Here is a 115343-nt window from a genome sequence, read left to right as displayed (position 1 = left end):
CCTGCTGCGGATGAGCGGCCCGGTCGAGGCGGACGCGGCCGTCACGCCGTCCGCCGACGGCTACGGCGTGGACTACAACCGGCCGCCGCGGATCGCCCCGCACCTGGACGCCGAGCGGATCCGGCTGCCGCAGCCGCCGTCGCCGCCGCAGAAGCGGCCGTTCCCGACCGTGATGATGATCTCCCCGATCGTCCTCGGTCTGTTCATGGTCAGCATCTTCAAGTCGTACTACTTCCTGGTGTTCCTGTTCCTCAGCCCCATGATGATGCTGTCGAACTGGGCGACCGGCCGGCGTGCGGCCCGCAAGCAGTTCCTGGAGTCGGAGGCGGCCTACGAGCGGCGCCGTGACGTGCTGGAGGAGCAGGTCCGGGAGGCGGTGGTGGGCGAGCGCCGGGTGCGGGACAAGACCGGCCCGGACCCGGCGGCGGTCGCCCTGATCGCGACCGGTCCGGGCGGCCGGCTCTGGGAGCGGCGCCGCCGCGACCCCGACCACCTGGTGCTGCGTCTGGGCACGGTGGACCAGCCGTCGGTGCGGGAACTGGAGGATCCGGCGCGGGACGAGAACCACCGCTCGATCCGCTGGAACATCCCCGACACCCCGATCGGGGTCGACATCACGGCGCACGGCGTGGTGGGCGTGGCGGGCCCGGCCGCCGAGGTGCAGCCGCTGGCCCGCTGGCTGGTGGCGCAGGCGAGCGTGCTGCACAGCCCGCGCGACCTGAGGATCGTCGTGCTGACCGAGCCGGACCGGGTGGCGGACTGGGCGTGGACGCGCTGGCTGCCGCATCTCAGGCCCGGTACGGCCGGTGGTCCCGTGGTGCTGATCGGCAACGACCCCGAGTCCACCGCCGCGCGGATCAGCGAACTGGTCTCCCAGGTGCAGTCGCGCCGCCGGCAGGCCGGCAACGAGCGGGACGTGGTCTTCACCGACCCGGACGTCCTGGTGATCGCGGACGGGGCGCGGCGGCTGCGTGACGTCCCCGGCATGGTGCAGGTGCTGACCGAGGGTCCGCGGGTGCGGATCTTCAGCGTCTGTCTGGACGAGCAGGAGCGGCTGCTGCCCGAGGAGAGCACGGGTGTCGTGCTCGCCGCCGGCGGGCGGCTGACCGTGCGGCGGCCCGGTGCGCCGGACCTGCCCGCGGTGCGCGCCGACCGGGTCTCCCCCGAGTGGTGCGAGCAACTGGCCCGCGCGCTGGCCCCGATCCGGGACGTCAGCCCCGAGCACGACGCGGGACTGCCCCAGCGGGTCCGCCTGCTCGACCTGCTGGAGCAGGAACCGCCCAACGCACAGGCGCTGTTGGACCGCTGGCAGCGCGATCCCGCGTCCACGTCCTTCGTCATCGGTACCGGCTTCGACGGGCCGCTCTCGCTGGACCTGGTGCAGGACGGACCGCACGGCCTGGTCGCCGGTACGACGGGGTCGGGCAAGTCGGAGCTGCTGCAGACGTTCGTGGCCTCGCTGGCCGCCGCCAACCGGCCCGACGAACTCACCTTCGTGCTGGTCGACTACAAGGGCGGCAGCGCCTTCAAGGAGTGCGCCAGCCTGCCGCACACCCTCGGCATGGTCACCGACCTCGACGCCCACCTCGTGGAGCGGGCCCTGGAGTCGCTCGGCGCCGAACTGCGGCGCCGGGAGCAGGTGCTGGCCGCCGCCGACGCCAAGGACCACCCCGAGTACCGGGCCAAGCGGGCCGCCGATCCCTCGCTGGCCCCGCTGCCCCGGCTGCTGCTGGTCATCGACGAGTTCGCCACCCTGGTCCGTGAGGTCCCCGACTTCGTGCCCGGGCTGATCAGCATCGCGCAGCGCGGCCGCTCGCTCGGCATCCACCTGATCCTGGCCACGCAGCGCCCGGCCGGTGTGGTCACCGGTGACATCCGCGCCAACACCAACCTGCGGATCGCGCTGCGGGTCACCGACATGACCGAGAGCCAGGACATCATCGACGTCAAGGACGCCGTCGACATCTCCTCCGGCACCCCGGGGCGGGCCCTGGTCCGGCGCGGGCCGAAGCAGGCGGACCCGTTCCAGACCGCCTGGGTGGGCGCGGAGCGGCCCCGGCAGAACCCGGCCGCCGCGGCGGAGCCGGAGGCCGGCCCCCGCAAGCCGGTGCGCACGGTGGGCGTGGGCTGGGACGCCCTCGGCCGCCCCGCCGAACTGCCCGCCGAGGCACGGACCGTGACGGCCGCGTCCACGCAGGGCCCGGCCCCGACCGACCTGCAGGCGCTCGTCGAGGAGATCCGCGCCGCGGCCGACCTGCTCGACGACTTCACCCCGCAGCCGAGCCCCTGGCTGCCCCCGCTCCAGCGCGAACTGGTCCTGGCGGACCTGGACGCACTCGGCGCCACCCGCGAGGGCAGGCTGGTCGTCCCGTACGCCCTGGAGGACGTGCCGCAGCTCCAGCAGCGCCGGGTGGCCGTGGCCGACCTGGCGACCTTCGGGCACCTGTACGTCATCGGGGCGCCGCGCTCGGGCCGTACCCAGGTGCTGCGGACCATCGCCGGGTCGGCGGCCCGCGCGACCAGCACCGCCGACGTGCACATCTACGGCATCGACGCGGGCGGTGGCGGGCTCACCGCGCTCAACGCGCTGCCGCACTGCGGTGGCGTGGTCTCCCGGCACGACCTGGAGCGGCTGGGCCGGCTGCTGCACCGCCTGAACCGGGAACTGACCGAGCGCCAGGACCTGGCGCAGGCGCACAGCGCGACCGGTATCGCCGAACTGCGCAAGCTGCTGCCGAAGGCCGAGCGGCCCGCGCACATCCTGCTGTTCATCGACGGCTGGGACTCGCTCTCGGTCATCATCGACGAGCACGACCACGGCCAGCTGGTGCAGGAGGTGACCCGGCTCATCCGTGAGGGCGCCGCCGCGGGCATCCATGTCATCGCGACCTCCGAACGCTCCCTGCTGGGCGGGCGGATGGCCGCGCACAACGACCACAAGCTGCTGCTGCGCCAGGGCGACCGCAGTGACTACCAGGCGGTCGGCATGATGCCCAACAAGATCCCGGCCGACATCCCGCCGGGCCGTGGCTGGCACGTCCTCAGCGGCACCGAGACCCAGGTGGCGCTGCTGGCGGCCGGCGGCGGCACCGAGCAGGCGGAGGCGCTGCGGACGATCGGCGAGTCCGCCCGCAAGCGGGACGCCCAGGTGCCGCAGGCGCGGCGGCCGTTCCAGGTCGCGGTGCTGCCGCGCTCGGTGGAGTTCGCCGAGGCCTACGAGAAGGTCGCGCAGACCGACCGGCGGCCGATGTGGGGGCTGCTCGGCGTCGGCGGCGACGAGGGCGGCCCGGTCGGCGCGGACCTGGCGGGTTCCGCCTCGGCGTTCGGGGTGTTCGGCCCGGCGGGGTCCGGCCGCAGCAACACGCTCGCCTCGATCGCGGTGTCCCTGCTGGCCGGGGGTACCTCACTGGTCGTCCTCACCCCGCGCGAGTCGCCGCTGCGCGCCCTGGAGCGGCACGCCACGGCCACGGTGATCACCGAGAACGACCCGTCCGCGGACACCGTGCGGGCGGCGCTCGACGCGCTGCCGGGGCCGAAGGTGGTGATGATCGACGACGCCGACCTGATCACCAACTCGGCGGCGGACAAGCTCCTCAGGGAGATCGCCGTGTCGGGCCGCGACCAGGGCCTCGGACTGGTCTACGCGGCCTCGGCGGAAGGCTTCCAGAGCGGGATGAGCGGCTGGACGCTCGCGGCCCGCCGGGCACGGCGCGGTCTGCTGCTCGCGCCGAAGAACCTCACCGAGGGCGACCTGATCGGCGTACGTCTGATGCCGAGCGTGGTGCGGGCGACGACGCATCCGGGCCGGGCCTGGACGGCCGGCCCGAGCGGTGCGCTGCTGGCCCTCCAGGTGCCGCTCACGCCGCTGCGGGCCTGACCCCGCCGCCCTGAACGAGAGGGGGCCTTCCCGGGATTCCCGGGAAGGCCCCCTCTCGGGTACGGGGATTACGAGTTGTTCTGCAGGCTGCTGCTGATGCCCTGGTCGAACTGGATCGCGTTCTCCTTGATGCCGTTGAACATCTCGGAGAAGTCGTTGATGCCCTTCACGGCGGCCAGCAGGCTGGTGTCGAAGTTGTTGTAGGTCGTGCGGATGACCTCGCTGGACTGCTGGAAGACCATGCCGTCGTCGACGAGGGTGTTGACCCGGTTGCGCAGGTTGCTGAGCACCGGCAGCAGGTTCTCGTGGGCGTCGTGCAGCAGGCTCACGACCTCCTCGATCTTGTGGTAGTCGAGGTTGATGCCGTTGTAGCTGGCCATGGGGTTCCTGTCCGTTCCTGTCGGTCTCGATGCGGTTGTCGGGTGGTCACCAGTCGGCGCGTGTCGGCTTGGAGGGACGGTCGTCGCCGCCGCCGCCGTCGTCTTCGGTGTTGCCGCCCACCTGCTGCCAGTCCGGCTGGTTGCCGTTGGCGTCCTTGGGGCCGCGGGTGTACTCGGTGCGGTCGCCGTCACTGCCGGTCGTCACCATCGTGCCGCTGCCGTCGGTGTTGAGGTTGGTCTCCGAGTGCACGGTGCTGCCGTCCGGGTAGGAGGTGTCCGTGGTGTAGTGGTTGCCGTCGCTGGAGTAGTTGGTGACCGAGGTGTACGTCTTGCCGTCGTAGGTGACGGTGGACTCCTCCTTGATCACGTGGTGCTGGTCGTCGAGCGTGAGATGCGTGTGGACGCTGCCGCGGGCGGTGTTGATCGTCTGGTCCAGCGGGGGGTCGCCGGGGTCGGTGGCGGAGCAGAAGTCCGGCATCTTGCCGTCCGGGCCGGGCACGCACTGGTCGAGGTGGGCCTGCTTGTAGTCCCACAGGTCCTTGTCCCGGAAGTAGTTCTGCAGGCCCAGGTTGCTTCCCGTGATGCCCATGCCCTGGGCCAGTTCGGAGTCGAACGACAGGAAGGCCTCGCCCACCGAGCCGAAGGCGCCGGCCAGCTCCTTGAGGCCCTTGTTCGCGTGGGACATGGTGCTGCTGGCGTTGTCGTAGAAGCCCGCGAGCGCGTCGGCCAGGGTGGAGTCGCCGAGGACGGTGAAGGCGTCGCTGGAGGTGTATCCGTCGTAGTCCCGCTGGCCGAGGCGGGAGAACGTGCTGTTGTCGAGGAGCGGACCGATGTCGCCGGCCAGGGTCTCCAGGTCCCGCTTGGCGTCGTTGAGGACGTTGTAGTCGATCTTCAGGCCATCGGCCATGGGTGGGCCTCCCAGTCGTGACTCCGGTCAGTTGGACCACGCCGCACACGCCCCGCCGGTTCACCCCGGGCGGCGGCTGTAACACAGATCACGTGAACCGCAGCGGCCGCTGTGGCGTGGTCAGTTGGGGAGGAACCGCCCCCCGAGCCCAGCAGCTTCCGGGAGGAACCCGTATGCCACGCCCGACCGACTGGCACGCGATCGGGCTGGACAGCGACCCCACGCCGGGCGAACCCGACCAGATCCGGGCGCTGTCCACCGAGCTCAACCACCTGGGCTCCGAGGCCCGGCGGATCAGCACGGCGATCGACACGGTCATGAACACCGCCGGTGACAGCGTCTTCGTCGGCGCGGCCGCCGACGCCCTGCGGGAGAAGGTCAACGGCCGGCTGCGCGGGCACATCGAGGACGTGGCGCAGTCGTTCGAGAGCGCGGCGTCCGCGCTGAACACCTGGGCGGACAAGCTGGTCGACCTCCAGTCCCGTGCCGACGGCGCGCTCAACTCGGGCCGCGGGCTGTCCGAGGACTCCCCGGACCGGGAGACCTACGCCGCCACGGCCCGGCAGGCCGGCACCGAGCACGGCGAGGGCGCGGCCGCGGCGGCGGGCAGCATCTCGAGTGTCTCCGACATCCAGCTGCCGATCTCCAAGTGCCAGGTCTTCTGGGAGGCGTTCCAGTGGCTGGCGATCATCCTGATCGTGCCCGCGCTGATCTTCGGCGGCCCGATCGCGCTGCTCGCCCTCGGCGTCAACCTGACTCTCTTCATCAAGACGATCGTCGACTTCGCCAACGGCGACGCCAGCTTCCTCGACCTCTTCCTCGCCGGACTCGGCATCCTGGCGCCCACCACCAAGGCGCTGCCGATCTTCCAGATCATCAAGGGCGTCGGTACGACCGCCTTCGCCAAGGGCTTCGCCAACATCGCCCGGGGCACCTTCCAGGCCCTGCGCAACCTGTTCACCAACGGGTTCCGCCCGACCACCCTGCTGCTCGGCCTCAGGGACCTGGTGCGGCTCGGCAGCACCTGGGTCTACAAGGGGGGCCTGTGGGTGCTGGACGGCATCCACAACCTGCCCAACGTCATCGGCCGCGGCGTCAACTCCCTCGGCCTGACCGTCGTGCAGGGCTTCAAGGCGATTCCCGGGTTCGTGCGCGGGCTGCCCGAGACCCTGTCCCGTGGCTGGCAGGCCACCAAGGGGTGGGTGGGCCAGGAGTTCGGCGGCACCAAGTGGCTGCGGATCTTCCTGCCGGTGGACGCGGCGGAGATCGGCCAGTACGGCTTCGCGCGCGCCCTGCGGATCGGCCTCTTCGACCGCGGTGTGCTCGGGCAGCACGTCTTCGGCGCTCCGATCACCGGTGCGATCGGCCGCACGATCAGCTCCGTCCCGGTCGACCCGCGCACCGTGGACGCCCTGGTCGACATGCCCCGCATCCAGCTCAACGAGGTGCGGTTCGGGGCGGGTTCCGGACAGAGCAGCATCCGCAACCTCGACCTCCACATCCCCGGTACGCAGCTGGACGTCACCTCGGCCCTGCGGCCGCCGACCCTGAACCTGGGAGACGTCGGCGCCATCGCCCACCGCGGCAACTTCGGCGTCCACGCGGCGCGCACGGTGGACGCGCTGGTCGACATGCCCCATGTGCAGCTGGGCAGCGTGCGCGTGGAGAACTTCGGCGCCCTCGGCGGGCACACGGAGCTCGGGGTGAGCGCCGGCGCCACGCCGACGGTCACCACCGCGTCCGGCCTGCACGTGCCCGCCTCGGCCGGGGTCCCCGCCGCCACCCACGGCATCACCAACACGCCGGTGACCGCCGTCTCCGAGGGCGCCCACACCACGCTCACCGGGCTGCCCCCGACGCCCACGGCCGTCACCTCCCACACCGACGTGCTGCTGCCGGGCGGCGCGCACAACACGGCCCACACGCCGGGCGGCACCGTCCTCACCGGTACCCATGCCACACCGCCGCCGGTCGCGGCCACGCTCGGCGACCTGTCGACCGGCAACCCGGCCGCGGGCACCGTGCACTCCGCGTTCACCGGCACCACGGGCGTGGGCACCGTGCACGCACCGGGCGCCCCCGGCATCGGCGCCGGCCACACCACACTGACCGGCACCCCGGGCACGACGATCGCCCACACCGCGCTCGACTCGGCCCCGGCGCCGGGCGCCCCGCACGACGTGACGGCGCCGCACAGCCTGCTCACCGGCCCCACGACCGTCGCCCACCCCTCCCCGGCCGGCATCGGGCACGGCGGGCCGGGCCACGTCGACACCGGGGTCTCGGCCTTCGACCTGCTGGCCGGCACCCGCCACAACACCCCGCACTCCCCCGTGACGCCCGGCACCGGCAACGCCATCGCCGAGCGCACCACCAGCGCCCTCGGTGCCAACCAGACCCGCCTCCACCTCGACGAACTCGTCCACCAGCCGGGCTCGCCGCACTCCGGCACCCCGTCGGGGCAGTTGCCGCACGGCTCGCCGTCCCAGGCGCCCGGCACGCCGGACCGGCTCACGATCACCCCGGCCACCCCGGACCGGCTGACGACGAGCCCGACGGGCCCCATGACCCCCGACCGGCTCACGGTCGGCGCCGGGACGCACGAGCCGGCGCCGGCCCCTGTCGGCGGCTCCGGGCACCCGGGCCCCGGCGGCGACCGCAGCCACTCGGCCCTCGACCTCGTCGACACCGGCCGCAGCGCCCGCGCCACCGAGACCCCCGCCTTCGCCGGCACCCCCGCCCACACGGACACCGACAAGGGGCTGGCCGGCTCGGCCACCGGCACGTCCGGGCATGCCCCGGAGCACCTGCCGGAACAGGGCGCCGCCACCCCGTCCGACGGGTACAAACCGCAGGTCGACGGGTCCGCCCTGGGACACACCGGGAACGACGTCGGCGGGGTCAAGGTCGTCACCGACAGGACGAGCACCCCCTACCTGGGCGGCGCGGGCGTCGACTTCGCGGGCACCGTGGAGAGGCAGGGCGTCACGATCGACCTGCCGCCCGGCTCCGGTGGCCACGGCGGTGACGCCTTCGAGGCCGCACCTGCCGCCGCTCACTCCGACGGTTTCGACGAGCTCCTCAAGGACCCCAACGTGGTCAGGGTGCCCGGCGACCACCAACTGGCGGTCAAGGCCCCGCGCGGCGGCACGCCCGAACTTCACGGTGGCGCGGTGGAGTCGGGCCTGTACACCGTGGAGAAGCAGGGCATGGGCTTCGTCGTCCGGCAGCTGGACGCTGTCGGCGGCACCGTGGTGCACAGCTGGACGTTCAAGCGGCTGGGCGGCATCCGGCTCGCCGAGGAGACCGTGCGCTTCGGCGACGGCCCGTTCAGCGGGGTGAGCGTCAAGGTCGCGGGCAAGTCCGTCGACTCCGTGACCGACGCGACGGGCACCTGGCCGGCCCGGCTGTCCGGCGAGAACGAGATCGTCGTCGCCTCGGCCTCGGGCAGCCATGTCTACGACCGCGCCACCGGCGAACTGCTGCGCACCCCCACACCGTCCGACCCCCTGCCGCCCCGCCCGGCCGGCCTCACCACGGGGACACCGGACAGCTGGGACGCCGCCGTCCACGCGGCCCGCGCGCACCTGGGCAAGGCCGACGTCGACAAGGACACCAAGCTGTTCATGCAGGGCGTCATCGGCGGCGCGTTCACCTCGAAGAAGGGATACGGCGGCTTCGTCAACCCGAGCGCCCTGGATGCCAACCCGGGCCTGGTCGGCAAGGTCACACAGTTCAACAAGGTCGCCAAGGACCTGATGTTCGAGGGCCCCAACCAGCGCATGACCGTATGGCGCGGCGTGTCCATGGACCCGCGGGCCGCCCAGGCCGACGTGTTCGTGGAACGGCTGCCCGCCTCGACCTCCAACCACTTCGAATTCCAGGCCGAGTGGGCGAAGAACGGCGTCAACAGCAACCGCGTCGTCTTCGAGATCGACGTCCCCGCCGACCACGGCAGACTCGCGATGGCCTACCCGCCCGGCTACACCAAGGCCACTAAGGACGCCGTCGCCCTCAACCCGGACCAGTGGGAGGTCACCCTCTCCCCGACCCGGCTCGTGCGCACCGGGCCCGCCCGCGTCGAGAACGGCATCACCGTCGTTCCGGTGCGGGCCGAACAGATCCCGGAGGCCCAGCTCGACAAACTCATCCACGAGAAATGGTCCGGACTGCCCTCCGGCGAGGCGTTCGAGGACTTCGGCCACGCCTTCGGACAGGACGCGATGCGCCGCTGGGAAGGCCTCGGCGACGCGCTCGTACGCGAGAGCGCCGACGGCCCGGACGTGAAGACGTTCACCGTCACCCGGCCCGGCTACACGGACGAGATGACCATCACGGTCACCCACAAGGCGCAGGACAACGCTGTCTCCGTCACGATCACCGGCGGCGACCGCACCTTCACCCGGGAGTGGAGCGGCAACGGCTTCAACGACCTCGCCTCCGACCTGCGCGGCCACGTCCTCCACAACAACGAACTGCTCAGCTCCCTGCCGACCCCCGCCTCATGGGGCAGGGAAGTGCCGGCCCCGGCCCACCCCACCACCCACCCGGACACCACCGTCCCGAGCCCGACCCGAGGCACGCCGGACACGGAGACGGCCCTGCCGGGCACGGCGCACGGAACCCCCGACACGACGCCCGCACCGCGCCCGGACACCGCGCACCCCGTGGGTGGCCAGGAGCTGCCGGGGCGGGGAACCCGGCTGTCCCCGGCCCAGATCGAGGAGGCCTGGTTCCGGGACGGGCAGCGCGTCGACGCGCTGTTCGGCCACGCGGACGACCCGCTGCGCCAGGCCCGCCGCGAGGCCTGGCGGGACCATGTCCAGGCGCGCTACGACCTGGGCCGGGCCGAGGACCTGCTGCCGTCCAACGGCCACGCGGGCAGCTCCAACGGCCCCACCGCCGCCGAGATCAGCGCCCGCCGGAACGTCGACACCGCCCGGCAGCACTACGACGCCACCCACACCCGGCTGACCGACCTCGGAGTGGACCCGGTACGGATGGAGGCCGACCTCGCCGACCTGCGCCGGCTCAGTCTGAACGAGCGGCCCCGCGCGCTCGGCGGCACGGCCCTGCCCTCCGACAGCGCGACTCCCGCGCCCACCCACTCCGCTCCGACCCTCCACAGCGAGACTCAGGCGGCCACCTCGGCGACGCCTCCGCAGCGGCTGGCCGAGATCCTCGGCGAGCACACCGAGGCTCAGCGCGGCCTGCACCAGGCCGAGATGAACCTCGCCAACGCCGGCCCCAAGCAGCGCAACGCGGCGGAGGCGGCCCTGGCCAAGGCGAACGAGGAGGCCACCGCGACCACGCTCCGGCTGGACGACGCCATGACGCAGGCGCTGACCGAGGGCCGGCTCTCCCAGCGCGACCTCAACCTGCTGGTCGACCAGTTCGCCGGTGCCGGTGACATCCAGCGGGCCCTGCGGTTCCAGGAACACGCCCTGCGGCTGGACACCGAGGCCCGTCAGGCGCCGGAAGCCGCCCGCTCGGACCAGTTCATCAGGACCGGCAAGGAGATCCAGGAGCAGTCGAGCGGCCTGCGCGCACTCACCCAGGAACTGGAGGACCTGGTCAAGGCGGACACGAAGAGCCCGCAGGAACTCCAGAGCCTCGCCCAGACCCTCGACAAGGCCGCCCACACCCTCGACGCCTCCCTGCAGGGCTTCGTCAAGGACGCCGCCGAACTGGGCGGCGTCTACACCCTGCGCAACGAGCACGCCCCTGTCTCCACCGTGGCCCATCAGCTCGCCAGGACGGTCGACGAGGCCGTCAAGGCCGCCAGGCCCGGCGAGTCCATCGTCCTCAAAGGCTTCCTCGGCACCGAGGCCTCGATCACCCGCCTGCAGCGCGACATGCCGGCCATCGCCCGCCGCTTCCGTACCGACAAGGCGTACGCCGAGGTGCCCACCGGCCTGCAGTGGAAGGCGGAGCTGCCCGGCTCCGAGGCCCAGTGGAAGCAGGTCTTCGACGACTTCCAGGACTTCGACAAGCTCTCCAAGTCCCAGCAGACGGAGTTCGTGCAGAAGCTGTCCGAGCGCAACATCAAGCAGTTGCGCCAGGACGTCGGCAATCTGCTGAACAGCCTGCCGCAGACGGAACGCGCGCAGTTCGAGAAGCTCCTCACCAGCCTGGAGAACCTGCCCTACCGCATCAAGCACGCGACTCCGGCCTACCACGCCATCTCCAACAGCGGAGTCATGTCCTCCCAGGGCGACCTGGCCCGACGGGGCATCAGGTTCCTGGCCTCCGGCAAGAGTTCGGCGAAGAACACCTCCAACCTCGGCAACGACGACTTCGTCTTCTTCCGGATGGAGGCCGGCGACAAGCCGATGGCGACGCGGTACGGGCCGACCACGCTCGTCTTCGACGCCAAGGTCCTTGAGGAGAAGGGCGGTTGGGTGTCGCTGCACGACCAGCTGCACCCGCTGGACCGCGAGACGATGCGCGACCTGAAGTTCGGCGACGACACCGTCCGCAGCGCCAAGTACGACGACGGCTTCGACGAGATGGGCAAGCGGGCCCGCTGGACGTACGAGTACCCGGGCGGCGGCGGTTCCCGCACGGTCTCCTTCGACCAGGAGGTCTTCCACGGCGCGCACGTCCGGGAGGCGCTCGCCCTGTCGGTGGTGCGCGAGGTGCACCAAATCGGCGGCGGCTTCAGGGACGACGTCCTCAGGCTCGCCGACGGGCTGGCCGGCGTGGAGAAGATGGACCCGGCCGACGTGGAGAAGATGGGCGCGGTCGTCTCCAAGCTGTACCGGCCGGAGGCCAAGTTCGGCTCCGGACTGCCCATCAACCCGTTCGAGAGCCATGTCGGCTCCGAGTGGCCGAAACCGCTCATGGTCCACGACGCGGACGGCGACGGGCGCTATCTCGCCGACGGGACGGTGGACCCGGCCGCGCGGGCCGCGGGCAAGGCGTTCGACGAGGCGTCGGACAAGCTGCGCCAGGCCGACAACGCCGTCATCAGCGGCAACAGGAAGGCGCAGCGCTACAACCTCAACAAGGCGCATCCCCTCGCCGAGCAGTCGGTCAAGCTGACGCAGGAGTTCCACGCCATCGCCCAGGGCGCCCGCAAGGACATGGCGAAGGGCCTGCTCGACGAGCGGGTGAAGCTTCTCGACGACATCAACGGACGTATCGACGCCCTGAAGCACCAGCCCGACCCGGACGCGGTGAAGGCGCAGCCCAGGCCGGGCAAGAACCAGGGCGCCGGGACCTCCTCGTCGGCCGCGGCGGCGAACGGCCCCGACCTGAGCAAACTTCCGCAGGCGGCCGAGGACGCGTTCAACACTGTGCCGGGCATCACCGAGCCGATGAGGAAGATGGTCCGGGCGCTCGGCAACTCGGACGGCTTCCGGGCCCTGCCGAACTCCAAGGACGGCGCGCAGACCACGGCGGCCGTCGACCTGGGCAGGACCGCCTTCGACAAGGCGTTCAAGCACCTGTCCAAGGCGGGACTGGTCCGTGGCGACACCGCGGGCCTCCACCTCACGGACGACGGCCGCCGGCTGTTCCTGCCGCCGGGCGCCGACGCCAAGGCGGCGACGCCGTCCGTGTCCGGTGCGACCGACGTCCACCCGGCCCCGGCCCACGCCCAGCCCCAGTCTCCCCATACCCAGTCAGGCCCCGACACCAAGGCCCCCGCACTCACCGGCGACGGCCTCCCGCCCCGCGGCCCGGACACCACCTCCCCGGCGCCGCACGACCTCGGCACCGGCTCACCGGCCCCGCACCACGCCGACACGGACCCCCTGCCCCCGGCGTCTCCGTCACCCCACGACCTCGACACCAAGTCCCCGGCGCCGCACAGCACCGACACCAAGCCCCCGGCACCCCACGACACCGACACGCGGTCACCCGCCCCGCACGGCATCGGTTCCGAGACGCCCCCGCCGCCGGCCAAGGAGGGAGACACCAGCGTCCCGCACGCGACGGGCCACGGCGCCGCCACCCACCCCCTCGACGCGGAGACCGCACCGCAGTACCTCTCCGACACCACCGCACCGCACCTCGTCGGCCCCGAGACGCACACACCCCGTCCCGTGGACACCGGCACCACCCCGCCCCACCCCACCGAATCCGACACGGCCGCACCACGTCTCGACGACATCCGCTCGGCCGCTCCGCACCGTGGCGGCGACGGCGACTTCGCCTCGATGCCCCCGGGCGACGACACACCGCTCGGCGGTGGCCGGTCCGCGCGGCCACTCGGTGACGCCGTCCTCGACGACGTGCTCGGGCCGCCCCGGCGGACCGGCGACACCACCGGGACGACGGCGCCCGGCAGCGCCCACCCGGCCGCACCCGACCTCCTCGACCAGGCCGCCTTCCGCCGTAGCACGTACCGGGAGAACGGCATCCGCGCCCGCTCGCAGATCCGGTACGTCGACCGGGCGCTCGCCGCCTTCCACGACGTCCCCGCCGACCGGTTGGCGCAGCGGGCCCAGGCCCTCGACGACCTGGCCGACGCCGCCGGACGCTTCCTGCGGGAGCGCCCGGACTCGGTCCGCCGCGCGGGAGTGGAACAGCTGCTGAACCAGGTGCGGGCCGAGGCGGACGCCTACCGGCTGCTGGACGACTTCCGGCGGCTCGGCGGCGACGGGGACCACCTGGCCGGCCGCGCCCGTGCCGCGCTCGCCGCCGGCGGCACCACCCCGCACACGCGAACCAGCCTCCAGACGATGCTCGACGGCATCGACAGGTCCGCGCAGGCCCAGCGGCAGAACGACGCCCTGAGCCTGCTGGACGGCACCCCGCCGCTCCGGAACACCGGTGACACCACCCTCACCGCACCCCTCCGGCCCGACCACGGCATCGCCCCTGCCGCACCCGCCCGGCCGAGCCGGGGCAAGGGTCCCGCCGTGCCCTCCCGGCAGCCCGGGGAGACGCCGTGGGCGGAGGATTCGGCGCGTTTCGACGAACTCCTGGGCGGCGAGGGCCGGCCGATCCGCGAGGCCTGGGTCGAGCTGTCGTCCGCCCGGGTCGAACTCGACCGGGTCGAGGACCTGCGCGGCCGGCCGGGCGGAGCCAGCACCTCACGGGGCGTCAGCGAATTCGACGCGCAGCTCAACCACGAACTCATCACCGCCAAGGACCGGCTCCGCACCGCCTACACGAACCTGCAGGACCTCGGTGTCCAGCCGGCCGAGATCGAGGCCCGGATCCAGCAGATCCAGACGGAGGCGGTCACCCACCGCGGCGCGACGCTCGGCGCGGGCCAGCAGGAGACGCTGCCCGACACCGCCCCGCCCGCGGTCAACCACATCGCTCTGAACAACTCGGGCGTGAGCGGGCCGAACGGCCTGACCGTCGAGCGGAGCGTCGGCCAGGACGGCGCCGTGACGCTGCGGGTGGTCGACCAGCAGTTGCACCCGGACCCGACGCGCACGGTCGTCGCCCGGCCGGACGGCGGTTTCGACGTCCGGCACACTCAGGCGGACACCGTCGACACGTACACCGCGAACGGCGACCGGATCGCCTACGAGATGCCGCTGTACGCGGCCGACGGCCGGCCGACGGGGCTGCGTCTGCACACGGACATCAACGGCCACGGCGCACGCCAGGCCGTGACGGTGCACGGCCTGGGAGCGGACGGGCTGACCGCCTTCGCGCTGCCCGGCGGCACCACGCGGATCACCCGTCTCGACACCGGCGTCACCCGGCGCGTGGACGCCCTGGGCCGCCAGCTCGACGAGGGCGTCCAGCTCACCGGCCGGGACGGCGTCCCCGCCGGAACCGACCGGGTGCGGGTCACCGACGGCGCCGGCGTCCATGTCACCGATCTGGCCGGCAACCGGCTGGACCTGCGGGTGCAGGACCTGGGTGACGGGAACGGCATCAGGGTCACCGACGAGACGACCTGGGTGTCCGTACGCCACGACGGCCGGGGCCGCCTCCAGGAGACCGGTGTCTCGCTGACCGACCCGCGGGGCACCCGCGGGGAGCGGTTCCTGGCCGACGACGGCACGGGCCGCTTCACGCTGACCGACACGTCCGGTGCCCGGCAGCCCCAGACGGTCACCGCGCTGCCCGGCGGCTCCGGCTTCCGGGTGACCGACGGGACCAGCGGCGCGACCAGCAGGTTCACGGCCGACGGCCGCTACCTGGACACCGGCCTCGCCCTGTTCGACCCGGCGGCGAACGCGCGCGGCGGCCGGATCGTCGTACCGGACGGCGCGGGCGGTCACCGTCTCACCGACGCGGCGGGGCGGCCGCTGCCCCAGCGGGTGGTCGCGGTCGGCGGCAACCGGCCGCGCACCATCGACGACATCACCGGCGAGTCCGTGCTGTACGACGTCCAGGGCCGCCCGGTGAGCACCTCGACCGCGCTGGCCGACCCGGCCGGCGGGCCGCGCGGCGGCCGGTTCGCCGAGCCCGACGGCTTGGGCGGTCACCGTCTCACCGACGCCGACGGCAACCGACTGCCCGACACCGTCACCGCGCTGCCGAACAACGGCGGCTTCCGTACCGTCCACGACACCGGGCACCGCACCTTCGGCGCCAACGGCGACCTCGCGGGTGACGGACTGCGGCTGACCGGGCGGGACGGCGCACCGGCCGGGCATCTCGACCGGCCGCTCGGCGCGGCCGCGCACTGGCTGGACGACGCCTTCGCGGCGGACCCGGCGCGGGTGGTCGCCTTCGACCCGGCCGGCCGCATCGAGATCGCCCGCCCCGGCGGCGGCCACCAGGTCTTCGACCAGCACACCGGACGGTTCGTCCAGGAGACGGTCCCGCTGCCCGGCGGCGGTCACCGCACCACCCTGGCCGACGGGACGTTCACCCGGTACGACGGCCAGGGCGCCGTCACGGCCACCGGTACCCCGCTGCCGGCGGGCCACGGCGGACGCCTCCTCGTCACCGATCCGCCGACCGCGGCGCACCCCGGCGCCTGGCTGGAGGACGCGGCGGGCGGCAGGCTCGCGCACTGGGACGCCGTCCGGCGGCCCGACGGCACCACCCGGATCGGGTTCAGCGACCGGACCAGCCCGCGGCACGGCGAGTTCGTGCACCTGGCCGCCGACGGCAGCGTGGCCCGGCAGGGCTTCAACGTGCTGGACAACGGGCGGCGGACGGACTACCGGTACGTCGTCGACCACACCACGGGCACCTGGGAACGGACCACCAGGTCCGGTGCACCGGTGGCGGCCGGGTCCTTCCACCACGGCACCGCCGACCTGTCCGGCGCCGCGGGCGGCCACGTCAAGCTGCTCAGCTCGACCAAGAAGCAGGTGCCGGTCTTCGAGCGCCGGGTGCTGCCCGGTGCCTCCGGTGACGTGGTCGACTCCTTCCGCCGGACCGACACGATCGGCTTCGCCCGCACCAATCCCCGTACCCACTGGGTGCGCTGGGACGACACCGGCACGCCGGCCGGCACGGGCAGCCGGCACTACGACACGGCGGGCACCGGCTGGCGCGACACCGACGGCCGGGGCCGCACGGTGCGCGAGTACCGCGACGGGCTGCAGAAGTTCGACGGCGGCACCGGGCACACCCTGGGGGTCCGGGCCGACGACGGCACCTGGACCTGGCACCGTTACGACGGCGCGGCCAGGGAGATCGCCTCCGGCCCCCGTACGCCCGAGCGTCTCGGCGGCGGCTGGACCGACCGCACCGCGGACGGCCGGATCGCCCAGCGGCAGTGGGGCACGGCCGAATGGCCCGAGCGGGCCGGCCAGTACCAGGAGCACGCCATGAACCCGGACGGCACGCTGCGCGCCACCTGGGAGCGGCACTCCCCGCACGGCAAGGAGGTCGGCAGACACGAGGCCCTCGGCGACGGCTTCCTGACCACCGACCGCTGGCGCGAGCAGCGCCCGCCGACCTGGGTGCGCACCCGCTGGCTGGCCGGCGCCGAGCACGTCCGGCCGCCGTACGCCCATGTCCGGGGCGACGACACCTACCAGTTGTTCACCTGGAGCAAGACCGCGAACGACGGCACCGTCACCGCCTCCGGCGTGCGCTACGTCGGTATGGACGGCAGCGCCCTGGACCTGGCCGCCGACGGGAGTTTCGCCCGCTTCACCGGCAAGCTGCACGACGGCACGTCCCTGAAGGTCGGCGATCACGCGGCGCGCCCCGGCCACGCCCCGGCCGATCCGGCCGACCACCCGTGGCAGGCCGGCACCCTCAGGGGCTACCGCCGGCCGCTCGTGAACGACCCCGAGGACAGGCTCTGGCAGGACGTCTACCAGGACGCCGGCGGCGTCACCCGGACCGCCCGTGAGGGCCGCCCCGGCGGGGTCGTGCGGGAGTTCACCGGTGACCGCACCTGGGTGGACCGGGACCCGCACGGCAATCTGGTCGGGCAGAGCCATGCCAACCCGGACGGCACCGCCGGACGTGTGATCCAGGGCTCCGGCCGCGCCGACTCGGGCCGCTGGACCTGGCGTGAGCTGGACGCCCAGGGCACCGAACTCGGCAGTGGCCGACGGGAGTTCTTCCGTGGCTCCAACGACTCGCGGCTGCCCTGGGACGACTCGTACCGGGACTACGACGCGGGCGGGAACCTGGTCCGCGAGCGCCGGATGCTGGACTCCGGCCGGTATGTCGACGCCTGGCGGGACAACCAGGGCGACTGGCACGCCGGCGCCCACGAACGCAACGGCACACCCATCGCCGTGGGCAACGGCCGGCAGGTCCGCCGCTGGTGGAACGGCCGTGCCTGGCAGGACCGCTGGACGCAGGGCGCCCGGCACTTCCGTGACGAACTGCGCGTCCCCGGCCAGGCCGCGCCCACCGTCCTGCGCGAGACCCCGCTGCACAACGGAGGACCGCTGCGGGTGCGGGTGTACAGCACGACCGTGACGCAGAACGCCCCGGCCGGCTCGGTCTGGAAGGAGTTCGACCACGGCAGTGTGGTGCGCGAGCGCAAGGCGGACGGCGGCGGGTTCCTGGAGACCGACGCCTGGCGCGGCCAGTGGAACCGTTACAACAGGAACGGTGATCTGATCGCCCAGCGCACCGACAGCGGCCTGGTGTTCGAGCGGGACACGTTCAACGTCTGGCGGCTGACCGGCAACGAGTACGACTTCCGCGGCCCGCTCACCGAGATCCGCGGCTGGGGCCGCACCACCCGTGAGGCCCAGCGCATGCCGTGGTCCGGCACGGTCCTGCCGGACGGCAACGCGGCGCTGCGCGAAGCCCGTTACGAGCCGTACTGGCAGACCGTGGCCAAGAAGGCGGCGCTGGAGTTCGGTCAGGAGTTCATCCTGGAGTTCGGCGCGAACCTCGCCGTCAACGGGATCGTGGCCGCCGTCCAGAACAAGCCGTTCACCGGCAAGGACGCTCTGAAGTCGTTCGCCAACGCGGCGGTCGGCGCGGGCGTCAAGACCGGTCTGAGCACAGCGGTGCACGAGAACCGCGCCCTCGGATTCGAGAAACTCGGCCAGTTCAAGGCGGGCATCGCCAACATCGACGGCGGCAAGCCGTGGACCCGCCGTCCGCTCAACCACGACAAGACCTGGGTCAACGAGTGGGCGGGCAACGAGACGGCGACCCGCTGGCGCGGCGGCATCTACGACTACTCGTTCGGTGTCTTCAGCAGCGCGCTGTCCGGCTGGGTCAACGGCAGCATGAACGCGGCCGTGTGGGGCGTGACCGACGCCAACGGGCAGACCGTGAAACTGCACGGCGGGGACGCGGTCTGGGAGGGCGGCATCAACGCGGCCGCCTCCGTCACCACGGCCGCCACCACCGGCCTGGTCAAGAACGTGTTCGTGATGAGCGCGGGCGGCCGGCTCTTCCACCGCCAGGGCTTCGCCGACTTCTGGATCCAGCTACCCTTCAAGGTCTTCGAGAAGACGATCCAGTCGCTGTACCTGACCAGTACGTATCGTGCGAGCATCAATCCGACGTACTACCAGGCACCGTGACCGGGCAGCGGCGAGCACCGAGGACTGAGGAACGTAGATGACCACCCGTCACACCGTGGCACCCAAGGGTCAGGGCGGCCGGGGCGCGTACCACACCATCGGCGAGGCGATACGCGCCGCCTCGCCCGGCGATCTGGTGGTGATCGCCCCCGGCACCTGGACGGAGAACCTGGTGCTGGACCGCGCGGTGGTGCTCACGGCCGAGCACGGCCGGGGCAGTGTGGTGATCGCGGCGCCGCCCGGTGAGGCGCCCGCGGTGACCGTGGACGGGCCGGACTGCGCCCTGCACAACATCACGGTGTGGGGCCCGGACGCGGGCCTGCCCGCCGTCAGCGTGTCGCCCGGGGCCGGGCTGGTCCTGGAGGAGTGCTCGGTGGAGGGCGGCCGGGTCCAGGTGAAGGGCCCGGAGGACGAGGAGGGCGGTACGACGGCGGTCGTACTGCGCCGCTGCCGTCTGGAGGGGGCCAGGCTGGCCGGTCTGCACCTGGCGGGCGGTGTCCGCGCCCGTCTGGAGGACACGGCGGTGACCGGCGTCGACGGCACCGGCGTGGTCCTCTCCGGCAGCGCGAGCCTGGACGCCGTACGGCTGCGGCTCGAACGCACCACCGGGTCCGGGATGCGGCTGCGCGGCCGGGCCCGGCTGCGGCTGACCGACTCGGTGCTGGCCGGCAGTGGCAGGGCGGGGCTGCTGCTGGAGGACTCCACCGAGGCCACGGCCGGCGAGTCGCGTATCGAGACGCCCGGTGCGGCGGGGGTGCATCTGACCGGTTCGGCGCGGGCCGAGCTGACCGACTGCCGGATCCGGGGTGCCGCCGCCAGCGGACTGGTGGTGCAGGAGACGGCGCGGCTGAGCGCGTCGGGCTGTTCCGTGGCCGACGCGGGGGCCAACGGCCTCCTTGTCACGGGCTCGGCGGAGGCGCAGCTGGCCGACTGCCGGATCGACCGGAGTACCTTCAGCGCGGTGCATCTCGCCGGCACGGCCGTCGGGCGGCTCGCCGACTGCCGGGTGCGGGGCGGCGCCGAGCACGGCGTGCACGCCACGGGCGAGGCCCGGATCGAGCTGACCGACTGCGGGATCACGGACGTCGCCATGACCGGGGTCAGTGTCCTGGAGCAGGCGGTGGCCACGCTCACCGGCTGCCGGGTCGCCGGGACCGCCGCCGGGATCGGCATCGGCTCGCCCGCCGGGAGCACCGTCGCGGACACCACGGTGACCGGGACCAGGGAGATCGGCGTGCAGGTCGCCAAGGGGGCGGCCGTCTCCCTCGCCGGGATCCGGATCAGCGGCGCCGGGGCGGCCGGGCTGGTCGTCGACGAGGGCGCCGAGGCGACGGTGACCGGCGGCCGGGTCGAGGACTGCGCGGGCTCCGGCGCCGTCGTGTGGACCGGCGCCAGGCCGGAGGTGACGGGGCTGCACATCGACCGCCCGGGCAAGAACGGGGTGTTCCTGGCCGAGGGCGCGGGCGGCACGTTCACCTCGCTCGACGTCACCAGCGCGGGTTTCCCGGCCCTGCACGTCGCCAAGGGCGCCGACCCGGTGTTCCGGCACTGCCGGATCCGGGACTGCGCGGAGGCGCTGGGCACCGACGAGGGCGCCGAGCCGGTCCTGGAGGACTGCACGGCCGACGGCACCCCGCTGACCTTCGGCACCGTGGCCGCGTCCCCGGCGAACGGCGGACCCGGTGCCGCCCCCTCCGCAGCGTCCACCGCCAAGGCCGCCAACGGCTCCGGCGACTCCGACGAGCCGGAGGAGGAGAACCTGGAGGACCTGCTCGGCGAACTCCACGAACTGGTCGGCCTGGACCGCGTGAAGCAGGACGTCGGCTCCCTGGTCAAGCTCATGCAGACGGTCCGCCGCCGGGAGGAGGCCGGGCTGCCGGCCCCGCCGCTCAGCCGCCACCTGGTGTTCGCCGGCAACCCCGGCACCGGCAAGACCACGGTCGCCCGCCTCTACGGCCGTCTCCTCAAGGCCCTCGGGCTGCTGCGCCGGGGCCACCTGGTCGAGGTCGACCGGACCGCGCTCGTGGGCGAGTACGTCGGCCACACCGGCCCCAAGACCACGGCCGCCTTCAACCGGGCGCTCGGTGGCGTGCTCTTCATCGACGAGGCCTACTCCCTGGCCCCGGCCTTCGCGGGCAACGACTTCGGCACCGAGGCGGTGGCCACCCTGGTCAAACTGATGGAGGACCACCGGGACGACGTGGTGGTCATCGCCGCCGGCTACCCCGGCGACATGCACCGGTTCATCGGCTCCAACCCCGGCCTCGCCTCCCGCTTCGGCCGCACCCTCCTCTTCGAGGACTACGAGCCGGCCGAGCTGGTGTCGATCGTCGAGTTCCAGGCGGGCCGGCACCGCTACGAGCTGACCCCCACGGCCCGCACCGAACTGGTCTCGCTCTTCGAGACCATGCCCCGGGGCGAGGGCTTCGGCAACGGCCGCTCGGCCCGCCAGATCTTCCAGGAGATGACCGAGCGCCAGGCGCAGCGGGTCGCCGAGCTCACCGCTCCGACGGCGGAACAGCTGATCAGCCTGGAGGCCCACGACCTGCCCCACCCGGCCGCACGCTGACGGCACGCTGCGTTCCGTACAATTTGAGGCCGAACGACCGTGCGGCGGCCGGCCGCCGCACGGTCCTGGGGTAGGTCGCGAAGGAGTCACCCGTGCCCGGTCAGCGGTCCATCACCGAAGCCGAGAAGCTCGCCTCGGCGAAGCTCGGCGGCATCCCGGTCCGCCGGGAGCAGATGGCGGCCGTGGCCAACATCCACCGGGCCGCCTCCGCCGTGCGCCAGCACCTGGAGAACTCCGTGCTGCGCGACTCGGACCTCACCTGGACCGCGTTCGTGGTGCTCTGGGTCGTGTGGGTGTGGGGCGAGTCGGAGACCCGGCACGTGGCGGAGGAGGCCGGCATCTCCAAGGGCACGCTCACCGGGGTGGCCCGCACCCTGGAGTCGCGTGGGCTGCTCGGCCGCGCCGGACATCCGGCTGACGGCCGCCTGGTCCTGCTCAGCCTCACCGAGGAGGGCGAGGAGCTGATGCAGCGGGTGTTCCCGGCGTTCAACGAGGAGGAGGCCTTCGTGACCGCCGGGCTCAGCGACGCCGAGTGCCGCACCCTCGCGGACCTGCTGCGGCGGGTCGTGCTCCAGGTCGAGGAGCACGGCGAGGAACGGCGGCGGGAACTGCTCGGCGGCGCCGAGCCCGCGCCGCGCCGCAGCGGGCGCCGGCCCAAGGCCTGATCCGGCAGAGTGAAGGGGGCCCGGCCAGGCCCCCTTCACTCTGCCGCGGCCCGCACCAACGCGTCGAACAGGCGCTGCTGGACCGGGTCCTCGTGCGCGGTGTCCTCGGGGTGCCACTGCACGGCGGTGAACCAGCCCGGGGCGCCGGCCAGTTCCAGACCTTCGACGGTGCCGTCCGCCGCGGTCGCGGTGACGGTGAGGCCGGCGCCGAGGCGGTCCACCCGCTGGTGGTGGTAGCAGGAGGCGTCCACCTTCTGCTCGCCGGCCGCCTGTTCGAGGCACGAGCCGGGACGGACGGCCACCGGATGACGCAGGTGCCGGTGGCTGCGGTCCGGACCGCCCATGTCCTGCTCCAGCGTGCCGCCCAGCGCCACGTTCACGGCCTGCAGACCCCGGCAGACGGCCAGCAGCGGCAGGCCCGACTCCAGGGCGTGGCGGGCGACCCGGAGGTCGAAGGTGTCCTGCAGGTCGTCGACGTCGTAGACGGTGTCGTGGGTGTCGGCGGCGCCGTAGCGGTGCGGGGCGAGGTCGCCGCCGCCGGGCAGCAGCACGCCGTCGAAGCGGGCGAGCCGGGCGGGCACGTCGGTGTCGGCGGGGTGGATGCTCGCGGGTTCGCCGCCGGCCCGCCACACGGCCTCGATCAGGGCCCGGGCGTTGACCTCGGCGGCGAAGCGCAGCGCCGAGGTGGTGGCGGAGAAACGGGCGGGTACGGCGATGAGCGGCCTCGGCGGACGGGTCACAGCTGGATCCAGGTCGTCTTGAGTTCGGTGTACTTGTCGATCGCGTGGGCGGACTTGTCCCGGCCGTTGCCGGACTGCTTCATCCCGCCGAAGGGCACGGTCAGGTCGCCCTCCTCGTAGCAGTTCACCCAGACCGTGCCGGCCTTCAGGGCGCGGGAGACCCGGTGCGCGGTGGACAGGTCGGAGGTCCACAGGCCGGCCGCGAGCCCGTACTCGGTGGCGTTGGCGAGCCGGACCGCCTCGTCCAGGTCGTCGAAGGCGAGGACGGACAGGACCGGGCCGAAGATCTCCTCGCGGGCGAGGCGCATGCCGGGTTCGACCCGGTCGAAGACGGTCGGCCGCAGGTAGCTGCCGCCGCTCCCGGTCAGGGCGCGGTCGCCGCCCGTGCGCAGCCGGGCCCCCTGCGCGTGCCCGGCTGCGATGTGCCCCCGCACGCGCTCCAGGTGCGTTTCCCCGGCCAGTGCGCCCATCTCGGTCGCCGGGTCCAGCGGGTCGCCGATGCGCAGTTCCTCGGCCCGGCGCACGACGGCCTCGGTCACCCGCTCCGCGATCGAGGAGTGGACCAGGAGCCGGGAGGGGGCGGTGCACATCTCGCCCTGGTTGAAGAAGATCCCCCAGGCGGCGGTGGCGGCGGCCCGGTCCAGGTCGGGGGCGTCCGGGAGAACGATGTTGGGCGACTTGCCGCCCAGTTCCAGCCAGACCCGCTTGAGGTTGGAGTCGGCGGAGTAGCGCAGGAAGTGGCGGCCGACGGCGGTGGAGCCGGTGAAGGCCAGCACGTCGACGTCCGGGTGGAGACCGATCGCCCGGCCGGCCGTCGGGCCGAAGCCGGTGACGACGTTGAGGACGCCGGGCGGGAGTCCGGCCTCGGTGCCGATCCGGCCGAGGAGCAGTGCGGACAGCGGGGAGGACTCGGACGGCTTCAGGACGACCGTGCAGCCGGCCGCGAGCGCCGGGGCCACCTTCCAGCCCGCCAGGGTGAGGGGGAAGTTCCAGGGGACCACCGCGCCGACGACTCCGGTCGGCTCGCGGGTGACCAGGGCGAGCGCGTCGGGGGCGGTGTGCGGGGACTCGTCGGCCAGTTTGTCGGCCAGTTGCCCGTACCAGCGGAAGGTGGTGACGGCGGCGCGCAGTTCGACGGCGTACGACTCGGTGACCGGCTTGCCCATCTCCAGAGTGATGGTGAGGGCGAGTTCGGCCCGCCGCTCTTCGAGGAGGTCGGCCATGCGCAGCAGGATCCGGCCGCGCTCGGCGGGCGCCAGGCGGGGCCAGGGCCCGGAGTCGAAGGCGCGGCGGGCGGCGGCCACGGCGTGGTCGACCTCGGCCTGGCCGGCGTCGGCGACCTGGGTGAGGAGCTGTCCGTCCCGTGGGGAGACGACGGCGAAGGCGGCTCCGTTCCCGGGCTCGTCGGCGCCGTCGATGTGGTGGTGTGCGGGCAGGTCGAGGGCCTTGGCCCGGCTGAGCAGTTCGTCGTGGGTGTCGTCCAGCATGGTGTTCCTCGTCGGAGGGTCGGGGCCCGGCCCCCGCGGGGCCGGGCCCGGATGGGGTCTGTCAGCGGCCGTGGACGAGTCGTGCGGTGCCCGCCCCGAGGAGCAGGACGGCGGGGACGGCGAGGACGAGCCAGACGGCCGTGGTGGTGGCGCCGCCGATGAGGGTGGTGAAGTTGGCGAGGATCACCCAGATCATGGCGGCGATGCCGAGGGCGCCGAGTGCCGGGGCGATCAGCGTGTTCCAGGGCCGGGTGTCGAGGCGTTCGCGGCGGAAGAAGACGATCACCGAGACCGAGGTCAGGAAGTACAGCAGCATGCAGGCCAGGACCCCGATGCCGCTGAACCAGGAGAAGAGGGTGAGGACCGGGTCCTTGCCGGTGACGGCGAAGGGCAGCACCAGGAGCACCGCGATCGCCGTCTGCGCCAGGCCGGCGGCCCACGGCGCGTGCCGGTGGTTGAGGGTGCGCAGCCGGCCCGGCAGCAGGCCCTCGCGGCTGAGGGAGAACAGGTAGCGGTTGGCGGAGTTGTGGAAGGCGAGGATGCCGGCGAAGAGGGAGGTGGCCAGCAGGATCGGCAGCACGTCGTTGACCCAGCCGCCGAACTGGTGGGCGATCGGCGCGAAGACGAAGACGGTGGAGTCGCCGCCGGCCAGTGCCTGGCCGGCGGCCGCGGTGACCTTCGAGGGGCCGTACGACGAGACCAGCATCCACGACACGAAGGCGAAGAAGCCGGTGACCACGGCGACCGACAGGTAGGTGGCCCGGGGGACGGTCTTGCGGGGCTCGCGGGCCTCCTCGCCGTAGATGGCGGTGGCCTCGAAGCCGAACATCGAGGCGACGGCGAACATCAGGGCCACGCCGGGCGCGCCCTGGAGCACGGCGCCGGGCGAGAACGTCCCTGCGAAGTCGAGTCCTTCGGGGCCGCCGCCCTTGAAGAAGGTCACCAGGGCGAAGGCCAGCAGGATGCTGAACTCGGTCAGGACGAACACGGCGAGCACCTTGGCGCCCAGCTCGATCCCGGCGGCGCCCAGGACCTGGACGACGGCCATGGTCACCAGGGCCCACACCCACCAGGCGAGGTGGACGCCGCTGTAGTGCTCGACCAGCCCGCTGACCGTGAATCCGTACAGGCCGTACATCGCGGCCTGGACCGCGCAGTAGGCGAACAGTGCCACGGCGGCGCTGCCGCTGCCGGTCGTGCGGCCCAGCCCCTTGCCGATGTACGTGTAGAAGGCGCCGGCGTTCACGACGTGCCGGCCCATGGCCACGAAGCCGACCGAGAACAGCAGGATCACCGCTCCGGCGAGGGCGTAGGCGGCCGGGGCCCCCGCGCCGTTGCCGACGGCGACCGCGATCGGTACGGCGCCCGCGATGCCGGTGAGCGGTGCCTGGGCGGACAGGACGAAGAAGAGGATGCCCAGGACACCCAGGGCGTTGCGTTTGAGGGTGGCCGCGGGCTGGGGGCCCGCTCCGGCCTGCGGAGAGGCGTCGACCGTCTGACTGTCCACTCGGATCACCTGCTGAGGGGAAGGGAGAGATTTCGTTTTGAGCCAAACGAGTTGCCCCATGGTGGGCCTGAACTATCCATCTGACAAGGGGGTGGGAAGGGGAATTTACGCCAGGGAAACCGCTGCGCCCAGGGCATGGCAAACTCCCGGCGCGACCGCGACGGGGGGTTTCGGGCCGGGCACGCTCAGTCGCGGTTCTCCGGCGGCCGCTCACCCAGGGTGCGCAGCAGGGCACGCAGCTCGGTCAGGGCCGCCTCGGTCTGCGCGCGGTCGCCGATGCCGGTGAGCTGGTGCAGCACCAGGCCGTCCAGGGCGGCGAAGACCAGCCGGTTGAACGCCGGGCCGGCGTCGCCGGGCAGTATGCGGGCCAGTTCCCGCTGGGAGGCGCCGAAGTACTCGTCGTAGAGCACCCGGACCTGCGGCAGCAGCTCGGGCCGGCGGCGGGCCTCGAGGAGCAGCTCGTACTGGTACGCCTGGCCGTCCGCGTCGTCCTCGACCATGTCCGTCAGACCGGCCACGAAGTCCTCGGGCTCGCCGGTGCCGGGCTCCAGCAGGCTGCTGCTGAGGCTGAGGCGCACGGCGTAGGCGAGGGACTCCTCGATCAGCGCGTCCCGCGAGCCGAAGTGGTGGACGACCAGGCCGTGGGTGACCCCGGCCTCCTCGGCCACGGCCCGGTAGGTGAGGTGCCGCAGCCCGCGCGCGCCGACGACCCGGACCGCGGCCTTCAGGAGCGCCTCGCGCCCCTCCCCGTAGCCGAGCCGCTTGCGCGACCGGGCGCCGGGCCGGTCGTCGGGCTGGTGCGAGGTCTCGGCGGATTCGGTCATGGTCGCGACCCTACCCGCCGGGTCCCGGCGCCTGGGCCGGCGTCTACCTGCGGGGCGCGCGGACGCCACGGAACTCCCAGTCGCCGCCGAGCGCGGTGGACAGCACTTCCTCGGACTCGGTGGGCTGCGCGCCGACGTCGGTGCGGATCGGGGTGGGTCCGGTGACGATGTGGTTGGTGAGCCGCCCCAGGCCCTCCACCTCGACCTCGACCACGTCGCCGGGGCGGACGGGCCGGGAGTTCGCCGGAGTGCCGGACAGCAGCACGTCGCCGGGGTAAAGGGTGATGGTGCGGGCGATGTCGGCGACGAGGTAGTGCATGTCCCACGTCATCTCGTCGGTGGAGCCGTCCTGGACGACCTCGCCGTTGACGTACGTGCGCAGCCGCTTGCCGTGGAAGTCCCAGTCGGTGACCAGGCCGGGGCCCAGCGGGCACAGGGTGTCCGACCCCTTCACCCGGAGCATGGACCCGGCGTCGGTGTCCCGGAAGTCGTGCAGCCCGAAGTCGTTGGCGACCGTGTACCCGGCGATGTACTCCCCCGCCCGCCCGGGCGGGACGTTCCGTGCGGTCTTCCCGATGACGATGGCGACCTCGCCCTCGTAGTTGAGCCACTTGCAGCCCTCGGGCCGGACGACGGCACCCCGGTGGGAGTTGAGGGCGGAGGTCGGCTTGTGGAAGTAGGTCGGGGTGCCGGGCAGCCCGATCCGGAACTCCTCGACCCGGCTGCGGTGGTTGAGATGGACGGCGATCACCTTGGACGGCACGACCGGGGGCAGATGCCGCGCCTCCTCGGTCCTGACGCGGCGTCCGTCCCCGGCGACGAGTTCGTCACCGTCGACGGTGACCTGGACGGCGGCGCCGTCCAGGAGGATACGGCGATACTCAGAAAAATCAGAAAAAGCAGCCATGGCGGCCTCCCTAGGGGCGACGGTGCGGGTTGCGGGGCGCACCGGGCAGGGGTGCTCCGGTGCCGGTCCAGCCGTCGGCGGGCCGGTCGAACCAGAGGTGGACCTGGCCGGTGCCGATGGAGTTCTCGTACTCGCCGTACTGCCGGGCCGGGGCGGTGCAGGCCTGCTCGCCGAGGGCGCCGGCCATCATCAGGTAGTGGGCGAACCTCGCCTCGGGCTTGAACTTCCAGAACTCGTCCATGGTGTCGAGGACCTTGTCGTGACGGCCCTCCTTGAACCACTCGATGCGCTCGTGGTCCGCTTCCCGCGCCTGGGGGGTGCGGATGTGCACCGGGTCGCCTGCCTCGTGGTCGCGCAGCTCGCGCAGCGGCCAGAAGGTGTGCGAGAGGGCGCCGGAGGCGATGAGCAGCACCCGCCGCCCCTCGGTCGCGGCGATACCGTCGGCGAGCGCCCGGCCGAGCCGCAGATGGTCCTCCATGTCGCCGGTCTGGCACACCCCGATGGTCACCCACCGCTTGTCGGGCAGGCCCTCCCCCAGGAACTTCCAGAGGTTGACGGTGGCGTAGAAGATGGGCAGGTACTCGTCGTCGATCGCGGTGATCCAGGTGCCGTGCCGGTCGGCGAACGAGGCGATGTTGTGGGCGAGTTCGGGGTCACCGGGAAAGTCGTACGGCATCCGGCACATCCCGCGCGGCAGCTCCTCGGAGGTGAACAGCCCCGCCCTGCGCTGCTGTGCCGTGACAACGAACTCGACGGTCGTCGCCCAGTGCGAGTCCAGTACCACGACGGTGTCGTAGTGGTCGGCGCCGTCCCGCTCGAAGACGTCCCTGCGCAGCTCGCGCAGGCCGGTGACGAGGGTGATCTCCTTGCCCTCGTTCAGCTCCAGCCGGTCGGCCTCCGGCAGCACGATGGTGGGGACGTGGGCGAGAAGCCCCGCCCCGACGATCTCACCCATGGTCCTTCCAGCCCTTCGGTGCGGTGACGGTGTTCTTCAGGTCGCAGTAGAAGTCGAAGCTCCAGGTGCCGCCCTCGCGCCCGACACCGGAGAGGCGGGAGCCGCCGAAGGGTGCCCGGAGGTCGCGGACGAAGAAGCAGTTCACCCAGACGGTGCCCGCGACGAGCTGCGCGGTGACGCGTTCGGCGCGACCGGGGTCACCGGTGACGACGGTGGCGGCCAGGCCGAAGCGGGTGTCGTTGGCGAGGCGGACGGCCTCGTCCTCGCCGGCGAAGGTCTGCAGGGTCAGGACCGGGCCGAAGACCTCCTCCTGGACTATCTCCGAGTCCTGGGCGACATCGGTGAGCAGCGTCGGCTCGTAGTACTGACCGTCCTTGCGATGGCCGCCGATGACCGCACGGGCTCCTGCCCCGAGCGCCCGCTGCACGAAGCCGTCGATCTTCTCCAGCTGGCGGGGGTGGATGTTGGGCCCGATGTCGGTGCCCTCATCGCGCGGGTCGCCCTGCGTGAGCGCGGTGGCCTTTTCGACGAAGCGGCGCGTGAACTCACCGGCGACCGACTCCTCGACCAGCAGCCGGGTGCCCGCCAGGCAGACCTGCCCGGCGTTGTCGTACTGCTCCACCGCGAGCTCGACGGCGAGCTCCAGGTCCGCGTCGGCGAACACCAGCAGGGGTGACTTGCCGCCGAGTTCGAGACTCAGGGGCGTCAGGTTGGCGGCGGCCGACGCGGCGATGCGCCGGGCGGTGGGCACGGACCCGGTGAAGCTGATCCGGCGCACGTCGGGGTGCGAGGTGAGGGCGTCCCCGATCTCGGCGCCGTACCCCTGGACGACATTGAGCACACCGGCGGGCAGCCCGGCCTCGGCCGCGATGTCGGCGAGGAGGGAGGCGGTGAGCGGGGACCACTCGGCGGGCTTGAGGACGACGGTGTTCCCGGCCGCGAGTGCCGGGGCGACCTTCCAGGTGGCCAGCATGAGCGGTGCGTTCCACGGGGTGATCAGCACGCAGGGCCCGGCGGGGTCCCAGCTGACGTGGTTGGTGTGCCCGCGGGTCTCGAAGTCGTCGTGGTCGAGTTGCAGCAGCCAGTCCGCGAAGAACCGGAAGTTGTGGGCGACGCGCGGCATGACGCCACGGCGGTGGGAGCGCAGGAGCGCGCCGTTGTCCGTGGTCTCGACGATCGCGAGTTCTTCGACGCGCTTGTCGACGCCGTCGGCGATGGCGTGGAGGATCCGGGCGCGTTCGGCACGGGGGGTGGCGGCCCAGGCGGGGAAGGCGTCGCGGGCGGCGGCGACGGCCGCCACGGCTTCGGCGGGGCCGCCACGGGCGATCTCACCGATGGGCTGCCCGTCGACGGGCGAGTGGTCGGTGAAGGTCTCGACGGAGGCGACGCGTCGGCCGCCGATCCAGTGCCGGGTGTCGACGGGCACACCGGCGACGACGATTCTGTCAGCCATGAGAAGGGCTCCTTTTCAGAAGGGGGAACCGCACCCGCCCGGGGGCGCGGGCGGTGTCGGACTTGCGGCTGCCGCCGTGGGCGCGACCGGCCGCGACGCGTCCGCACCCGGCGACGCACCTCACTCGGCGGCCGCTCCCGACGTTCCGGACTCAAGAAGCCGCCCGCCGTCCCACACCACTCCCACCCGCCGGTAGTACGCGGCGATCGGCTCCCGGACCTCCAGCCGGGCCAGTTCCTCAGTGGGCGCCTCGAACAGCTCCAGCTCGGCCTCCCCCACCCACGGCTGGCCGCCCTCGAAGTCCGCCGCCCCGGACTCGATCAGCTCGTCCAGAGCCAGCCCCTTGCCCTTCTCGATCGACGGCAGCCACCGGTGATGAGCCATCGGGTGCCCGTTGACGAACCCGTTCGTCTCGGACGGCTCCCGCAGTGTCACCACGGCCTGGGCCAGCCGCCGGTCGGCCGCGGCCAGCGTCGCCCCGAACCGCGCCCCGGCCTCGATCCGGGGCGCGGGGCCGAAAGGATGGGGCCGCGTCTGGTGGATCGACCCGAGCTTCTTCGGATACCCCTGGTGCAGCCCGCGGGCGATCGCGAAGTCCTTGTCGACCCAGATGTGGACGCATCGCGAGTACGTCTGCCCGCGGTACTTGCAGCGCACGACCGCGAAGGCCTCCTTGTACTGCGAGCGCACCGGATCCAGCAGTTCCGCCCCGGACGCCGAACAGGACTGCCAGTCGGCCCAGATCAGGGCGACCGCGCCGGGATCCTCGTCGGCCGGCTCCAGCGGCTCGGGCAGCAGTTCACGCACCCGCGAGGGATCCGTCCGGTACTCGACGGTGAGCAGGTCACCGGAGTACCGCCACGGCGGCGACGGGATCAGCGACGCCGCGCCGCTCGCCGTCTTGGGAGGGAAAAAGCCACGTACACCGGTCACTTGAGGCTCCTTGAACGGTCAGGAAAGGGTCAGGGCGGGCTGCTTCAGCAGCTCGGCCCGGTAACGGGCGGCGGACGCGGCCACGGCCTGGCCGCCGAGCGCGACGACACCGACGAGCCGGCCGTCGTGGTGGTAGCCGACGAGCACGTCCGCCTCCGGGTCGCCGTCGAGGACGCGGACGTCCTGCCTGCCGAGCACCGGCGCCCCGAAGGACTGGAGCCGGAAGTCGTGCTGGTCGCTCCAGAAGGTGGGCAACGGCGCGAAGGGCGCCGGCGCGGCCCCGGCGACCAGCGTTCTCGCCGCGTGCTTGGCGGTGTCGGCCGGAATGCACCAGTGCTCGACCCGGCGCGGCACACCGTCGTAGCGGGCGTTGGGGAACCGGGCCACGTCTCCCACCGCGACCACGTCCGGCCGGCCGCCGGCCCGCAGCCAGGCGTCGGTGAGCACGCCGTCGCTCAGGTCGAGCCCGTTGCCTTCGAGCCACTCGGTGTTGGCGACCGAGCCGACCGACTCGACCACCACGTCGGCGGGCAGCACGCGACCGTCGCGCAGCTCCACACCGGTCACCCGCTCCTCGCCCGTGAAGGCGGCGACGGCGGCACCCAGCGCGAAGCGCACCCCGCGCTCCTCGTGCCGCCTGCGCAGCGCCCGGCCCAGCAGTTCTCCGAGCGGTCCGGCCATCGGCAGCGGCAGCGGATCGACGACCGTCACCTCGGCGACACCCAGGCCCACTGCGGTCGCGGCGACCTCGCAGCCGATGAACCCGGCCCCGATCACGACGACCCGGGCACCGGGCCGGATCAGCTCCTCGCGCAGCGCCCGGGCGTCGTCGAGGGTGCGGACGGTGTGGCGGCCGGCCCGCGGTCCGGGGCAGTTCAGGCGCCGGGGGCGCATCCCGGTGGCGACGACCAGTCCGTCGTACGTCAGCTCGGTGCCGTCGTCGAGCCGTACCGTCCGCCCGTCCAGTTCCGCGGCGACCACCTTTCTGCCCAGCCGCCACTCGACGTCGGACACGCTGGCGCGTGGCCGGAAGGCGAGGGACTCGAAGGGGGCCCTGCCCGCCAGGACCTCCTTGGACAGGGGCGGCCGGTTGTAGGGCATGTGCGGTTCGTCGCCGACGAGGGTGATCGCGCCGGTCCAGCCCGCCGCGCGCAGTTGCTCGGCGGCGCGCAGACCGGCCATCGAGGCGCCGGCCACGACGATGCGCGCGCTCACGGTCAGACCTCGATCCGGATGGCCTGGAGCGGGCAGACGTCGGCCGCTTCCTCGACCTCCTCGCGCAGCGCGTCGTCCGGGTCGCTGACGTAGGCGAGGTGGCCGGCGTCGTCCAGGGAGAAGACGTCGGGGGCGGCGAAGACGCACTGGCCGTGGTCCTGGCACTTGTTCATGTCGACGACGACCTTCATGGCCGGTCCTCCTGAGGGAGCGGGTAGCGAAGGGAGAGGGGGAGGAAGTGGGCCCGGCCGGTCCTGCCGGCCGGGCCCTGCCAACGGGATGCGGCGGACCGCGCCCCGGACTCGTTTGGCTTCAAACAAGGTAGGCAGCGGCCACCCCCTGGTCAATACCTATCCGTATGGATAAATTCTTTGCGCCGACCCCTTGCGGTCGGGTGTACCCCTGCCTACCGTTTGGCTTCAAACGACAGGCCGGAAGCCGCCGACGGCATCGCAGCCGGCCGCCCCTTCGGCTCTCCCCCTCACCACCTGCCTTCCGGCCCCGGGCCTCTCGGCCCTCCCGGTCCCGGCCCCTCGGGTGGTGTCCCGACGTCCGTCCGCCCGAGGAGACAACGGTGAGCGATCACGACCACGCAGAAGTCCGCCGGCAGCTGGACCGGCTCGCCGCCGACGGCATCGATGTCGTCCGGGTGACGTATCCGGACCTGATCGGCACGGACCGGGCACGTGACGTGCTCGTGGAGGAGCTGCCGCGGGCCCTGGAGCACGGGCTGGCGTTCTGCCGGGCCGTCTACCACACCAGTCCGCAGGGGCACGTGGTCCCGGTCAGCGGCGGTCTGGACGCCGGTCTGCCGGACGTCTGCGTACGGCCGGACCTCGGCACCCTGGTCGCGCTGCCCTGGGAGCCGGGCGTGGCGGCCTGCCTGGCCGACGTGACCGATCCGGCCACCGGGGCGCCCGCCCCCGAGTCACCCCGCGACGTGCTGCGGTCGGTACTCGATCGCTGCCGGGAACACGGGCTGAGCCCGGTGGTCGGACCCGAACTCGAGTACTTCCTGTGCGAACCGGACCAGACCGGCGGCTGGCGGCGCTACGGCGGCACCCCGGGTGTCGTCTACACCGCCGGCCTGCGCGCCGACCCCGACAACCATCTGCTGCGCACCCTGCGGCAGGTACGCGACCTGCGCATCGGGGTGCTGAGCGGGAACCACGAGTTCGACGGCGGGCAGTTCGAGATCAACCTGCTGCACTCGGAGGCACTGTCCGCGGCCGACCGGGCGTTCCGTTTCAAGGCCGCGGTGAAGGAGCTGGCCCGGCACGAGGGGCGGCTCGCCACCTTCATGGCGAAGCCCTTCAACGACGCGGGCGGCTCCGGCTTCCACCTGCATCTCTCCTGCACCGGCGCCGAGGGCGGCAACGCCTTCGACGACCCGGCCGGCGGGTACGGCCTGTCGGCAGCCGCCCGGCACTCGATCGCCGGCCTCCTCGCGCACGCGCCCGCCCTGGCCGCGCTGCTGAACCCGACCGTCAACTCGTACAAACGCTTCGGGCCCGACACCCTCGCCCCCTGGCTGATCGACTGGGGCCTGGACAACCGCAGCACGATGGTCCGCGTGCCGCCGGAGCGCGGCGCCGGCGCCCGGCTCGAACTGCGGCTCGGGGACGCCAGCGCCAACCCGTATCTGGCGATCGCCGCGACCGCGGCCGCCGCGCTCCTCGGTGTCCTGGCCGGCGAGGAGCCGCCCGCCCCGCTGGAGGGCTACGGGTACGACACCACGAAGGCGGCCCTGCTGCCGGCGGACCTGTCCGCCGCGCTGGACGCGCTGGAGGCGGACACCGCGCTGGCCGAGCTGCTCGGCAAGGACTTCACCACGTCGTACGTCTCCTACAAGCGCAACGAGGTCGAACGCTTCCAACGGCACGTCACCGACTGGGAGTTCACCGAGTACGCCTACCACCTGTGACCATCAGCGACCACAGTGACCCCTGGGAAGGACCAGCGATGACCACTGCCACCGGCGTCGAGGCCATGCGCCTCGCCGACGTCGACCTCGCGAACCTCGACAACTTCACCGACGGGGTCACTCCCTGGCGGATGTTCCACACCCTGCGCCACGAGGACCCGGTGCACTGGCAGCCGGAGGAGGCGCCCAACTCCGGTTTCTGGGCGGTGACCCGGCACGCCGACATCGCACGCGTCGACCGGGACGCCGAGACGTTCACCTCCAGCCGGTTCGTGAACCTTGAGGAGCTGGACGAGGACCAGATCCGCAAACGCGCCTCGATCCTGGAGCTGGACGGGGTCCGCCACCGCGCCCTGCGCAGCGTGATCCAGCGGCAGTTCGGAGCGGGGGTCATCGGCGGCTACACCGACTTCCTGCGCGGGCTGACGGCGAAGACGCTGGACGCGGCACTGGCGAAGGGGACCTTCGACTTCGTCAAGGACGTCTCCGCGGACTTCCCCATCAACGTCCTGGCCCGGCTCCTCGACGTGCCGCCGGAGGACACCCAGCAGCTCATCGACTGGGGCAACCGCATCATCGGCAACACCGACCCCGACTACGCGGACGTCCTGCTGCACAGTGCGGAGAGCGAGAAGTACCGCGACCTGCCGTTCCGTTCCCCCGCCTCGCTCGAGGTCTTCGCCTACGGGCGGGAGCTGGCCCGGCAGCGGCGCGGCGGCGCCGGGACGGACCTGGTCTCCAAGCTGGTCAACACCACCCCGCGCGACGGGGTCCCGCTCTCCGCGCAGGACTTCGACAACTACTTCCTGCTGCTGGTGGTGGCCGGCAACGAGACCACCCGGCACACCATCACCCACTCGATGCTGGCCCTGCTCCAGCACCCCGAGCAGCTGGCCCGCCTCAGGGACGACCCGTCACTGATCCCGACGGCGGTGGAGGAGTTCCTGCGCTGGGCCTCCCCGGTCTACCACTTCCGCCGTACCGCCACCCGTGACGTCGAGCTCGGCGGCAAGCGGATCAGGGAAGGCGACAAGGTCGTCATGTGGTACGCCTCGGGCAACCGCGACGAGGAGGTCTTCGGCAACCCGTACGACTTCGACGTGGCCCGGCAGAACAACGACCATGTCACCTTCGGCAAGGGCAGTCCGCACCTGTGCCTGGGCAACCTGCTCGCACGCACCGAGATCCGGATCATGTTCGAGGAGCTGATCCCCCGGCTGGCCGGCATCCGCCTGGCCGGCGAGGTGCCGCGGGTGCGGTCGAACTTCGTGAACGGCATCAAGCGGCTGCCGGTGGAGGTGACCCTCGCCTGACGGTTCGGACCGGACGGCCGGAGCGCGCTCAGAGCGCCGCCGTCCACGCGTCGACGGTCATGACGTCGGCCTGCTTGGGGAAGACCTTCTCCGTGAGCACCCGGTGCACCTCCGGGTCGGAGTCGAGGCAGCCGTCGGACAGCACGGTGAGCTCGAAGTCGAGGTCGGCGGCCTGGCGCAGGGTGGACAGCACGACACCGCTGGTGGAGATGCCGGCGAGGACGAGGTGACCGATCTCGCCGGCCCGCAGCACCATGTCGAGGTCGCTGCCGGCGAAGGCGCTGACCCGCCGCTTGGTGACGACCGGCTCGCCGGGCGCGGGAGCCACCTCCGGGTGGACCTGGATCGCCATGTCCTCCCCGGCCGGCCGTGTCGCGGCGCCCACGAGGCCGCGGAACATCTTGTTGCGGGCGCTGACCTCCGGGTAGCCCGGGCGGAAGCCGACGACCACGTAGATCACCGGGACGTCGGCGGCCCGGGCGGCGTCGATCGCCTTGCTCAGGCGGGGCAGGTACGCGCCGTCGGGAAAACGGTTGACGACGACCTGCTGGACATCCATGACGAGGAGGGCTTGCTGGGGCACGGCTCTGTTCCTTCCACGCGGCCCCCTTAGTCATCAAGTGATTACTTGGCAACGTAACCCGCGCCGAGGGACCATGTCAACGCATGATTACTTGGTGGCGGGGCCTCCGCCGCCGAAGGCCCGGGTGGCGTTGACGAGAGGAGCCGCTGTGTCAACGGACGACGTGACCGGCCGGCCGGCCGACGGGCCTCGGCGCCGGGACGCCTCGGCGACCCGGCGGGCCCTGCTGGTGGCAGCCCGCACCCGGTTCACGCGGCTGGGCTACGACCGTACGACGCTGCGCGACGTCGCCGCGGACGCCGGGGTCAACCTGGCGCTCGTCAAGCGGTACTTCGGTTCCAAGGAGGGCCTGTTCAAGGCGGCGCTGGCGACGGCGCCCCGGTTCCTGGGCGAGGGGAGCGGGTTGCCGCGCGGCCGGGCCGCGCTGGCCGAGGCGCTCAGCCGGCAGCTGGCGGCCGGGGCGTGGACGGAGTTCGGGGAGCATCCGGTGCTGATGCTGCTGCGCGACTCCGGCGACGAACAGGTGACGGAACTGCGCCGACGGGCCCTGGCGGAGTTCGGCCGGCAGGTGCTGGAAGCGTCGGGTGCCGCGCCGGCACCCGACGCCGAACTGCGGGCGGAGCTCCTGGTCGCCCTCGGCGTCGGTGTCGCCGTCGTACGCTCCGCCGTGGGCCTGCGGCCGCTGGCCGACGCGACACCCGAGGACCTCCTGGGTCCCCTCCGCGACATCGTGGAGGGGCTGCTCGGACCGCCGTCCGGGTAACCCCTGTCACCGGCGGGTCACTCGGGCCAGACGGAGCCCTGGATGACCTCGACGAAGTCGCCGCGCCGGAAGCCGGGGACGTAGTGGGCGAGCACGTCGGCCTTGACGTTGCCGAAGGTGGTGTCGGGGCGGTCCTGGAGGCCCTCGGTGAAGGCGGCCAGGATCTGGTTCTTGAAGTCGGGGCGCGGGTGGGCCGCGACGACCGCCGCACGCTGCTCGTCGGTGACCTCGTGGTAGCCGATGCCCAGCACGTCAAGCTCGACGCCGCGGGTCACCAGGGCGATCTCGGGCGCCATGTGCAGCGGGATCTCCGGGGTGGTGTGCAGGGCGATGCCCGTCCAGACCCGGTCCGCGGGCTCACCGGTGATGCCGTGGGCGTGCAGGAAGGCGCGGGCCTCGTCGGCGCCGTCGATCTCGAAACGCTGGTCGGTGCGGCGCAGGCTCTTGGTGAGCCCCAGGTCGTGGAACATCGCGCCGACGTACAGCAGCTCGGGGTCGAAGGCCAGCCCCAGGGCCCGGCCGCGCAGTGAGCCCCACAGGAAGACCCGCCGGGAGTGGTCGAACACCAGCGGGGTGGCGACGTCACGGACCAGTTCGGTGGCCTCCCGCACCAGGGCGGTGTCGGGGATCCGCACGCCTGCGATCTCTTCGCTCATCGTTCCTCAGCCTCCATGCCGGACGGGTGATGTGCCTCCAGGGTTCTTCGGGGGCCGTAGGCTGGGCCATGTCTCTGCCGCCAGGAAAACCACGGATTCGGACATGACGCATCGGGTGGGCTTTGTGGTCTTCGAGGGGGTGACCATGCTCGACGTCAGCGGTCCGTCGGAGGTGCTGCACCAGGCGGGCAGGCTCGCCGCCCCCTACGAGCTGGTGCTGGTCTCGCCGGAGGGCGGCACGGTGACCACGTCCGCCGGCCTGGCGCTGACCGGCACGGTCCGGGCGGCCGACGCCGGTCCGGTCGACACGGTCCTGGTGGCCGGGGGTGACCGGCTCGCCGAGCAGCCGATCGACGACGCGCTGCTCGGCACGGCCCGTGACCTCACCGAGCGGGCCCGCAGGGTCGCCTCGGTGTGCACGGGTGCGTTCGTGCTGGGCGAGCTGGGCCTGCTCGACGGCCGACGCGCGACGACCCACTGGCGGCACGCGGCCACGTTCGCTCGCCGATACCCCCGGGTACGGGTCGAGCCGGACGCCATCCACATCCGCGACGGACGGTACGTCACCTCGGCGGGCATCAGCGCGGGCATCGACCTGACCCTCGCCCTGGTGGAGGACGACCACGGCGCCGCCGTGGCGCGGGACATCGCCCGCGAACTGGTCGTCTTCCTGCAACGGCCCGGCGGCCAGTCGCAGTTCTCCACGGCCATCACCACACCCCCCGCCCGCAGCGACCTGCTCCGCACCCTGATCGCGTCCGTCCTCGCCGACCCGGGCGCCGACCACAGCCTGCCCGCAATGGCCGCGTCCGCCGCCGTCAGCCCGCGGCATCTGACCCGGCTGTTCACCGCCGAACTGGGCATCACCCCGGCACGCTGGGTGGAGCGGGTCCGCCTGGACCGCGCCCGGCAACTCCTCCTGGAGGGCCACAGCGTCACCTCGGCCGCCCAGCACAGCGGCCTCGGCAGCGACGAGACCCTGCGCCGCGCCTTCGCCCGCCACCTGGACACCACCCCGACCCACTACCGCAGACGCTTCACCACCACCGGTCACCCGGAGCAGCCCGGACCGGCCGGAGACACTGATCACGAACGTCGCTGACGCCGCCCGTGTCCGACCGTGGCGAAGGCCCCCGCCGGTGAGGCAGGTGTCGAATCCGCACCGCACGGCGGCCCTCCCCGGCCCACCCACCGCAACGCCCGGCTGTCCGTGCGCGGCAGGCGGCAGCGGTGCCGCCTGCGCGGCTCGGCGAAGGGCGACGGCTCCCGGAGCCGCGCCGGACCGACGGCTGAAAACCACTGTTCAGGCCGTCGAACCCGCCGCTCGCAACCGCCAGTTCAAGCCGTTGTTCTGATGCGGTCATGACAGTTCCGCTTTCCGGGTGTCAATCTGCTCTGCGAACAGTTCACCGCCTGTACACAGGTGTCTCACACAATTCCCTTTCCCGACCCCTGCCTTCACCCGCGCGCCGCCGGACGGCCTCACCAGGCCGACCCGCTCTCCCGGGCCCCACCGGGCCCGATCACCCCACAGAAGGAGAACGCATGCTCCGGCAGGACCGTCACCACCGTCGCACCAGACACAGCGTGGCCTTCGCCCTGAGCGTCACAAGTGCCCTGCTCGTGGCCGGAATCCAGCAAGGCACCGCCGTGGCCGCGTCCGGCGGCCACGCCCCCGCCAAGATCCTGGCCACCCCCGACGCCGGCGCGGCCCCCGCCCGGCTCTCGCCGGCGAAGCGCACGGCGCTGCTCAAGGCCGCCGCGACCGACGCCCCGGACACCGCGAGGACCCTCGGCCTCGGCGCCGACGAGAAGTTGCTCGTCAAGGACGTGAGCCAGGACGCCGACGGCACGACGCACACCCGCTACGAACGCACCTACCGGGGCCTGCCCGTCCTCGGCGGCGACCTGATCGTCCACGACGGCGGCGGCCGCCTCACGGTGTCGCGGGCCACGAAGGCCGCGCCGACGCTCCCGTCCACCAGGGCGAAGATCTCCCCGGCCGCGGCCAAGACGCAGGCCCTCACCGCCGCGGCGAAGTCCGGCGCCGAACGTCCCGCGCTCGACGGCCCCCCGCGTCTGGTCGTCTGGGCCGCCTCGGGCCGTCCCGCCCTGGCCTGGGAGTCCGTCGTCGGAGGCCGCCAGGACGACGGCACCCCCAACGAACTCCACGTCATCACCGACGCGCGGTCCGGAAAACAGCTCTTCCGGTACCAGGGCGTCGAAACCGGCACCGGCACCGGCCAGTTCGACGGGACCGTGCCCCTCGGCACCACGCTCTCCGGCTCGACCTACCAGCTCGTCGACGGCGACCGCGCCGGACACCGCACCTACGACCTGAACCAGGGCACCTCCGGCACCGGCACGCTCTTCACCGACGACAACGATGTCTGGGGCGACGGCACCCCGGCCAACCGGCAGACCGCAGGCGTGGACGTCGCCTTCGGCGCGGCGGCCACCTGGGACTACTACAAGGACGTCTTCGGCCGCAACGGCATACGCAACGACGGGGTCGCCGCCTACAGCCGCGCCCACTACGGCAACAACTACGTCAACGCCTTCTGGCAGGACAGCTGCTTCTGCATGACGTACGGCGACGGCGCGGGCAACACCCACCCGCTCACCGCGCTCGACGTGGCCGCCCACGAGATGAGCCACGGAGTCACCGCGGCCACCGCGGGGCTCACCTACTCCGGCGAGTCGGGCGGCCTGAACGAGGCGACCTCCGACATCTTCGCCGCCGCCGTCGAGTTCCACGAGAACCTGCCGGCCGACGTCCCGGACTACCTGGTCGGCGAGAAGATCGACATCAACGGCGACGGAACCCCGCTGCGTTACATGGACAAGCCCTCCAAGGACGGTGCGTCCAGCGACTACTGGAGCCCGTCGCTGGGCGGCCTCGACGTCCACTACTCCTCCGGCCCGGCCAACCACTTCTTCTACCTGCTCTCCGAGGGCAGCGGAGCGAAGACCGTCAACGGGGTCGCCTACGACAGCCCCACCTACGACGGCCTTGCGGTGGCGGGCATCGGCATCGACAACGCCCAGCGCGTCTGGTACCGGGCGCTCAGCACGTACATGACGTCCAGCACGGACTACGCGGGCGCCCGGACGGCGACCCTCCAGGCCGCGGCCGACCTGTTCGGCGCCTACAGCCCCTCCTACCTGGCCGTGGCCGACGCGTGGGCGGCCATCAACGTGGGCCGGCGGATCGCGCCGGGTGTCAACGTGGCGCCGGTCGCGGACCAGATCAGCGGCATCGGGCAGGCCGTGTCCCTCCAGACGGACGCCTACACCACGAACTCCGGCGCGGGGCTGACGTACACGGCGACCGGCCTGCCGGACGGCCTGACGATGAGCGACACGGGCCTGATCTCGGGCACCCCGACCACCCTCGGCACCAACCACGTCACCATCACCGTCACCGACGACACGGGCGCCGTCAGCAGCGTGAGCTTCTCGTGGGAGGTGGCCTACGTCTACGCCAGCGCCACCCGCGTCGACATCCCCGACAACGGCGCCGCGGTGGAGTCCCCGGTCACCGTCACCGGTCGCACCGGCAACGCCTCGGCGACCACCCAGGTCTACGTGAAGATCATCCACACCTACCGGGGTGACCTGACGGTCGATCTGGTCGGCCCCGGCGGAACGGTCTACTCGCTCCTGAACCGCAGTGGCGGCTCCGCCGACAACGTCGACCAGACCTTCACCGTCGACGCCTCCGCACAGCCCCTGACCGGTACCTGGAGACTCCGCGTCCAGGACCACGCCGCGATCGACGTCGGGTACATCGACCAGTGGCGGCTCATCCCCTGACCTTCCCCGCTCGCCCGCCGGAGCCGTTGTCCCGGGACGCCCTCGCGGCCCGGGACAACGGCTCCCCCACGTGCCGACAGCACCCGTTCGGCGTACCGTTGGAGGCGTATGGAGTGATCGCGGCCATGCGGTCCGACGACGTCCGTCGGCCCGGTGGTCTCCGTGGCGTTCACCCGGACCAGTCAGGAGCGCAGCATGGGGACACCTGCACGCCCGCGTACGTGTGGGTGCGCCGCACGGCGCACCACTGTCGGACTCCTCACCGCCGTGCTCGCCGCCGGTGTGTGCACCGTGCCGGCCGCGGGGGCGACCGCCCCGCGCGTGTCCACCGCCTCCGCCGCCGGCTGCGCCGACACGGTCTACGCGGGAATGAGCCAGGCCCAGCGCGTCGGCCAGCTGTTCATGGGCGGCGTCTCCGCCTCCCGGCCGAGCGCGTCGGACCTGCGGACGCTGCGCACCTACCACGTCGGGTCCGTCATGCTCACCGGGCGCAGCTCCGCCGGAACCACCGCCACCCGAAAAGTGGTCGACGCGATCCGCAAGCAGTCCGAGACGGTCGGCGGCCGGCAGGTCGGGATGCTCGTCTCCACCGACCAGGAGGGCGGCCAGGTCCAGGTGCTCAGCGGGCCCGGCTTCTCGGTCATGCCCAACGCCCTGACCCAGGGCACCTGGAGCACGACGACCCTGCGCAGCCGTGCCGAGACCTGGGCGCGGCAGCTCAAGGCGGCGGGCCTGGACCTCAACCTGGCCCCGGTCGCCGACGTGGTGCCCGCGGGCCTCGGCACCCGCAACGCTCCCATCGGCCACTTCTACCGCGAGTACGGTCATACCCCCGCCGTCGTTACCTCGCACACCGGCGCCTTCGCGGCGGGCTTCCGCACCGCCGGGGTGATGACCACGTTCAAGCACTTCCCCGGACTGGGCCAGGTCATCGGCAACACCGACACCACCGCGAACGTCGTCGACTCGGTGACCACCGCCTCCAGTTCGAGCCTCCAGCCGTTCCAGAGCGGGATCAAGGCGGGTGCGCCGTTCGTGATGATCTCGTCGGCGAAGTACACCAAGATCGACTCGAAGCACCTGGCCGCTTTCTCACCGACCGTCATCAACTCGCTGCTGCGCACCAAGTTCGGCTTCAAGGGAGTCGTCATCTCCGACGACCTCGGCCAGGCGGTCGCGGTTCGCGCCTACACCCCGGCGCAGCGGGCGGTGCAGTTCATCGGCGCCGGCGGTGACATGGTCCTCACGGTCAAGGCGTCCACCGTGCCGGCGATGGTGCAGGGGGTGCAGGCCCAGATGGCGCGGGACGCCTCCTTCCGCGCCAAGGTCACCGCCTCCGTACACCGCATCCTCACGGCCAAGGCAGCCGCCGGCCGCCTCACCTGCAGCTGAGAACGCCCGCCCGGCAAGCGGACGCGTCCCACGACGTGACGTGACGGGCCGCGTCGCAGGGCGAGTTGCCGCCGCCTGACCCCCGACGGGGCGCCGGAGGCGACCGCGCCGAGCCCGAGAGCACCACGTGCACCGGCGGTTCCGCGCGGCGCTCCCCCAACTCGCCGTCGTCGCAACGCTGTCGGGGCGCCCGGAAGGACGCGGGCCCCCGGCGTCCCGGGCCGGGCGCCGGCGGAACCGTTTCCCGGCGGCCGCTCAGGCCGCGTCGAGAGCGGACGTGTCCCGGCGGGAGACGGCCAGGTAGCCGACGAAGCAGGCGATGGCCACCGTCCAGGCGAGGGTTACCGGTGCCAGGCCCAGGCCGAGTCCGCCCCGGGTGTGGCCGACCGCCATCCAGTCGGCGAGCGAGGCGCCGAGCGGGCGGGTGATGACGTAGGCCGTCCAGAAGGCGGGTACGGCGCTCAGGACACCGCCCCGGTGGGCGACGGCGGGCAGGCAGATCGCGACGGCGAAGAGGACCACCGAGCCGAGGTAGCCGAGGCCGATGGTGGCGGTCAGGTCGCCGGCGGCGGTGCCGAGGGCGAAGGTGGCGAGGACGGCCGCCCAGTAGAACACCTCCCGGCGGCGGGTGCGGATGCCGTGGATGGACAGGGTCCGCTCGACGGCGTACCAGAGGGCGAAGACCGCGGCCAGCACGACGAGGAAGAAGGGCGTGGACAGCGTGTAGGGCACGCCGAGACCGACGTGCAGGACGTCCGCCGCCATGGTGCCGAACACGCTGACCATGACGACGGCGGTCCAGTACACCCAGGCGACATAGCGGCGCACGGCGAACTGCACGGCCAGCGAGGCGGCCAGGGCGAGACCGCCGAGGCCGACGGCCGGAACCGGGCCGAGGAGCCGGGCCAGCAGGTCCGAGGCGGTCTCGCCCATCCCGGTGGTGAGCACCTTGATGATCCAGAAGTAGACGGTCACTTCCGGCACCTTGTTCGCCATGGTGCGGAGGGGAACGCGGGGACGGTCGTCCAGGAGGTGCTCTGTGGTCATGGGCGGCACGATGACACGCCGGGCTCCCGGCGCCACAGATGTCTTTGCCAAGGCTTTGGCGCCTCTGGTGCATGAGTTTCACGTCCGCCGCCCGAACCTGAACGCAACCTGTACGCCTCGGCAAAACGCCTGGTCGAGGTGGTTGAGCAGGTGATATGGAGGCCGGTTTCGCGGATTCGGGCGACCGGGAGTCCTCTACTACATTGTGTAGAGGCTCGTGCCCCGAGAGCGGCATCGGGACGACCGGGCCCGGAGATCGTCTAGAGTTCCCTACGACGTCTACAGGGCTGTAGTCGCCGAGGTGCCGTGTGAAGCCGTCCGCCGGAAAGGGCCCCGTTCATGACCGCTCCGATCCTCGCCGCGTCTCAGCTGGCCGTGAACGTGCTCGACGCCCATTCACTGCTGGCGGCCTTCGGCGTGCTGGGCGTCGGGGTGGTGATGTTCGCGGAGACGGGACTGCTGGTCGGGTTCTTCCTGCCGGGCGACTCGCTGCTGTTCACCGCCGGCCTGCTGTGCACCGGCTCGGCGCGGGGCGGTCTGCACCTGTCCCTGGGCCCGCTGCTCGTGGCGGCGGCCCTGGGTGCGCTGGCCGGGGCGCAGTTCGGATACCTGATCGGCCGGAAGGCCGGCGGGACACTGCTGGCACGCAGCCGCTCCCGGCGTCTGCGCGAAGGGGTGACGCGCGCGGAGGAGTTCCTCGACCGGTACGGCCACGCGAAGGCCATCGTGCTGGCACGCTTCGTGCCGGTGGTGCGGACGGTGCTCAATCCGATGGCGGGCGCGCTCCAGGTGCCGGTGCGGACGTTCACCCAGTGGCAGATCGCCGGCGGACTCGTGTGGAGTGTCGGTCTCACCCTCGCGGGATACGCGCTGGGCTCGTCCGTCCCGAACGTCGACCGGTACCTGCTGCCGCTGGTGGCACTGATCGTGGTCGTGTCGCTGGTCCCCGTTCTCGCCGAGGTGTACCGGGGGCGACGGGCCGCCGCTTCCGAAGAGGGACGCGGGTGAGCACCGCTCGGCGGAGCGGGCCGCGGGGCCGTGGATACGGGGGAGGACCATGCGTCACAAGATCCTCGTCGTCGAGGACGATCACGCGCTGCGTGACGTGCTGCGCCGGGGGCTGGCCGACGAGGGCTTCGAGCCCGTGCCCGCCGCCGACGGCGCCGGCGCCCTGCGGCTGAGCGCCGACGGCATCGGCGCGGTGGTCCTCGATGTCGGGCTGCCGGACGCGGACGGCAGGGACGTGTGCCAGGCGATGCGCGCGGGCGGGTTCACGGCGCCGATCATCTTCCTGACCGCCCGTCACCACCTCACCGACCGGCTGTCCGGGTTCTCCGCGGGAGCCGACGACTACCTGTCCAAGCCGTTCCACCTCGCCGAACTCGTCGCCCGGCTGCGGGCAGCCCTCAGACGGGCCGCCCCGCCGACGGTGTCCACGGCCGGGGACCTGGTCCTGGACGCGACCCGGCACCGCGCGAGCGTCGGCGACGCCCAGGTCGAGCTGTCCCCGACGGAGTTCCGTCTCCTGGCCACCCTCATGGCCGCGAAAGGCGCCATCGTGAGCCGCCGTGACCTGGTCCGGGCCGCCTGGCCCGACGGCGCCCAGGTCAGCGACAACACCCTGGACCAGTATCTGAGCCGACTGCGCCGCAAGCTGCGCGCGGCGGGCAGCGGCCTGAGCCTGGGCACGGCGCGCGGGATCGGCTACCGGCTGTCATGACCCGCCTCCTGCGGCACCTGGCCCCCCGCACCCTGCGCGGCCGGCTCTCGCTCGTGGCACTGACCACCGCGGCCCTCCTGATGACCGTCCTGACCGCGGCGTTCAACATCGTGCTGGACCGGCATCTGCGGCATCAGGCGGACGCCGAGCTGGGCAGCCGTGCGGACGCCGTCGCCACCACCGTGGACACCAGCGGCCCGCGGGTGCGGGTCCTGGAGACCGTCAACGACCGGCTCCTCGACGCCAACGTCTGGATCTACGGCGGGACGCGGCTGCTGGAGAAGCCCCCGGCCACCGCCGCGGGGAGCACCCTGACCGAGGCCGCCGCGCGGCTCGCCGTACGGGGCGGCGGTGGCTGTACGACCGTGCGGGCCGGGCATCCCGGAGCCGTCCGGCTGTGCGCCCGCTCCCGCGCCGGGAGCAGCGGCACGGCGACGGTCGTCACCGCCCTGGACCTCGCGCCGTACCGCAACTCGGCGGCCGCGGTGCTGCTGGGTTCCCTGGCCCTGGACACCGTCGTGCTCGCGTGCGCCTACGCGCTGACCCGCCTCGCCGTCGGGCGGGCGCTGCGTCCGGTGCGGACCATGACCGACCAGGCCGCCGAGTGGAGTGCCGCGGGGTCGGACGAACGCTTCGGTGCCGCCCACCACCCGGCCGAACTCGCGAGCCTGGGTGCCTCGCTGGACGCGCTGCTGGACCGCATCCGTACCGTGCTGGGGCACGAGCGGCAGCTGACCGGGGAGCTGTCCCACGAACTGCGTACCCCGCTCACCCGGATCATCGTCGAGCTGGACTGGTGGCGGGCCCGGCCGCGCTCCGCCGCCGAGACCCGCGCCACGCACGAGGTGATCGCCGACGCCGCCCAGGCCATGCTCACCATCTGCGACACCCTGCTGGACGACGCCCGGGAGGAAGCACGCACCGCCGCCACGGCGGCCCCCGGCGCCACGGCCGTCGAGCCCGTCCTGTGCCGTCTGGTCGACCGCCTCGGGGCGCCGGAACAGGTGAGAGCCGTCGTCGACACGACGGGACCGGAGCTGGCGGCGGCCGTCCGGCCGGTGCTGCTCGAACGCATCGTCAGCCCGCTTCTGACGAACGCGGTCCGGTACGCGCGCTCCACGGTGACCGTGTCCGCGCGACCGGTGCCCGGCGGGGTGCGGATCAGCGTCACCGACGACGGCCCCGGCGTACCGGAGGCGTTCGTGGACGACCTCTTCCAGCCCGGCCGCCGCGCCGATCCCGGGGACGGGCACGACGGCGCGGGCCTCGGACTGCCCCTCGCCCGGCGCCTGGCCCGGGGCGTGGGCGGCGAGGTGTCCCACGATCGCGCGTACACCTCCGGGGCCCGCTTCCTGACCGACCTGCCCGCCGGGTGAGCGGCCCGGGGACCCGCTCCTCCTTCTCCGTGTGCTGGGCGGAAAAGGCGGAGCTCCTGGTTCTCCGCGTCCTAGGCGGAGGTCCCGCGCTCCCGGATCTGCGCGTGGGCCACGAGGCCGAGCAGGACGGCCAGCAGGACGGCCGAGGAACCGGCCGTGCCGAGGTTCAGGCCGCCCTTGGCGACCGGCTTGGTCAGGAAGTCGCCCGCGGTCGCGCCGAGCGGCCGGGTGAGGACGAACGCGATCCAGAACAGCAGGACGTTGGGCACGACGGGCACCTTGATCAGGGCGACCAGGACGGCGAGCGCCCCGGTCACCAGCAGCGCGCCGCCGGCGTAGCCGAGGCCGGAGCTGTCGGAGAGGAAGTCGCCCATGGAGGTGCCCAGTGTGTTGGAGACGAGGATCGCCGACCAGAACAGGATCTCGGCGCGGAGCGTGACGATCTCCCGGATCCGGAAGGTCGTGCCGGTCGCCTTCCAGACCGCGAAGACGGCGAGGAGGATCGAGATCAGGACGGCCGCGCCGACCGGGTAGCCGAGGCCGAGGCCCTGGGGTCCCCAGCCGAGCGAGGTGGCGCCGCCCGCCAGGTACTCGGCGCCGGCGTCGCGGTTCATGAAGTCGGACACGGTGGTCCCGGCCATGCTGGTGGAGAGGATGACCGTCCAGTAGAAGAACGGGTGGTGGCGGCGGGAGCGGAGCTGGGCTGCCAGCGTCACCACGAACACCAGGAACAGCGCGATCGTGGTGAGGAAGTAGCCGAGCTTCAGGGTCTGCGCGAAGAGGTCGCCGGCCGTCTCGCCGAGGGTGGTCGCGGCGATCTTCATGATCCAGAACGCCAGTGTCACCTCCGGGAGCTTCTTCGTCACCGACGTGACCGTGCCCTGGTCCGCGGGACCGTTGAGGACTTCGGACTGCTCCAAGGTGGGGGGCTCCTGTTCGGTCGTGCCGCAGGACGCGCGCTCGCGTTGGGGGAACGCGCGCCCTGTCGTGAGCGGCCGCGATAGGCGGTCGTTATGGCCGACTTTGACAGCATTCACCTGAACAGTTCCTGAACGTCTGCCCCGTGTCCGGTCAGGCCGTCTGCCGCGAGGTGCGCGGTGGCCGCGGGTCGCCCTTGCGGGACGGCAGGAACCCGACGAGCCCGTGGGCGACGGCCGGGCAGGGCGCTCGTCGTGCCGCGCGGCACCTTGGGGCCCACCGGCAGGCGGCTCCTGTTGTAGGGGTCGCTCCAATTAGGATGGACATCCCAGAGGCGGCCCGCCGGACCGCCTCGAACTCCGAGAGGCGCAGGGATGACCGGGCCGCAGACGACGCGCAGGAAGCGCGCGAACGGGGTGGAGTCGCGCCAGCGCATCCTCGACGCCACCGTCGAGATCGCCGGCGAGCGCGGTTACGACGGCACCTCCATCGCGGCCGTCAGCGCCAAGTGCGGGCTGCCCCCGAGCTCGATCTACTGGCACTTCAAGGACAAGGACGACCTGATCGCGGCCGTCATCGAGCGCAGCTTCGAAACCTGGCTCACGACCGTCGACCTGCCCGGCGACGAGGCGGGGACCCCGCTGGAACGGGTCACCCTGATGGCCGCGAACGTGGCCAGGTCCCTGGTCGCCGCCCCGGACTTCCTGCGCCTCGGCCTGATGCTCGCGCTGGAGCGCCGCCCCACCGAGCCCCGGGGCCGTGCGGTCTTCCTCCAGGTCCGCGACATCTCGCACCGGCGCATCGCCGAGATCATCGCCACCCTCTTCCCGGCCCTGGCCGAGGACGCCGTGGAAACCCTGACCACCTACGCCGTCGCCGGCGCCGACGGCCTGTTCGTGCACCGTGAGGTCAAGGGCGACTCCGTCGACCTGGTGTCCCTGTTCGAGCTGCACGCGCGGCTCATCCACGACGCCGCCGCCCGGATGGCGGGTCCGCCGATCCGGACGAACTGACGCGCCGGGGCGGCACGGCCTCTCCACTCACGTTGCCCCGGGGTCCGAGGACCGCCGAGTGTCGAGCGTGGTCGAGACGACGTCACCGGCCGCCCTGGGCCGTACCCGCTTCCGCTTCCGCCTCCGCGGCAGCGGCGGCCGGCACCGCGGAGAGCGGCCCGGGGAACCGCGGCTCCCTCTCGCCGGTAGGCGGCGTGTTCGTCTTCGCCGTTCCGGCGCGGTGCTCGGCCACATCGCCGGGTACGCCGCGACCGGCACCTGCCCGCCAGCTTCCCCGCCACTCTCCCGCGCCTGGAGGTCGGTTCCCCCGCTCGGCGCGTTCCTGCCGGTACCGCCCCCGTCAGAGGTTGATCATGTGGCCGGCGAGCCCGTGCAGGGCGTCCTGGACCGCCTCGCTCAGTGTCGGATGGGCGTGCACGTTCCGGGCGAGCTCATGCACCGTGAGGTCCCATTTCTGGGCGAGCGTCAGCTCGGGCAGGAGCTCCGTCACGTCCGGTCCGATCAGGTGGCCGCCGATCAGTTCGCCGTACCGGGCGTCGCTCACGAGTTTCACGAACCCCACCGTGTCGCCGAAGCCGTGCGCCTTGGCGTTGGCGGTGAACGGGAACTTCGCCACGCGCACGTCGAAGCCCTGGGCGCGGGCCTCGGCCTCGGTCCAGCCGAAGCTGGCGATCTGCGGCTGGCAGAACGTCGCGCGCGGGATCATGCGGTAGTCGAGCTCCATGGTCTCCGCGCCGGCGATGCTCTCCGCGGCGACGACCCCCATCGCCTCGGCGGTGTGCGCGAGCATCAGCTTCGCCGTGACGTCGCCGATGGCGTAGATGTGCGGCTGGCTGGTGCGGCAGAACCCGTCGATGTCGATGGCACCGCGCTCGGTGAGCCGTACGCCGGTGCTGTTCAGCCCGTAGCCGGCCGTCCGCGGCTGGAAGCCGGTGGCCTGCAGGACCTTCTCCGCCTCCAGGACCTGCTCCGAGTCGCCGGAGCGGACCGTCACGCGGACGTTGTCCTCGGTCTCCTCGATGGACCGCACGGCGGTGGAGGTCAGGACCCGGATCCCCTGCCGCTTGAAGCGCCTGGTCAGCTCGGCCGAGACCTCCTCGTCCTCCAGCGGGGCGATCCGGTCCAGGAACTCCACCAGCGTGACGTCGACGCCGTACGACCGCAGCAGGTAGGCGAACTCGACGCCGATGGCCCCGGCACCCGCGATGATCAGACTCGACGGGAGGGTGTCGGAGAGGATCTGCTCCTCGTAGGTGACGACGCGCCGGCCCAGCGCCGTGCCGGGCAGGAGTTTCACGGTCGAGCCGGTCGCGATGATGCAGGAGCGGAAGGAGAGCGTCGTCTCGCCGTCCGTCATGCGCACCTGGAGGGTGTGCGGGTCGAGGAAGGTGCCCTGCCCCTCGAACTGTTCGATCTTGTTCTTGCGCATGAGGTAGCCGACGCCCTTGACGCGCCCGTCGGCCACCACCCGGCTGCGCTCGTAGGCGGCACGGTAGTCCAGGCCCACCTCACCGCTGATCTTCACACCGAACTTGTCCGCGTCGTGCAGGATCAGCTGGGCGACCTCGGCGTTGCGCAGCAGCGCCTTGGCGGGGATGCAGCCGATGTTCAGACAGACCCCACCCCAGAAGCGGCCCTCCACGATGGCCGTGCGCAGGCCCAGCTGGGCGGCGCGGATCGCGGCCACGTAGCCGCCCGGCCCGGCTCCCAGGACGACGACGTCGAAGTCGGTCTGCATGGCTCCACCTCACCGTTGTGTCGGGTCGATCTGCTGACTCCACCGTCGCACGATCGGGCCGCGCGATCAGCCGGTCGGGTAGAGAAGATCGAGCGGGCCGGACAGCGCGGCCCGGACCTGGCGGGCCACGTCGTCGACCAGGACCTCGGGTTCGTCGCGGGCGATCGCGTCCATGGTCTGCGCGGCCACCTCGGCCGCATCCGTCTTCGGCTCGTCGATCCCCGCGGTGGCGTCCGTGTCCACCCAGCCGACGTGCACGCCGACGACCAGCGTCCCCTGCTCCCGCAGCGCGACCCGCAACGCGTTGGTCAGCGACCACTGCGCCGCCTTGGACGCGGCATAGCTGGGAAACCGCCTGGTCGACCGCCACGACGCCACGGACAGCATGTTCACCAGGGCACCGCCCCCATGGGCGGCGAGCACCGGCGCGAAGGCCCGCGCGACGGCCCAGGTGCCGAGATAGTTCACCTCCAGCTCCTGCCGCGCACCGTCCAGGGAGCCCTCCAGCAGGCTCGGCCCGGCCTGGATGCCCGCGTTGTTGATCACGATGTTCACGTCGGACGCCGTCCGCGCCGCGGCCTCGATCTGCCCGGGGTCGGTGACGTCCAGGCGCAGCGGCTCCAGCCCCGGCACGGTGAAGTCCTCCGGCCGCCGTACGCCCGCGTACACCTTGGCCGCGCCCCGGCCCAGCAGGGCTCGGCAGAACGCCAGCCCGATCCCCCGGTTCGCTCCGGTCACCAGCGCGACCGATCCCTCGATCCTCATGGTCGTACACCTCGATTCACGGCTCGGGGCCCGGCGGACGGACCGGCCCTCGCTTCATGCTGTGGCCTGCGCGGGCCGTCCACATCCCGTGGGGTTCGCGGTGCGTACGGCCGATGACCACGAACGGACCGTGTCCGGTCGCTCGCCGTCACCGGAAACGCAACCGTCAGCTGAGTTTCTTCATAAGACTCGATATCGTGGAGGCATGAAACGGACGTCGTTCGCCAAGTGGCCGTGCTCCATCGCGCGGACCGTCGATCTGCTGGGTGACCACTGGACGCCGCTCGTGGTGCGGGAGGCGTTCTACGGCATCCGCCGCTTCGACGAGTTCCAGCGGGAACTGGGCATCGCCCGCAACACCTTGACCGACCGGCTGCGCCTCCTGGTGGACGAGCGGATCCTGGAGAAACGGCAGTACGAGGCCGAGCCGCCGCGCTACGACTACGTCCTGACCGAGAAGGGGCGGGACCTGTTCGCGGTGCTGGCCGCGATGTCCGCGTGGGGCGACCGCTGGCTGGCCGGGGAGCGGGGCGTGCCCGTGGTGTTCCATCACGAGGCCTGCGACCACGACACCGTGCCCGAGGTCGTCTGCTCCCTGTGCCGTACGCCGCTCAGGTCCGAGGAGACCTCGATGCGGATGGGCCCCGGGTACCCCGAGCGGCTCCGGCAGCGGCCGGACGTCCGCCGGCGGTTCGGCACCGGCTGAGCGCGGCGGGGCTCTTGTCTCCCGCTCCCTTCCGTGCTCTCTTGACAGGGTGAGTCTCATTTAGCAACTCTTGAGGTCAGGAACGCGGACGGCAAGGAGGCTGGATCTTGGAGTGGACGGGCGCGCGCTACGCGGACACACCCACGGTCGAGGCGGAGACCTGGATCGACGCCCCACCGGCCACGGTGTGGGCGCTGGTCAGCGACATCGAACTGATGCCGGACATGAGCGAGGAGCTCCGGTCGGTCGCCTGGCTGGACGGAGCCGCCGGTCCGGCGGTGGGGACCAGGTTCGTCGGCCGCAGTGAGCACGAGGCGTTCGGGAAGTGGGAGACCACCTCCCACGTGATCGAGTACGAGCCGGAGTCGGTGTTCGCCTGGGCGGTGCAGGATCCGTCCGAACCCTCCGCGGTCTGGCGGTTCCGGCTCCGCCCGAAGGACGGCGGGACCGCTCTGTCGCAGTGGATGCAGCTGGGTCCGGGGCGTTCCGGACTGTCCGTCGCCATCGACCGGATGCCCGACAAGGAACAGAAGATCGTGTTCGTACGGCTGCGGGAGTTCGAGCGTGGCATCACCGCCACCCTCGCGCAGATCAAGCGGCGGGCGGAGGCGTGATGCGGACGGCCACCACGATCGAGGCCTCGGGCGGCGAACACTGGTCCCAGCAGCGCGACTTCGTCGTCGAGGCCGAGAAGCTGGGCCTGGACGTCTGCTGGGTCGCCGAGGCCTGGGGTTCCGACGCGCCCTCCGCGCTCGGCTACTACGCGGCGCTCACCGACCGCATGCTGCTCGGCTCCGGCATCATGCAGCTCGGCACCCGGACACCGACGGCCGTGGCCCAGACGGCCATCACCCTCTCCAACCTGTCCGGCGGGCGTTTCCTGCTCGGTCTCGGCGCCTCCGGCCCGCAGGTGATCGAGGGACTGCACGGTGTCCCCTTCGCCCGGCCGCTGCGGCGCATGCGCGAGACGGTGGAGATCGTGCGGCAGGTGGCCGGCGGCGGCCGGCTCTCCTACTCCGGCACGGAGTTCACCCTGCCGCTGCCGGGCGGTGAGGCCGTCCCGATGCGGCTGTCGATGCGCGCCGAGCACGAGATCCCCGTCTACCTCGCCGCTCTCTCCCCGGCCATGCTGCGGCTGACCGGAGAGGTGGCCGACGGCTGGCTGGGCACCAGCTTCGTGCCCGAGGGCGCCGCCGGCGCCTACTTCGCCCACCTCGACGAGGGCCTGGCCCGCAGCGGTCGTACCCGTGCGGACCTGGACGTCTGCCAGGGTGCCGAGGTCGCCTTCGCACCCGACGAGGAGGCGCTCGGGGCGATGGTCGCCGGACGCAAGAAGGAACTCGCCTTCAGTCTCGGCGGGATGGGCTCGGCGTCCACCAACTTCTACAACAGCGCCTACAGCCGCCAGGGCTGGGCCGAGGTCGCGGCCGAGGTGCGCGACCGCTGGCAGGCCGGCGACCGGGACGGCGCGGCCGCGCTGGTGACCGACGAGATGGTGCTCGGTACGACGCTGATCGGCACGCAGGCCATGGTGCGCGAGCGCCTCGCGGTGTGGCGTGACGCCGGCGTCGACACCGTCCGGCTCTACCCGGCGGGCGAGACCCTGGAGGACCGGCTCACCACGCTGGGGCGGGCGATCGAGCTGGTCCGGGACGTCGGTGGGCCGGGCTGAGCCGGGCCCGGTCAGTCGAGGACGTCGCTTCGGGCCGGCTCCCGCCGCTCCTGGCGCCGGTCGTTCCAGAGGCCGGCGAGCTCGCCCAGCGCGCTGCTGACACGGCCCAGCTCCCAGAACAGGTAGAGGCCGGCCACGGCGAACGGAATCCACTCACCCCAGTGGAAAAGCAGAACCGGCATGTACACCAGGCCGACCAGGACGAGGAACTTGACCAGGATCTCGGCTCCGTACGCGCGTGTGCGTGCGACAACGGCGTGCTCGCCCCGAACGTCGATCCACTGGAGGCGCGATCGGAGGCGCGATCTCATGACTGCTCCCTCGGACTCTGGGCGCACACGCTGCTCGAACAGGCCTTGGAGTCCTGGCTCAGACACCAGCCGCAAAGTAGCGGGGATCACGAGCTCGCGGCCGTGGCGACCTTTTCGTCGTGCTCGCGCAGCATCCGCATGACGGTGGCGGGTGAGGGGTGCTGGCCCTTCTTCGTGCCGGCCGTGATGACGAGCCGCTTGGCGATGTCGCGCAGGCTCATCTCCTGGTCACGTAGGTGGAGGGCCATGGACAGCATGTCTTCGTCGGTGACGCCCGCGCCGCCGATGGTCTTGCCGCGCTTGCGGGCGGACTCGTGGCCATCGAGGGTGCGGTCGCGGATGTACTCGCGTTCCATGCCGGACATGGCCGCGAGCACGGTGAACACGATTCCGGAAGGATCGTGCGAGCCCTTCAGCTCTCCGCTGAGGAACTCCAGGCCGACGTCGCTCGCCCTCAGCTCCTCGGCGAGCATGGCGAGTTCGATGCCGCGGCCAAGGCGCTTGTGCTCGTGCACGACGAGGGCGACGGCAACGCCGGAGGAGCGGATCTCTCCGGCGAGCTTCACGGCGGCCTCCAGCTCGGGACGCTTGGCGGCGCGGGTGGAGATCTTCTCCGAGAAGATCCGGGTGACCCCGGCTTCGCTGAGGGAGTCGAGTTGTGCGTCGAGGGACTGCCGGGCGGTCGAGGCGCGGGCGTAGCCGAGGCGGACGTGTCCGACCGGTTCGGCGTCGGCGCACACGGGCCGGGGCAGTTCGGTCCATGCCGAGCCCGGCTTGCGTACGCCGGGGGTCGGCACGCTGAGCGTCTTGGCGAGTTGGGGCACGAGGCGGAAGCGGGCGGTGTGGTACTGGATGGCCACCTTGCCCTTGCCGGTCCGGCATGGGGACCCCGCGGGGGCGGCGCAGGTGGACATCGGGCAGTCGTGCGATTCCACGCGCTTGAAGTCGTCGCTCACGACCCCGGACTGTTTCATGAGGACGTTTCAGACGTCCAGTCGCTTGCAACAACCCATGAAACAGTGGGGCGGGAGACGGACCCCCGGCTCTTCGAGCGCGGGGGTCCGTCTCGGCCTGATCAACCACCGATCATCTCGGCCGCGCTGGGATGCCGAGCGCCCAGTAGAGGAAGCTCAGCTCGTCGACGTCCTGCTCGATGAGGGCCGACAGGGTGGTTCCTCCGCCGTGGCCGGAGTCACGCAGCGGCACCAGGATGTAGGGGCCGCCCTTCGCGGCGTCGGTTTGAAGGGCCGCGATCATCTTGAGCGGGTCATATGGCGGTACGGTGCGGTCGTTGAGTGCCGTTGCGATCGCGATCACCGGGTAGCGGCGGTCGGGCCGTACGTTGTGGTAGGGCGAGTAGGCGGCAAGGTAGGCGCACTCGTCGGGGTCGTCTGGCGAGCCGTATTCAACGGTGGTGCCACTGAGGTTGGGGAAAGTTGGAAAGCGCAGCATGTCGAGCAGGGGCGTGCGGCAGTAGACGGCGCCGAACGCGTCGGGTGCTTGCAGTGCGGTGACGGCGACCAGCAGGCCGCCGTTGCTGTTGCCGCGCGAGGCGATCCGTTCTGGGGTCGTCCATCCGGTGGCGACCAGATGGCGGGCCGCGGCGATGTAGTCGTCGAAGGCGTTCTGCCGGCGCATGCCGACGGCTGCCTCGTGCCAGGTACGGCCGTATTCGCCGCCGCCGCGTATGTTGGCGTGGGCCAGCACTCCGCCGAGCTGGAGCCAGGCGGCACTGACGGCTGAGAAGCGCGGTTCTACGGGGATGTTGAAGCCGCCGTAGCCGCTGAGCCGGACCGGTCGCCGTCCGTCGCGCGGCAGGTCGGTGCGGTAGATGAGGAACATCGACACGGGGGTGCCGTCGGCCGACTCGTACCAGACCTGTTGCGTGGTGTACGCGGCCGGGTCGAGGCCGGCATCGGGTACGTGGTAGGGCTCCAGCCGGTCCTGTGCGTAGTCGTACTTGTAGACCGACGGCGGCTGCACGAACGAGGTGAAGGCCACCCATACGTCGTCGCCGTGCCAGGAGCCGGTGACACCGCTGACGACGCCCACCCCCTCGTTCCGGTTGACCGAGCCAAGGGACGGGAGCGCCAGGTCCCGCAGATGAGTGCCGTCCTCGGCGTGGACGGCCACCCGGTGCGAGGCGGCGTGCGAGTAGACGGCGTAGAGGCGGCCTCCGATCCCGGTGACGGTCTGCATGATGTCCGGGCCTTCTCGGATAAGCGTGCGCCACGCGGTCGGTTCGGTGAGGGGAGCAGTGCACAGGCGTCCGCGCGGCGCGTCGAGGTCGGTCCATACGAGCACCGAGTCGTCGATCACCTGCACCTGGTTGACCGACCGCATTCCGGTGGCCGCCGGAATCAGCTCGTCGTCGGTGAGACGCAGCAAAGTGACGTCGTTGGCGTGCACGAAGTCCCACACGGTGATGACCGCGTACCGGCCGCACTCGCTGGCGTCCACGGTGCACCAGTGGTCCTTGTCGCGATCGTCCCCGAAGACCTTGCGGGCCGGGGTGTCCGAGCCGATCCGGTGCTCGTAGACGGCGTGCCAGTACGCCTGCTCGTCGGGTGGGACTTCGCCGGGCTCGGGATAGGCGGTGTAGAAGAAGCTGGACGAATCGGGTCGCCAGGCGACCGAGCCGTGGTCGGTGCCCCGCAGTCGCTCGGGTAGCAGCTGGCCGGTCTCGACGTCGAGGACATGGATCACTGCGCCATGGGTGCCACCGCCGGCCCGGCCGAGTGCCACCAGGGTGCCGTCGGGGGACGGCTCGGCGAACACCAGGACGTCGCCGGCCGGCCAAGCGCCCGGGTCGATCACGGTTTCTGCTGGGGCACCGGTCGAACGGCGCATCATCAGGGCGGACTTCTCGTCGTCGGCACCGGCCTGCCAATGGAAAGTGCGCCCGTTCCGGCCCGCAGGGATCGGCGGGGACAGCCGCGCGTAGCGAGTGGAACGGGCGACGGCAGCGCGCAGACCCTCGCGGCCGGGGACGCTGTCGAGCACCGCGCGGGTGACCGCCTCCTGGGCAGCGATCCAGTCGACCGTCTCGCCGTCGTCGAGCCGTTCCAGCCAGACATACGGGTCCTCGTAGCGCCGGCCATGCAGCGTGTATCCGCCTTCAGAGACACGGCGAGTCGGGGGGACCTCCACAGGCAGCGTTGGCCTGACCATCAGGTACCTCTCCTTTCGGACCAGCGCGGTCCCGGGGGTTAGCTGGACAAAAACGATCTACAAGTGAAGCAAACGCTCCGGGCGCCGCGCATGAGTAACCTTCGCTTGTTCTGCACCCTTCAGGCGGTCATCGCATGTCAAGAGGGGACCGTTCGGCAGCATCAACCGTGGCACGGGGGCCGGGCACTGTCACGGCTGGCCCCAGGTCGAGGCGCTTGTTCATGTCGAGGCGGAAGGTGCCGTACGGGTTGACGTTGGACCAGAACAGCGCGGTCAGGCCGCGCCGGTCCTCGTCGCTCAGTTTCTTCGCCCACGCCGGTTCGGCCAGGACCTGCTGAACCAGCAGGGTGTTGACGTGCACGAGCGCGGACTGGAGCAGGTGCAGGGTGAGCATCGAGGTCTCGGCGTGCTCCTTGTCCGGGCCGGTCAGAGCGCCGTCCTTGCCGTAGTGCAGCACGGTGTTCGCGCTGTTCCAGTTCTCCACGACCTGTAGCCCGCCGTGGATCTCGCGGCGCAAGCCGGGGCTGGCCAAGTAGTCACACGCGAAGATGGTGCGCATCAGGCGGCCGAGTTCTTCGAGAGCCTGGTAGGTGGGGTGCTTGGGGCGGCCTCGGATGAAGCGCCGCAGCACCTGTTCGGCCTCCGCCGTGCCGAGGCGGAGCGTGGTGGCGTACTTCACCATCTGGTCGTACTGCTGCTCGATCAGCTCCCAGCGGATCCGCCGCGTCAGCGAAGCACCGAGCGCCGGCCAGCCGGGCGGGGTGTCGTCCGGGCGGTACAGGCGGATGTTGCCGATGTTCTTCAGCCGCGGCAGCAGGCGGAAGTTCAGTAGTTCGGTGAAGGCGAACCCGACCACGCTCGCACCGTGGGTGTCGACGTAGTTCGACTCGATCTCGGCGTCCGTGCAGTGCCGCAGCAGGCCCTCGATCATCGCCGCGACCTCGGACGACGAACAGCTCTTGAGCTGGGAGTAGATGCAGACGTTCTTCCGCTCGACGTGCCAGTAGATCATCACGCCGTTGCCGCCGTAGCGGGCGTGGTACTCGGTCATGAAGTTGCTGGACCAGGATCCGAACTTCTTCGAGTCGGAGGCACAGGCAGTACCGGTGCCCCACCACGCGGTGTCGCGGGCGGCGAAGGTGGCGTTCACCAGTCTGGTGACGGCGGCTCGGAGGTTGTCGACGGTGATGAAGTGCCGTCGTACGTGCCGCAGCGCGGCCTCGCTCTCACCGCGTTCGCCGGTGGCCACGATCGCGCGGATGCCCATGCTCGTACCGAGTGCGAAGAGGGCCAGCAGGAGGCGACGCTGGAGGACGTCCCGCTCGATGCGCTCGTAGGCGGCCACCGAGGAGAACTCCTCGGTGAAGCCGGTGAGGAAGTCGGCGTTCTACAGCACGTCCAGGAGGTCCAGGACGCCCCAACGCCGTGCGACCTCCTCCTTGAGGGCCGCCAGGCCGGTGGGCTCGGCCAGCGGCTCCAGCTTCGGCACCGTGATCCACGGCTCGCCCTTGCGTGTGGTGACCTTCACCCCGCCCGCCGAGCCGTCCGCGAGCGCGCCGGACACCTGGTCCAGGCCCGCAGTCATGCGCTTCTTCAAGTCCGCGATGAACGCCCTCGGGTTCAGCGGCTGGCGGATCGCGGCGTAGTGCACGGCGCGGGTGGCCTCGAAGTCGCCAGGCAAGTCGTCCTCCGGATTGCGCCAGCGGGCGGCGCCCTCGACGTAAATCTCCCGGCGCCGTACGGCGTCCCGCAGCGCGACCAGAACGCACAGCTCGTACGGGATGCGCTCGACCTTGCCCCGCTCGTCGACGACCGCCTCGCGCCAGTTGCGCACCACGCCGTCCATCGGCACCTCGTCGCCGACGTCGTAGAAGCGGGTCTTGCCGTCGACGTCGGCGTACTTCTTCAACAGCTTCATCGCGTCCGTCACCGGGCGGTACGCGGTGTTGTTGCACATGAAGCCCAGGGTGTTCAGCAGCGGCGGCAGCATCTGCCGGTAGTACGAGGTGTACGACGACCGGAGCGTGGTGCGGACCTTGGCCTTGAAGACCTTCTCGTTCGCCTTCGCCTCGGCCACCAGCTCCCGCAACGTCTTCTCCCCGACCACCGGGAACAGGGCCCGGCGTACGACCTCGTCGGGCTTGTCAACGGCGGCCATCGCCAGCTTGAAAAGGATGCCTTCCTTGCCGCGGACCTTCTTCAACTCGGCGGTGAGCTGCTTCTCCACCCGCCGTTCGGCCCGTGCATTGATCTTGTGGACCAGAGCGACCAACAGGTCCACCAGGGCATCGGTGATCTCCGCCTGCCGGGACGAGCACAGCGCCGCGAGCAGGGTGATCCGTACGTCCTCACTCGTGTCGCGGAAGTCCGAGGGGTACATCTTGATCGCCCGTGCCCGCCAGGCGGCCACCAGCTTCTCCGAGCAGTCCGCAAACAGCCCGTCGGGCAGCCCGAACCTGCGCACGTCGTTGAGTTTGGTGATCTCCGTCAGCAGGGAGTCCAGGCCGACCGCGCCCGGATCGCGCTTGAGCGCGGCCAGCAGCGCGGTACCCGCCACGTTGGCTTCGGCCACCGAGGACAGCAGCCAGGCCGTGCCCGCCTCACCGAGACGAACGATCGTGCGGTTGCAGAACGTCCTCTCCCACTTGCCGCGCGCCGCAACGAGGACCTTCTCGACCCGGGTGCAGCCCGGCGGCTCGATCTTCCGGGCCCGGCACTCGACCAGCAGGGCCTCGCGCTGCCGGTCCTCCACCAGCTCGACCGGACAGACCTCCACAGCCAGCCACTCGACCAGCGCCTTCTCGTCCGCGACCGTCGAAGGCCGAAAGCCCAGGGCCTCGCGGATCTGCTTGCGGTGGTACTCGGCAGTCCGGCCGACCAGCGGGTACTTCGCGAAGTCGGTGGCCGGGACCTTCACCAGACGGGCGACGAACTCCACCGCAGCCGGTGGAACCTCCTCCGGCACTTCCGGGAACCGGCCTTCCAGCTCGAAGAACCTCAGCAAGAGACTGAAGCCGAGCCGAGTGGTCCCGCTCTTGTTCGCCACCAAGGCCCAGTCGCCGTCTACCAGCGTCCAGTTCGCCAACAGCTCCTCTGGCGACCACTCTTGCCGCACGCCCGCCCCTTCGGCCTCGATCACTCGCTCAGGCCAACGACGACGCAGAGAACGGGGAAACGGGGCCCGGCTGGCTACCCGCGACCTACTTTGCGGCAGGTGTCTGAGCTGGGACTCCAGGGCCGAACAGGCCATCGCCGGCTGACGGTTGACAGTTTCGAGGGCCGTGGCCGCCCGGAGGTAGGCCCCCCGAGTACTTCGGGACATCTCCATGTGATCACCGCGAACGGTGGCTCGCGTTCCGGACTGTGCCGGGGTGAGACGGTCGCGGTGGGTGGCCGGGGCCCGGTGGGAGTCTGCTGCCATTTCCGCCCGCCTCGCCGCGCACCGCATGGCGAGGCGGCAGGCCTGCGTTCCGGTACTACCGGTCGGGGGGAAACAGGACGCCGGCAACCGCCGCACAGCGGCCGGGACTTCCGGGTGTCCAGGGCGGGCGCGCGGCCTCGTCAACACCCTGTGCCCTTCGCGGAGGGACGGCCAACACCGTTCGCCCTCCTCCGCGTTAAAGGTCTGGCAGAGCGCCTGTCGCAGAACTCTCGCGGAATTGTCCGTGATCGGTAACGGACGGATCCGGTGCCCTCCGTTATCCGTCCTGACGGGTGCACGAGATGGACTCGACTACCAGGAACGGGGCGGACATGGCGCGGCACGGCGGACGGGGATGGTACGGCCAGGTGGTCGCGGCGGCGCTCGGGATCACAGCCGTGACCGTGGCCGCCTCGTTGTGGACCGCGCAGGCCGGACCCGTCGACGGGCATGCGAAAGCCGGGACCTCGGCGCGGCACGGCGCTCCGAAGGCGGCCCCGGCCCCGGCCCCGGCCCCGGCCTCGGTGTCGGCCGAGATCGCGCACGCCTCGGACCGGGGCACCAGGGGGGTGAACATCACCATCGACGACGGACCGGACCCGGTCTGGACCCCCAAGGTGCTCCAGGTGCTCAAGGAGTACGGCGTGAAGGCCACCTTCTGCATGATCGGACCGCAGGCGCAGGCGCACCCGGACCTGGTGAAGGCGGTGGTGGCGGCGGGTCACCGGCTGTGCGACCACACGGTCTCCCACGACGTCACCATGGACACCAAGTCCGAGGCCTACCAGTCCCGGCAGATCCTCGACGCCGAGCGCATGATCACCGAGGCGTCCGGAGGCGTACGGCCGCTCTACTACCGCGCGCCGGGCGGCGCCTTCACCCCCTACAGCCGTAAGCTCGCCGCCTCGCACGGCATGCGGCCGCTGGGCTGGAACGTCGACTCGAAGGACTTCGAGCGCCCCGGGACGGCCGCCATCGTGGCCACCGTCAAGGAGGAGATGCCGAACGGGCCGACCATCCTCTTCCACGACGCCGGCGGCGACCGTTCCGAGACGGTGGCCGCCCTGCGAGAGGTGCTGCCGTGGCTGAAGGAACAGGGGTACTCGTTCGGCTTCCCGGTGCGCTGAGCACGGAGCTGCGCGTCGCCGCGGCGGCGCGCGCCGGGGGCGCGGGGAAGGGCGGGAGGCCGGGGGCGCGGGGAGTCGTTCAGCCTCCAGGCAAATGTTGCGGTCGGCCCGGTGGTGGCCGCATATGGGTGGTGTGCGCGGTGCGGCGGCGGGGCCGGCTGCCCGGGGCCGGCGGGAGGTGGACATGTCGGGGCGGGCACCACGCTGGGTGACGTGGCTGCGCGGCCAGGACCCGGACCTCGCGGCGACCCGGCGGGCCGCGCGGACGGCACTGGTGATGCCCGCCCTGTTCGCCCTGTGCACCGAGGTGCTGCACTCCCCGGCGATGGCGAGCTACGCCGCGTTCGGCTCGTTCTCGATGCTGCTGCTGGTGGACTACTCCGGGCCGATGGTGGAGCGGCTGCGGGCGCAGGCGGCGCTCGCGGTGGCGTGGCTGGTGCTCATCTGCCTCGGCACGCTGGCCGCGCAACGGCTCTGGCTCGCCGTGGCGGCCACGGTCGTGACCGGTTTCGCGGTCCTCTTCGCCGGCGTGGTCAGCTCCGTCCTGGCCGGCAGTTCGACGGCGCTCCTGCTGGCCTTCGTGCTGCCGGTCAGCGCCCCGGCGGCGCTGTCGCAACTGCCCGGGCGGCTCGCCGGCGCGGGCCTGGCGGCGGCGGTCGCGCTGCCTGCCGTCGCCCTGCTGTGGCCGCGTCCCGTCGCCGAACCGCTCAGCGCCCCGGCGGCCGCCGTCTGCCGTGCCGCCGCGGGGTATCTGCGTATCCGCGCGGGCCTGCCGGGCCCGGACGGGCCGGGGTCCCACGCCGAACGGTGCCGGCTGGGAGCGGAGCACACCGCCCGGACCGGCGCGGACCTCCGCGGCGCCTTCGAGGCCACCCCGTACCGCCCCACCGGCCTGTCCGCGACCTCACGTGCCGTGGTCCGGCTGGTGGACGAGCTGACCTGGCTGTGCGCCGTCCTCGTGGACCGGTCCGAGTACACCGACGAGCCCCCGGCGTGCGATCCGGCCGCGTACACCGTGCGCCGCGCCGCCGCCGGGGTCCTGGAGGCGGCCTGTGACCTGCTCACGGACCTGAACGGGGACACTGTCCCGTTGCGGGCCCGCGGGAAGGAACTGCGGGCGGCCCTGGCCGCGATGGAGCACAGCTCCACCGTCCGGGTGCCCGCCGGGCATCCGGACGGCACCGGCACGGCGGAGGTCTACGGGTTCATCGCCACGCTCGACGTGTCCTTCCGCGCCCAGGAGCTCGGCTTCGCCGTGCTGCAGATCGCCGACAACGTCGACATGGCGGCCACCGCCTGGCAGCGCAGCTGGCCCGAACGGCTGCTCGGCCGCGAGCCGGGCGCGCTGGCCGCGCCCCTCGCCTCCGCCCGCGAACGGGCCGTCACCCATCTCAGGCCCGACTCGGTGTGGCTGCACAACAGCCTGCGCGGCGCCGTCGGCCTCGGCATCGCCGTGTTCCTGGCCGGGCTGACGGGCGTCGGGCACTCCTTCTGGGTGCTGCTGGGCACCCTGTCCGTGCTGCGCTCCAACGCCCTCAGCACCGGGCAGAACGCCGTCCGCGCCGTCCTCGGCACGTTGGCCGGGTCCGTGGTCGGCGCCGCACTGCTGCATCTTCTCGGCCACCACGGCACCGCCCTGTGGTTCGTGCTCCCCGTGGCCGTCCTGTTCGCCGGGATCGCGCCCGCAGCCGTCTCCTTCGCCGCCGGGCAGGCCGCGTTCACCGTCACGCTGGTGGTGCTGTTCAACATCGGCCACGACCCGAACTGGCACATCGCCCTGCTGCGCGTCCAGGACATCGCACTGGGGTGCCTGGTCAGTGTGGTCGTGGCCGCGTTCTTCTGGCCGCGCGGCGCCCGGGGCGCCGTCCACAGGGCGCTCGCCGAGGCGTACGACGACAGCGCGCGTTACCTCGGGGACGCCGTCGGGTACGCCCTCGGCGACGGCCACCCCGTCGACCCCGGCCCGCGGAGCCGGGCGGCGGCCGCCGCCGCCCGTCGCCTCGATGACGCGTTCCGCAACTACCTGGCCGAACTCGGCGCCAAGCCAATGTCGCTGTCCTGCGCGACCGCCCTCGTCAACGGGGTCGTCGGGCTGCGGCTGGCCGCCGACGCCGTCGTCTCCCTGTGGCAGGGCGAGGACCGGGCACGCGGCCAGGCCGTCCGGGCCGACGCCCACCGCGCCGTACTCGGATCGGCGGCCCTGGTCACCGACTGGTACCACGCCTTCGCCGCGAGCCTCACCGGCCGTTCGCCCGTGCCCGGCGCCGTGCCGCTCCAGCCGGAGGGTGCCACGCGGCTCGTGGAGTCCGTCCGTACCGAACTCAGTGACGCCCGGGGCCGGGCCACCCCCGTCGCGGTCCGGATCATCTGGACCGACGACCACGTCGACGCCGCCCGCCGACTCCAGCCCGCTCTCACCGAGGCCGCGAAGAAGACACAGGCCAGGACGGGTCCCGGGCGAGGGCCGAAGGGGTCCGGGTGGGAGCCGAAGGGGTCTGGGTGGGGGCCGAAGGGGTCCGCCGGCTGAGCCCGGAAGAGATCCACCCGCCGGACCCCGAAGGACCCCCACCAGCCGGACCCGCAAGGTGCCCCGGCTGAGCCCACAAGGCGCCCACCGGCTGGCCCCGGAAGGACTCCCACCAGCCGGACCCGCAAGGTGCCCGGGCTGAGCCCACAAGGCGCCCACCCGCTGAGCCCGGAAGAACTCCCACCAGCCGGCCCGCGAAGGACCCCCACCGGCCGGACCCGCAAGGTGCCCCGGCTGAGCCCACAAGGCGCCCACCGGCTGAGCCCGGAAGGACTCCCACCAGCCGGAGCCGGAAAGGAGTCACCTGCTGAGCAGGCGCCGGGGGCGTCGGGAGCGTCCGGCGTAGCCGGTGTCGCGCTCGCGGACCGGGGCGCGTCGAGGCGTGCAACCGTGCGCTGCGCAAGGCGCCCGGTCGGCCGGCTCGTGGGCCCGGGACCTGCCGCTCCAGAGGTCCCCCGCGCCCTTGGCCTCGGCCTCCCCCACGGCGGCCGTCGCCCGCCGGTCGGCTGACGTGCCGGTCAGCTCGCGGTGCGCCGGATCCGTCCGGCGTACCGCTTCTCCAGTTCCAGGTTGCCCTCGAAGCCGCCCGGCACGTTGGCCGAGACGTAGACCGGGGGGTGGTCGCCGGAGGCGAGGAGAAGGCCGGCCGCCTCGGCCACCGCCATCTGCACGAGCATGACCCCGGTCAGCGTGGACAGCGCGCAGACCGCGCCGCCGCCCGGGAGTGAGAGGAGAGCGTCACCGCGCGGGGCCGCGTTGTCGAGGACCACGTCGGCCAGGTCGGCGAGCTTCCTGCCGCTGGGGTGACCGGCGGGGACCGCCCTGGTGTGGGCGAGGGAGGTGAGGGCGAGGACCCGGTGGCCGTGTTCCCTGGCGTGCAGGGCCATCTCCACGATCACGTTGTTCACCCCGGAGTTGGAGATGATGACGAAGAGGTCCTGGGGGTACGGGGCGGCGAGGTCGTAGAGGCGGGCGGCGACGCCGGGCTCGCGTTCCAGGAGCGGGTCGTCGAGGACGCCCGGGGGCGCGCCGCCGTAGCGGACGAGGTCGGCGATGCTGATCCGGTTGGTGGGCACCAACCCGCCCGCGCGGCCCGCGATCTCGAGGACCGTCGCCTGGGAGTGTCCGGTACCGAAGGCCTGGACGACGCCGTCGGCGCGGACGCAGTCGGCGATCAGTCCGGCGGCCCGGGTCACGTCGGCGCGGGCGGACTCGGTGAGGCGGTGGAGGGCCGCGAGGCCCTCGCGGGCGAAGCGTTCGGCGGTCACCGGCTCGGTCCCGGACTCGTTGGCGGACTCGACGGACACCTACGCACTCCCCACTGCCGGGAACAACCGGGACAACCGAGGTGAGCCACCGGGACGAAGGCCGACCGCTGGGTGAACCATCCCGGATCAACCTCCCTCGGTGAATCGACAAATCAGGCACACCGTAGGCGGCGGAAGGGCGCCCCGCTGCGGTCCAGGTACTCAACTGACGCTGTATAGGTGGCTGTTACCTTCAGTGCATGCCCTCGACCGACGTCACCACACTCATCCGGACCGAGCTGCCGCGCCTGGCCGGCTCCCTGCGGAAGGTCGGCGAGCTGATCCTGGCGGATCCGGCCGCCGTCACCCGTTGTTCGGCCGCGGAGCTGGGCCGCCGCACCGGCACCTCCCAGGCGACCGTGACCCGTTTCTGCCAGGCCGTCGGCCTCGACTCCTACCAGCACCTGCTGATCGCGCTGGCGCAGGAGCGGGGCCGCGGCGAGGTCTCCGACTGGGGCACGGCCGAGATCGGTCCGGACATCTCCCCGGACGACAGCCTGGAGCGGGTCGTGAAGGTCGTCGGCACCGCGGATCTGCGGGCCGTCCAGCAGACCCTGGACCGGATCGACCTGGACGCGGTCGAGCGGGCCGCGCAGGCCATGGCGCGAGCCCGCAGGATCGACGTCTACGGCGTGGGCGGCAGCGGTGCGGTGGCGCAGGAGACGGAGACCCGGCTGTTCCGGATCGGCTGTTCGGTGCGCGGCTGGACCGAGGTGCACGCCGCGGCCACCTCGGCCGCCCTGCTCACCCCCGCCGACGTCGCGATCGGCATCTCCCACTCCGGGGCGACCCGTGAGACGACCGAGCCGTTCCAGACGGCCAAGGAGCGCGGCGCGACGACGATCGCCCTCACCGCCGACCCGCGTTCGCCGCTCGCCCGCGCCGCCGACATCCGGCTCATCTCGTCCACCTCGGAGACGAGCTTTCCCACCGGCATCATCGGCGCCCGCCACTCGGTACTGGTCCTCATCGACTGCCTGTACGTGCGGGTCGCCCAGCTCTCCTACCAACGGGCCAGCGCCGCACTGGCGTTGACCGATCACATCGCGGGCCTGCACGCGGTGAAGTCGCGGCGGCCGCGCTGAACCTCCCCCGGCGGCACGGCCCTGCCGCGCGGGGCCATGCGGGAGCGAGGCCGCCGACCCGCTCGTCCAGCGGCGCGGTGGTCACGGGGCCTTTGCCGGCCGGCGGCCGGTGGCGAGCCGCTGCGCGAGCGCAACGGCGCCCGCCCGGCCGTCCGTCACCGGGGTGATGGTGAGGTCGAGGTGGGCGAGCCGTTCGGTGAGCGGGGTCAGCAACGGGCCGTCGGGGGCGACCAGTCCGCCCGTGACGACCAGGGCCTCCCCCGGACGGGGACCCAACGCGGCGACCGTCCCGGCGAGATGAGCGGCGGCCTCCTGGAGGATGGCCGCGGCGACCGCGTCCTTCTCCGCCGCCGCCCGCGGCACCAGGGGGGCGAGGTCGGCCAGCCGTACCGGCGGGCGGTCCATCACGGCCGGCAGGAGACGGGCGCGGTAGGCGGCCCGCGGGGCGGGCGCCCAGGTCCTGCCGTCGGCCCAGGGCGCACAGGAGTCACTCCCGCCCGGTGGCAGCACGCTCGCCGGAACACCCAGGGCCCGCCCGACCGCCGTCGTCAGTGCCGTCGGTCCACCCCTGCCGTCCGCCGCCCGCAGGGCCGCCCGTACCGCCTCACGCCCGATCCAGTGGCCCCCGCCGTCGTCCCCGAGCAGCCAGCCGTCACCGCCGGAGGTGGCGGCCAGCACACGCCCGGCGATCCGCGCGGCGACCACGCCGGTGCCGGCCACCAGGGCGAGTCCGCCGGCCGGCCGCCCGGGCGCGCCGGCGAAAGCCGCCTCGATGTCGCTGTAGACCTCGACCGTCTCGGTGCCGATGCCCAGCCGGGTCAGCGCGGCGGTCAGAGCGGCCCGCGCCCGCATCCGCCCGGGCTCCTCCTCGGGAGCCCGGGCGGCCCCCGCGAAACCGCCGACGACGGCGGCGACATACGCGCGCTCCGCCTCCGGGACGGCCGACGCGACCGCCTCGGCCAGGTGATCGGCGAGTTCCGGCCCAGGGACGGTCAGCGCGTTGCCCGGCCCGGCCACGCCCTCCCCGAGCGTGCGCCCGTCACCGGCGTCCGCGAGGACGGCACGGGTCCGGGTGCCGCCGGCGTCGAGCCCGACAACCCGCCTCGGTCCCGAGCCCGGCACCGGGTTCACCTCACTGTTCATTGCCGCCCATGGTGGTGGACACGTGCGCGTCGGCCAAGGTCCGAGGAGTGTCCGAGGCCCCGAGCAACGCCCCACGCCGCGAGGGGTTTTACGCGACGGCTTCCCGGACCGTTCGTTCACACCTGCCCGCGTCGCCCGTCGGGGCGGGCCGCGGGTCCGTGGCTCCGGCGCCGCGGGGATGTGAGGATCCGCACTCCCTACGGCATTGCGTCGGCCGCGCCGACGCGCAAGAGTGTTCCAACCGCCGTGCCCAACCGGCGAGATGCTTCCGTCGACCGCCGCACACGGTGGCCCGGGCGAAAAGGAAGAGAAGCGCGTGAGCCGCATATCGGTCCGGGGGATCGCGGTGGTGTCGGCCACGGCGGTCACCGCTGTGGGAAGTGTCGTCGGTGTCGCCTCGGGCAGCAGCGCGCAGAACAACGACGCGGAGGCGACGGCGCCCGACGCCACCCTCCTCGCGGACCTCCCCACGGGGCAGCAGGCGCAGGTGCAGACGGCGTCGCTGACGCAGCAGGCCGACGCCATGGCCGTGCAGGCGGACGTGAGCGCCAGGAAGGACGCCGAGCAGAGCGCGCGGGCGGCGGCGGCCAAGGCCGCGAAGGCCAAGCAGGCCGCGGCCAAGGAGCACGCGGCGGCCAAGGCCGCGGCCGGTGACCCCACCGCCAGTTTTCCGGTGCGGAGCTCCTACACCGTGGCGCAGATCAAGGCGATCGCCGCGCAGATCGTCGGCAGCGGCCAGTTCCAGTGCTTCAGCAACATCGTGGATCACGAGTCCACCTGGAACTACCTCGCGGTCAACCCCTCCTCCGGCGCCTACGGCCTCGTCCAGGCCCTGCCCGGCAACAAGATGGCCTCCGTCGCCTCCGACTGGCAGACCAACCCGGCCACGCAGATCAAGTGGGGCCTCAACTACATGAACACCACCTACGGCAGCCCCTGCCAGGCCTGGGCGTTCTGGCAGGTGCACCACGCCTACTGAGCACCGGCGGTCCTGACGCGCGCGGAGCCTGCGAGGACCGCTCCGCCGTCAAGGATCAAGGCGTTCGCCGGCGGGCTCGTGCCGCCCCAGGACCGCTGACGCTCCCTAGGGCTGTGACTCGGCGGACCGGCCCGGTCGCCGGGTGAATCGGCGCAGTCCCCGGCGGGTGGGGCTGAGAGGCGTGTCCTCGGGGGCGGCCGGCCCATGGCCCGCGGTCACCGCCGGTGCCGTCGCCGGGGCCGGTACGGGCCTGTTGCCCCGTTCGAGCCGGCTCCGGACGGCCTGGGCCATGGCCTGGTGGGCCGGTTCCAGCAGGAAGCCCTCCGCGGCCAGGTGTTCCCACATGTGCAGCAGTTCCTGCCCCCGGGTGGCCACCTGCCCGTCGTCCGTCAGCCGCTGCCAGGCCGCGGTGGCGCGGGCCACCTCGGGTGCGGCCCGGGTCAGGTCGGTCCGGCAGCGGATGCGGGCGACGGTCAGCGCGAGGACGGTGGAGACCATGTAGTCGCCGCGCTGATACGCGAGGTACGCCTCGATGGCCCGTGCCTCCAGCGAGAGTTCGTCCTCCGCGCCCCTGCGCAGCGTGAGGTGCTCCCGCAGCGCGCTGGCGAGGACCGATGCGGCGTGCAGTTCCCCGCGCTGCGCGTGCTGGATGATGCGTTCGACGCGGGCGAGCGGCGGGAACGCCTCCTCCTCCGCGGCGGTACGCTCGCGCCCGGGCGGCAGGTCCTCCTCCTCGGCGATGGTCCGGCTGGAGCCGTCGGGGTAGACCCGCAGGCGTGCCACCTGCAGCACGGTACGGTCGATGACGGTGGCCGCCACCGGGGCCCGCAGGGTGCGGGCGAACATGGCGATCGCGTCGAGGATCGCCTCGTTGGGGGGCCGCGTGCCGGCCATCTCCAGCAGATGGCCGTTGACCACCGTCGACCCGTCCTCGGCCACATAGGCGTCGAGCCGGACCAGCGGCGGTGCGCTCAGCGCGGGCAGGTTCCCCTCGTCACGAGGGGTCAGTGAGGAGGTCATCCGCTCAGACTCCGGGTCGGACGACACCGAGGATGGGCATGGAGGCGGCCGGGGCGATCGTGACCGTGCGTCCGGGCCGCGGAGCGTGGACGATCCGCCCGCCCCCTATGTACATGCCCACGTGGGTGGCGTCGTAGTAGATGATCAGGTCTCCGGGCTGCACGGAGGCCAGGCCGACCCGGGTCAGTCCCTGCCACTGCGCCTGTGAGGTGCGGGGTATGGGGTGCCCGGCCGCCGCCCACGCGGTGGAGGTCAGTCCCGAGCAGTCGTACGACGAGGGGCCCACGGCGCCCCACACGTACGGTTTGCCGATCTGCGCCAACGCGAAGTCGACGGCCTTCGCCGCCGCTCCGCTCGCCTTCGTCGTGCCGGCGCCCGAGCCGGTCCCCGTCGAGGTTCCGCCGGAACTGAGGCCGGCCCACTTGGACTTGGCCTGCTGCGCCTCCTTCTCCTCCAACTGGGCCAGTTTGCGGGTCTGTTCCTTCTTGAGTCCCGCCTCGATCCGCTCGGCCTCGGCGATCCTCTGCTCGATCTTCCGTTTCGCGTCCGCCTTGTCCGCACGGGTCTTCTTCAGCTCCCGCAGCTTCTCGGCGGCGGTGTCCGTCTGCCGGGTCAGCTCCGCGCGGGCGCTCTGCTGCCGCTCGGACACGGTGACCAGGTCGCGCAGGGCCTGGCGGGCCTGGGACGCGTCGTCCAGGGCGTGCTCGGGATGGTCGCCGAGCAGCAACTGGATACCCGTGGAGTCGAGATTGCCCCCGCGGTACTGCGTACGGGCGGCCGCACCCGCGAGGTCGCGCAGATCGTTCAGCCTGCCCTCGGTGCGGGCCAGGTCCTTGTGGAGCGACGCCAGCCGCTTCTCCTGCTCGGCCGCCCTCACACCGGCGGCGTCGTACGCCTCGGTCGCCACCTCCGCCTGGCGGTAGAGGCCGTTCAACTCGTCGTGGATGTCCTCGATCGACTGGCCGTTGCGCGGATCGGGTTCGCCCGGGGTCGCGTAACTCGGGCCGGGTAACAGGGTGATCGCGCAGACGAAGACTGCTGTGGCGGCTCGGCTCCGCAACCGTCTGCCGCGAGTCGACACGTTCATCGGCTCCATCTTCAGTGAACTGTTCGAGTCTCGAACACACTACCCCGCCGCACCCGGGCCGCCCCTGCTTCCCCCGGCGGGTCGACCTGCCCGCCCGCCCCTCGCCCACGGCGAGACGGCGGGACAGAAAACACCACTGCGCCCCCCATTGCCCTTTTCACACCCACCCGGTCGAGGCCGTACTTTCGCGGTGCGCAGACCGTCTGCCCGGCCGCCTCCTCGGAAACGGACAACTCGGCCAGGAGAACGGACATCGTGAAGTGCCCTCGATTCCGCGTCCGTTGCACTGGAAGCCACCGACTTGGCGGCGCTCGCTCGCGGGTTCCGCGTCGCGCGAGGCCTCGTCCCGGTGGCCACGCCGGGCGCGGTCGGCGTGACCGTGCCCGGCGTGGCGTCCGGCTAGCCGCACGTCAGTGTCGGTGTCCCCCAGTCGCCGTGGTCGTTGCCGTTGCCGTCGCCGGCGTCGCCGACCCTGAGGTCCAGCACCTGGGCGCCGCTGACGTCGACGTCGATCGGGACCGCGGCCTGTCTGCCCCGGATCGTCGGCGTGGTCACCAGCGTCCTGCCGTCGGCGATCACGGAGAACGTCACCGTACCCGCTCCCCCGGTCTCGTCGTCGACACCGACCTCGGCTGTCAGCCGGGAGCAGGTTCCGGCGAGGTAGAGCTGGACGTCACTGACCGAGTTGGTGCCGAGGCCCTTGGCGTGACCGACGCCGGCGATGGTGATCGCACGGCCGTCCCCGGCGGCTTGTTCGCCGACGCTGGTGTCACGCTCCACCGGGCCCCACCCGTTGGTGGCCGACAGGAACGGCAGGTCGCTCACCGCGCTCTCGCCGGCCGGCGGGACGGGCGGGATGCCGCCGACGATGCGCTCGTCGCCGCCGGTGACCCGCCGTCCGCTCTGCACGTAGTCGACGGTGGCGGTGAGCGCCGAGGCGTTCGGCAGGGTCCCGTCCGGCGGCTGGACCCGCCAGGTGAAGGTGGCCGTGGCGCCCGGTCGTACGCGCGGGACCGAGGCGGGGCTCGTGGCGGTCACGGTCCAGCCGTCGGGTGCGGAGAGCGAGGCCGTCAGGCGGGAGGCGGACGGGCGGTCCTTCGGCACCCGCAGCGTCGCCGAGGCCGTGAAGGCCCGGGCGGGCTGAGCGGTGTCCGGCACCTCCAGGGTGACGTCCGCTCCCGGCCGCTTCGGCATCGCGTACTTCGCGGCGTCGTAGCGCGGGCTCTCGTTCTGGGCGACACGCAGGGACGAGGCGTAGCTGCCGTAGTCGGTCAGCGCGACCTTGCCGAGTCCGCCGGTGCTGCCGTCCAGGTTCCACACCGCGATGGCGATGCTGTTGTGGCCGTTGGGGTCGAGGATGCCGTCGGGCACGGGGAAGGTGTGCTGGGGGCCGAGGTAGTTGACGTAGTTGCCGACCTGCCAGCCGTTCACGAAGATGGTGGCGCGGTACTTGCGGGACGGGTCGTCGGTGAACGTCAGCCCGAGCGAGGTGTCCTGGCCGTGCGGAAGGTCCAGTTCGGCGTCGGTGCGGTACCAGGAGACACCGGGGCGGGTGTCGGTGGCCGGCAGGGACACCTGGGTCCACTTCCGGTCCGGGTAGCCCGGCAGGGACCAGCCGGCCCGCTCGCCGTACAGGCCGCCCGTCGAGAGCGGGCCGCGCACCGTGTCCTGCAGTTCCTCGCCGCCCCGCACGCCCTGCACCCGCCAGGTGACGGAGGTCAGCGGCGCTCCGAGGAGGGAGGCGCTGGTCAGGCCGCGCGCGGTCTTGTTGGCGTTGGTGGAGTTGTAGTCCTCCTCGTGTCCCATGTTCACGGTGAGCACGGAGAGGACGTTGTCACCCGACGACTTCAACGAGCCGGACGGGAAGGCGAAGTCCGCGCTGCCGGTGGTGGAACTGCCGAGGAAGGTGCCGTTGAGCCAGGCGGAGAAGGCCTGCGCGCCTCCCCCGGAATCCGAGACCAGGTGGACGCCGGTCTCCTTGCCGGTGGTACGGAAGCGGCCGCGGTACCAGGTGTTGCCGGTGTGGAAGCCGTAGTCGTCCGCGTAGAGCACCGGTGGCGAGTCGCTGCCGGAGACGCTGTTGGTGGTCGTCTTGTCGGCCACCTGCCAGCTGGTGTCGTCGAAGCCGGGGGCCGACTCCGGGGATTCCTCGGCGTGTTTCCAGTTCGTCAGTGCCGGCAGGTGGATCGCGGCGGCCACCGGAATGGTGCCGGTACGGCTCGCCGGGCCGGTGTCCTGGCCGCGCACCGCCTTGCCGTTCCAGGTGACGCGGTCGGCGGAGGTGAACACCTCGATGTTCTTGTCGTCGGCGTTGTCGCCGGTGAGGGCCACGGTGCGGCCGCCGTCCAGGCTGGTGGCCGTCCGCAGCAGGTGGGTGCCGCGCACGAGCACCGGGCCGGTCGCGGTGTCCTGGCGCCAGAAGGTCTCCGCCGTGGCCTTGTCGCCGACGAGCAGCAGGAGCGGGCGTTTCCCGCCGGCGTCGACGCTGACGCGGATCAGGCCCTTGTGCGGGTAGTTCAGCCGCAGGTCCCCGGTGGCCGGGTCCCAGGTGGTCGTGACGGTGCCGCCGGTGGCGGTGACGGTGGGCTCGGAGGCGTAGCGCAGGACGGTCTCGCCGTCGCTGCCCGCGTCCCCGTAGAGCACGGCGACGTCCCGTTCGGCGATCGTCGCGCTGGTCATGATCTCCGACGTGGAGTACTGCAACTGCGCGTCCCCGAGCCGGTAGTTCGCCACGATGACGTGCGAGTCGCGGCCGTCGAGGGTGATCGCGGTGCCGGGCTGCTGGGGCACGACCGGGTAGGTGGGCTGCTGCGCGGCGTCGGCCGTCGGCACGTCTATGGCGTCGACGGCCACGTAGTCGTCCGTCGACGCCGGGCTGTGGGTCCCGTCGACGACGATCTTCAGGGTGTGCGCCCCCGGTGCCAGGCCGGTCTTCTGAAAGAGCACCGCCTGGCTCTCGCCGCCGGAGTCGTCGACCGTCGCCGCCTTGGTGCCGTCGAGGTAGACGTCCGCGTAACCGTGGTTGTTCGTCTTCGAGCCGATCCAGCGGATCGCGGTGCCGTCGAAGGGGACGGTCAGCGAGTCACCGGCCTTGTTCGAGAACGACTCGGTGTGCTTGTAGTCGCCGCCGGTGTAGCTGGTGTCGGCCACGTGCGACCACGAACCGGCGTACTGCAGCGCGGAGTCGGGGTCGTCCCAGGTGTAGGTGGTGTCCGCGGCGGGCTGGGCGTTGAAGTCGAGCGAGATGTGGGTCTTGTCGACCGCGGTGGACGTCGAGTCGCCGTGCCGCAGGACGTGGAACTGCGTCCCGGTGTCGGGGTTCATCCGGGCGGTGTCCACGACCGCGGAGTCGTCCGGCGGGGTGGCCCTGATCGCCTCGGTCTTGGTCAGCGGGGCGACCGACTGGGTGAAGTACCCGATCAGTTTGTCCTCGTAGTACTTCGGATCGAGCTGGCGGGTCTCCCGGATCGCGGCCCCGTAGTCGTACGACGTGTAGTTCTCCGGCATGCCCAGCCAGCCCCAGTTGGTGCCGCCGTAGGTCATGTAGAAGCTCTGCGCGGTGGTGCCGACGGCGATGTTCTGCTTGTAGAACACGTCGGCGAACTGGTCGTTGATCAGCTGGGCGCACTTGTCGTAGCCCGGTCCGCCCCAGGGGTCGAAGGCGCCGCCCTGGAACTCCGGTGAGTACAAGGGCTTTCCGGCCGGGTGGTCGTAGCTGATGTCGGGGACGCCGTTCCACTTCGAGGGGTTGGAGCAGTCGAAGCCCTGCGGGTAGGAGTCGGGGCCGTCGACGTCGAGGGCGCCGGTACCGGAGTTGAAGGTGCCGTTGTTGTTGCCGGTCAGCGGAACCGTGATGCCGTCGGCGCGTGCCTTGTCCTCCAGGTGCCGCAGGTAGGAGCGGCCGGCGGCCGAGCCGTTGTAGTACTCGTTCTCGACCTGGTAGGCGATGACCGACCCGGTGCCGTTGGTGAGTTGGTGGCGGGCGATGATCCGGTCGATCTGCGTCAGCCATTCGTCGGCGTACTTCAGGAACCGCGGGTCGTCGCTGCGGTTGTCGCCGGCCTTCGTGGTCAGCCAGCCGGGCAGGCCGCCGCTGTCGACCTCCGCGTTGATGTACGGCGCCGGGCGCGCGATGACGTAGAGCCCGGCCTCCTGGGCCATGTCGAGGAGCTTGTCGACGTCCCGCACCCCGGTGAAGTCGTACACGCCCGGTTTCGGCGAGTGGTATCCCCAGTCGAAGTACAGCGAGGTGGAGTTGAAGCCGGCGGCCCTCATCTTCTGGAAGATGTCGCGCCACAGGTCCGGGCTCGGCAGCCGGAAGTAGTGGAACTCGCCGGACCACAGGTAGGTGCGCCTGCCGTCGACGAGGAACGAGTAGCCGTCCAGACTCACGGTGTGCGGCTGCGGGGCGGCCGCGGCGGGGGCCCGCGCGCCGACGTCCTGCGCCGCGGCGGCGGGCACGATCATGCCCGCCGCCAGGGCGATGGTCGCGGCCGCCGCGAGGACGGGCCGCCACCACCGACGCCCACGGGGTCTTGCGGGCTCTGCACCGATCCGATCACTCCGCACCACGGCCTCCAGACCGACTGAGTAATCAACACCAAACAGACTCTGGCAAAGTCGAACGTTAAGGGGGCACAGAGCTCAACACAATGGGTCGGGAGAACACAGCCGGGACGACAGCGGCGGCGCGTGACCCCGCCCGCCGGGACGCCTCCTGACCATGCGTCAGGCGACTGCGTGGAGGACAGGCGCCCGGCGGCGTGGGCAGGGCCTCGCGAGGCGGACGCGTGGGTGCGGTGTCCGCCTCGCGGGGCCGTGGGAGCGGGTGTCAGGCGGTGAAGTGGTGGGTGCCGGAGGCGACCCGGTAGACCGCGCAGCCGTCCTCCTGGCGCAGGAACGTACCGTGCGTGTGGGTCACCGCCTCCGGGGCGGCCGTGGGGATCCAGACCTCGGCGGTCGTGTTGGGCGGCACCGCGCAGGTCAGGGTGAAGCGGCCGGACCGCTGCCGCCACCGGGCGGAGACCGGGCCGTAGACCGAGGTGAAGCGGGCGGCGGCGGTGGTGACGGCGCCGCCCGGGCGGGGGCGGATGACGATCTCGCGGTAGCCGGGCCGGCCCGCCGCGATGCCGGCGATGTTCGCGTACATCCACTCCCCCACCGAGCCGTAGGCGTAGTGGTTGAACGAGTTCATGGCCGCGTCCTGGAAGCTGCCGTCGGGACGGATGGAGTCCCAGCGTTCCCACATGGTGGTGGAGCCGCGGTCGATCTGGTAGCCCCAGCTGGGGAAGGTGCGCTGTTGCAGCAGCCGGTAGGCGACGTCGGTGTGCCCGGTGTCGGTCAGGACGGGCAGCAGCCGGGGCGTGCCGAGGAAGCCCGTGGACAGGTGCCAGTCCCTGGCCTCGATCAGGGCCACGAGCCGGTCGGCGGCGGCCTTGCGCGACGCGTCGGGCAGCAGGTCCATCGACAGCGCCAGGACGTAGGACGTCTGCGTGTCGCCCTTCACCCGGCCGTCGGAGGTGACGTAGGCGCTCTGGAAGGCCGACCGGATCCGGTCGAAGAGGTCGCGGTACCTCGCCGCGTCCGCGTCCGCGCCGAGTTCCGCCGCCATCCTGGCCGCGAGGTCGGCGCTGTGCGCGAAGTACGCGGTGGCGATGACGTCCTTGGGGGTCTCGTCGTCGACGTTCAGCCAGTCGCCGTACCCTTCGGCGGGGCGCAGCAGCCGGTCGCTGTGCTGTTCCAGGTACGTCAGCCAGTCCCGGACGGACGGCAGGGCGTCCGCGATGACCTGGCGGTCCCCGTAGGCCTGGTAGAGCGCCCAGGGCACGGTCACGCCCGCGTCGCCCCAGCCGGCGGTGCCGTTGCCCAGGCCGCCGACCGCAGGCGCCACGTCGGTGAACGAACCGTCGGAGGTCCGCGAGTCCCGCAGGTCGACGAGCCACTTGGACAGGAACCGGGCGGACTCCATGGTGTAGGCGGCGGTGGGCGAGAAGACGTTGATGTCTCCCGTCCAGCCCAGCCGTTCGTCGCGCGCGGGAGTGTCGGTGGGCACCGAGAGGAAGTTGCCGCGCTGCCCCCAGGTGATGTTGTGGTGCAGTTGGTTGAGCATCGGGACGTCGGTCTCGAAGTCGAGGGTGAAGGGGGCGTCCGTGTGCATGACGCGGCCGGTGACGGCCTTCGCCGTGGGGGTGCCGGGGAATCCGGTGACCTCGACGTAGCGGAAACCGTGGAAGGTGAAGCGCGGCTCGTAGACCTCCTCCCCGCCGCCCTTGAGCGTGTACGTGTCCGTGGCCGCCGCGCTGCGCAGATTCGCGGTGTAGATCGTGCCGTCGGGGTTGAGCACCTCGGCGTGTCTGAGCCGGACGGTCGTGCCCGCGGAGCCCGACACCCGCAGCCGTACGGAGCCGACCATGTTCTGCCCCAGGTCGAACACGTGGACCCCGGGGCTCGGCTGGGTCACCTCCTTCGGGGTCAGCTCCCGCTCCACCCGGACGGGGCCGTCCACCTGCGCGACGACCAGCCCGGGGCCGGCCTCGGCGTCCGCGCGGACGCCGAGCCAGTCGCCGTCGTCGAAGCCGGGTGAGGTCCAGCCTGGGGTCTCCTTGCGGGCGTCGTAGGTCTCGCCGTTCAGCAGGTCGGCGGCGACGACCGGCCCGGCGGCGGCCCGCCAGTCGGTGGACGACGTGACGCGCTCGCTCGTGCCGTCCGCGTACTCGACCTCCAACTGGGCCAGCAGCAACGGGTGCTGCCCGTACTGGCCGGGCCCGAACATGCCCACGTTGCCCGCGTACCAGCCGGGCGCCAGGTGGGCCCCGATGGCGTTGGCGCCGGGACGCAGGAGCGCGGTGACGTCGTAGGTCTGGTACTGGACGCGGGTGCGGTAGTCCGTCCAGCCGGGCGCGAGCTGGACGTCGCCCACGCGGCCGCCGTTGAGGTGGGCCTCGTACAGGCCGAGCGCCGTGGCGTACAGGCGGGCGCGGGAGACCTTCTTGCGCGGGAGCCGGAACTCGTGCCGCAGCCGGGTGACGGCGTACGACACCGGGACGACCCTCCCCCACGGCCCGCCGCCCCACGCGGCGGCCACCCTGGCGGCGGGCCAGTTCCCGTCGTCGAACCCCGGCTCCCGCCAGCCGTCGGCAGGTTGCGTGTCCGTGGCCCTCCAGGTGGCGTCGGTGAACACCTTCTGCTCGCCCGACGCGGTACGCACCACCAGGACGGCGACGAGTCCCGCCGGGCCCGCGGTCGCGTTGGTGGCCGAGACGGCGATAACGTTGTCACCGGCCCGCACCCGGTCCAGTACGTCGATCACGGCCGGGCGACGCCAGTCCTCGTTGTCGGTGTCGAGGTCGGTGTGCGCCACCTCGACCCCGTTCACGGAGACGGCGTACACGTTGTCGGCGGTGATGGCGAGCGTCGCCGCCGTGATCCCGGCGGGCAGTTCGGCGGTGCGGCGGAACCAGCGGGTGGCCGCCGGCACACTGGTCGTCGGGTCGCCCTCGGGGAACCAGATCCACGAACCGCCCTCGAAGGACGGGGCGTCGGTGAGGCTCGCCGGTGCGCAGATCCAGTCGGCGGTCCACTGCTCGGCGCCCATGAGCCCGGTCTCCCACCACGAGGGCGCGCTCCAGCCGGAGACCCGGCCCTCGCCGTCCCACACCCGCACGGACCAGTGGTAGCGCGTCCGGGACTTCAGCGCGGGACCCGCGTACGGCACGAGGACGGACTCGCCGGAGACGACCTTCCCGCTGTCCCAGACGTCCGGGTGGGCCAGCCCCGGCGCGGTGGTGGCGACACGGACCTGGTAGGCGCTCTGCCGCTCGCCCGCCCGGCCGGAGGCCAAGGGCCAGCTCAACCGGGGACGTGGGGTGTCGAGGCCGAGGGGGTTGCGGACGTACTCCACGGTCGGGCCGGTGACGCTCAGCCCGTCACCCGTCGTGCGCGTCCGTCCTTGCGCCCGGAGCTGTCCGGATGCCGACGCGTCCGTCACCGCTACGCCGTCGACGGCGGCCGCCGCGACGGTGGCGGCAGCGCCCGCGAGAATGTTCCTCCTGCTGATCACTACGACTCCTCACTCACACGGATGGGATGAACCGGAGAAATGAATCGATTCAAATCGGAGGGGCGTGGGTAACGTAAAAGCCGGAGGGGACAGGGGTCAATCGTCGTGCAGGCAATTTAGCGACGGGGGCGGTTCGGGATCACCGCGAGAGCGAGCGGTGCGCAAGGCGGGGGGCGGGGAGATTGAACGTTTCATTCCCAGGACCGCGAGGTCACGAGTCCAAGTCCGAGTCGGCCGTGGCCCGCGAGCGGCCCGGCCGACACATTCGCCCACGTCGTGCGGCGCGTCGCGGTCGACGGCTTCGACGGCTTCGACGGCTTCGACGGCGCGCCCTACCCTCATCCGCAGCGGCCTCGACGACATCGTCGACCGCTCGTCCCGGAGCCGCGGGCACGCGGCGTGCACGGCACCGGGTAGTCACACCGGCAGCACACCGCGCCGGCTCTCGGGCACCACGGACGACTTGGCGACCCCGGACGCTCCCCTGAGGCAACGGCGCGACGCTGCTCGCCACCGCGCTCAGAGCGGCGCGGCCGCCTCCCGGTCGAGTACGTCGTCGGCCGGGCAGCGACCGCGTCGGACGTAGCGTTCGGTGTAGGCCGCGACGGTGTCCAGGACCCCGGTGCTCACGCCCAGTCGGGGCAGGGCGTCCAGCGCCGCGGCGAAGCAGGTCACGGCGGCGCGCCTGAGTCCGGGGTCGGCGAGCCCGCGGCGTGCCGCGCCGGTCCACAGCGGATTGTGCGGTGCCGGGGCCCCGGCGGCCCGCTCGGCCAGGGGCGTCACGGCCCGGTTCGCGATCGCGGCGGCCTCCGGGTCGTCGAACAGGGCCGTCACCACCGCGAGCGGCACGATCCACCCGTCGTCGCCGGGCTGTGCGTCGATCATGCGCAGTTCCAGGTGGCCGCGCGGCCTGACCGGCGGAAACAGTGTGCTGATGTGGTAGTCGAGGTCCGCGTGGGTCGGCGGGCGCATGGTGCGCGAGCGGGTCCACTCGCGAAAGCTCACGCCGTCCGGCACCTCCCAGGGGCCGTCCCGCCGTACGCACATCACCGGCGCGTCGAGGACCCGCCGTACCCAGGCGCGCCGCGGGTCGTGGGCCAGGGAGGGCGCGCCGGCCCGTCCCGGATCGAGTTCCGTCCACTTCAGCTGCCGCGTGGACAGCCAGCCCGTGGCGCGGCCTTCCTGCATCGGCGAGTTCGCGAACGCCGCGACCAGGACCGCGCCGAGGTGGTGCGCCAGCCACCAGCGGCGCGTGAATCCCATGACGCCGGGTTCCTCCCGCCCGGCGTCGAGGCACACCTGGACGGAGGCCGACGTACACATCAGGGTGCGCCCGGCCGGCCCCGTACGGTCGAGGCACGCCTCCATCGCGTCGTAGCGGGGCTCCCGCAGGAACCGGCGCGGGGGCAGCCGGGGATCCACGCCCATGCCGGCCAGGGTCAGTCCGTGCCCGCGCAGTGCGGTGCGCACCGCCGCCAGATCGGCGGAGACCTCCGAGACGCAGGCGCCCAGCGACGGAGCCGGCCGGGAACTCAGCTCCACCTGGCCGCCGGGCTCGAAACTCAGCCCGGACCTCAAGGGGAGGGTTCGCAGGTCTGCGTGGGCCGCTGCCAGCTCTTCGCGGCCCACGAGGTCGTGCGGCGCGCGTTCCCGGTGGACGAGCCATTCCACCTCGACACCGACGCTGCGCGGCGGACCCGTCTTGAAGCAGATCCCCTCGACCAGCGCCTCCGCCTCCTGCTCGCGAAGGGCAGGACCATCGATGCCGCACTCCGGTGAAACCGACATCCGGGAGCCTCCCGAGCCGTCTCAGGGCCGTCGGGGATCCGACGTCCGCCACGCCTACCGCCACACCGTGCCTGCTGCCAGAGTCCGCCGCCCCGCCCTGTCATGACAAGGGCGCGCTTTCCGCCCACCCGCCGCCGGTGTCCCGGCGTGCCTGCTGCCGGACGCGCGTGTCCGGCCCGCTCCCGCCGGGCCCACGTCGTCCGCGACGCCCGCGGCGGGGCCGCACGGGACGAGATCCGCTCCCGCGCCATCGGCCGGCGGCCGCCCGGAACGGAAGCCGGTCCATCGCACGCGTCAAGGGGTGGCCCGGGGCCGGTCGCGCGGGTGGGCATGGCGCCAGTGGGGTGAGCGGCGCGCTGCCGACTCGCCTTGATGCGCCTGGCGGACCGAGACACCGACCGCCCTGGAGGGGGACCCGGGCCCGGACTGCTGCTGGAGGGCCCCGGGTGCCGAGGCCGCCGGCCGGCTTCGGTCCCACCGCGCCGATGACGCCCGGTCTGCCGGGCGACACGCCAGGCCCCGCGCGGTGTGGCCGCCCTTGGCTCGGCGCCGTGCGTCGAGACGGCCGCGGTGGCCGTCCTCCGTCAACCGCGCCGCTGCGCGGAGAGGGCCTTGCTGAAGTGGGTGACGGGGCGGGCCACCCGCTCGCCGTCGATGGTGATGTCGACGGCCTCGTTGTAGAAGGCGAGCAGCCCCCGGACGGCGCCGACCGCGGGCAGCGGGTCCGGGTAGCTCCAGGCGACGTTGGGCGGAACGTCGCCCTCGCCGCGCCAAGACCAGTACTCGGCGGTGCCCTTGTACGGGCAGCCGGTGTGATGGGCGGTGGCTTCGAGCAGGTCGAGGCGGACGTCCTCGCGCGGAATGTAGTAGCGGGTGGGCAGGCCGGTCTCGAAGAGCAGGACCGGCCGGCGGGTGTCCGCGACGACCGTGCCGTCGATCTCGACGACGAGATGCCGGCTGCTGGGGATGGCGTCCACCCGCTTGTGCGGGTCACGGGGGTGGACGAAGATCTCTTCCTCCTCCTCGTACCAGTGGTCGAGGCCCCGCCCGACGCGCCGGAACCACTCGAAGGCGATGTGATCGGCGAGGTCGGCGGCGGGGAAGGTCCAGGCGGCGTTCTCCAGCAGTTCGCCGTCGGCCTCGACGTCGTAGAAGATCCGCGAGCCGGTGTGGGTACCGGTCGGCGGGTTCTTCGCGGGACGCAGGAGTTCCTCGCGCACCTCCGCACGCGGGAACGCGTACAGGGGTACGGGAACCCCGGGCTCCCAGACGAGGACGGGGTGACGGCTGTCGACGACCGTGACGTCACCCTTTCGGCCGCGTACCCAGCGCTCGCTGGGTTCCCACAGGAGACCCTCGGGGGTGGTCCGCACGGCCTGTGCGGTGGGGAACGCGGTCATGGGCGGCTCTCCTTCGGCTGGCTCACACGGTGACTTCGGCGACGTGGGGGCCGGGTCTCCGGGGAGATCCGTTCCGAACTCGGCGACGACCTGGAGCTCCTGATCGACATGGTGCTTGGACCGGTGCTCTACCGGGCCACCCTCCGCCCCGCCGCGCTGCTCGTCGACCACCTGGCCGAGAAGGTCGTGGACACCTTCCTCGACGGAGTGCGCCCGCGTCCTCGGTCCGGCAGCGCCGCCGAGAGCGCGTGACGGAAGACGTCGGGGAAGCGTAGCGCTTCCTGCTCATCGTCCCCGGGCCGCCGCAACCCGTGGCCGGCGACGGCCCGGGGGCAGGTGCTCGCCCACGGGCGCAAGCCCTGGCTCGCGCCCACCTTCCCCGCCCTTTTCGTCGCGCCCTGACCTCGCGTCACCACGCCGGCCCGCGCGGCGTGGGACCGTGCCTCACGGCGGCGCCGCGGGACCTCCGCCCGGCCGGGGCGGTGCACGACCGCGGTCGACGCCCCGGGGCCGCCACCCGCTCGTCCGGTGGACGCCCCCGGGGCCGCCACCCGCTCGTCCGGCAGGCGCCCCCGGGGCGCCGTCCCCTGGTCCGGCGGACGCCCGGGCCCCTCCCCCGTCCGGCCCAACGCCGCTCGGCCACAAGAGGCGAGCAGGCGTGACCGGTGTGACCGTGGTGGAAGGTATGGGCGCGCGCACGGATCCGAGGAGGCTGCATGGCCGAGGGACTGGTCGACGGCAGAGCGTCCCGCGCTGCCCTGGTGGACGGCTCCGGCCGCCCCGAACCGACCTTCGAACGGATGAGTGCCGTCGCCGATGCCGTGCTCTACGAGGGCTACCTCCTCTACCCCTATCGGCGGTCCTCGCCGAAGAACCGCGCCCGCTGGCAGTTCGGGGTGCTCTTCCCCCGGGACTGGGTGGAGGCCGACGGTCCGGTCAGACCCGGGGTGTCGGGTTCGGCGGACTCCTGGTACCAGCAGACGGAGTGTCTGGTGCGGGTGGGCCGGCCGGACGCGGCCGTACGGCTGCGGGTGCGGGTGCGGTACCTGCAGGTGCAGCACAAGCAGGTCGAGGACCGTGGCGGGCGGCCGGTCGAGTCGCTGACCTGTGCCGACGGAACCGTGCACCTGACCTTCGAGGAGGCGGTGGCGCGCGAGGCCGACATCGCGGTCGCGCTGGAAGAGGGCGAGCACAGGTTCGCGGTCGGATCCCCGGCCGGCGCCGACGCGCAGGAGCTGCCCCTGGGCGCGGGACGGATCGTGCGGCGCCGGGAGGAAGTGCGGGCGAGTACCGTCCTGGTGGCCGAGCGGCTCGCCGCGGACCTGTTCCGGCTCCGGGTGCGGACCGCGAACGAAGAGCCTGCCGGGGACCGGCGGGCCTCGCGCGACCGCGCCCTGCGGCACGCGCTCGTCGCGACCCACACCCTTCTCGGCGTCGAGGGCGCGGAGTTCGTCTCCCTGATCGACCCGGGCCCGGCCCTCCGGGAGGCCGCCCGGAACTGCCGCAACGACTTCACCTTCCCGGTGCTCGGCGGTGCTCCTCCCGCCGCCGCCCCCGAGGACGGCTCGGTGTCCGCCCTGCTGCTCTCCTCGCCGATCATCCTCCCCGACCATCCGCAGGTGGCGCCGGAGAGCCCGGGGGATCTGCACGACGCAGGGGAGATCGACGAGATCCTCACCCTGCGCACCATGCTGCTGACGGAGGAGGAGAAGCGGGAGGCCCGGGCGACCGATCCGCGGGCCGCCGAGATCCTCGACCGGGTCGACACCATGCCTCCGGAGGTCTTCGAGCGGCTGCACGGCGCCATCCGCTCCCTCACCCCGCTCGGCGAAGCCGCAGCGGCCCGAGCCTCCGCAACCCGAGCCGCAGCGGCCCAAGCCGCAGGAACCGAAGCCCCGGCAGCTCAAGCCCCAGCAACGGAAGCCTTCGTCAGCGAAACCCCGCCAGCCCAAGCCGCAGCAGCCCAAGCGTCGGCAACGCAAGCTTCGGCAGCCCAAGCCTTCGTCAGCGGAGCCCCGGCAGCCCAAGCCTCAGCAGCCCAAGCCTTCGTCAGCGAACCCCCGGCCGCGGAGGCCTTCGGCAGCGAAGGTTCAGCCGACGGCGGCTCCCCCGGCGCGCGGGCCGTCGGCGACGGCTCCCGCGCCGAGCGCCCCGCCTGGTGGCAGGAGGGCGGCGACGACGGGTTCTCCCCGGCCACCGACACGGTCCTGCTCGGCGGGGTCCGGGTCGGCGGCGGCAGCCCGGTGCGGCTGCGCCCGCGCGGAAGGGGCGCCGACGCCCAGGACATGTTCCTGGCCGGCCGGACCGCGACCGTGGCCGCCGTCTTCCACGACGTGGACGGCAGTACCCATCTCGCCGTCACCGTGGACGACGATCCGGCGGCCGAACTGCACGGCTGGTACGGCCGTTTCCACTACTTCCGGCCCGACGAAGTCGAGCCGCTCGGGGGCACCGACGTCCCGGATCCAGCGGCGGCTGCCCAGCCGTCCCCGGGACCCACTCCATCGGAGGCCTAGCGCATGAGCACCAGCAAGAACGGCACCACGGCCGTCAGCGGCGAACCCGGCCGCGCCGGCGGCGAGCACCCGGGATTCGACGAGATCACCATCCTCTGGATCTCCGAGGGCATGAGCTGCGACGGCGACACCGTCTCCGTGACCGCGGCCGACCAGCCCTCCATCGAGGACGTGGTCCTGGGTCTGATCCCGGGGATCCCGAAGGTCAACCTGGTCAACAAGGTGCTCTCGCCGAGCCTGGGCGGCGAGGACTTCCTCGCGCCGTACCGGGCGGCCGCGCGGGGCGAGCTGGAGCCGTTCATCCTCGTCATCGAGGGCTCCATCCCGAACCAGAACATCATCGAGGGCGACGGCTACTGGACGTCCTTCGGCAACCACCCGGAGACCGGTCAGCCGCAGACCCTCAACGAGTGGATCGACGAACTGGCGCCCAGGGCCTGGGCGGTGGTGGCCATCGGAACCTGCGCCACCTTCGGCGGCATCCACGCGATGGCCGGCAACCCGACCGGCGCCATGGGCCTCGCGGACTATCTGGGCTGGGACTTCAAGTCGCAGGGCGGGCTGCCGGTGGTGAACGTGCCAGGCTGCCCGGTCCAGCCGGAGAACTTCATGGAGACCCTGGTCTGGGTGCTCTACCACGCCGCCGGCACCGCTCCCCCGCCGCCGCTGGACCACATGCTGCGGCCGCAGTGGCTGTTCGGCAAGACGGTCCACGAGGGCTGCGACCGGGCCGCCTACTACGAGCAGGCGACCTTCGCGACGGACTACAACTCGCCCAAGTGCCTGGTCAAGACCGGCTGCTGGGGCCCGGTCGTGAACTGCAACGTGCCCAAGCGGGGCTGGATGGCCGGCATCGGCGGCTGTCCGAACGTCGGCGGTATCTGCATCGGCTGCACCATGCCGGGCTTTCCGGACGCGTTCATGCCGTTCATGGACGAGCCGCCCGGCGGCACCCTGTCCTCGCTCGTGATCAAGCCGTACGGGGCGGTCATCCGCCGGCTGCGCGGCTTCACCAACGAGCTGGTCAACCACGAGCCGAAGTGGCGCCACAACAAGCGCAAGCTCACCAGCGGCTACGCCCCGCGCTGGCGCCCCTGACGCGCCCAGACCCTCCCGCCCCACGTCCCTCCCCCCACAGCAAAGGTCAGCGAGCCGATGACAACAGAGGCCCGGCACAAAGGGCGCAAACCCGAGCAGATCGTGGACATGTCCTGGGATCCGATCACCCGGATCATCGGAAACCTGGGCATCTACACGAAGATCGACTTCGCCAACCGGGAGGTGGTGGAGTGTCACAGCACCTCCTCCCTCTTCCGCGGCTACTCCGTCTTCATGAAGGGGAAGGACCCGCGCGACGCGGGCTTCATCACCTCCCGCATCTGCGGCATCTGCGGTGACAACCACACCACCTGCTCCGACTACGCCCAGCAGATGGCGTACGGAGTGAAGCCGCCGCCGCTCGCCGAGCACATCGTCAACCTCGGCGAAGCGGCCGAGTACATGTTCGACCACACGATCTTCCAGGACAACCTGGTCTTCGTGGACTTCTGCGAGCAGATGGTCAAGGCCACCAACCCGAGCGTGCTGGCCCGCGCGCAGAAGACCGGCGCACCGCGCGGTGACATCCACGGCTACCGGACCATCGCGGACATCATGAAGGCCTTCAACCCCTTCGAGGGCGAGGTCTACAAGGAGGCCCTGAAGGTCTCCCGGACCACCCGCGAGATGTTCTGCCTGATGGAGGGCCGCCATGTGCACCCCTCCACGCTCTATCCGGGCGGTGTCGGCACCATGCCGCAGCCGACCGCGTTCACCGACTACCTCAGCCGGCTGATGCGCGTCATCGACTTCGTGAAGAAGGCCGTCGCCATGAACGACGACGTCTTCGACTTCTTCTACGAGGCGCTGCCCGGCTACGAGGAGGTGGGCAGGCGCCGTGTCCTCCTGGGCTGCTGGGGCGCGTGGCAGGACCCGAAGGTCGTCGACTACCGGTACGAGAACATGGACCGCTGGGGGAAGGCGATGTACGTCACCCCGGGCATCGTGGTCGACGGCGAACTGGTCACCAACAACCTGGTCGACATCAACCTGGGCCTGCGGATCATGCTGGGCTCCTCGTTCTACGAGGACTGGGTCAACGAGGACCCGTTCGTCACCCACGACCCGCTCGGCAACCCCGTCGACATGCGCCATCCGTGGAACCAGACCACCCTCCCGGTGCCGCAGAAGCGGGACTTCGAGGGCAACTACAGCTGGGTGATGAGCCCGCGCTGGTTCGACCAGCGCACCGGCGACCACCTGGCCCTGGACACCGGCGGCGGCCCGCTGGCCCGGCTCTGGTCGACCGCGCTCAGCGGCATCGTAGACACGCCGTACATCAAGGCGACCGGCACCAGCGTGCGGATCTCCCTTCCCAAGGGGGAGACCCTGCCGGAGACCACGCTGGAGTGGAAGATCCCGAAGTGGTCCAACACCCTCGAACGCGACCGCGCCCGGCCGTACTTCATCGCCTACGCGGCCGCCATGGCCCTGCAGTTCCTGGACGAGGCGATGGGTCTTGTCCGGTCCGGCGACACCAAGGTGTTCGAGGACTTCGAGGTGCCGGACGAGGCCATCGGCTGCGGTTTCCACGAGGCGGTGCGCGGGGTGCTCTCGCACCACCTGGTGATCAAGGACAAGAAGATCGCCAACTACCATCCGTACCCGCCGACCCCGTGGAACGCCAGCCCCCGCGACAAGTTCGGCACCCCGGGCCCGTACGAGGACGCCGTCATGGGCCAGCCGGTCTTCGAGGAGAACGGCCCGGACGACTTCAAGGGCGTCGACATCATGCGCACGGTCCGCAGCTTCGACCCCTGCCTGCCGTGCGGTGTCCACATGTACACGGGCAAGGGCAAGACCCTCAGCGTCACGCACTCGCCGGTGTACGGGGCGAACCATGACTGACGGACGGCTCGACGGCCCGGCGGTCGAGGCCCGGCTGGCCCGGCTCGACGCGCTGCTGGAGAGCCTGGAGTCCGCGCCCGGTCCGGCCGGCGGCTCGGCCGTCGAAGCGGTACGGCTGCTGACCGAGGTCTACGGCGAGGCGCTCGCCCGGGTCCTCGACCACGCGGGCCCGCAGACCGTCCGGCACCTCGCCGACGACGAACTCCTCGACCATCTGATGGTCCTGCACGACATCCATCCCGACCCGCCCGAGCGCCGGGCCGCCCGCGCGGTCGAGCGGCTGCGCCCCGCCGTGCGGGAACGCGGCGGTGACGTCGAGTGGGCCGGTGTGGAGGACGAGGTGGGCCGGGTGCGGCTGGCCACGGGCGGCGGTTGCGGCTCCGGGTGCGGCGGAGGTACCAAGGAGATGACCGACGCCGTCCGGGAGGCGGTGCTCGCGGCGGCTCCCGAATTGGCCGACGTGCAGCCGGTGCCCGAGGCCCCGGCGCCCGCCTTCGTCCCCCTGGACTCCCTGCGCCGGCCACAGGAGGCCCGGTGACGGCCGACGGAGCCCTGGCCCGCCTCATCCGTTCCGCGGCCGACCGGCAGCCGGCGGCCGGGGCGGAGGTGTGCGACCTGTGCGCCGCCCCGGTCTCCGAGGACCATGCGCACCTGTACGACACCGGGCGGGCCGAGATCCGCTGCGTCTGCCGGGCCTGCTCGGTGCTGTTCGCCGACACCCGGCAGGGCGCCGGCGCCGAAGACGGCCAGTTCCGGCTCATTCCCACCCGCCGGGTCCGCCTCCCGAAGGTCGACACCGCGGCCCTCGGCGTCCCGGTCGGGCTGGTCTTCTTCGTGCCGCGCGCCGACGGCTCGGTCACCGCCGAGGGACCGAGCCCGGCCGGCGCCATGCGCTGGGAGGTGTCGGCGGCGGCCTGGCAGCGGGCGGTCGCGGGCTGCCCGCCCCTCGCCACCATGACCGCCGACGTCGAGGCGCTGCTGGTCAACACGGTGCACGGCCTCGACCACCACTGGATCGTCCCGGTCGACGACTGCTTCCGCATGCTCGCCGTCGTCCGCCGGGAGTGGCGCGGCCTGTCCGGCGGCGGCCGGATGTGGCCGGCCACGGAACGTTTCTTCGAGGAGCTCACCGAGCGGCCCTGAGCCGAGCGGCCTCGAGGAACGGCAACACACGAAAGCCCAGGAAGGAGAGACCCCATGGGCAGCATCAGAGTCGGCCGCGCCCAGGCGAGGCCCGACACGCCGTCCCACGTGCCCGGCATGCACCAGGGCAACGAGGGTCCGTACCGGAAGCAGACAGGACACCACCCGGACGGCACCGCCGACGCGCGGCGCTCGACCAACATCCACTGGAAGCGGCACGACGTGCTGCTGGACGTCATGCCGAACATCCCGCCCGGATGACACCGAACAGAAAGTGCCCGCTATGAAGATCGAACACAAGAGAACGGGTACGGCGGTCCAGCGCGTCCTGGCCGCCGAGGCCGCCGTGGTGGGCGCCCTGCTCCTGGCGCTGTTCGTCGCCGAGATCCCCAGCGTGCTGCGCGAGATGAAGATCTGGCGGATCTCCGGCGGGCTGCGCGCCGGTCACCGGTATCCGTGAGCCGGCCGTGCACGAACTGTCGATCGCGACCGCGATCGTGGAGCAGGCCGGCGAGTGGGCCCGGGCGGACGGCGCGGACCGCGTCCTCGCCGTGACCGTCCGGGTCGGCGAACTGTCCGGGGTCGTCCCCGGCGCCCTGGACTTCGCCTTCGAGGTGGCCCGCGACGGCACCGCCCTCGCGGGCGCCCGGCTGGTGGTCGAGCAGGTGACCGCGCGGGCCTGGTGCGGGCCGTGCGCCGAGGAGTTCGCGGTGGGCATGCCGCCGTTCTTCTGGTGCCCGCGCTGCGACCGGCCCGCCACCGAACTGCGCAGCGGCCGGGAACTGGAGATCACGGCGGTCGAATGACGCGGCCGGTGCCCCGGATCGTCCTGGGCACCGGCCACGTCACCGCGCTGTCGTCAGCAGATCCGGGGCAGCTGCTCCCCCAGCGGAAGATCGACGACCCGGGTGCCGCCGAGGCCGGTCGCCACGACCACCATGCCGGGGTGCTCGGTCACGCACTCGCCGACGACCGCCGCGCCCGCCCCCTGCGGATGGGCGCGCATCGCCGCGAGCACGGCCTCGGCCTCCGCCGGCGGCACGAAGGCGACGAGCCGTCCCTCGTTGGCGACGTACAGCGGGTCGAGGCCGAGGAAACCGCAGGCGGCCGCGACCGCGTCCGGGACCGGAATCGCGCGCTCGGCCAGTCGTACCCCTGTTCCCGAGGCGCGGGCGATCTCGTTCAGCGACGCGGCCAGACCGCCGCGGGTCGGGTCGCGCAGGACGTGGATGTCGGGGGTGACGTCCAGCATGGTGGCCACCAGGTCGGCCAGCGGCGCGGTGTCGCTGGCGATCTCGACGCCGAACTCCAGCCCCTCGCGCACGCTCAGCACGGCGACGCCGTGCAGCCCGATCGGCCCGCTGACGATGACCGCGTCGCCGGGCCGGGCCCGCTGCGGCCGGATGTCGACGCGTTCGGGGACCAGGCCTACGCCGGCCGTGGTGACGTACACCCCGTCGCCGTGCCCGGCCTCGACCACCTTGGTGTCGCCGGTGGCGATCGTGACACCGGCCGTCTCGGCCGCCGCGCCCATGGCCCGCGCGACGCGTTCGACCACGGTCAGCTCGACGCCCTCCTCCAGGACGAAGGCGGCGGAGAGGTAGGCGGGCCGGGCACCGCTCATCGCCAGGTCGTTGACCGTGCCGTTGACGGCGAGGTCGCCGAGGCAGCCGCCGGGGAAGAACAGCGGCCGTACCACGTAGGAGTCGGTGGAGAGGGCCAGACGGGCGCCGCCGAGGTGGAGGACGGCGGAGTCGGTCAGTCCCGCGAGGAGTGCGTTGCCGTAGGCGGGGGCGAAGATCTGCTCGATCAGTTCGGCGGAGAGGGCGCCGCCTCCGCCGTGGCCCATCACCACGACCGGCTGGTCGCGGATCGGCGCCGGGCAGCTCCAGTTCGCGGGGTCGACGACGGTCTGCTCAGCCAACGGGGTTCATCTCCTCGCGCGGGCGCGCCGGTTCGGACATCCGGCGGTAGAGGTGGTACGCGGCGCAGGCGCCCTCGCTGGAGACCATGGTGGCGCCGAGCGGGGTGCGCGGGGTGCAGGTGGTGCCGAAGGCCGCGCAGTCGGTGGGTTTGATGAGCCCTTGCAGGACCTCGCCGGCGCGGCACTCGGCGGGTTCCTCGGTGCGGATACCGGTGACGTCGAAGCGGTGTTCGGCGTCGAAGTCGCGGTAGGCCTCGTTCAGCCGCCAGCCGCTGCCGGGGATGCGGCCGATGCCGCGCCAGGAGCGGTCGGTGACCTCGAAGACCTCCTCGATCATGCGGATGGCGGCCGGGTTGCCGTCGGGGCGCACGGCTCGGGCGTAGGCGTTCTCCACCCGGTGCTCGCCGCGCTCCAGCTGGCCCACCGTGCGGCGGATGCCCTCCAGGATGTCGAGCGGTTCGAAGCCGGTGACGACGACGGGGACCCCGTGCCGTTCGGCGAGTTCGGGGTACTCGGCCATGCCCATGACGCTGCACACGTGCCCGGCGGCCAGGAAGCCCTGCACCCGGCAGGCGGGGGCGGTCATGATGGCCTCGATGGCCGGGGGGACCCGGACGTGGGAGACCAGCAGGGTGAAGTTGGCCAGGCCGAGGCGCCTGGCCTGGTGGACGGCCATGGCGTTGGCGGGTGCGGTGGTCTCGAAGCCGATGGCGAAGAACACCACCTGCTTGTCCGGGTGGCGCCGGGCCAGCTGGAGCGCGTCGAGCGGGGAGTAGACCACGCGGACGTCGCCGCCCTCGCCCCTGACCCGGAACAGGTCCCGGTCGGTGCCGGGGACCCGGAGCATGTCGCCGAATGAGCAGAAGATCACGTCGGGGCGGGCGGCGATCTCCAGTGCCTTGTCGATGCACTCCAGCGGGGTGACACAGACCGGGCAGCCCGGCCCGTGGATCAACTCCACCTCGTCCGGCAGGAGCTGGTCGATGCCGTGCCGGATGATCGAGTGGGTCTGGCCGCCGCACACCTCCATCAGGGCCCAGGGGCGGGTGGTGGTGGCCCGGATCTCGTCCAGCAGCCGGCGCGCCAGCTCGGGGTCGTTGAACTCGTCGAGGTACCTCACCGGGCCTCGCTCCCTTCGGCCTGCTGAGCGGCCTGCCGCCAGGCGTCGCCGAACTCCTCTTCGAGCAGCCCCAGTTCCTCGAAGAGCTTGAGGGAGGCCAGGGCCGACTCCTCGTCAAGTCGCTGCAGGGCGAAGCCCACGTGGACGATGACGTACTCACCGACCTCGACGTCCGACACGTACTCCAGACACACCTGCTTGCGCACCCCGCCGAAGTCGATCAGGCCGGTGAGCGGATCGGAGGTGTCGTCGATGCTCACGACCCTGCCGGGCACTGCCAAACACATGGGTCACTCCGTCTCGTCGCTTGCTGTCTTCGGCCGGCCGCCGTCGGATCGCTGTCCGTGGGCCGCGACCATCAGTTGCCCGAGGGCCAGTCCGCCGTCGTTCGGGGGGACTTCGCCGTGCCGCAGGACCGTGAATCCGGCGCCGCTGAGCAGGTCCGCGCTCGCGTCCTCGAGGAGCGCGTTGGCGAAGACGCCTCCGGTGAGGGCGACGGTGTTCAGTCCCGTGCCGCGGCGCGCGCCGCGGCACAGGTCCAGGACCGCCTCGGCGACCCCGCGGTGGAAGCGGGACGCGATCACCGGCACCGGGGTGCCACGCCTGAGGTCGGCAATGATCGCGCGCAGGACGGGGGCCGGGTTGAAGCGGCCGCCGAAGGGATACGCCGCCAGGTCCTCGCCCCAGGCCGCACAGGCCTGCGCCTCCAGCTCCAGGGCGGCCTGGGCCTCGTACCCGGCGCGGTGGCACACGCCCGCGAGGGACGACACGGCGTCGAAGAGGCGCCCCATGCTGGAGGTGGCCACGCAGCCGACCTGGCTCGACAGCTGCCGTTTCAGCAGCTGCAGTTCCTCACGGGAGCAGGCGGCGACGCTGGGCAGGTCGGCGTCCCAGCGCAGTCCGGCCGCCCACAGTCTGGCCAGTGCCGTCCGGCACGGGTTGGCGACGCCCGCGTCCCCGCCGGGCAGCGGGGCCGGGGCGAGGTGGGCGAGGCGCCGGCAGCGGGTGTAGTCCGCGACCAGCAGCTCGCCGCCCCACACGGTGCCGTCGTCGCCGTAGCCGGTGCCGTCGAAGGCGACGCCGATGACGGGTGTGCTGCCGTCCAGGCCCGCCTCGGCCATCGCGGACGCGATGTGGGCGTGGTGGTGCTGGACGAACACCGGCTTGCCGAGGCCGAGTCGGGTGGCCCGGCGGCGGGCCCAGGCGGACGAGTGGTAGCCCGGGTGGCGGTCGGCGGCGACGGTCTCGGGGCTGACCCCGGTCAGCCGGCGCACGTGCCGTTCCGCCTGGACGGCCGCCTCCAGGGTGGTCAGGTCGCCCATGTCGCCGATGTGCGGCCCGAGCCAGGCCAGGTCGTCCTCGCCGACGCACAGCGCGTTCTTGAGGTCGCCGCCGACCGCGAGCGCGGGGCGCACGGGGACCGGCAGGCGCAGCGGACGCGGCGCGTATCCGCGGGAGCGGCGCAGGACCTGCTCGGTGCCGTCGGCGCGGACCCGCAGCAGGGAGTCGTCGCAGGGCGAGGCGATGGGCCGGTCGTGGGCGAGCCAGGCGTCGGCCAGTCCGAACAGCCGGGTCCGCGCCTCGTCGTCGTCCGTGACGATCGGCTCGCCCGACCGGTTGCCGCTGGTCATGACCAGGACGCGGGGGCCGGGTGGGTCGCCGGGAAGGCCGAAGAGGAGGGTGTGGACGGGCGTGTAGGGCAGCATGACGCCGAGGTGCGGGCTGCCGGGACAGACGCCGGGCGCGAGCGGGGTGGCGGGGCGGGGGCGGAGCAGGACGATGGGGCGCCGGGGGCTGGTGAGCGCGGCCCGTTCGGCCGTGCCGACCTCCGCGATCCGCTCCGCCTCGCCGAGGTCCGCGCACATCACCGCGAACGGCTTGTCGCCCCGTGCCTTTCGGGTGCGCAGGGTGTGGACGGCCCTGGCGGCAAAGGCGTCGCAGGCCAGGTGGTAGCCGCCGACACCCTTCACGGCGACGATCCGTCCGGCGGCGAGCAGCTCTCGCGCCTGTACGAGGGCGTCACCGTCGCGGGCGGTTTCCGTCCCGCCGCCCACGGCGGGCACCAGCCGCAGCCGGGGCCCGCAGTCCGGGCAGGCCAGCGGCTGGGCGTGGAAGCGGCGGTCGGCCGGAGCCTCGTACTCCCGGGTGCAGGCGGGGCACATGGGGAAGCCGGACATGGTGGTGACCGCGCGGTCGTACGGCATGCCGGTGGCGATGGTGAAGCGGGGCCCGCAGTGGGTGCAGGTGATGAAGGGGTGGCGGTGCCGGCGGTCGGCCGGATCGGCCAGTTCCCGCAGGCAGTCGTCGCAGGTGGCGGTGTCGGGCGGGAGGAGGGTGCGGCCCGGGGCCGACTGCTCGGTGGCGCGGATGCTGAAGCCGGGGTCCGCCCCGGTGGCCGGTACGTCCTCGAAGGCGACGGCGGTCACGGTGGCCAGCGGCGGGGGCTCGCCGGCCAGCCGCTCGCAGAACCGTTCGACGCCGGCCGCCGCGCCCTCGACCTCGATGAGCACCCCGCTCGCCGTGTTGCCGACGAAGCCGGTGAGTCCGAGGTCGGCGGCGAGACGGTGGACGTAGGGGCGGAAGCCCACGCCCTGCACGGTGCCGCGCACCGTGACGCGCCGGCGGACCGCCGCCGTCGTGGTGGTGGGCGCGTTCACGAGGCGGTGGGGGCGTGGACGTGGCCCCGCGGGTGCGGGGCGAGCGGGGGGCGGTGGGCCGGGGCACCGTCGCGGACGGCGAGCACCCGGTCGAGGACCGTGTCGACGCCCTCGCCGGTGCGGGCGCAGGAACGGACGATCTCCACCCCGGGGTTGACCCGCCGGACATGCTCGGCGAAGGCGGTCTCGTCGAAGCCGGCCGGCCCGGCGAGGTCGGTCTTGGTGAGCACGACCAGGTGCGCGGAGCCGAAGGCGGTGGGGTACTTGGACGGCTTGTCCTCGCCCTCGGTCACCGCCATCAGCACGATCCGCAGATGCTCGCCGAGGTCGTAGGAGGCCGGGCAGACCAGGTTGCCCACGTTCTCCACGAACAGCAGCGCGGTGTCCGGCGGCAGCCAGCCCTCCAGATGGCCGCGGACCTGCCGGGCCTCCAGGTGGCACAGCCCGTCGGTCAGCAGCTGCTTCACCGGCGCTCCCGAGCGGGCCAGCCGCTTCGCGTCGTTCTCGGTGGCGAGGTCGGCGGTGAAGGCGGCGACGGCCACGCCCCGCTCCCCCGCCCGCGCCAGCATCCGGCCGAGCAGTTCGGTCTTGCCGCTGCCGGGGCTGGACAGCAGGTTCACCATCCCGACCCCTCGTGCGGCCAGGTCGCCGCGAAGGCTCGCGGCCAGACCGTCGTTCCTGGCCAGGACGGCCCGGGTGACCTCCTCCGACTGACACATGAGCGCTCCTTGGTCGCTGGGCCTGCGGGACGGACCGGGGCGCGGGCGGATCCGCGTCCTGGTCCGCTGGTGCTGTGGCCGGAACGGTCCGCCGGAAGGATCGCGGCGTCCGGTGCTGGGGTACCCCGCACCTTTCGGGCTGTGGGGGGCATCGCCAGGCGGAGCATCGCCCGCGTACTGGATGTACTCGGGTGATGCGACCACGCGGCGCGGTGCCGTGCCGGGCGTCGCGAGCCGGTGAACCGTTCCGGCCGCAGCACTAGCGATCCTCCGCGCCGGTGGCGGCTCTCGGCGGGCGACCGGCCGCGGCGGGGGCCGCGGATTCCTCCGGGCGGGCCAACGCGGGCGTGGCCAGGGGGTCGGCGAGCAGGACCGGGACGAGGGCGTGCAGGGCCGCGACGGCGCGTTCGACCGCGTCCCGGACGGGGGCGCTCAGGCCGGGGGCGATGTCCTCGTCACCGCGTGGCGGCTTCCCGGGCTCGCAGGCGAGCAGGAGAACGCGGGGCAGGGGCTCGTCGCCGAGGTGGGCGGCGAGGGCGAGCACCTTGGCCGGGTCCATGCCGTGCGCCCCGGGCGGGGCGGCCGGGCGGCCGTCGGGGAGTTCGGGCTCGACCAGGGAGAGGGTGCCCGGGCGTTCGCCGCGTACGGCCGCGTCCACGAGCACGACCACCGGCCAGCCGTCGAGCAGGGAGTAGGCGAGGTCCATGCCCCGGATGCCGTAGTCCCGGACCTGTGCCTCGGGCGGCAGCGGGCGCTGCGCCAGGGCGCGGATCACCTCCGGGCCGAAGGCGTCGTCGCCGAGGAAGATGTTGCCGACGCCCGCCACCAGCAGCCGGGTCACCGGGCACCGCCCAGCACCCCGCGGACGAAGTCGGAGCGCAGCGAGTGGTAGGCGGCGGTGGGGTCGAAGAACAGGGTGCGCATCCGGGCGAGTTCGTCGCCGCGGTACTCGGCGAGCGGCCGTTCCTGCTCGTCGGCCCGGCGCGCCGCGGCCTTGGCGGCGATGCGGCGAGCGAGGTCGGGCGATCCGGCGAGGGCGGCGGCGAGTCGCTCGGTCTCGGCGGTGAAGCCCTGCGCGGGGACCGGCACCAGCCGGTCGACGAGCCCGATCCGGGCGGCCGTCGCGGCGCTCACCGGCCGGGCCTCTTCCGTCAGCCGCCGGGCGGTGTCCGCGCCGACGCGGCGCGGCAGCGAGTACGTCCAGAACTCCGAGCCGTACAGGCCCATCCGCCGGTAGTGCGGGTTGAGCACGGCACCGGCGCGGCACCAGACCTCGTCGGCGGCGAGGGCGAGCATGGCACCGCCGGCCGCCGCGTTCCCGCCGAGCGCGGCCACGACGAGCCGGTCGGTGGTCCGCAGCACGGCCTCTACCAGGTCGTCCATGGCGTTGAGGTTGGTCCAGGACTCCTCGGCGGGGTCCGGGGCGGCCTCGATGACGTTGAGATGAATGCCGTTGGAGAAGAAGTCGCGGAGGCCGCCGAGCACCAGGACCCGGGTGGGCCGGGCGAGGGCGTACCGGTAGGCGGCCAGCAGGCGCCGGCAGTGGTCGGTGCTCATCGCGCCGCCGGCGAAGGAGAAGGTGACGAGGCCGACGTCGCCGTGCTGCCGGTAGCGGATGTCGGTCCAGGTGCGGCGGTCCGCGGGCAGTTCCAGCGGCACCGGGCTCTCGGGGAGGTCCGGGGCGGCGAGGACGTCGGTGGCGGGGCGGCGGAAGGGGGCGCGGTCGCCGGAGTTCCTGCGGGGGCGCAGTTCCGGGATCCAGACGGCGCCGTCGCGGGTGGCCCGGCAGATCCCGCCCGCCCGGGTCGCCAGCAACTCCCCCGGCTCCCCCCGCAGCCGGTCCTCGGGGTGGCCGCCGTGCAGGAACACCTCACGGCCGAGGAGTTCGTCGAGCACTCCCGGCTGCGAGTCGGCCCCGCGCAGCTTGCGCAGCACCGTCGCGGTGTCGTCGGCCGCCCAGTCGATCCGCCGCCGCTCCTGCCGGAAGACGTCCCGCCAGACGACCTGCCCGTGGATCGCGGGATCGCTCTGCGGCCGTGGCTTGTAGGAGCCGTCCGCGTACCGTCGTACGGCCTGGTGGACGGCGGTGAGGGCGGCGTCGGCCAGCTCACCGCGGTAGAGGTCGCTCTTGCCGACCGGCGCCACCGGGAACGGCTCGCTCGCCCAGACCGCGCCCGCGTCCATGGCCGCCTCGGCCTGGAGCACGGTCACCCCCCACTCGGCCGCCTGACCGGCGATGGCCCAGTCGAGGGCGGAGGGGCCCCGGTCGCCGGGCGGTCCCGGGTGCACGATCAGACAGGTGTGCCCCTGCCAGACGTCCTCGGGAAGCGCCGTCCTCAGCATCGGCGCGATGATCAGCTCCGGCCGCCGGTCCCGTACGGCGCGGCGGACGGCGTCGGGACCCTCGCCGGCGAGGACCACGTCCACCCGGTGACCGAGGTCGGACAGTTCGGCGTAGACCCGCTGGGACAGGCTGTTGAACGCGCTTGCGACGAGCAGAATGTCCATGGTGCGGCATATTTGCCGGTTCAGTGGCTTCCGGAAAGGACCCGTGCGGCGTTTCGCCCGGCGTCCTGTGCCGGGCCGCCCTCCCAGCCCCGGAACGCCGCCTCGCAGCGGGCTCGCGCTCCGGGGAGCGACGGGGACGGGACAGTACTCCGGTCACGCTGCGCTCCGGATTCCGGCGGGGTGAACCACCCAGATGTTCAGGTGCACAGGGGAAACGGCATCCGTCCGCCGCGCCCCGGCACGAAAGAGGTTCCGCCCGGGCCGGCCGATGCCCCTCCGGAGCGTGCCGCGTGGCGTTGCCGGACCGGGTCTGCGAACGATGGGTGGAACCGCCGGCCACCCGCCCCGGGATCCCGCGGGTGGCCACGGAGGACTCCGGGCACCTGATGTGCGCGGAGAAGCTCCTCGCGCGGTGCCGGTCGGAGTGGGCGCCGGGGGCTCACCCCAGGCTTCGCCGGGGGCTGCCCCCCGGCTGAATGCGGCAGCCCGCTGGAGTGATCGCGGGGCGGCCCGTGCCTAGCGTGAGGGCACATGGCAACCTTCCCCCTCAAGTCCGCCCTGGCGTTATCGGTGGCGGCGCTCGTGCTGGCGTCCGCACCGGCGGCCCTCGCACGGCCGTCGTCTCCCGGTCTCGCCGGGCGCTGCGGTCCGCACCACGGGGTCCGCCGGGCACTGACCGAACTGACCACCGACGATCACATCACCGGCGCCTCGGTCCTCGCCTACGGCCCGTGCGGGCGCTGGACCGCGGCCGCCGGCACGGCCGATCTGGGCACCGGCCGCCCGATGAACACCACCGACCGGCTGCGCGTCGGCAGCGTCACCAAGACGTTCACCGCGACGGTCGTCCTGCAACTCGCCGCCGAACACCGGCTCTCGCTCGACGCAGCCGTCGGCCACTACCTGCCGGGGCTGATCGACGCCCACGGCTACGACGGCCGGCGCATCACCGTACGGCAACTCCTGCGCCACACCAGCGGACTGCCCGACTATCTCGACGCACCGGAGTGGGAGCACCCGGAGCGGTCGCGGTACCGCCGGTTCGCACCGGGCGAGTTGATCGGCCGCGCTCTCGAACTCCCCCGCCCGCGACAGCGCTGGCACTACGCCACCACCAACTACCTGGTGCTGGGCCTGCTCGTCCAGAAGGTCACCGGGCACCGCCCCGAGGACGAGATCAGCCGCCGGGTGATCCGGCCCCTCGGGCTGCGCGACACCTACTGGCCCGGCGACGGGACGCGGATCCAAGGGCCGCACTCCCAGAGCTACTTCACGTCCGACGACGGGCGGCGCGTCGACGGCACCGACTGGAACATGTCCTTCGGCGGGGTCGGCGGTGCCCTCGTCTCCACGCAGGGCGATCTCACCCGGTTCGCCACCGCGCTGCTCGGCGGCCGGCTGCTGCCCGCGGCCGAACTCACGGAGATGAAGCGGACGGTGGCCGCCGATCCGGACCGGCTGTGGCCCGGCGCCCGGTACGGACTGGGTCTGATCTCGTCACCGCTCACGTGCGGCGGGGTGTGGTGGGGGCACGGCGGGACCGTGCCCGGGGGGCATCGCGCGCTGGTCGCCGTCGGCCCCGGCGGGCACAGCGTGGCCGTCGCCCTGAACCAGGTCCCGGACAGCCTCCAGGCCGAACTGGACTTCCAGAACCTCGTCGACACCTCCCTCTGCGCCACCGAAAGGAGCTCCGCATGACCGGCTTCGCGGCCACGGCCGCCCTGGCCCTGGCCGGCGCCCTGGCCCTCGGCACCACACCGGCCGCCGCCCATGCCCCGGACCCGCTGGCCCGCTACCACCACCAGCACCTCACCTGGAAGGGCTGCGTGCTCGGCCCCGACGACGACACCGGCAAGGCGCTGCGGAAGGCGGGCGCCCGCTGCGCCGATGTCACCGTGCCGCTGGACTACGACGATCCGGACGGCCGTACCGTCACCGTCGCCGTCTCCCGCATCAAGGCCACCGACACCGCCCACCGCGTCGGTGCGCTGCTGCTCAACAGCGGTGGCCCGGGCGGGCAGACGATCGGTGACCCGCCGTGGGTGCGGGCGGCGATGAAGGGCGTGGGCAAACGGTACGACGTGGTCGGCGTGGACCCGCGTTTCGTCGGCCGCAGCACGCCCATGGACTGCCACTGGCCCACGGGGTCGGCGATCCGCGGTCCGGGGCACGACCGGGCCGGATTCGACCGCTCGACCGCCTTCGCCGGGGAACTCGCCCGCGACTGCCGGAAGTACGAGGGTGACGTCCTGCCGTACGTCACCACCCGCGACACCGCGCGGGACATGGACGTGATCCGCGCGGCGCTCGGCGAGCGGCGGATCTCCTACCTCGGCTACTCGTACGGCAGTTACCTGGGCGAGGTGTACGCCACGATGTTCCCGCAGCGCACGGACCGGGTCGTGCTGGACGGGGTGGCCGACCCCGACCGGTACGGCCCCCGCCTGCTGCGCGGCTCGGAGCGCGCCAACCTGCACGCGCTGCGCGACTGGGCCGCCTGGGCCGCCGCCCGCGACACGACGTACGGCCTGGGCCGCGACCGGGAGGCGGTACTCGCGGTCGTGGACCGGGTCCAGGCCGCCGCCGGGCGCGCGCCGCTGCGGGTGGGCGGCTACCGGGTGGACGACAGCGTGGCGCCGATGATCGTCTTCGACGGCCTCTCGCAGGACAACGACGCGGCCTACGGCGACTTCGCGGCCGCCGTCCGCGACCTGCGGGACGCGGCCGACGGCAAGCCGGTCGACCCGAGTCCCTGGCTCGCCGACACGCTCGGCTTCATGCTGACCGGTGCCGACTCGGCGTACGGCAGTGTGCAGATGGCCGTCCTGTGCGGGGACATCGGCGCGCCCCGCGACCCGGAGACCTACTGGCGTGACGTGCAACGGGCCCGCGCGCGGGACCCGTTGTTCGGGCCGGTGACCAACAACATCGGGCCGTGCGCCTTCTGGGACCCGCCGCGCGAGCGCCCGACCACCATCAGGGACGACCTGCCGGCCCTCCTCGTGAACGCGACCGGCGACCCGCGCACCGTCTACGAGGGCGCGCGGGCGGTGCACCGCGACTGGCCCAGCTCCCGGCTGGTGACCCTGCGCGGAGCGGACCAGCACGCCGTGTTCGGTGTCTACGGCAGTGACTGCGCCGACGCGGCGGTCAACGCGTATCTCGCCACCGGGCGGCTGCCGGCGGCGGACGTCACCTGCGCCGCGCGTCCTGTGCCGACGCCCTGAACCCCTCCCACCGCACCCGTGGCCGGGGCAGGCCGCGCCGGCCGAGCCGGCGGCCGGCGGCCCGCCTCGTGCCGCGGAGCACGCTCACCGCCTCGCTCACCCGGCCCGACCGGCTCCCCCGCCTTGGCGGGGACCAGCACCCGGCCGGCACCGGGCGCCCGCGTTCGCCGCGCACGAGCGCGTTGTGCACCGGCTCCTCGGCGAGGACCGGGCGGCTGCCGCGGGCCGCGCGCCGGCCGGGCGCACCGCGTGCCTCGGGATCGGCCGCCTCGCGGCGGGCGTCCGCCGGGCCGCGGCGGACCCGGCCCGGATCCGCGCCCGCCGCCGCACCTTCGCGAGCTGACCACCGCCTCCGACGCGGAGTTCGCGGAGGTGTCCGGGCATCAGCCGCCGAGAGCGGTCATCACCACCGCCTTGGCCTCCTCCTGCACCCGGGCCAGGTGGTCGGGGCCCCGGAAGGACTCGGCGTAGATCTTGTAGACGTCCTCGGTGCCGGACGGGCGGGCCGCGAACCAGGCGTTCTCCGTGGTCACCTTGATGCCGCCGATCGCGGCGCCGTTGCCGGGCGCCTCCGTGAGCACCGCGGTGACCGCCTCGCCGGCCAGGGTCTCGGCGGTGACCTGGGCCGGGGAGAGCTTGGCGAGGAGGGCCTTCTCCTCCCGGGTGGCGGGGGCGTCGATGCGGGCGTAGGCGGGTTCGCCGAAGCGGGCCGTGAGGTCGGCGTAGTGCTCGGACGGGGTCCTGTCCGTCACGGCCGTGATCTCGGAGGCGAGCAGGGCGAGCAGGATGCCGTCCTTGTCGGTGGTCCACACCGAGCCGTCCCGGCGCAGGAAGGAGGCGCCGGCCGACTCCTCGCCGCCGAACCCGATGGCACCGCTGACCAGTCCGTCCACGAACCACTTGAACCCGACCGGGACCTCGACCAGTCGGCGGCCGAGGTCGGCGGCGACCCGGTCGATCATCGAGGAGGACACCAGGGTCTTGCCGATGCCGGCGTTCGCCGCCCACTGCTCGCGGTGGCGGTAGAGGTAGGAGATGGCGACGGCCAGGTAGTGGTTGGGGTTCATCAGACCGGCGTCGCGGGTGACGATGCCGTGCCGGTCGGCGTCGGCGTCGTTGCCGGTGGCGACGCGGAAGTCGGCCCGCTTCTCGATGAGCGAGGCCATCGCGTACGGCGAGGAGCAGTCCATGCGGATCTTGCCGTCCCAGTCCAGCGTCATGAACCGCCAGGTGGGGTCGGCGTACGGGTTGACCACGGTGAGGTCGAGGCCGTGCCGTTCGGCGATCCGGCCCCAGTAGGCGACGGAGGCGCCGCCGAGCGGGTCGGCGCCGATGCGGAGTCCGGACGCCCGGACCGCGTCCAGGTCGAGGACGCTGGGCAGGTCGTCGACGTAGACGCCCATGAAGTCGTACCGGCCGGTGGTCGGCGCGGCGAGCGCGCGCTCGTACGGGATGCGCCGTACGTCCTTCATCCCGCCCGCGATGATCTGGTTGGCGCGGTCCTGGATCCAGGACGTGGCGTCGGAGGCGGCGGGGCCGCCGCTGGGCGGGTTGTACTTGAAGCCGCCGTCGGCCGGCGGGTTGTGCGAGGGGGTGACCACGACGCCGTCCGCGAGGCCGGCCGTACGGCCCCGGTTGTGGGTGAGGACGGCGTGCGAGACGGCGGGGGTGGGGGTGTAGCCGTCGGCGCTGTCGATCAGGACGGTCACGCCGGCCGCGGCGAAGACCTCCAGTGCGGTGACCTTGGCGGGCTCGGACAGGGCGTGGGTGTCGGCGCCCAGGAAGAGGGGGCCGTCGGTGCCCTGCTGGCTCCGGTACTCGCAGATGGCCTGGCTGGTGGCCGCGATGTGGTCCTCGTTGAACGCGGTCGCCAGCGACGATCCGCGGTGTCCCGAGGTGCCGAACGCCACCCGCTGGCCCGGGTCGGAAGGGTCGGGGTGCAGTGCGTAGTAGGCCGTGACCAGCCGGGCCACGTCGACGAGGTCCTCCGGAGCCGCCGGCCGGCCCGCTCGCTCATGCGGCATGAGTCCACTTCCTCCGCAGTCGTTGATCGTTCGCTCGCCGCCCATCTTCCCTTGTCAGCGGACGCGGACGCGAGTGCGGCACCGGCCGCGCGCCGAGGACACGGCGCGTTCACGGCCGGTTCACAGCAGTCGTACCGCGTTCGGGGCCCGCTGTTCGAAGATGCCGAGGAGCCAGTCGAAGACGGTGGGGCCGCGTCCGGCGCGGGCCTCGGCCAACTCCGCGGCGACGGCGGCGCGGTTGGACGGGTGGCTGCGGGCGAGCCGGATCTCCAGCTGGCGGGCGGTCTCCGCGTGTCCCAGATACGCACGGGATGTGCCGTGGTCGCGCCACTCGAAGACGAAGTCGCGGTCGTCGGGCGTGCCGAAGCCGCCGCTGAGGCAGTCGGCGAACGCGTCGAGGTTGCGGCCGAAGTAGCCGCCGGGCCCGTTGACCGCCTCGCCGATCACCCGCCAGAAGTCCTCCAGGCTCGTGATCGCGGTGCCGTCCAGTACGTAGGTCTCCGTCACGGCCCGCAGGATACGACGGCGCGCCGGCCGCCCGGGCGTCGGCCGCGCGGATCTCGACCCGGCAGGCCACACCCGCCCGTCGGCATGGCGGGATACCGCGCAGGTGGCCGGACCGCCCGGCGGCGCGTGCGGCCGGCGCGCGGCGGTGGGTGAGCGAACACGAGAGGCCCTCCGGAACGTTCCGGAGGGCCTCTCGTGTCGTTCGGTGTGCCGGGGTGCCGGTCAGTGCGGAGCGGGCACCGTGCGTGCGGCGGAAGGGGCTTGCGCCGGCTTCGGGTTGAGGACGCGCTCGGCCAATTCGCCGAACAGCAGGCCGAATCCGCCCCACAGCGACACCTGGATGGCGAGCGCCGAGAGCCGGAACCGCCACAGCAGGGTGGCCGGGAAGTCCTTCGGCACCTCGTTGACCACCGGCAGGAACCGGTACGCCAGCCCGATGACGACGGCGAACGCGACCACCGCGAGGACGGTCGCCCACCAGGTGCCCAGCCGTGGCTGGAGCCGCTTGCCGAGGATGGTGACGGCGACCGCGAGGAGCACGCTGAGCAGCATCATCAGGAAGTACAGCGTGGTCCGCTTGCCGATGGTGTCCGGGTCGCCCACCGACGGCGGGTTGGCCGGGTACTTCAGGAACGGCACCACGTACACGGCGGCGAGCGCGCAGCCGGACAGCAGCAGCGCGGTCGCCCGTGGCGAGAAGCGGCCGACGCGGCCGAGGGCGAAGCAGTAGGCCAGGGCGGCGATGCCGCCGAAGGCGACCCCGTAGACCAGGACACCGGTGGCCAGGCCGGCGGTGGACTGCAGGGAGCGGGAGACGATCTCCGTCTCGTGCTCGTGCGCGTGGGCGGCCTCGAAGCCGATCGCCTTGCCGACGTCGGGCTCACCGAGCAGGTAGGCCACGACGAGGGCGAGCAGACCGGCGGCCAGACCGGCCAGCATGCCCCGCACCAGGAGGATTCGGACCGTTGCGGAGTTCATGGGCGCTACGGCGTCTCCCGTCAGTGGCAGGGGAAGCCGAGCAGGTGGCGGGCGTCGTGCACCCACTCGTGCACGTCCGTCCCGCTGAACACGGAGGTGGCGCCCTGTTCGGCGCCGACGAAGTAGAGCAGGATCAGCATCAGGATGCCGAAGAAGACCGCCCACGGAGCTATCGCGGACAGCGGCAGCTTGGCGGGAACGGCGGGCGTGGTGGCTGTCGGCGGAGCGACGGTCTGCGCCATGGCAGGACCTCCTCTGGGAGTTCGCGTCCCATCTCGGTGGTGCACAGGACGACGGCCACGGGTCTGACTCGCAAGCGGCCCTGGGGCTCTTGCATACAGTGGCGCGACCGTTCCGGATTCCCACCGGCTTCCGTCTCGCCGTCGTCATATCGGACAGACCGTACCGCGTGTCAGGGACACGGCCAAGACCGCACCACCAGGCGTGATCTTCGTCTCGCGCCTGACGGGCGGCGGCCGGAGCGGCTCAGGCGGACGGGGCGAGGCCCAGTTCGCGCTCGCCGAGCGGGGTGAAGAAGCGCTCGACGTCGGCATCGGTGACCTCGGCGAGGGTGGCCGGGGACCAGTGCGGGGTGCGGTCCTTGTCGACGACCTGGGCGCGGATGCCCTCCACCAGGTCATGGGTGGCGAGGGTCGCGCAGGAGACGCGGTACTCCTGGTCCAGGACCCGCTCCAGCGAGCCGAGCCGGCGGGCCCGGCGCAGCGCCTCCAGCGTGACCTTCACCGCGGTGGGCGACTTGGACAGCAGGATGTCCGCGGTCTCCTTCGCCGCCGGGTCGCCGTGCGCGAGCAGCCGCTGGACGATCTCCTCGACCGTGCCGGCCGGGTAGCAGGCGTCGATCCACGCCCGGTGCCCGGCCAACTCCCCGTCCGGCGCCCGCCGTACCTGCCGGGCGAGCGCCTCGGGCACGGGCAGGACGGCGAGGTCGGCGACGAACGCGGGGATCGAACCGGACGGCAGGTAATGGTCGGCGAGTCCGCACAGCAGGGCGTCGGCGGCGCCGATCCGCGCGCCGGTCAGCGCGAGATGCGTGCCGAGTTCACCAGGTGCGCGTCCGAGCAGGTAGGTCCCGCCGACGTCGGGCACGAAACCGATCCCGGTCTCCGGCATGGCGATCAGCGACCGCTCGGTGACGATCCGGACGCCGCCGTGGGCCGAGACACCGACCCCGCCGCCCATGACGATGCCGTCCATGACCGCGACGTACGGCTTCGGGTAGCGGGCGATGCGGGCGTTGAGCCGGTACTCGTCCCGCCAGAACGCGGCCGCGGCCGACCCGTCGCCGTTCCGGGCGTCGTCGTGGACGGCCCGGATGTCACCGCCGGCGCACAGGCCGCGCTCCCCTGCTCCGGTGATGACGACGGTCTGGACGGCCGGGTCGTGCTCCCAGGCGGTGAGCGCCTCGTCGACGCGGCGCACCATCGCGTGCGACAGCGCGTTGATGGCCTTCGGCCGGTTGAGCGTGATGTACGCGGCCCGTCCGCTGACGTGAAGCAGGACGGGTTCCTCGGCGCCGGTCATCCGGACACCTCCGCCGGGCCGCGGGCCACGATGAGGCGCATGATCTTCTCGGTTCCTTCCGGGATCGGGTGGGCGGTTCGGTCACGGACGATCTTCTCGCTTCGGTCCGCTCCTCGGCACGCCGCCCCCTCACAGGCCCCCCGGTTCCATGCGGCCCCTCACCGGCCGCCCGGAACAGGGGCCGGCGCCGCCCGCATCGCGGAACCGACGGCGCCACGCGGCGAGTCGGCAGCGCGCCGGTGCCCGCGCCCTCTTCGGGCCGGTCCGGCCCGGTGCCGGCAAAGCGGGTCCCCCGGCGGTGTGGTGAACCGGCAGGGAACTCTTGGTCATGGGTTTGCCTGGACGGCCGTTCGAGTACCAAGGGCCGCCTAACATGAGGCGATCACGAACGGTACGGATTCCGGGAGCTCGGGATGGTGTTGTCCGGCCTCAGCTGGAGGTCGTTGCGTCCCTGGGCGGTCGTCGGTGTCGCCGTCGCATGCCTGGTGGCCGGGTTCCTGGCGCTCACGCACGACTCACGCCCCGCGCACGCCGACCCGGCCGCGCTGCCGCACACCACCGTGGAGGTGTCCGCCAGCCACTGCGGCCGGGGATGGAGCAGGCCGGTGCCCGGGGTCCAGGTCTTCGACCTGCACAACCCCACCGACGGATCGGCCGAGGTCCTCCTGGAGGACCCGGGGAGCCAGGCCGTGTACGGCGAGGTGGAGGGCATCGGGCCCGGTACCACCCGGGAGCTGACCGTCCGGCTCGGCAAGGGCGCGTACGCGTTCAAGTGCGTGCCCGACGACGCCGACGCCGTCACCGGGCCGACCGTCCGCATCGCCAGGGGCCACGGCGGCCCGGCCGCGGCCCCGGTCACCGAACACGACCTGATCCCGCCGGCGCTCGCCTACCAGAAGTGGGTGGGCAGCGGCCTGTCCCACGTCGTACGGCTGACCACGGCCCTGCGGGCCGCGGTCGACCGCGGCGATCTCGCCGCCGCCCGCACCGCCTGGCTGCCGGCGCATCTGGAGTACGAGCGGCTGGGCGCCGCGTACGACGCCTTCGGCGACGCCGACCGCGTGATCAACGGCACCGCCGCCGGGCTGCCCGGCGGAGTGCGCGACAAGGACTTCACCGGCTTCCACCGGGTCGAGTACGGGCTGTGGCACGGCGAGTCGGCGGCCGGCCTGCGCGGCCCGGCGGCCGGCCTGGTGAAGGCGGTCACCGCGCTGCGCGACGACTGGGCGCAGACCCGGATGGACCCGGCCCAGCTGGGGCTGCGGGCGCACGAGATCCTGGAGAACACCGTGCAGTTCGAGCTGACCGGCCGTACCGACTACGGCAGCGGCAGCAACCTCGCCACCGCCCGCGCCAACCTGGACGGCACGGTGGAGGTCATGTCCCGGCTGCACCCGCTGCTGACCACCCGGTACGCCCCGCTGGCCGCTCTGGAGAGCGAGTTGAAGCGAGCGGGCACGACCCTCGACGGCTTCGACCACGACGGCACCTGGACACCGCTCGGCAGACTCGGCCACCGGCAGCGCGAGGACGTCGACGCGGTCCTCGGTGACCTGGTGGAGCGGCTGGCGTCGGTGGCGACCCTGTGCGATCCGCGGAGGACGGTATGAGCGCCGACGAGACGACCGGCAGAGGCGCAGTGGGCCGCCGCGGGTTCCTGCGCGGCGCGGCCCTCGCGGGCGCGGGCTTGGCGGCCGGCGGCGCGGCGGCCCCCGGCACGGACACCGCCACCGCCGCGTCCGCGATCGCCCCCTTCCACGGCGCCCGCCAGCAGTCCGCGATCGCCGCGCCCCGCCGGACCACCGTGTTCACGTCCTTCGACGTCACCGCCGGCAACCGCGCCGAGCTGACCGAGCTGCTGCACACGCTCACCGACCGCGCCCGGTTCCTCACTTCCGGCGGCACCCCGGAGCCGGTCGGCGTCACCGGGCCGCCGGCCGACTCGGGCGTCCTCGGCGGGCAACTGCCGCCGCGCGCCCTGGCGGTGACCGTCGGCGTCGGCGGCTCGCTCTTCGACGACCGGTACGGGCTCGGGAAACTGAGACCGCGCCGGCTGACGGCGATGCCGGCGTTCCCGGACGACGACCTGCGGCCCGAGTGGTGCCACGGCGACCTCAGTCTGCAGTTGCACGCGGACGACACCGACACGGTGCTGCACGCGCTGCGCGACATCGCCCGGCACACCCGCGGCGGTATGCAGGTCCGCTGGCGGATGGACGGCTTCACCAGCCCGCCCCGTCCGTCCGGCACCCCGCGCAACCTGTTCGGGTTCAAGGACGGCACCGCCAACCCGGAGACCGCCGGCGCCCGGGAGATGGACCGGCTGGTGTGGGTCGGCGAGGACTCCGGAGAACCGCGGTGGGCGGTCGGCGGCAGCTACCAGGCGGTACGGCTGATCCGGATGCTGGTGGAGTTCTGGGACCGGGTCTCCCTGACCGAGCAGGAGCGTATGTTCGGCCGTTCCCGCGAGTCCGGGGCGCCCCTGGACGGCGACACCGAGCACGACACGCCCGATTACGCCGACGACCCCAAGGGTGACGTCATCCCGCTGGACGCGCACATCCGACTGGCCAACCCGCGCACCACGGCCACCGCCGACCAGCGGCTCCTGCGCCGTGCCTACAACTACGACCGGGGCATGGACAGCAACGGCAATCTCGACATGGGCCTGCTGTTCTGCTGCTATCAACAGGACCTGGCCCGGCAGTTCGAGACCGTGCAGAAGCGGCTGGCCGGGGAGCCGCTGGTCGACTACGTCTCGCCGTTCGGCGGCGGCTACTTCTTCGTGCTGCCCGGCGTCCGGGACCGGGACGACTGGTACGGACGCGCTCTGCTGACCTGAGCTTGTCCGAACAACTCCACGGCAGTTGCGTAGCCCAGACGGTCAATACACCGTCAAGATTTGCTCCAGCATCCCTGACCCGGTGTTCATTCACCCGCCATCATGGCTCCGCCGGAGCGCCCGCGAACAAGCGAAGCATCCCTGCCAGTACGACGCAGTGACGTTCATGCCCGGAGGGGAACCAGCATGGCCAGCACAGGAAGACGAACGGCGATGAGGAGCCTCTGCGTTCTCACGGGGGCCACCGCGCTCACGGTCCTCGGGGGTACCGCGCCCGGCTGGGCCGCCGAACCCGCCGGGCACGGCGGCGGCTCGTCGACCGCCACCCCGATCGAGCACGTGGTCGTGCTGTTCGGCGAGAACATCTCCTTCGACCACTACTTCGCGACCTACCCGAAGGCCGCGAACACCGACGGCACGAAGTTCACGGCGTCCAAGAAGACCCCGAAGGACATCGACACCCTCGCGCACGCCGGGCTGCTGACGAAGAACCCGAACCAGTACCCGCCCAAGCGGCTCACCCCGGCGCAGGCGATGACCTGCGACCAGAACCATTCCTACGGGCCCGAGCAGCTGGCCTACGACGGCGGCAGGGCCGACCGGTTCGTGCAGAACACCGAGGTCGACAAGTGCAGCGGCGGCCTGTTCGGCGAGCCGGGCCTGGTGATGGACTACTACGACGGCAACACCGTCACCGGTCTGTGGAACTACGCCCAGCAGTACGCGCTCAACGACCGCTCCTACAGCTCCGTCTACGGCCCGTCCACGCCCGGCGCGCTCAACCTGGCCTCGGGCCAGACACACGGCGCGATCTCGGTGGACCCGGCCACCGGCAAGCAGACGTCGACGCCCGACTCGTACGCCATCGCGTCCCCGAACGCGAAGGGCGTCGGCACGGTCGTCAACGACCCCGACCCGGCCTACGACGACTGCTCCGACAAGGACCACACCAGCACCAGCGCGCTCGCGGCGCTCCAGGGCCGGAACATCGGTGACCTGCTCAACGCCAAGCACGTGACGTGGGGCTGGTTCCAGGGCGGCTTCCGCCCGTCCACGGCCTACGACGGCACGTCCGGCTCCCACGCCAGGTGCGACACCACGCACACCAACGTCGGCGGCGCCTCCGTGGTCGACTACAGCCCGCACCACAACCCGTTCTCGTACTACAGGTCGACGTCCAACCCGCACCACCTGGCGCCGAAGAACGTCAACGAGATCGGGCACAACGGCCGGGCCAACCACAACTACGACCTGACCGACTTCACCGCGGTCGCCAAGGCGGGCAAGCTGCCGGCCGTCAGCTTCCTCAAGGCCGGTGCGTACCAGGACGGCCACGCCGGCTACTCCGACCCGACCGACGAGCAGCACTTCCTCGTCAACGAGATCAACGCCATCCAGAGCTCGCCGCAGTGGAAGTCCACCGCGATCGTCGTCGCCTACGACGACTCCGACGGCTGGTACGACCACGCCTACGCCAAGCCCCGCAACGGTTCCACGGACACCACGGTCGGCTCCAACGGCAAGGCCCTCGACAGTGCCGCCTGCCAGTCCGGCCCGGCCGCGTCCGGCGGCTACGCCGACCGCTGCGGCCCCGGTACCCGCCAGCCGCTGCTGGTCATCTCGCCCTACAGCAAGGTGAACAAGGTCGACCACACCCAGACCGACCAGTCCTCGATCACCCGCTTCATCGAGGACAACTGGCACACCGGCCGCGTCGGCGACCACTCCTTCGACGCCACCGCGGGCTCGCTGACGAACATGTTCGACTTCCGGCACCCCAACAACAAGCAGGTGCTGCTGAACTCGGACGGCTCCGTCAAGCACATCGGCCCGATCCGCCACGTCGCCCCGGTGAGCACCCACATCACCCCGGGCCCGGCGCTGGTGGACACGGCCGCGTCGACCGGCTCCGGCCGGTTCCCGGCCCTGCCGGTCAGCCTCGGCGTGGGCGCCCTGCTGGCGGCCGGCGCCACGGGCACGTACCTGACCCTGCGCCGCAGGCAGCGCACGGCCGCCTGACCCCGGCCCCGTCCTGACCCGCTCGGCACGGTCCACCTGCCCGGACCGTGCCGAGCGGCGTTGCTGGACGACGGGCGTCGAGGAGGCTCCCCTGCTCGCAGGCGTCCTCGGCGCCGGTGAAGCCCGGCGCGTCGGCAGGGGTCGGGAGGTGTGCCGGCAGGTCTTCGTGGTGCCTCACGGCGCCTCCGGCGGACGTCCGGTGCCGGCCCGGGTCCGGCAGAACGAAGGAACCGGTCATGGGGTGCCGGGGCCGCGCCGCCTCCGGGGGTACCCGGCGTGCCGCCGGTGCCGGGCGTCCCGGAACGCCGACCGGCGGTGGGGGGAGCGGCGGGCGGCACCGGGCGGTGACGTCCGCCCGGCATTCGGCGTCCGCAGGGTACCCCCGGAGGCGGCGCTGCGTGCGGTTGTCGTCCGTCGTGCGGCACGGGATGCTGAGGGGGCACGGAGGGAAGCGGTGCCATGGATCGTTTTCCGAACGCGGCCGACGTCGAATTCCACAGTCCTCTGGACCTCACCAAGGCCGCGGCCGCGGTGCTGGACGCCGAAGGCCGCGTCTCGGGGTGGGGTCCCTCGGCCCAGCGTCTCCTCGGACATCCCCCCGAGGCCGTGCTCGGCCGGCCGGCGGCCCTGCTGCTGGCCGGGGACCCTCGCCAGCGGGGCCAGCGGCTCTCCGCGCTCTGCCGGGCGTCCCAGCCCCGCAGCACGGTGCTGGACCTGTCCTGCGGGGACGGACGTACCCTGCGCGCGGCCGTGACCTTCAGTCCGCTCGCGCCCCAGGGCGTGGCCGCCACCGTCGTGGTCGCGGCGGAGCTGAAGGCGCTGCGCGCCTGGGAGGCGCAGCTGGCCATGCTGCAGGGGCTGGCCACCGAGTCCTCCGTGGGCCTGACGATCTTCGACACCGACATGCGCGTCGTCTGGGGGAACGTCTCCACCGACCTGGAGCTGGCGGGGGTCGCCCAGTACGTCGGCCGGCCGGCCGCGGACCTCTTTCCCGAGGGTGAGTTCATCTCCCGCCACCACCCTCCGGACGAGGACCAGATCATGGAGCACGTGCTCACGACGGGCGAACCGATCACGGGCATGCACTACCGGGGGCGGGCTCCCGCCGACCCGGTGCGCGAGCACGTCTGGTCCTGTTCGTACCACCGGCTGCTGGACGCCCGCGGCGAACCGCTGGGGCTGTTCGAGGAGTCGCTGGACATCACCGACCGCTACCGCGCCCAGGAACGGCTGTCGCTGCTCGTGCGGGCGGGCAAGCGCATCGGGGCCTCGCTGGACGTGCGCCGTACGGCCGCGGAGCTCGCCGACGTGGCGGTGCCGCAGCTGGCCGACGAGGTGCTGGTGGACCTGCCGCCGGCGGTCATCGAGGGCCGGCAGCCGCCGACGGGTTCGGCGCCGGGGCACAATCTGCTGCGGATGCACGGCCGGACCCCGGAGGAGTTCCGGACCAGTCCCGTCTCCTATCCGCCGTCGTCCCCGCAGGCGCTGAGCCTGGCCACCTGCCGCCCCGTCGTCGACGCCGCCCCGCCCGGAGCACCGGGCGGACCGGCCCCGGACGGCCGCCGCTCCAGCCTGTTCGTCCCGCTGCTCGCCCGGGACGCGGTCCTCGGCCTCGCCACCTTCCGGCGCAGCAGCAACCCCGACCCCTTCGGGCCCGAGGAGCAGACCCTTGCGGTGGAGCTGACCGAGCGCGCCGCCGTCGGTATCGACAACGCCCGCCGGTACACCAGCCAGCACGCGGCGGCCCTGGTCCTGCAGCGCAGCCTGCTGCCGCGGCATCTGCCCGAGCAGAGCGCGGTCGAGGTGGCCTACCGCTATCTGCCCGCCGACAGCCGGGTGGGCGTCGGCGGCGACTGGTTCGACCTGATCCCGCTGTCCGGGGCCCGGGTGGGGCTGACCGTCGGGGACGTGGTCGGACACGGCGTGCACGCGGCTGCGACGATGGGCCGGCTGCGCGCCACCGTGCGGACCCTGGCCCTGCTGGACCTGGACCCCGCCGAGCTGCTCACCCGGCTCGACGGCCTGGTCGCGCAGGACTCCGAACCGCAGGCGGACGACGGGCTGGGCGAGGAGACGCTCGGGGTGACCTGCCTGTACGCGATCTACGACCCGGTCAGCGGGCGCTGTGTCTGGGCGAGCGCGGGCCATCCCCCGCCGATCGTGGCCGACGCGAACGGCACGGTGGCGCTGTCCGCGCTGGCGCCGGGGCCGCCCCTGGGGCTGGGCAGCCTGCCCTACGAGAACGTCGAGCTGAGCCTGTCCAACGGCAGCGTGGTGGCGTTCTTCACCGACGGCGTGGTGGAGGACCGGCGCACCGACATCGACAGCGGTATCGACCGTCTCGCCCATGTGCTCACCTGGCAGCGCTGCCCGCTGGAGGAGCTGTGCGACCGGGCACTGGCGACCCTGCCGCCGGGACCGCAGGCGGACGACGCCACGCTGCTGCTGGTGCGCACCCGGCGGCTGGGCGCCGGCCTGGTGGCGGACCTGGAGCTGCCGCCCGACCCTGCGATGGTGGCGCGGGCCCGCACGGACACCGAGCGTCAGCTGGAGAGCTGGGGCCTGTCCGAGCTCGCGTTCACCGCGGAGCTGGTGGTGAGCGAGCTGGTCACCAACAGCATCCGGTACGCCACCGGGCCCGTGCTGCTGAGGCTGATCAAGGACCGCAGCCTGCTGTGCGAGGTCTCCGACAACGCGCACACCGCACCGCATCTGCGGCGGGCCCGCCGGGACGACGAGGGCGGCCGCGGCCTGTTCCTCGTCGCGCAGATGTCCCAGCGCTGGGGCACCCGCTACACGGGCTCGGGGAAGACCATCTGGGCCGAACTCGCCCTTCCCTGACCTGAGCAGGCCTACGGCCGGTCCGAGTGGGGCACGTGCTCGTGCCGCCGCGTCCTGCTCAGCTCTCCGGCTGTTCCCCGGCCTCGGCCGGCGCCGGTGCGGCCGGTGCCGGCGTGCGGTGGAGGGTGCGGACCGGGATCACCAGCAGCCACCAGTACTTGGCGAGGCCGGGTGACCAGAAGGCCAGCGGGATCGCGGTGACGAAGACCAGGACGTGCAACGCGTCGCGGCGCACCGCCTTCCGCAGCTCCCCGGGGTCCGTGTCCGGCGTGGCCAGCGCCGGGGCGGCCAGCAGGCGCAGGTGCATCGCGCACAGGAAACCGAGGGACAGCGCGATCGCGCCCGAGTAGCACGCGGTCGCCGTCGCCGTCTCGCCGTACTCGCTGATCAGCCTGGTCGGGAAGGGCAGTGCCGCGACGACCGCGAGCAGGGCGAAGTACAGGTGGAGCAGCCGGCGGTCGAGGGTCGCGATGCACCGGAACAGGGCGTGCTGGGTCAGCCAGAGGACGCCGATGACGGCGAAGCTCAGCAGATACGCGCCGATCGCCGGCAACAGCTCCCGCAGGGCGTGCGGGAGTTGCGAGTCGCGCAGGCCCTCGGGGACGGTGATGTCGAGGGCGAGCAGGGTGATGGCGATGGCGAAGACGGCGTCGCCGAGCATCCCCAGTCGTTCGGGGCTCACCGCGATCTCGCGGCGACGCAGTACGAAGGGGCGGTAGTTGCTCATGTGAAGCGCACCAGGGGCTCGGCGGCGTACGGACGACGCAAGAGGTATCACAGGACGGTGTGCACGCGGAACCGGGAAGATCCTTTGCTCCATGTCCTGCTCCCCGGGGGGAAGGATTCCTCGCCTCTCCAGGACGTCGACGAGCGCGGGACGGCCTTTGCCCGCGGCCGTCCCGCGCGTCTGTCCGGCCCGGCGGGCCGAAGAGGTCAGCCGTCGATGCGGTGGGTGGTCCAGAACGACGTCAGGTCGGTGCTGGTGGCCGCCTGCGCCGCCGCCTTGAACTCGGCGGTGGTCGAGACGCCGTACCAGTGCGAAGTGGCGTAGCTCTTCAGCAGGTTGGCCATCGCGGTGTCGCCGATGAGGCGGCGCAGGTCGTGCAGGGCGCACTTGCCGTAGCCGTAGACGACGGTGGAGTAGCGGGAGGAGTGGGCGTCCCAGTACGCCATCGAGTTGGTGATCTTCTCCGCGGACGACGCCCAGGACACGCTGTTCCAGCAGTTGGTGCCCGTCAGTCCCTGCGCCAGGTCGGTGGCGTAGTCGGTGAACGCCTCGTCCAGCCAGGGGCTGTTGTACTCGTCGTCGCCGACGATGCCGTACCACCACTGGTGGCCGATCTCGTGGGTGAGCGCGGTGGTGCTGACGAGGTCGAGGACGAAGCCGGGGTACTCCATGCCGCCGAACCAGAAGTTGTTGTCGATGACCGCGTCCAGCTCGCCGTACGGGTAGGCCCCGAAGCGTCCCGCGTGGGCGTCGACGGCCGACTTGGCGGTGGACAGCATCGACTGGGCGCTGGAGGAGCTGATGCCGGACACCGAGTAGATGTTGACCGGGACCCCGCCGGGGGAGGTGCCGGAGATCTTGGTGAACGGCCCGGCCGCCCAGGCGAAGTCACGGACCTGGGAGGCGGTCGCGGTGGTGACGGTGCGGCCGCTGGAGCCGGGGGTGTCGGTGGAGGTGCCGGTCGCCGGGACGAGCAG

The 115343-nt window shown here is 72.5% G+C and carries 81 protein-coding genes and 1 pseudogene (2 of these 82 only partly in view); 37 read left to right on the top strand and 45 right to left on the bottom strand.

What is annotated here, in order from left to right; all coding sequences use genetic code 11:
• Positions 1–3877: the 3' portion of an FtsK/SpoIIIE domain-containing protein gene (locus tag LQ326_RS09200; RefSeq protein ID WP_234534496.1), read on the top strand. The gene continues 665 nt to the left of window position 1, outside the view; the window shows 3877 of its 4542 coding nt (coding positions 666–4542); its start codon lies beyond the left edge, outside the window; the stop codon is at positions 3875–3877.
• A gap of 68 nt (positions 3878–3945) precedes the next feature.
• Here LQ326_RS09200 and LQ326_RS09195 read toward each other — a convergent pair whose 3' ends face one another.
• The gene (locus tag LQ326_RS09195; RefSeq protein ID WP_046730425.1) at positions 3946–4257 is read right to left on the bottom strand and encodes a hypothetical protein; all 312 of its coding nucleotides are present in this window, start codon (positions 4255–4257) and stop codon (positions 3946–3948) included.
• A gap of 46 nt (positions 4258–4303) precedes the next feature.
• Complete coding sequence (locus LQ326_RS09190) at positions 4304–5164, bottom strand: hypothetical protein (RefSeq protein WP_234534494.1); 861 nt, start codon at positions 5162–5164, stop codon at positions 4304–4306.
• Between the two features lie 173 nt (positions 5165–5337).
• Between LQ326_RS09190 and LQ326_RS09185 the strand changes: the two genes are divergently transcribed.
• The 3 genes from LQ326_RS09185 (at position 5338) to LQ326_RS09175 (ending at position 22278) form a co-directional block, all read left to right on the top strand.
• Entirely contained in the window at positions 5338–19044 is a 13707-nt protein-coding gene (locus LQ326_RS09185; protein WP_234534900.1) for a hypothetical protein, read from the top strand.
• Between the two features lie 37 nt (positions 19045–19081).
• Positions 19082–21613 carry a right-handed parallel beta-helix repeat-containing protein gene (locus LQ326_RS09180; protein WP_234534492.1) on the top strand — a complete coding sequence of 844 codons (2532 nt, stop codon included), beginning with the start codon at positions 19082–19084 and terminating at the stop codon, positions 21611–21613.
• 92 nt (positions 21614–21705) lie between these two features.
• A complete protein-coding gene (locus tag LQ326_RS09175) occupies positions 21706–22278 on the top strand; it encodes a MarR family winged helix-turn-helix transcriptional regulator (protein WP_234534491.1) in 573 nt (190 codons plus the stop codon).
• Between the two features lie 35 nt (positions 22279–22313).
• Here LQ326_RS09175 and LQ326_RS09170 read toward each other — a convergent pair whose 3' ends face one another.
• From LQ326_RS09170 to LQ326_RS09125, 10 genes are all read right to left on the bottom strand, one after another.
• Entirely contained in the window at positions 22314–23018 is a 705-nt protein-coding gene (locus LQ326_RS09170) for a gamma-glutamyl-gamma-aminobutyrate hydrolase family protein (protein WP_234534489.1), read from the bottom strand.
• The gene (locus LQ326_RS09165; protein ID WP_234534487.1) at positions 23015–24505 is read right to left on the bottom strand and encodes an aldehyde dehydrogenase; all 1491 of its coding nucleotides are present in this window, start codon (positions 24503–24505) and stop codon (positions 23015–23017) included. The genes LQ326_RS09170 and LQ326_RS09165 overlap by 4 nt, the downstream gene beginning before the upstream one ends.
• Positions 24506–24566: 61 nt before the next feature.
• Positions 24567–26012: an APC family permease gene (locus LQ326_RS09160; RefSeq protein ID WP_372496786.1), complete on the bottom strand. Its 1446-nt coding sequence runs from the start codon at positions 26010–26012 to the stop codon at positions 24567–24569.
• A 185-nt stretch (positions 26013–26197) separates the two neighbouring features.
• Positions 26198–26836 (bottom strand): TetR/AcrR family transcriptional regulator, encoded by a 639-nt coding sequence (locus LQ326_RS09155; RefSeq protein WP_234534483.1) that lies wholly within the window; start codon positions 26834–26836, stop codon positions 26198–26200.
• Between the two features lie 43 nt (positions 26837–26879).
• The gene (locus tag LQ326_RS09150) at positions 26880–27743 is read right to left on the bottom strand and encodes a fumarylacetoacetate hydrolase family protein (protein WP_234534481.1); all 864 of its coding nucleotides are present in this window, start codon (positions 27741–27743) and stop codon (positions 26880–26882) included.
• Between the two features lie 10 nt (positions 27744–27753).
• A complete protein-coding gene (locus tag LQ326_RS09145) occupies positions 27754–28698 on the bottom strand; it encodes a 3,4-dihydroxyphenylacetate 2,3-dioxygenase (RefSeq protein ID WP_234534479.1) in 945 nt (314 codons plus the stop codon).
• Positions 28691–30151 carry an aldehyde dehydrogenase gene (locus LQ326_RS09140; RefSeq protein WP_234534477.1) on the bottom strand — a complete coding sequence of 487 codons (1461 nt, stop codon included), beginning with the start codon at positions 30149–30151 and terminating at the stop codon, positions 28691–28693. Before LQ326_RS09140 ends, LQ326_RS09145 begins: the two co-directional genes overlap by 8 nt.
• A 120-nt stretch (positions 30152–30271) precedes the next feature.
• A complete protein-coding gene (locus tag LQ326_RS09135; protein WP_234534475.1) occupies positions 30272–31084 on the bottom strand; it encodes an acetoacetate decarboxylase family protein in 813 nt (270 codons plus the stop codon).
• 18 nt (positions 31085–31102) lie between these two features.
• Positions 31103–32299, bottom strand: a complete 1197-nt coding sequence (locus tag LQ326_RS09130) for an NAD(P)/FAD-dependent oxidoreductase (RefSeq protein ID WP_234534473.1) — start codon at positions 32297–32299, stop codon at positions 31103–31105.
• 2 nt (positions 32300–32301) lie between these two features.
• Entirely contained in the window at positions 32302–32490 is a 189-nt protein-coding gene (locus LQ326_RS09125; RefSeq protein ID WP_234534471.1) for a ferredoxin, read from the bottom strand.
• A 383-nt stretch (positions 32491–32873) separates the two neighbouring features.
• On the opposite strand from LQ326_RS09125, the gene LQ326_RS09120 reads away from it, so the two are divergent.
• Complete coding sequence (locus tag LQ326_RS09120; protein ID WP_234534469.1) at positions 32874–34223, top strand: glutamine synthetase family protein; 1350 nt, start codon at positions 32874–32876, stop codon at positions 34221–34223.
• Positions 34224–34261: 38 nt separating this feature from the next.
• A complete protein-coding gene (locus LQ326_RS09115; RefSeq protein ID WP_234534467.1) occupies positions 34262–35536 on the top strand; it encodes a cytochrome P450 in 1275 nt (424 codons plus the stop codon).
• 28 nt (positions 35537–35564) lie between these two features.
• Here the strand turns inward: LQ326_RS09115 and LQ326_RS09110 are convergent, their stop codons facing one another.
• On the bottom strand, positions 35565–36119 hold the full coding sequence (locus LQ326_RS09110; protein WP_234534465.1) for a cysteine hydrolase family protein: 555 nt from the start codon (positions 36117–36119) through the stop codon (positions 35565–35567).
• Between the two features lie 148 nt (positions 36120–36267).
• On the opposite strand from LQ326_RS09110, the gene LQ326_RS09105 reads away from it, so the two are divergent.
• Complete coding sequence (locus LQ326_RS09105) at positions 36268–36882, top strand: TetR/AcrR family transcriptional regulator (RefSeq protein ID WP_234534462.1); 615 nt, start codon at positions 36268–36270, stop codon at positions 36880–36882.
• A 17-nt stretch (positions 36883–36899) separates the two neighbouring features.
• Here LQ326_RS09105 and LQ326_RS09100 read toward each other — a convergent pair whose 3' ends face one another.
• On the bottom strand, positions 36900–37538 hold the full coding sequence (locus LQ326_RS09100; RefSeq protein WP_234534460.1) for an HD domain-containing protein: 639 nt from the start codon (positions 37536–37538) through the stop codon (positions 36900–36902).
• Between the two features lie 103 nt (positions 37539–37641).
• On the opposite strand from LQ326_RS09100, the gene LQ326_RS09095 reads away from it, so the two are divergent.
• The 3 genes from LQ326_RS09095 (at position 37642) to LQ326_RS09085 (ending at position 42746) form a co-directional block, all read left to right on the top strand.
• The gene (locus LQ326_RS09095) at positions 37642–38640 is read left to right on the top strand and encodes a GlxA family transcriptional regulator (protein ID WP_234534458.1); all 999 of its coding nucleotides are present in this window, start codon (positions 37642–37644) and stop codon (positions 38638–38640) included.
• Positions 38641–39083: 443 nt separating this feature from the next.
• Entirely contained in the window at positions 39084–41354 is a 2271-nt protein-coding gene (locus LQ326_RS09090; RefSeq protein WP_234534456.1) for a M4 family metallopeptidase, read from the top strand.
• Between the two features lie 195 nt (positions 41355–41549).
• Positions 41550–42746: a glycoside hydrolase family 3 N-terminal domain-containing protein gene (locus LQ326_RS09085; protein WP_234534454.1), complete on the top strand. Its 1197-nt coding sequence runs from the start codon at positions 41550–41552 to the stop codon at positions 42744–42746.
• Between the two features lie 255 nt (positions 42747–43001).
• On the opposite strand, the gene LQ326_RS09080 is transcribed toward LQ326_RS09085, so the two are convergent.
• Positions 43002–43793 (bottom strand): COG4705 family protein, encoded by a 792-nt coding sequence (locus LQ326_RS09080; protein ID WP_234534453.1) that lies wholly within the window; start codon positions 43791–43793, stop codon positions 43002–43004.
• A gap of 339 nt (positions 43794–44132) precedes the next feature.
• Here LQ326_RS09080 and LQ326_RS09075 point away from each other — a divergent pair, with 339 nt between their 5' ends.
• The 3 genes from LQ326_RS09075 to LQ326_RS09065 are packed head-to-tail and all read left to right on the top strand — an operon-like array spanning position 44133 to position 46889.
• Positions 44133–44801 (top strand): DedA family protein, encoded by a 669-nt coding sequence (locus LQ326_RS09075; protein WP_234534451.1) that lies wholly within the window; start codon positions 44133–44135, stop codon positions 44799–44801.
• A gap of 49 nt (positions 44802–44850) precedes the next feature.
• Entirely contained in the window at positions 44851–45513 is a 663-nt protein-coding gene (locus LQ326_RS09070) for a response regulator transcription factor (protein WP_234534450.1), read from the top strand.
• Positions 45510–46889: a sensor histidine kinase gene (locus tag LQ326_RS09065; protein ID WP_234534448.1), complete on the top strand. Its 1380-nt coding sequence runs from the start codon at positions 45510–45512 to the stop codon at positions 46887–46889. The genes LQ326_RS09070 and LQ326_RS09065 overlap by 4 nt, the downstream gene beginning before the upstream one ends.
• Positions 46890–46960: 71 nt before the next feature.
• Here the strand turns inward: LQ326_RS09065 and LQ326_RS09060 are convergent, their stop codons facing one another.
• On the bottom strand, positions 46961–47809 hold the full coding sequence (locus LQ326_RS09060) for a COG4705 family protein (protein ID WP_234534446.1): 849 nt from the start codon (positions 47807–47809) through the stop codon (positions 46961–46963).
• Positions 47810–48181: 372 nt separating this feature from the next.
• Here LQ326_RS09060 and LQ326_RS09055 point away from each other — a divergent pair, with 372 nt between their 5' ends.
• Positions 48182–48820: a TetR/AcrR family transcriptional regulator gene (locus tag LQ326_RS09055; protein ID WP_181801604.1), complete on the top strand. Its 639-nt coding sequence runs from the start codon at positions 48182–48184 to the stop codon at positions 48818–48820.
• 340 nt (positions 48821–49160) lie between these two features.
• On the opposite strand, the gene lpdA is transcribed toward LQ326_RS09055, so the two are convergent.
• Both lpdA and LQ326_RS09045 read right to left on the bottom strand, forming a co-directional pair.
• Complete coding sequence (gene lpdA / locus LQ326_RS09050; RefSeq protein ID WP_234534444.1) at positions 49161–50558, bottom strand: dihydrolipoyl dehydrogenase; 1398 nt, start codon at positions 50556–50558, stop codon at positions 49161–49163.
• Positions 50559–50624: 66 nt separating this feature from the next.
• On the bottom strand, positions 50625–51323 hold the full coding sequence (locus tag LQ326_RS09045; protein ID WP_234534443.1) for an SDR family oxidoreductase: 699 nt from the start codon (positions 51321–51323) through the stop codon (positions 50625–50627).
• Between the two features lie 205 nt (positions 51324–51528).
• Here LQ326_RS09045 and LQ326_RS09040 point away from each other — a divergent pair, with 205 nt between their 5' ends.
• The 3 genes from LQ326_RS09040 (at position 51529) to LQ326_RS09030 (ending at position 53701) form a co-directional block, all read left to right on the top strand.
• Positions 51529–52029, top strand: a complete 501-nt coding sequence (locus LQ326_RS09040) for a winged helix-turn-helix transcriptional regulator (protein ID WP_234534442.1) — start codon at positions 51529–51531, stop codon at positions 52027–52029.
• A 107-nt stretch (positions 52030–52136) separates the two neighbouring features.
• Positions 52137–52643: an SRPBCC family protein gene (locus tag LQ326_RS09035; RefSeq protein ID WP_234534441.1), complete on the top strand. Its 507-nt coding sequence runs from the start codon at positions 52137–52139 to the stop codon at positions 52641–52643.
• A complete protein-coding gene (locus LQ326_RS09030) occupies positions 52643–53701 on the top strand; it encodes an LLM class flavin-dependent oxidoreductase (RefSeq protein WP_234534440.1) in 1059 nt (352 codons plus the stop codon). Before LQ326_RS09035 ends, LQ326_RS09030 begins: the two co-directional genes overlap by 1 nt.
• An 11-nt stretch (positions 53702–53712) precedes the next feature.
• On the opposite strand, the gene LQ326_RS09025 is transcribed toward LQ326_RS09030, so the two are convergent.
• The 5 genes and pseudogenes from LQ326_RS09025 to LQ326_RS09005 all read right to left on the bottom strand — a co-directional run bounded on the left by LQ326_RS09025 (position 53713) and on the right by LQ326_RS09005 (position 60433).
• Complete coding sequence (locus LQ326_RS09025; protein WP_234534438.1) at positions 53713–54012, bottom strand: hypothetical protein; 300 nt, start codon at positions 54010–54012, stop codon at positions 53713–53715.
• Positions 54013–54098: 86 nt separating this feature from the next.
• Positions 54099–54968, bottom strand: a complete 870-nt coding sequence (locus LQ326_RS09020; RefSeq protein ID WP_234534436.1) for a recombinase family protein — start codon at positions 54966–54968, stop codon at positions 54099–54101.
• Positions 54969–55098: 130 nt separating this feature from the next.
• Positions 55099–57183 carry a prolyl oligopeptidase family serine peptidase gene (locus LQ326_RS09015; protein WP_234534434.1) on the bottom strand — a complete coding sequence of 695 codons (2085 nt, stop codon included), beginning with the start codon at positions 57181–57183 and terminating at the stop codon, positions 55099–55101.
• 127 nt (positions 57184–57310) lie between these two features.
• Positions 57311–58543: pseudogene (locus LQ326_RS09010) on the bottom strand (transposase); the annotation flags it as partial.
• 27 nt (positions 58544–58570) lie between these two features.
• Positions 58571–60433, bottom strand: a complete 1863-nt coding sequence (locus LQ326_RS09005) for a DUF4158 domain-containing protein (RefSeq protein ID WP_268206858.1) — start codon at positions 60431–60433, stop codon at positions 58571–58573.
• A 503-nt stretch (positions 60434–60936) separates the two neighbouring features.
• Here LQ326_RS09005 and LQ326_RS09000 point away from each other — a divergent pair.
• Both LQ326_RS09000 and LQ326_RS08995 read left to right on the top strand, forming a co-directional pair.
• Positions 60937–61731: a polysaccharide deacetylase family protein gene (locus tag LQ326_RS09000; protein WP_234534869.1), complete on the top strand. Its 795-nt coding sequence runs from the start codon at positions 60937–60939 to the stop codon at positions 61729–61731.
• Positions 61732–61915: 184 nt separating this feature from the next.
• Positions 61916–64258 carry an FUSC family protein gene (locus LQ326_RS08995; protein WP_234534428.1) on the top strand — a complete coding sequence of 781 codons (2343 nt, stop codon included), beginning with the start codon at positions 61916–61918 and terminating at the stop codon, positions 64256–64258.
• A 518-nt stretch (positions 64259–64776) separates the two neighbouring features.
• On the opposite strand, the gene LQ326_RS08990 is transcribed toward LQ326_RS08995, so the two are convergent.
• Positions 64777–65565 carry a sugar isomerase domain-containing protein gene (locus LQ326_RS08990; RefSeq protein ID WP_234534426.1) on the bottom strand — a complete coding sequence of 263 codons (789 nt, stop codon included), beginning with the start codon at positions 65563–65565 and terminating at the stop codon, positions 64777–64779.
• Between the two features lie 200 nt (positions 65566–65765).
• Here LQ326_RS08990 and LQ326_RS08985 point away from each other — a divergent pair, with 200 nt between their 5' ends.
• The gene (locus LQ326_RS08985) at positions 65766–66650 is read left to right on the top strand and encodes a MurR/RpiR family transcriptional regulator (protein ID WP_234534424.1); all 885 of its coding nucleotides are present in this window, start codon (positions 65766–65768) and stop codon (positions 66648–66650) included.
• Between the two features lie 81 nt (positions 66651–66731).
• Here LQ326_RS08985 and LQ326_RS08980 read toward each other — a convergent pair whose 3' ends face one another.
• Positions 66732–67793, bottom strand: a complete 1062-nt coding sequence (locus LQ326_RS08980; RefSeq protein WP_234534422.1) for a BadF/BadG/BcrA/BcrD ATPase family protein — start codon at positions 67791–67793, stop codon at positions 66732–66734.
• A gap of 316 nt (positions 67794–68109) precedes the next feature.
• Here LQ326_RS08980 and LQ326_RS08975 point away from each other — a divergent pair, with 316 nt between their 5' ends.
• On the top strand, positions 68110–68772 hold the full coding sequence (locus LQ326_RS08975; RefSeq protein ID WP_234534420.1) for an aggregation-promoting factor C-terminal-like domain-containing protein: 663 nt from the start codon (positions 68110–68112) through the stop codon (positions 68770–68772).
• 105 nt (positions 68773–68877) lie between these two features.
• Here LQ326_RS08975 and LQ326_RS08970 read toward each other — a convergent pair whose 3' ends face one another.
• The 6 genes from LQ326_RS08970 to LQ326_RS08945 all read right to left on the bottom strand — a co-directional run bounded on the left by LQ326_RS08970 (position 68878) and on the right by LQ326_RS08945 (position 82126).
• Positions 68878–69792, bottom strand: coding sequence for a hypothetical protein (locus tag LQ326_RS08970; RefSeq protein WP_234534417.1), 915 nt, complete (start codon positions 69790–69792; stop codon positions 68878–68880).
• A 4-nt stretch (positions 69793–69796) separates the two neighbouring features.
• Positions 69797–70879: a C40 family peptidase gene (locus LQ326_RS08965; protein ID WP_234534415.1), complete on the bottom strand. Its 1083-nt coding sequence runs from the start codon at positions 70877–70879 to the stop codon at positions 69797–69799.
• A 399-nt stretch (positions 70880–71278) separates the two neighbouring features.
• Positions 71279–75346 carry a beta-galactosidase gene (locus LQ326_RS08960; protein ID WP_268206830.1) on the bottom strand — a complete coding sequence of 1356 codons (4068 nt, stop codon included), beginning with the start codon at positions 75344–75346 and terminating at the stop codon, positions 71279–71281.
• 364 nt (positions 75347–75710) lie between these two features.
• Positions 75711–78938, bottom strand: coding sequence for an alpha-L-rhamnosidase (locus LQ326_RS08955; protein WP_234534412.1), 3228 nt, complete (start codon positions 78936–78938; stop codon positions 75711–75713).
• 519 nt (positions 78939–79457) lie between these two features.
• On the bottom strand, positions 79458–80726 hold the full coding sequence (gene egtA, locus LQ326_RS08950; protein WP_234534410.1) for an ergothioneine biosynthesis glutamate--cysteine ligase EgtA: 1269 nt from the start codon (positions 80724–80726) through the stop codon (positions 79458–79460).
• A 584-nt stretch (positions 80727–81310) separates the two neighbouring features.
• The gene (locus LQ326_RS08945) at positions 81311–82126 is read right to left on the bottom strand and encodes a DUF427 domain-containing protein (RefSeq protein ID WP_234534408.1); all 816 of its coding nucleotides are present in this window, start codon (positions 82124–82126) and stop codon (positions 81311–81313) included.
• A 108-nt stretch (positions 82127–82234) separates the two neighbouring features.
• On the opposite strand from LQ326_RS08945, the gene LQ326_RS08940 reads away from it, so the two are divergent.
• From LQ326_RS08940 to hypA, 9 genes are all read left to right on the top strand, one after another.
• Positions 82235–82378, top strand: a complete 144-nt coding sequence (locus tag LQ326_RS08940) for a hypothetical protein (protein ID WP_234534406.1) — start codon at positions 82235–82237, stop codon at positions 82376–82378.
• A gap of 464 nt (positions 82379–82842) precedes the next feature.
• Complete coding sequence (locus LQ326_RS08930) at positions 82843–84642, top strand: hypothetical protein (RefSeq protein WP_234534404.1); 1800 nt, start codon at positions 82843–82845, stop codon at positions 84640–84642.
• A 3-nt stretch (positions 84643–84645) separates the two neighbouring features.
• Positions 84646–85740 carry an NADH-quinone oxidoreductase subunit B family protein gene (locus LQ326_RS08925; RefSeq protein ID WP_234534402.1) on the top strand — a complete coding sequence of 365 codons (1095 nt, stop codon included), beginning with the start codon at positions 84646–84648 and terminating at the stop codon, positions 85738–85740.
• A gap of 57 nt (positions 85741–85797) precedes the next feature.
• The gene (locus LQ326_RS08920) at positions 85798–87588 is read left to right on the top strand and encodes a nickel-dependent hydrogenase large subunit (protein ID WP_181803715.1); all 1791 of its coding nucleotides are present in this window, start codon (positions 85798–85800) and stop codon (positions 87586–87588) included.
• Complete coding sequence (locus LQ326_RS08915; protein ID WP_234534399.1) at positions 87581–88126, top strand: NifU-related iron-sulfur-binding protein; 546 nt, start codon at positions 87581–87583, stop codon at positions 88124–88126. The genes LQ326_RS08920 and LQ326_RS08915 overlap by 8 nt, the downstream gene beginning before the upstream one ends.
• A complete protein-coding gene (locus LQ326_RS08910; RefSeq protein WP_234534398.1) occupies positions 88123–88731 on the top strand; it encodes a DUF5947 family protein in 609 nt (202 codons plus the stop codon). Before LQ326_RS08915 ends, LQ326_RS08910 begins: the two co-directional genes overlap by 4 nt.
• A gap of 54 nt (positions 88732–88785) precedes the next feature.
• Positions 88786–88992 (top strand): hypothetical protein, encoded by a 207-nt coding sequence (locus tag LQ326_RS08905; RefSeq protein WP_181803718.1) that lies wholly within the window; start codon positions 88786–88788, stop codon positions 88990–88992.
• A gap of 22 nt (positions 88993–89014) precedes the next feature.
• Positions 89015–89191, top strand: coding sequence for a hypothetical protein (locus LQ326_RS08900; RefSeq protein WP_234534396.1), 177 nt, complete (start codon positions 89015–89017; stop codon positions 89189–89191).
• A 7-nt stretch (positions 89192–89198) separates the two neighbouring features.
• A complete protein-coding gene (gene hypA / locus LQ326_RS08895) occupies positions 89199–89537 on the top strand; it encodes a hydrogenase maturation nickel metallochaperone HypA (RefSeq protein ID WP_234534394.1) in 339 nt (112 codons plus the stop codon).
• Between the two features lie 53 nt (positions 89538–89590).
• Here hypA and hypE read toward each other — a convergent pair whose 3' ends face one another.
• The 7 genes from hypE to LQ326_RS08860 all read right to left on the bottom strand — a co-directional run bounded on the left by hypE (position 89591) and on the right by LQ326_RS08860 (position 97659).
• Positions 89591–90580: a hydrogenase expression/formation protein HypE gene (gene hypE / locus LQ326_RS08890; RefSeq protein ID WP_234534867.1), complete on the bottom strand. Its 990-nt coding sequence runs from the start codon at positions 90578–90580 to the stop codon at positions 89591–89593.
• Between the two features lie 67 nt (positions 90581–90647).
• Positions 90648–91775 carry a hydrogenase formation protein HypD gene (gene hypD / locus LQ326_RS08885; protein WP_234534392.1) on the bottom strand — a complete coding sequence of 376 codons (1128 nt, stop codon included), beginning with the start codon at positions 91773–91775 and terminating at the stop codon, positions 90648–90650.
• Positions 91772–92062, bottom strand: a complete 291-nt coding sequence (locus LQ326_RS08880; protein ID WP_234534390.1) for a HypC/HybG/HupF family hydrogenase formation chaperone — start codon at positions 92060–92062, stop codon at positions 91772–91774. The genes hypD and LQ326_RS08880 overlap by 4 nt, the downstream gene beginning before the upstream one ends.
• Before the next feature lie 3 nt (positions 92063–92065).
• Positions 92066–94432, bottom strand: coding sequence for a carbamoyltransferase HypF (gene hypF / locus LQ326_RS08875; RefSeq protein WP_234534388.1), 2367 nt, complete (start codon positions 94430–94432; stop codon positions 92066–92068).
• Complete coding sequence (hypB, locus tag LQ326_RS08870; RefSeq protein WP_234534386.1) at positions 94429–95151, bottom strand: hydrogenase nickel incorporation protein HypB; 723 nt, start codon at positions 95149–95151, stop codon at positions 94429–94431. The genes hypF and hypB overlap by 4 nt, the downstream gene beginning before the upstream one ends.
• A 259-nt stretch (positions 95152–95410) precedes the next feature.
• Positions 95411–95992, bottom strand: coding sequence for a hydrogenase maturation protease (locus tag LQ326_RS08865; protein ID WP_234534385.1), 582 nt, complete (start codon positions 95990–95992; stop codon positions 95411–95413).
• The gene (locus LQ326_RS08860; protein WP_234534383.1) at positions 95989–97659 is read right to left on the bottom strand and encodes an enoyl-CoA hydratase-related protein; all 1671 of its coding nucleotides are present in this window, start codon (positions 97657–97659) and stop codon (positions 95989–95991) included. Before LQ326_RS08860 ends, LQ326_RS08865 begins: the two co-directional genes overlap by 4 nt.
• Before the next feature lie 531 nt (positions 97660–98190).
• Here LQ326_RS08860 and LQ326_RS08855 point away from each other — a divergent pair.
• The 3 genes from LQ326_RS08855 (at position 98191) to LQ326_RS08845 (ending at position 101229) form a co-directional block, all read left to right on the top strand.
• Positions 98191–99357, top strand: a complete 1167-nt coding sequence (locus tag LQ326_RS08855) for a serine hydrolase domain-containing protein (RefSeq protein WP_234534381.1) — start codon at positions 98191–98193, stop codon at positions 99355–99357.
• Positions 99354–100886, top strand: coding sequence for an alpha/beta hydrolase (locus LQ326_RS08850; protein WP_234534378.1), 1533 nt, complete (start codon positions 99354–99356; stop codon positions 100884–100886). Before LQ326_RS08855 ends, LQ326_RS08850 begins: the two co-directional genes overlap by 4 nt.
• 184 nt (positions 100887–101070) lie before the next feature.
• Positions 101071–101229 carry a hypothetical protein gene (locus LQ326_RS08845; protein ID WP_234534377.1) on the top strand — a complete coding sequence of 53 codons (159 nt, stop codon included), beginning with the start codon at positions 101071–101073 and terminating at the stop codon, positions 101227–101229.
• A gap of 40 nt (positions 101230–101269) precedes the next feature.
• On the opposite strand, the gene pgm is transcribed toward LQ326_RS08845, so the two are convergent.
• From pgm to LQ326_RS08820, 5 genes are all read right to left on the bottom strand, one after another.
• Positions 101270–102910: a phosphoglucomutase (alpha-D-glucose-1,6-bisphosphate-dependent) gene (gene pgm, locus LQ326_RS08840; protein ID WP_234534376.1), complete on the bottom strand. Its 1641-nt coding sequence runs from the start codon at positions 102908–102910 to the stop codon at positions 101270–101272.
• Positions 102911–103030: 120 nt separating this feature from the next.
• Positions 103031–103417, bottom strand: a complete 387-nt coding sequence (locus LQ326_RS08835) for a barstar family protein (RefSeq protein WP_234534373.1) — start codon at positions 103415–103417, stop codon at positions 103031–103033.
• Positions 103418–103639: 222 nt separating this feature from the next.
• Positions 103640–104395, bottom strand: coding sequence for a CbtA family protein (locus LQ326_RS08830; protein WP_234534371.1), 756 nt, complete (start codon positions 104393–104395; stop codon positions 103640–103642).
• A 20-nt stretch (positions 104396–104415) separates the two neighbouring features.
• A complete protein-coding gene (locus tag LQ326_RS08825; RefSeq protein ID WP_089103609.1) occupies positions 104416–104637 on the bottom strand; it encodes a CbtB domain-containing protein in 222 nt (73 codons plus the stop codon).
• Positions 104638–104881: 244 nt separating this feature from the next.
• Positions 104882–105937, bottom strand: a complete 1056-nt coding sequence (locus tag LQ326_RS08820; protein WP_234534370.1) for an enoyl-CoA hydratase/isomerase family protein — start codon at positions 105935–105937, stop codon at positions 104882–104884.
• A 413-nt stretch (positions 105938–106350) separates the two neighbouring features.
• On the opposite strand from LQ326_RS08820, the gene LQ326_RS08815 reads away from it, so the two are divergent.
• From LQ326_RS08815 to LQ326_RS08800, 4 genes are all read left to right on the top strand, one after another.
• Positions 106351–107547, top strand: a complete 1197-nt coding sequence (locus LQ326_RS08815; protein ID WP_234534368.1) for an EfeM/EfeO family lipoprotein — start codon at positions 106351–106353, stop codon at positions 107545–107547.
• Positions 107544–108779, top strand: coding sequence for an iron uptake transporter deferrochelatase/peroxidase subunit (efeB, locus tag LQ326_RS08810; RefSeq protein ID WP_234534366.1), 1236 nt, complete (start codon positions 107544–107546; stop codon positions 108777–108779). Before LQ326_RS08815 ends, efeB begins: the two co-directional genes overlap by 4 nt.
• A 213-nt stretch (positions 108780–108992) precedes the next feature.
• Positions 108993–110798, top strand: a complete 1806-nt coding sequence (locus tag LQ326_RS08805) for a phospholipase C (RefSeq protein WP_234534363.1) — start codon at positions 108993–108995, stop codon at positions 110796–110798.
• A 459-nt stretch (positions 110799–111257) separates the two neighbouring features.
• Entirely contained in the window at positions 111258–113639 is a 2382-nt protein-coding gene (locus tag LQ326_RS08800) for a SpoIIE family protein phosphatase (RefSeq protein WP_234534361.1), read from the top strand.
• 58 nt (positions 113640–113697) lie between these two features.
• Here the strand turns inward: LQ326_RS08800 and LQ326_RS08795 are convergent, their stop codons facing one another.
• On the bottom strand, positions 113698–114366 hold the full coding sequence (locus tag LQ326_RS08795; protein ID WP_234534358.1) for a TMEM175 family protein: 669 nt from the start codon (positions 114364–114366) through the stop codon (positions 113698–113700).
• A gap of 206 nt (positions 114367–114572) precedes the next feature.
• Positions 114573–115343 carry the end of a M1 family aminopeptidase gene (locus tag LQ326_RS08790; protein ID WP_234534356.1) on the bottom strand. Its footprint extends 1071 nt past the window's final position, so 771 of the gene's 1842 nt are visible here — the last part of the coding sequence; the start codon falls outside the window, past its right edge — the gene reads right to left on this strand; the stop codon is at positions 114573–114575.

It is taken from the genome of Streptomyces shenzhenensis, from assembly GCF_021462265.1.
GTDB classification, from domain to species: domain Bacteria; phylum Actinomycetota; class Actinomycetes; order Streptomycetales; family Streptomycetaceae; genus Streptomyces; species Streptomyces shenzhenensis.
The sequence above is the reverse complement of the archived record's forward strand: the minus strand, read 5'-3'. Positions and strand labels throughout refer to the sequence as shown.

Excerpts from the sequence above, each read along its gene's own strand:
- LQ326_RS09065 (WP_234534448.1), top strand. The coding sequence starts at position 45,510 with ATGACCCGCCTCCTGCGGCACCTGGCCCCCCGCACCCTGCGCGGCCGG.
- hypE (WP_234534867.1), bottom strand. The coding sequence starts at position 90,580 with ATGGGCCACGGCGGAGGCGGCGCCCTCTCCGCCGAACTGATCGAGCAG.
- LQ326_RS08915 (WP_234534399.1), top strand. The coding sequence starts at position 87,581 with ATGACTGACGGACGGCTCGACGGCCCGGCGGTCGAGGCCCGGCTGGCC.
- LQ326_RS09040 (WP_234534442.1), top strand. The coding sequence starts at position 51,529 with ATGAAACGGACGTCGTTCGCCAAGTGGCCGTGCTCCATCGCGCGGACC.
- efeB (WP_234534366.1), top strand. The coding sequence starts at position 107,544 with ATGAGCGCCGACGAGACGACCGGCAGAGGCGCAGTGGGCCGCCGCGGG.
- egtA (WP_234534410.1), bottom strand. The coding sequence starts at position 80,726 with ATGTCGGTTTCACCGGAGTGCGGCATCGATGGTCCTGCCCTTCGCGAG.
- hypB (WP_234534386.1), bottom strand. The coding sequence starts at position 95,151 with ATGTGTCAGTCGGAGGAGGTCACCCGGGCCGTCCTGGCCAGGAACGAC.
- LQ326_RS09100 (WP_234534460.1), bottom strand. The coding sequence starts at position 37,538 with ATGAGCGAAGAGATCGCAGGCGTGCGGATCCCCGACACCGCCCTGGTG.
- LQ326_RS09015 (WP_234534434.1), bottom strand. The coding sequence starts at position 57,183 with ATGGTCAGGCCAACGCTGCCTGTGGAGGTCCCCCCGACTCGCCGTGTC.
- LQ326_RS08855 (WP_234534381.1), top strand. The coding sequence starts at position 98,191 with ATGGCAACCTTCCCCCTCAAGTCCGCCCTGGCGTTATCGGTGGCGGCG.
- LQ326_RS08825 (WP_089103609.1), bottom strand. The coding sequence starts at position 104,637 with ATGGCGCAGACCGTCGCTCCGCCGACAGCCACCACGCCCGCCGTTCCC.
- LQ326_RS09190 (WP_234534494.1), bottom strand. The coding sequence starts at position 5,164 with ATGGCCGATGGCCTGAAGATCGACTACAACGTCCTCAACGACGCCAAG.
- LQ326_RS08945 (WP_234534408.1), bottom strand. The coding sequence starts at position 82,126 with ATGACCGCGTTCCCCACCGCACAGGCCGTGCGGACCACCCCCGAGGGT.
- LQ326_RS09075 (WP_234534451.1), top strand. The coding sequence starts at position 44,133 with ATGACCGCTCCGATCCTCGCCGCGTCTCAGCTGGCCGTGAACGTGCTC.
- LQ326_RS09125 (WP_234534471.1), bottom strand. The coding sequence starts at position 32,490 with ATGAAGGTCGTCGTCGACATGAACAAGTGCCAGGACCACGGCCAGTGC.
- LQ326_RS08900 (WP_234534396.1), top strand. The coding sequence starts at position 89,015 with ATGAAGATCGAACACAAGAGAACGGGTACGGCGGTCCAGCGCGTCCTG.
- LQ326_RS08830 (WP_234534371.1), bottom strand. The coding sequence starts at position 104,395 with ATGAACTCCGCAACGGTCCGAATCCTCCTGGTGCGGGGCATGCTGGCC.
- LQ326_RS08965 (WP_234534415.1), bottom strand. The coding sequence starts at position 70,879 with ATGAACGTGTCGACTCGCGGCAGACGGTTGCGGAGCCGAGCCGCCACA.
- LQ326_RS09025 (WP_234534438.1), bottom strand. The coding sequence starts at position 54,012 with ATGAGATCGCGCCTCCGATCGCGCCTCCAGTGGATCGACGTTCGGGGC.
- LQ326_RS09150 (WP_234534481.1), bottom strand. The coding sequence starts at position 27,743 with ATGGCTGCTTTTTCTGATTTTTCTGAGTATCGCCGTATCCTCCTGGAC.
- LQ326_RS09055 (WP_181801604.1), top strand. The coding sequence starts at position 48,182 with ATGACCGGGCCGCAGACGACGCGCAGGAAGCGCGCGAACGGGGTGGAG.
- LQ326_RS08800 (WP_234534361.1), top strand. The coding sequence starts at position 111,258 with ATGGATCGTTTTCCGAACGCGGCCGACGTCGAATTCCACAGTCCTCTG.
- LQ326_RS09195 (WP_046730425.1), bottom strand. The coding sequence starts at position 4,257 with ATGGCCAGCTACAACGGCATCAACCTCGACTACCACAAGATCGAGGAG.
- LQ326_RS08860 (WP_234534383.1), bottom strand. The coding sequence starts at position 97,659 with ATGGACATTCTGCTCGTCGCAAGCGCGTTCAACAGCCTGTCCCAGCGG.
- LQ326_RS09045 (WP_234534443.1), bottom strand. The coding sequence starts at position 51,323 with ATGAGGATCGAGGGATCGGTCGCGCTGGTGACCGGAGCGAACCGGGGG.
- LQ326_RS09085 (WP_234534454.1), top strand. The coding sequence starts at position 41,550 with ATGGGGACACCTGCACGCCCGCGTACGTGTGGGTGCGCCGCACGGCGC.
- LQ326_RS08925 (WP_234534402.1), top strand. The coding sequence starts at position 84,646 with ATGAGCACCAGCAAGAACGGCACCACGGCCGTCAGCGGCGAACCCGGC.
- LQ326_RS08985 (WP_234534424.1), top strand. The coding sequence starts at position 65,766 with ATGCCCTCGACCGACGTCACCACACTCATCCGGACCGAGCTGCCGCGC.
- LQ326_RS09185 (WP_234534900.1), top strand. The coding sequence starts at position 5,338 with ATGCCACGCCCGACCGACTGGCACGCGATCGGGCTGGACAGCGACCCC.
- LQ326_RS09155 (WP_234534483.1), bottom strand. The coding sequence starts at position 26,836 with ATGACCGAATCCGCCGAGACCTCGCACCAGCCCGACGACCGGCCCGGC.
- LQ326_RS08880 (WP_234534390.1), bottom strand. The coding sequence starts at position 92,062 with ATGTGTTTGGCAGTGCCCGGCAGGGTCGTGAGCATCGACGACACCTCC.
- LQ326_RS08820 (WP_234534370.1), bottom strand. The coding sequence starts at position 105,937 with ATGACCGGCGCCGAGGAACCCGTCCTGCTTCACGTCAGCGGACGGGCC.
- LQ326_RS09115 (WP_234534467.1), top strand. The coding sequence starts at position 34,262 with ATGACCACTGCCACCGGCGTCGAGGCCATGCGCCTCGCCGACGTCGAC.
- LQ326_RS08930 (WP_234534404.1), top strand. The coding sequence starts at position 82,843 with ATGGCCGAGGGACTGGTCGACGGCAGAGCGTCCCGCGCTGCCCTGGTG.
- LQ326_RS08995 (WP_234534428.1), top strand. The coding sequence starts at position 61,916 with ATGTCGGGGCGGGCACCACGCTGGGTGACGTGGCTGCGCGGCCAGGAC.
- LQ326_RS08905 (WP_181803718.1), top strand. The coding sequence starts at position 88,786 with ATGGGCAGCATCAGAGTCGGCCGCGCCCAGGCGAGGCCCGACACGCCG.
- pgm (WP_234534376.1), bottom strand. The coding sequence starts at position 102,910 with ATGCCGCATGAGCGAGCGGGCCGGCCGGCGGCTCCGGAGGACCTCGTC.
- LQ326_RS09145 (WP_234534479.1), bottom strand. The coding sequence starts at position 28,698 with ATGGGTGAGATCGTCGGGGCGGGGCTTCTCGCCCACGTCCCCACCATC.
- LQ326_RS08815 (WP_234534368.1), top strand. The coding sequence starts at position 106,351 with ATGGTGTTGTCCGGCCTCAGCTGGAGGTCGTTGCGTCCCTGGGCGGTC.
- LQ326_RS09165 (WP_234534487.1), bottom strand. The coding sequence starts at position 24,505 with ATGCTGGACGACACCCACGACGAACTGCTCAGCCGGGCCAAGGCCCTC.
- LQ326_RS08970 (WP_234534417.1), bottom strand. The coding sequence starts at position 69,792 with ATGACCTCCTCACTGACCCCTCGTGACGAGGGGAACCTGCCCGCGCTG.
- LQ326_RS09090 (WP_234534456.1), top strand. The coding sequence starts at position 39,084 with ATGCTCCGGCAGGACCGTCACCACCGTCGCACCAGACACAGCGTGGCC.
- lpdA (WP_234534444.1), bottom strand. The coding sequence starts at position 50,558 with ATGCAGACCGACTTCGACGTCGTCGTCCTGGGAGCCGGGCCGGGCGGC.
- LQ326_RS08805 (WP_234534363.1), top strand. The coding sequence starts at position 108,993 with ATGAGGAGCCTCTGCGTTCTCACGGGGGCCACCGCGCTCACGGTCCTC.
- LQ326_RS09030 (WP_234534440.1), top strand. The coding sequence starts at position 52,643 with ATGCGGACGGCCACCACGATCGAGGCCTCGGGCGGCGAACACTGGTCC.
- LQ326_RS09095 (WP_234534458.1), top strand. The coding sequence starts at position 37,642 with ATGACGCATCGGGTGGGCTTTGTGGTCTTCGAGGGGGTGACCATGCTC.
- LQ326_RS09070 (WP_234534450.1), top strand. The coding sequence starts at position 44,851 with ATGCGTCACAAGATCCTCGTCGTCGAGGACGATCACGCGCTGCGTGAC.
- LQ326_RS09180 (WP_234534492.1), top strand. The coding sequence starts at position 19,082 with ATGACCACCCGTCACACCGTGGCACCCAAGGGTCAGGGCGGCCGGGGC.
- LQ326_RS08980 (WP_234534422.1), bottom strand. The coding sequence starts at position 67,793 with ATGAACAGTGAGGTGAACCCGGTGCCGGGCTCGGGACCGAGGCGGGTT.
- LQ326_RS09005 (WP_268206858.1), bottom strand. The coding sequence starts at position 60,433 with ATGGCCTGTTCGGCCCTGGAGTCCCAGCTCAGACACCTGCCGCAAAGT.
- LQ326_RS08850 (WP_234534378.1), top strand. The coding sequence starts at position 99,354 with ATGACCGGCTTCGCGGCCACGGCCGCCCTGGCCCTGGCCGGCGCCCTG.
- LQ326_RS09140 (WP_234534477.1), bottom strand. The coding sequence starts at position 30,151 with ATGGCTGACAGAATCGTCGTCGCCGGTGTGCCCGTCGACACCCGGCAC.
- LQ326_RS08920 (WP_181803715.1), top strand. The coding sequence starts at position 85,798 with ATGACAACAGAGGCCCGGCACAAAGGGCGCAAACCCGAGCAGATCGTG.
- LQ326_RS09000 (WP_234534869.1), top strand. The coding sequence starts at position 60,937 with ATGGCGCGGCACGGCGGACGGGGATGGTACGGCCAGGTGGTCGCGGCG.
- LQ326_RS08795 (WP_234534358.1), bottom strand. The coding sequence starts at position 114,366 with ATGAGCAACTACCGCCCCTTCGTACTGCGTCGCCGCGAGATCGCGGTG.
- LQ326_RS08940 (WP_234534406.1), top strand. The coding sequence starts at position 82,235 with ATGGTGCTTGGACCGGTGCTCTACCGGGCCACCCTCCGCCCCGCCGCG.
- LQ326_RS08960 (WP_268206830.1), bottom strand. The coding sequence starts at position 75,346 with ATGATCGTGCCCGCCGCCGCGGCGCAGGACGTCGGCGCGCGGGCCCCC.
- LQ326_RS09080 (WP_234534453.1), bottom strand. The coding sequence starts at position 43,793 with ATGACCACAGAGCACCTCCTGGACGACCGTCCCCGCGTTCCCCTCCGC.